The organism is Vibrio lentus, from assembly GCF_002875945.1.
GTDB classification, from domain to species: domain Bacteria; phylum Pseudomonadota; class Gammaproteobacteria; order Enterobacterales; family Vibrionaceae; genus Vibrio; species Vibrio apostichopi.
This window is the reverse complement of sequence record NZ_MCZK01000149.1, coordinates 1-97919: the sequence shown is the minus strand read 5'-3', so window position 1 is coordinate 97919 and position 97919 is coordinate 1. Positions and strand designations below refer to the sequence as shown.

Sequence of the window (97919 nt, the reverse complement as noted above, 5' to 3'; positions counted from 1 at the left end):
AAGCGGAGAAGAGCCCAAAAATACCGCTGATTGATTCAGCGGTATTTTTTATTGTGCTCATCGTTTTGATGAGAAGCGGATAGGTTTTCTAGTTCACCGAAGCTACTTCGACGCTTTGTGATTCACTTGTGATTTTCCAGTCACCACCCAGAGCTTTATACACCGCAATGGTGGTATTGGCGGTTTGCAGTTTCGCGGCTACTTGGCGGTCTTGCATCATTTTTTGTTGCCTTTGAGCATCGAGCACCGATAAGTAATCCACTAGGCCAGCTTTGTATAACGATTTGGCTTTGCTCACTGCGTTGTCGACCGCGTCTGTTGCTTCATCAATGCGTTTTTGGTTCTCTTGGCTACGACCATAAGCAAACAAGCTTGAATCGACTTCCGCGAATGCGCTGTCTACCGAATGTTGGTAGTTGAGCGCTGCCGAGCGAAACCTTGCTTCGTTCATCTCAACCATGGCTTCACCTCGGCCACCATCAAATACATTCCAACTGATACCCGCAGACGCTGCCCAACCAAATGAGTCACTGCTGAACAGATCATCAAAACTTCCTGCTGTTACGCCTGGTGTGCCCGTTAGGAAGAACTTAGGATAACGATTGGCGATGCTTGCGCCGAGTTCTTCATTAATTGCAGCCATTTGACGTTCTGCGATTCGGATGTCTGGACGTTGTTCTAACAAGTCAGAAGGTAAGCCCGTTGGGATAACATCGTTCATTCGTGGCAAAGTAAATTCGCCCGCTAAACGTTGGTTGACATTCGCTAGTGATTCACCCAACAAAACGGCCAGACGCTGCTTGTGAACTTGTTCTGCAATTTCTAACTGCGGAACAATCGACTCTGTAGCTGCGAGCATCGCTTTGGCTTGAGCAAGATCCAACTCAGAGCCATAACCGCTGCGAACCACTTTGGTCACCAACTCAAGTGTGCGTTGTTGGTCTTGGATATTATCCATCGCAATCACTTTGCGTTCTTGAGCGCCTCGGTATTGCAGGTAATTGTGAATCACGTCTGCGGTGATTAGCGTGTTCAAGCCTGATTGGAATATCTCGGCTTGTTCTACTCGAATCGTTGCCGCGTTAGATTGTCTATCGATACGTCCAAATAAGTCCATTTCCCATGCGATACTCGCGCCTAAGAAACCGCCATCGTGTTGTGCATCAAGTAATGACATGCCGGTTGCCGATTGAACGACATCAGACGCGCCAAACACAGGGCCGAGTAGGGAGTCGTTCTCACTCAATTGATAGTTGTAGTAACCACCGCCGACATTGACTGTGGGCACTTTGAAAGATTCAACGACACTCTTGTATGAATTGGCCATGTTGATTCGTTCGGCTGCGAGTTTGAGTGGGATGTTCTGGCTTTGAACATCGGCCACCAACTGGTTAAGCGTTGGATCATTGAACTGTGTCCACCAGTGAGTATTTGATTGGTTTGTCTCGCTTTGGCTTTGACTATCTTGGCTGTACAAGAAGGTTTCTGCCATGGTGGTTTGCGGCTCGTCGTAGTCAGGGCCAACCGCACAACCGGTTAGTAACAAGGCTAGGGCAATAGGAGCCACTTTAAATCTAGGTAATAGATACATGTTTATTGCTCCTTATTGAGTCATGTTTGATTGCTGAGTATTTGCAGTGCCATTCGGCGTTGCATCAAGCACGACTACGGCATCTTTAATCGCGTCAGATACGCTTGTAGTCTCTTCCGCGCGGTAGAACAATTTGTACAACGCAGGCATCACAAACAAAGACAACACGGTTGCAGCAGCCAAACCACCGATAATGGTTGCGGCCATTTGGTCGAACAAGAGATCCGTAAGTAGTGGAATCATGCCGAGTGCGGTGGTTAGTGCACCCATAGAGATCGCCATAGTGCGGTTTACCGTGGCTTCTTTGATTGCGTCCGACAGTGAGCGACCGTCTTTACGTTCAAGTTCAATTTGGTCCATCAGCACAATCCCGTTTTTGATGATCATGCCTGTTAGTGTTACTGCGCCGATCAATGCCATAAAGCCGAACGGTTTATCCAATAACAACAAGCTGAACGTCGCACCTGTTGCTGCCAACGGTAGGGTAGTGAAGATGATGACGGGTTGTTTGAAACCGTTAAACATCGCCACCAAGATGATCACCATTAACAAAATTGCTTTTGGAAGTTGCTTAAGAATATCGCTGACGGCTTTGTGTTCGTCGTAGTACTCGCCACCCCATTCAAGGCTGTAACCTGGTGGAAGTGCGATGGCTTCAATATCATCAATCACTGAGTTTCTTACTGCAGCTGGCGTCGTGTAACGACCAACACCGGCTTGTGCTGTGATGGTTTTCACGCGGTCACGACGCCAAATCATGGTCTCTTCGCTGGTCAGTTCAAACCCATCGACAACTTGACCCAGTGGCACGCTATGTAAACCAAGCAACGAGCGAACGGGTAATGTTTCTAGTGATTCGATGGAGTTTTCAGTACCTCGTAATTGAATGGTGACCAGTTCATCGTTTAGATTCATACGACCCAAAGGCATGCCTTCAGACGCTCGTTTCATCGCAAACGCAATGTCAGCACGGTTAATACCTGCAAGGCGAATCTTGTCTTGGTTGATTATCGGCTCTAACACTTTGCTCTTTTGACGCCAGTCATCACGCACGTACTTGGTATCTGGATGTGCTTGGAAAATGGCTTTCGCTTGGTTCGATAATCCATGTAAAACGTCGATATCTGGGCCAGAGAAACGCGCTTCTACGCTGAACTTGTCTGAGGTCGCCAGTTTCAAGCTTCTAAAGCGCGGGTCGGCATTGGGAAACTCTTGAGTTAACCATTTGTCACCACGAGCAATTAATGGGCTTAGTGATGGGAAGTCAGTCGCGTTGATTAGGATCTGGCCGTAAGCCGGGTCGTACGGTTCTGGCTCAATCGTTACAGAGAAGCGGGGCGCACCTGCACCGACATAAGTCGAGATGCTTTCCACTTCTGGCTGTTCAAGTAACCATGCTTCGATACGTTTCATGTCTTCTGAGGTTTGTTCAACCTTAGCGCCATTCGGTAGCCAGTAATCGAGGAACAAGATCGGTCGGTCTGCTTGTGGAATAAAGTTAACTGCAATGCTTGGGATAGCGAAAGCGGTTACCAAGATCAGTGGAATCAAGCCACTCAACGCTTTCATCGGGTTATCGACTGTCCAGTTGACGCTCTTGCGGTAAAAGCTGACTTTGGTGTCTGTTTCCTGTTTGGTTGGTTTAATGAACATCCAGCACATCAATGCGGTGAACGTCATAGCGACGAACCAAGATAGCAGTAATGAAGAAGCGATGATTAGGAATACAGAGCTCGCAAATTCAGCAGCATCGGTCTGCGAGAAGATAACCGGACTCGCACCCATAATGGCGATAACGGTCGCGCCAAACAATGGCGTCACTGTCTCTTTGACAGAATCGATGGCTGCTACCGTGCGGTCGACGCCTTTGTTGATCTTCGAGATCATCATGTCGGTAATCACAATTGCGTTATCTACCAACATACCGAGCGCTAAGATAAACGTACCCAAAGAAACTCGATGCAGGTCAATCGATGCTAAGTTCATATAGATCAGAGTTAACAAGATGGTCAGGATCAGGCTGCTACCAACGATGGTTGCACTCTTAAGACCCATGAACACGGCAAGTACGATAAAGACAATTGCCACACTCTCTACTAAGTTAGTCACAAAGTTATCTATCGACTTTTGAACTTCTTCTGGTTGGTTAGCTACGGTCGCAACCTCAACACCCAATGGTAGTGACGCTTGGAACTCGTTAACGATGCGGTTGATGTCGTCACCCAGAGACACCACGTTTACACCAGAGACAGGGCTCATTGCGAGAGTTACTGCAGGCACGCCGTTGTAACGGTTTTCTGTCATCATCGGTTCTTGATAACCCATGGTCACTTCAGCAATATCGCCAAGTCGCAGCAAGCCAGTACCTAACTCGCTCACGCCGCCTTTGATCATCAGATTTTTAATATCAGCTAGCGAAGTGAATTGGCTCGATTGCTGAACGCGAATACGCTCGCTACCTGCAGAGAATTTACCCGCATCAAACGTGGTGTTCTGTGAGTTTAATTGACTCCAAACTTGAGCCATCGATAAACCGTATTGTGCCAAACGCTCGTCTGGAATATCGATATGAACCACGCGAGGTTGAACGCCGTGCAACTCGACTTTTTTAATGCCGTCTACGGTTTTAATACGACGTTGTAACTCTTCCGCGTAGCTACGAAGTTCTGATGGAGATGCGTCTTCGCCATATACAGAGAAAAGCATCCCGTAAACTTCAGAAAACTCGTCTTGCACGATGCTGATTTGTGCCGTGCTTGGTAACAGCATTTTCATGTCTGATACTTTACGACGCAGTAAGTCCCATTCTTGTGGCAATTCTTTTGAGTTTAGGGATTCTTTTAAGTCGACAAACACCATCGACATGCCCGGACGTGAAAGAGAACGCAGACGGTTTAAGTTAGCCATTTCTTGAAGCTTGGTTTCAACTGTGTCCGTGACTTGTTGTTCTACTTGTTCGGCTGATGCGCCAGGGTAGAGTGTCACCACAACAGCCGTTTTAATCGTGAAACTCGGGTCTTCAAGTTTTCCGAGGTCGAAGTAAGAGTAGAGCCCGGCAATCACACTCAACACGGTGAAGAACAGGACGAAGGTTCGTTGTTTTATGGCGAAGTCAGCTAAATTCATGATGTTTACCTACAGATCTTTAACTTGGATTGAAGAGAAATGCTGGCCCTCTTGAACATACTGCGCACCGTTAACAACCACATAGTCACCATCGTTCAGTTTAGATTCGACACACGCGGTGTTTTCACCGAATGAGGCAACATGTACAGAAACGGATGTTGCTTGCGAGTCCTTAATCGTAAAGACCTGTTCGGCGCCCGATTGGTTTACGATGGAAGAGTAAGGTAGGCAGAAATTATCACTGCTTTCGCCTAATTGAGTGGTAAGGGTGACGGCTTTACCTGGCAACAACCTGTCTGTGTTGCTAGTTGCAAAGTCATCCAAACGATAAGTCACCGAATAAGTTTGTTTGATTGGGTGAGGGAGTGTCGAGATCTCAGTTGCATGACCAGTAATAGACTTTTTTGCGTGGTACCAACTGATGGTCGCTTGTTGCTCTGCTTCAAATTGATGAATCAAGTTTTCCGGTACATCAATCGTGACTTCTAGCTGTTCTGGTTTGTGGATGGTGAAAACCGAGACGCCCGGAAGCACTTGTTCGTATTGGTCGAAGTTAGAAGAGGCAACTACGCCATCGAACGGCGCAAGCAGGCGAGTGTAACGAACCGAGTCTTTGGCACGACGAATATTTTGCTCAACCACTTTTACCGCGGCTTCACTTCGTTCGTAACCACTGATGGCTCGGTCTAGATTGACGTTGGCAATCGCATCGTCAGCAATCGCTTGTTTTACTCTAGCCAATTCCGATTTTGCTAATTTGTGCGCTGATTTTGCTTCTAAGGCGCGAGCTTGCAACTCTTCTAACGCAACTTGGTAATCGTGCGGGTCTAGTTGAGCAATCGCTTGACCCTTTTTCACGCTATCGCCCGTTTTTACTAACAACTCTCGAATGGTACCGGGAACGCGAAACGCCACACCTGCCGTTTCAACGGATTGAAGCTTACCTGTAAAGGTCTTGCTGGCTTGTTGAGATTTCGATTTAAGTTGAATGACTTGAATCGGACGCTCTTCCGTTACTTTGGCTGAATCGGCAGTTGCTTCCGTAGAAACAGACTGATTACAACCGATAAGAGGGATAAGAGTGGCAGCGAGTAGGGAATAGCGATAGATGGACATCATGAATTGCTCCTAAATATTGATGGAGCAATTCTATCGAGTTGATGCTTAGAGATAATCAGTGCTAACGGTATAACACTGTCACAACATTCGTGACAATAATTAGAGTTTTGGTAATTCTTGTAATAAGAAATCAATCAATAATTGACTGGCATGACTCAATGCTTTGCGTTGTGGATACAGTAACCAAGCTTCTTCTTTTTCCAGAGTCTCTGTCGGGAACAGGTTGATCAGTGTACCTTCTTTCAGCTCTTGTCGGACCATCAATTGAGGCAATAACGCAATGCCTCGGTGACGGGTAGATGCACCTTTCACAAAGCCTATACTGTCACTAACGATAGACGGTTCAACCTTTACAACTTTGTTGGATATTTCCCATTCTTTATCGACATCGCCGCTTGGCCAGCGGAAACAGACAAACGGAAATTTAGACAGGTCTTCAAGCGTTGCGGGTTTACCTGATTTCGCTATGTATTCTGGGCTAGCCACAAAAATACGCTGTAAATCCATAACCTTACGAGCCACGACATTCGAATCACTTAGTCGACCTCCATGCATTGCAAGGTCTAACCCTTGGCGGTACATGTCTATAAAACCGTTACTGATACTGCGAATATCCAGTTCAATCTCTGGGTAGAGATCTTGGAACTTAAATAGGGTGGCTTGAACAATATCACCGGTTTCAGGAAGCAGGCCTATCTTTACGCGACCATGTGGTACTTCCAACAAGTTAGAAGCCATGTGGTTGGCCTTTTCAAGCGCGCTTAAGGCTTTCAACAGTTCGTTGTAATAGAGTTCACCGGACTTAGTCACCGACAAACTGCGTGTGGTACGAAAGAATAGCTGCATGTTGAGTGCTTTCTCTAGATCATTAATTCGTCTACTCACGTTCGCTCGCGGAACGTCCAGTGCGTTGGCTGCGGCTGTAAAGCTTCCGAGTTCAACGACGGTGGTGAATAGTTTGAGATCTTCGATTTTCATAGGAAAGGCACTTCGAATACAGGGTTGAAATAATAGCTCGGTATCGTATATCAAATGGTATATAAAATCGAAAAAACCAATGAGTAATTAACGACTCATTGGTTTTAATAGGACTTGAATCAAAAAGCGTGGGACTAAGGCAAACGGATACTGACAATTGGCTGCAAAGTCTAGTTTTAACGGCCTCGGCCATCCACCATCACCACAATCGTTTTAGTGATAATGCTTAGGTCAGCCGCAATCCAAGATTTTACAGAGCATAGACTCAGTGCGTAACTGTGGTCAAAACCCACTTTACGGCGAACATCATCGATACAGGTGTCATAACCTTGGTTAACTTGTGCAAGCCCCGTAATACCAGGCATTACGCCATAAGTACGGTCTGCAAAGTAGGGGATTTCATTTTCGAGTTTGTTGTAAAAAGTTGGGCGTTCAGGACGCGGACCAATCAACGACATTTCACCTTTAAGGACATTGAACAGTTGTGGCAGTTCATCAAGTCGCGTCTTTCTCAAAAAGCGACCAACCGGCGTAATTCTTGGATCATTCGCCGTTGCCCAAACCGCACCAGAGCGAGTTTCCGCATCTTGATACATGCTACGAAACTTCATGATTTCAAAAATCTCCATCTTTTCTGGTGTCGATTTTCCTACGCGCAGTTGGCGATAGAAGATAGGACCGCGAGAAGTCAGTGCAATGGCCAAAGCGATAAATGGGAACACCGGAGATAAGATAACTAATGCGAGTAGAGAGCTAACAAAATCAAACGTTCGTTTCGCGCGAGAAATCTTGCTTTGGTATAGGTTTTGGTTTGATAGTTGGTCAATGTTCATCATTGTCAGTCCTTAACGATTAGCTCGAGTCCAAGGGGAGTTTTCAAGTCCGAGTAGGTAACGTACGCCACCAATGAAGTTGGCATAATGACCAACGATTAAATAAGAGATTAGCGAAACAGGTTTGTTGATGAGTCTGCTAGGTAAGATGCAACCAAGCACACCAATGCTATAAACAACCACTTGTGCCCAAAGAAGGACTTCAAATAACAGATATTCGTTGAGCACGATTGAGCATACCAAGCAAACAATCATCAGATAGGGGGTCAACAGTCTCAGACCTTTCCCTGAGAAGAACGCGAACGCTATGCCTCTAAATTTCGGGCTGAATAAACCAAATAATCGAATCGCTTGCTGCATGTTACCTGCTGAGATACGAAGTCTTCTTTTGAAGTCGGTTTGTAGGTTGGACTCTTCAAGTTCCAACGCCACCATCTGTGTCTCGTATTCAGCGATATAGCCTTGTTTAACAATTTGCATCGGTAAAATGAAATCGTCGTTGATGGTGTTCAATGGTAGAGGTGCAAACAACGCAGTTCTGAACAGATAAAAAGCGCCGTGCGAACCTAAACTTGAACCAAGTGAAGCTTCACATTCTTTAACTGCCGTTTGATATTGCCAATAGGTGTTTTCACCCTCGTTGCCTGTGGGGCATAACTGGTAGGTTGCATTTACCACCCCAACCGCGTCACTTTCAAAGTGAGCAGCAGCAATCAACAGTGCATCTAATGATATCAGTGCAGAAACGTCACTAAGTGCTGTAATGTCGCTGGTAATGCTTGTCACTTCTTCATTGAGTACGGCAACTTTCCCTCTGTTTTGAGCATGGTCGTGTATCTCAAAGTGAATATCGCTGCACATCGCTTCTTGGATGGTCATTTGAGCAATTTCGACCGTGTTATCAGTACAACCGTCACAAGCAATAATCACCTGCAGTTTCTTCTTTGGATAATCTAACGACGCAAGGTTGCGAATTTTATCGGCAATCCATTGTTCTTCGTTAAACGCAGGAACAAGGACAGTAATCGTTGGCAGCGTGCAATCCTGTTGTTCATCCTTGTAACAGCGTTGACTCTCTTCGATTTGACGAGCTGGATGGTGTCTCGCATACCAACGCAGCAATATTGGATAAGCTGCGTGATGGTAAACAATCAGCATTCCTGAAAATAAACAGAGACCTGCAAGTAGCCAATCAATCATGCGTAAACTCCTTCAGAAATGTCATCGTAAGATGCGACCATTTTGATAATGTTGAAGTGCTTCAGAATATAAGAACGAGGAGAAAGAAATCGTGCGCGTTCGTTCTCTAACAACGCATGGCTTAACCCTATGATGCTTCCACTTTTCACTAGCTTACCGCTGACCGGGCATAAGGTTTCATCGACAGCACCGACGTTCATCGCAACGGTAGGGATGTTACATGCTTGAGCCTCAAGCGTTGACAGCGGTAACCCTTCATGACGAGAAGGTAAGCAGAAAGTATCTAGCGCACCGTAAAAAGTTGTCATGTCATCCACTAAACCAAGAAAGATGACGCGATTATTCAGGTTGAGGCTGGTAGCCAGTTGCTCTAATTGTTTGCGTTTAGAACCGTCGCCAGCAAAAGCTACGATGGTATTTTTAGGCAGTAGTGCGAGCGCATGGATCAGTTGGTCTTGACCTTTAACGTGTTCCAATCGACCTGCACAACCCACAATGTTCTTGTCTTGTGGCAAGCCTAACGCTGTTCGCGCGTCTATTTTCGACATTGGCTTGAACTTGTTGCAGTCCACGCCGTTTTTGATGGTAATTATGTTCTCATAAGCGAAAGCTGAACGGAGTTGGTTGTAAACACGAGTTGCATCAGCTACCAAAGTTGGCTGAGCGGCTTTCAGTGCTAATGCTTGTAAGCGTCGGCGCTTGTCATCTTGAAGGTGCCAAGCGTCATGCTCAGTATGAATTCGAGTAGGGACACCAGATACACGAGCCGCGTAACCCGCGTAGAGCAGTGGGCCGATGTGATGCGTGTGAACAACGTCAGGGCGAATTCCTCTAAATGCTTTAATGAGTTTTATGATGATGTTGAATTGAACGCCGGGCTCTTTGTCTAAAAACACGATTTGGTTGTGGTAAGGCTTAAGCTTCGGCCAGTTTGCGATGGATTCTTCTTTAGTGCCTTCAAGACTGACGATCAACACTTGATCGGTTGGCTTAGCAAGGCGCAGCAAATCCAGAGTCAGCGTTTCCAAACCGCCTGGAGCAAGGTGCTGAACAACATGTATTATTTTTTTGCCATTCGTTGTGATTTGGTTTCCCATAATATTGCTCCCTTCAGTAACGCTCTAATGTTGCAACCTAGCTTTCTGTTTCGTTCTACTTGTGTTCCAGTTTTATACTGCACGTCTCGTGCCAGTTAATTAACTGCTAAATTTCAATGGTTTATTGGATTTTCGTATTTGCTGAAGGGCAATTCTCAAAATAGGAATCAAAACAGAATGTTTGTTTGAACAAAAGATAAGAAAATCAGTTAGCGAATAATCAGCCTAAAACTGACCAGCAAACCAAAACACAAAAAACACCAACGAGAGGTTGGCGTTTTTATTGGTGTTTAGCTGATTCTGCCTATGATCTCATTCTTGTTAAGAACTCACTCTTGCTAGGAACTAGGAACTAGGAACTAAGTGATCGTGTGATCAACTCATTCTGGGAATCACGGTAATAACGGGAACACCCATGATGTCTTCGATTTCTTCTTTTCGTTTGATTGAAGAATCAAACAGTTCGAACAGTATCGCTAAACCGGTACCTAAGCCGATGCCAGCAAGTAGACCCGAGATAATAAAGATAAATGACGGCATGTTAGATTTGATGCTCGGTGTAAACGGTAAATCGATAATCTTCACTCGTTTATTTTCTTCAAATACCCCGAGAGAACCGGTTAACTGAGCCATTTCGTAACGCTCTGTGAGCTCGTCGTAAAGCTGACGTTTAATCTTCACATCACGTTGCAAGCGATACATCTCTTTTGCGTTCTCACCAAAGTTGTTCGCTTTGTTTTCCAATTCAAAAATCATCGTACGAAGGCTTTTGGTTTCTTCGGTTAAAGACTCATAACGAGCTCGAACCAATTGCAGGCTGTGGAGCTGGGTCACTAACAAGGGTTGAATGTCGGAAAGCTTGTTTAATGTCGTGCTACTCGCGATGTCCCATAATTGATCGCTGTTCATACCAGGTTGTTTTTGTTCCAACAAGGCTGTTCGCTCGTTTTCAAGTCTTTCCAGCTCACGAACTTTGGCTTGCACTGCGCTGTGTTTGTCTGTGTATTTTGCTTGTAGGAGAGTTAGCGCACTACGAATATCAATGATCTGATCTTCTAGACGCCCAATGACAGGGTTGGTTTTCGAGAGTTGTTGATCTATCGAACCCAAGCTTTTTTGGACACCAGACAATTCGGCCTCTTTCTCAGCAAGTGTCTGCTTTAACGAAGCCAAACGATTTAAACTTTGACTCTGAACCTCAGGTGTCGAATGCACATTTTCGTTCACATAAAGTGCGAGCGCTTCTTCCGCTTTTCTGAGCTCTGCGTTTCGTTCATCAATGTGAATTTTAAGAAAGCTACTTGAGTCTTGAATCGAAGAACGCTCTGGCGCCAATAGTTGCTCGATAAAATGTTCACTGACAGAGCGAAGTGTGTCTTCCATACCTACTGGTGTATCTGAACTTAGGCTTATCTTTAGGAAATCTTTCCCTAATTGTGTGACGGACAAACGCTGTGATAAGTCGGTAATGATTTCTTGTTTCTCAACGTCCGACATATCAGGAGTCGTCAGGCCAAGCTCTTGAGCAACGGAATAAAGGACATGTCGGCTGTGAAGCAAGGTACGAAGGGCACTCATGCGGTCTTTGAGCATCGTGGATACCGCAATGTCTTCAAGAAACGGGTTCATCTTAGCGGTTTCCTGAATCAACATACTGGTGTGAGCATCGTATTTTGTCGGCGCCAACTTACTTACTCCAAAACCGATGAAAGGTAGAATCAGAATAGGCACCAAAATTACATAGCGTTGACGCCACGCCGCATTCAATAAAACCAATAGACGCAATTTTAAGTTGTTCATAATAGCTCCAGCATCCAATGCACGAAGTTACCGCGGTTTTGCCAGCTGTCTTTTGATACAACAGACACAGGGGTGTTTTGAAGGTTACGCGCGTAATTCAGTGCCTCGACCATTTGTTGCGCGTTCTCTACGGTCGAAACATGCTCTTTGTAAGGAAGCAGAGCAGGAAACGGTGTGGCGATGATTGGCGTTCCGGCTGCAAGGTATTCCATGAGTTTTAAAGGGCTGCATGCACGGATTTGTTCATTATCGACAAAAGGAAGTAAGCTCACATCCCAATGTTGAGAATAACTTGGCAGGGAGTGATGAGGACGAGGCCCCAGATAGTGCACATTCTCAAGTTGAGGCAGCGATAACGTATCTAACTCGTTTGGTCCAATGAACACAAAATCCCATTCAGGCATAGCTCGAGCAACATGTTCAAGTAACGAATAGTCGAGCCACTTTGATAAACTCCCATAAAAACCTGCAATAGGGCGGTGTTCGCTTGGTAGGTCATGTGCTCTTGGTGCTGGTGTCGAAAATAAACTGACATCGACACCGTGAGGCAGCAGTTGCGCTTTGTCTTTAGGAAACTTCGCCATCAAGTTTTCGCTAGCTGCAAAAATAAGATCAGACTTTTCGATCAATTCGGATTCATGCTTGGCAACGGTTTTATGGTCAACGCCAGCCAAAGCGCTAAAGTCATCACCACAATAGTATACAACAGCGGATTCATTGAGGTGCCCGCACAGGTCAACAGCTGTCGGTAGGGATGTCCATAGAATTGGAGCGTGCAAATCCAGCTCTGCAATAATCGGCTTGAGTTGCTTTAACATGATCCATTGCGCCATCTTACGTCCAATGGCAGAAGAAGGCGCTGGAATCGTTCTGAGGTTAACGATAGTTATGTTGCCCACCGCATTCGAATCAAGCATGTTCTGAGTCACGGCTTTGGTTTTGCCAAACAGTTTGTTAGACGCTCTTTGAATATCTTTGACACACAATTTTGGCTGTCTTAAACCAATGGAGTTAACCCACAAAACTTTGTGTTGCTGTGCGAGATGGCGAACCAAATGCTGAGTAGACGAAGGTAGACCTCCGAAATCTTCACCGAATACGATTAAATCACGCATGACGACCTCCATGAGTTTCTAGAGAATCGAATACGTCAGATTCAGTCTCAACGTGTTGTTCGTTTGGAATCTGTCCGACCACACGTGCAGGGTTACCTGCTGCAATAGAAAAAGGAGGGATAGACTTAGTGACAACACTGCCTGCTGCAACCACGGTGCCTTCGCCGATAGTGACTCCACCTTTTACCGTAACATTCGTGCCTAGCCATACATCTCTCTCAAGGATGATGCTTCCAATCTGTTCAGGATCGTCGCCTTCGCCTGCTGCTCTGCGCTTAGCGTCTAGTGGATGCCCAGAGTAACCAAACAGAAATGCACCGCCTGCAATACGCACATTGTCGGAAAGAACGACTTTGTGGCCGACGGCGATAGTGGATTGCCAGCCGACATCAACGTTGTTACCAATGCTTAGCAAAGGCTGAGAACCGTCTGGTGTTGGTTGAGTACATCCCGAAAATGTAGTTTGCCCAGAGATGCGGCAATCATTACCAAGTTTAATCATGAGTGGGCCACTAACGAATGGCAGGCCACCATAAAGGTAAAGACGTTTACCACATTCATTTACTCGGCCTTTGAAGGCTGGAGTCCAATAAACAAAGCGTGCTAATCCAGAGATGAAGTTGGTTACCAGTTTATGAACATGGTAAAGGCACTTGTTGAAAATCTGAGGGCTTGGAAATTCCATTGTTCTGATGTTTTTCAAAATGAAAAATACATTTCTAATGTGAGAATTAGGATGAAACTTAAGCCAATGTTTGAATTGATGCGCTGATACTGACGTCATAATGAGAATCTCCATTTTTATCTTTAATGGATAACTTTCATTTTATATGCCACATATTGATTGATAATAATTTCAATGAGTTATGAGTTTTTGCTTTCTAGTTTCTCATTCTGACATTCAGTTTGGGATACGTGCGATACGCAGACTGTGAGTGCTGCCAAGATATAAATTGGCCAGTTGAAACCTTGGGTGAGGAAAGTGCCTGAGACAATCGTACCGATTAATCCCGCATAGACTGCGTAGGCCGCAGAATGAAGCGCTGGCGTTACATTGTGGGAACATTGATTGATATGCGCTAATGTTTGTCTAGTGGTGAGGAGCAATGAAACAATCACAGTGATGAACACAGTGAGTCCGAGGAACCCCGTTTCGGCCAATACGCCAAACCAAGTACTGTGAACTGCATGGTTAAGGCCGTCCCAGTGAGAGCTGTAGAAAAAGTAATTGGAGAAAAAGTTGTTTAACCCAACACCAGTCAGTGGGTTATCAAGCGCCATTTTAAAGGCTGCTTCCCAAGCGTATAAACGTCCCATGGCCGATTCATCGATACCGGCTTCTGCTGATCCGCCGGAGGATCTATCTGAAATACCTGCGGCAAAATAAAGGACGATGGCGCCCACTGCACCAAGTGATAGCAGCAGCATTTTAGAACGAATCACTTTTAAAGCGAATATACCCACGACGGCAACACAACCTAACAACCCGCCTCGGCTTTGTGTGGCTATGACAGCGTAAACCAAAATACAGCCAGCGATAACACAAAGTAATCGTTTGAAAGTCGCTATACCTTTGGTGCTTGCTTGGCTTATCGCAAACGCGAGTGGAAACATTAGTACCAGTGCCAAATCGTTTGGATCGCCTAACATCGAGCCGAAGTCCCGACCAATAGTCACTCGAGATCCTTCGACTAACCCAATACCGTTAATCGAGTTATAAATGGCGATAACGCCGACCAATGTTCCAGCGCCAACGATGATCATTGATGTCTTCGCGAGTTTTTCGGCACTATTTACTAACCAAACAATCGCTAATGTCATAATCATTATTTTCCAGTAGATGCCTTTAAACTCAGACAACGCGACACCTCTGTTGGACGCAAACACCAATCCGATGGTCACCAACACCCAGAACACCATTAACCATGACAAAGAACGATGCCAATAAGGCTTCAGCTCTCGACTGATAAGGCCATGCCAAAGTAAGGCAGATAAAGCACCTAGCGACAGAAGCAAAGGGATTTTGAACGCAAAAAGCTGAGGAATAGCCTCGTGAATACGGAAGAAAGAGAACACAACGAACATAATCACCAACCAAAAAGTTTTATTGATGATAAATAGTGCTGCCAATGGAGCAAATGATAAACAAATGGCCACCAATGGGTGAGGCACCATAACCCATACCGCTCCTACAATTATGCAGAGCGCTAAAATACCGATAGTAGAGGGTGCTTTCCTAGCCGAAGCGATCATCAATGCTCCTTATTCGGATTTTTCATACTTAGTCTCACACGTAGGGTGCCAAATTTCCTGATTGCTTTTTAGCTAAACGACGTGAGCAAAAACAGTGTTAGGGTTAACTTAGCAAGTGTGATGCCATCGGTTTTATATGGTTAACTTACTGTTATTTCGAACCTAATAAATAGGAACTATTCGATTTTTCAAATTGAGAATCAGAATGAGCGGTGAGGTTCTACACGACGGTAATCCATCATATCAACGAAGTAGTCTGTATTAAGATGGTGAGTGATTTAAACGCAGATTGGTTTAAGTGACGGTTCTTCTTGATGAGCTCATTTGGCTTTCAAGGAGTTTGCATGGTTTTCAAAGGTTGAACTGTCTAATTTGAAAGTATGGTTGAAGGCTAACACGAGCATTAAATAGTTAATACGAGGACTAGTTTGCTAATACGAGCCTTAAAGGCGATAGCAATTCAACAGCTGCGGGATAACGGCTTGTGGCGAATAATCATCGATGATGCGCTGTCTAGCTTTTGCGCTCATGATTTCTTTGTCAGCGGGAGATAGGGCTAACCAGGCGTTGAGGTTCGTGTTTAGTTCTGATTCTGACTGCGCGATGTAGCCATTACTGCCATGGTCAATCAACTGCGGTAGGTTGCCCACGGCAGTTGCTATTACCGGAATACCACGAACCATAGCTTCAAGAGCGGCCATTGGCAGACCTTCGTAGCGAGAGGGAATGATCAAGACATCAATTTGCGGCCATACTGAAGCCATATCATTTTGATGACCGTGAAATTGGCAGTTCGCAGGGCTGTTTTGTGCTAGCTGAGAACGCTCAGGCCCATCACCAAATAGGTTGAATTGATGTTGTTCAAAACCTTTCGCTAAAGTCACAAAGCGGTCGGCCGCTTTCTCGTGGCTTAAACGTCCAACAAAACCAAATCGATAATGATTGAGATGATCGGGATGGCTGCTTTGTGCTGTTTGAATATCGCTTGAAACCGTTGGTTGAGAAACGTCAGCAACACTCACAAAGTTATTAAGCAATGTAGATCGAGTGGGGAGTTTACGGCTTATCTTACTGCTAACCACTAACGAGTGGTTTGATATCCAACTTGTGTAACGATCGAGAAGATCATACACCCAAACGCGGCCTGTTGGCGTTTCACCAGCATGGTAAGTGGTGATCTGGCGAAGTGATATTGGCCTGCTTAACAATTTAGTGGATTTACTCACGATACTGGCTTTGTAACCGTGTGCATGAATAAGTTGTGGCTGATATTGTTCAACCGCTGATCGTAGCTGAGCTATTGGATTACCTTGGACTTTTGATAGGTCTTGGAGATAAGAGTAAGGCAGGGTGCTTTCATTTAATTGCCCGATAATCGACGGTTCTGGCGTGTATTTTGTTAACAAAATAACACGGACCTTGTTGTCGTGATTTAACAGGCCTTTGGCTAGCTCTACAACGTGTGTTTCTATTCCTCCGAAGGTTTGGCTATCGATGAACAACCAAATTTCTCCCAGTACAGGAACGAGAGCCTCTTTAATAAGAGGCTCGTCTACGTTACTCGGGGAGATATTAGGCTTGGTTGTACTCATCTTCAGATTCCCAAGCCTGCTTCTTACGATAAACAGTTGATGGACTTAACTCTAAAAGCACAGCCGCGTTTAACACGTTTCCATCGCAATGATTGATCGCATGTTGAATTGCTTCACGCTCAATCTGCCACATTGGACGAATAGCGCCTTCGGCCGTTGTGAAAGCCGGTGTCATTGGTTCGCTTTGTGCTTGAAGTGTTGATGCTGATACTGATGCTTGCTCAAGCTCTTCTGGCGTGAGCGGTGGTAGCCTAGCTTCTGTTACAGGAGTCGGAGCGGCAACAGCAACGGGCGCCACATTTCGTATTGGCGTAATAGACTTCGGTTTCGTGGTTTCCGTTTTATTAATTGGCGAAGGCAGCATGTCTTTAGTCACGCTGCTTTCATTATTCAACACCACGATGTTTCGAATGACATTTTGCAACTGACGTACATTACCTGGCCACGCGTAACGTTTAAGTAGGGTTTGTGTCTCTTTGTCGATAGATTTGAATTTCTTCTTATCTTGCTTCGCGTACAGCTTCAAAAAGTGATTTGCCAGAGTGACAATGTCACTTCCTCTTTCTCGTAATGGCGGCATCTCGATAGGTACGACATGGACGCGATAATAAAGGTCTTCACGGAATCGACCTTCTTCTACTTCAACTAGTGGGTCTCGGTTGGTTGCGCAGATGATTCGAACATCAACTTTGATTTCTCGGTTACCGCCGAGTGGGGTAAAGGTGCCTGTTTGTAAGAATCTGAGGAGCTTTTTCTGCATCTCCAGTTCCATCTCACAAAGCTCATCGAGAAATAAAGTACCGCCATGCGCTTGCATCGCTGAACCTTTGCGGTCTGTTGTTGCGCCAGTAAAAGCGCCTTTAACATGACCGAAGATTTCACTTTCCATTAGATCCCGAGGGATAGCACCACAGTTAATCGCGACAAACGGTTTATCGCTGCGCTGACTTTCTTGATGTATCGCTTCGGCACAGACTTCTTTACCGGTGCCACTTTCGCCATTGATAAAGACACTGGCGGTCGTTGGGGCAACAGAATCAATGATTTTGTAAACAGCTTGCATCGGTAAACAAGAGCCGATGAAGTTATGGAAGCGGTCGCGGTCGAATTTGGTTTGAATGTCGTCAACAAGGTTTTCAAGCTTAGCTCTACGCAAGTGAAGATTAACCGACGTTTTCAGGCGATCAGCTTGAATGGGTTTTTCTAAGAAATCTTCCGCACCACGTTGTATTAGATCAACGGCTATATTCACAGAACCGTGTGCTGTGGCGATAATGACCGCGGTCGGAATCTCGTTGTCACTGATCCAATCCAAGACTTCCTCGCCCGGCATATCGGGCAGTTTGAGATCGAGGATGACGAGCTGTGGGGCGTGTCTCTCTATAAATGTCTTGGCTTCAGCGCCAGTCTCGACATGAAATATGTCGTATGGCTCATCTTTGACGTACTGTTTGTAAAGTACGGCAAGGGAGGTGGAGTCTTCAACCAACAATACTTTAGGGCGCATTGTATAATTCCTTTTGAAACTTTATCCTAACCAATCAATAACATAGAGGTATGTAAGCATCAATGCGAATAGGGTGTATTTGTTACCTACCGCATGCAATCTTTCCAACTGTTCTACTTACATTTCCAATTTGATCTAACTCGAAATTGGATTGTTGATATTGTCTATGTTGAGTGTTTTTGTGTCGTATACAGAGTTAGCTAAAACCGGCTTCTTTTCTTGCGATAAGGGCATCGATTGAACGAACTGCTAAGTCTAGAAGTTCATCGATCTGGCTAAACGCTAATTCGTGGTTCTGTTCTAAGCATTGCTTTTCAAGCTTTCTAGACAGCGTTGAAAGCGGTCGATTGCCTAATGCCAAGGCAGTGCTACCGAGGGTATGAACTTCAAACTCTAACGCCTCTGAATCATTTGCGGTCGAGGCTTGTTTAATGGCTGCAATACGTGTTTGTGACTCCTGAACATAGTGGTCAATCAAAATTGGAATCACATCAGCACTGGTGTCTTTAATCATCTGCTGCAGAATACTTTCGTCTACAAGCTCAGCTTCTTGAATCATGGCGCTGTCGACTTGGGTGCTTAAATTCGTGGGTGTCTCTGTCGTTAAGGCTGAGTTCTTCACATCAATTCCTTTTATTTTGAGAAAACGCAGTATCTTAATTTGGTACCAAATTGCACCGTGATTACTAAGTTTTAGACATTTTTTAGAATAATTTCAACCGCTTGCCCCATAAATACAGTAATTATTTCACGGCGAACTATGGGTAAGGTGAGTTCACTCTCATCGTTAAGTTTATGATTTTAGTGAATTAAATGCCGTTGATTCGGTTCGTTATGTGTTTTGATGCATCGGGATGAGTTGTGGAAATAAAAAGGCCGTTGCGATTCAGTGATCACAACGGCCTTAGGTTCTATCTGTATCAAAGGCCATTTAAGACAAAGCTAAATGACAACGCGATAAACAGCACTCAACTAAGAGGCTTTATCAATCTTTAACTTTGGGGCGGGCTCTACTTCTTCCTCGCTATTTTCAGTGAAGATCTCAGCAACAGCGCTTCGTTCCAGTTCGCCTTTGAGGTTACCTTCTTCGTCGACAACAGGAAGAGAGTAATCACAAGACATAGTGTCAGGCAGAACTTCTTCAATTACAGCGTCAGGCAACACCGCTGGCACTTCTTCGTAGATCTCTTCACTGAAGTCATGCACTGAGGAATCTTCAACCGCATCTTGAAGGCTTTCTTGGGTCACTAAGCCCTGATAGCCGTCATCGGTCACGTGATAAGCGTAATCGTTTTTCAGCATCTTCATCTGAGCCAGAGCACCTTCAATGGTTTCCGAAGTAATGCGGTAAAGAGGTGGCTGCATTACCGTTTCAACCGTAAGCGCACGTGCTCGGTTTACGTCTTTTACGAACGCTTCTACATAATCATCTGCAGGGTTCAACAGAATCTCATGAGGCGTACCTTGTTGGACTAATTCACCGTCTTTCAAAATCGCGATTCTGTCACCTAAACGAAGTGCTTCGTCGAGATCGTGGGTAATGAAGATAATGGTTTTATGAAGCTTTTCTTGTAGCTCGATCAGCTGATCTTGCATTTCGCTTCGGATCAAAGGGTCAAGCGCCGAGAAGGCTTCATCCATAAGGAGAATTTCAGCGTTGGTACACAAAGCTCGTGATAAACCGACACGTTGTTGCTGACCACCAGAAAGTTGAGCAGGGTACTGATTACCGTAACCTTTCAAGCCAACGGTTTCTAACCACTCATTAGCCTTGGCTAAACGGTCTTCTTTCTTGATGCCTTGAACTTCCAATCCGTATGCAACGTTTTCAACCACAGTACGGTGAGGCATTAAGCCAAAGCGTTGGAAAACCATCGACATTTTGTGACGACGAAACTCTTCAAGCTCTTTGGTGTTGAGGCTCATTACATCAATGCCTTCCACCGTGATCTTACCTTGAGTCGGGTCAATGAGACGGTTGAAGTGTCGGATTAATGTAGACTTGCCAGAACCTGAAAGGCCCATGATAACGAAGATTTCGCCGCGGTTGATCTCGAGGTTAATCTCTTTCAAACCGACGGTATGCCCAGTATCTGCCAATATGTCGTCTTTGTGTTCACCATTTTTTACACGGTTCATAACAGACATCGGCTTTGGTCCAAACACTTTGTAAAGACCACTAATTTCAATCAATGGTTTAGTCATGCTTTAACCCTCCTAGGTGCGTATTCGTTCTACGCGCATAAGCCTGCGAAGCTCGGTCAAATAGAATCGCGAGGGCAACGATGGCAAAGCCGTTCATCAAGCCTAATGTGAAGTATTGGTTGGTGATCGATTTAAGTACCGGTTGCCCTAAGCCTTTAACACCGATCATCGACGCGATAACCACCATAGAGAGGGCCATCATGATAGTTTGGTTGATACCGGCCATAATGGTTGGCATCGCTAAAGGCAGTTGAACACCCCACAAGCGTTGTTTCTTACTCGCGCCAAACGCCGTTGCGGCTTCTAGCACTTCTTTGTCGACCAAACGAATGCCTAAGTTGGTTAGACGAATCACCGGCGGGATAGCATAGATAACTACGGCGATCAGGCCCGGGATCTTACCGATACCAAGCAGCATAACTACAGGGATAAGGTATACGAACGCAGGCATGGTTTGCATGATATCGAGTAGCGGGGTGACGATTGACTGCACTCGATTAGAGCGTGCCATCGCAATACCAATAGGGATTCCGAGGAATATTGAAACTAGGGTACACACAGTAATGATGCTGAGTGTCCGCATTGTATCTTCCCACATTCCAAAGTAACCAATGAGAAGCAATGAAACCACACAACCTAACGCCAGTTTCCAAGAGCGACTCGCGGCATACACCAAGCCGGTGCACACGCCAAGAACGATAATCCACGGAGTGGAAATGAGGAGTTTTTCAAACCAAACAAGGAAAGAAAGAAGAGGGTCAAATAATGATTCAATCATTTCGCCGTATTCACGGGAAAATTCGCGGTAAGCACCATCTAGCGCCTTTTTAATTGCTCGCAAATCAGAGCGTTCCATTTCAGGAAAGCTTGATAACCAATTGCTGTCAGCCATTTTATATCCTTATAGTTCGGCGTCTTTCAGTTCGTCTTAAGTCGCTGTTGAATAACGAGCGAGATAAACGGTTTCAGTCGCGATGACGCTTAACATCATCGTGACTGAAACTTAAGACTCCGAATATTGAATAACATCAAGTATAGCGACGTTATTTATTCCTATTATTTTCATCTATTTAGCAAGAGCGATTACAGCTCAGCTTCTACTTTTTTCGCGACTTCTTGAGATACCCAAGGGTGCCAGATTTCTGGGAATTCACTCAAGAAATGGATACTCGCTTCTTCTCCGTCCGCTTGGTTGTCTTCCATCCAAGCAAGAAGTGAGTTCATTTTGTCGTTGGTGAAACCACGTTTAGTGAAGTAGTCGTAAGCCTCTGGTGCTCTTGAGGCGAAGTCTTCTGTCGTGACGGTGTGAACGGGTGAAGGCGGGTACATGGTTGCTTTAGGGGAATCACAGTCTTCCTTAGTGGTGCAGTTCAAAAACTCCTGTTCATTGACGCCACTACCAAAGTCAACTTTGACCATATCGTATTTACCTAGCACCGCGGTTGGTGCCCAGTAATAACCAAACCAAGCTTCTTCACGTTCATAAGCTTTCGCGATAGATCCAGATAAGCCGGCACTCGAGCCTGGGTCCACAATGGTGAAACCACTCTCTTCTAGGTCAAGAGCTTCAAACAAGTTACCGGCACTGATTTGACAGTTCCAACCTGCTGGACAGCTATAAAATGCAGATGTATCTGGGTCTTCTGGGTGTTTAAACAAGCTAGCGTTTTTGCGGACGCCTTCAATGGTTGCCATTTCTGGGTATTGCTTAACCAAATAAGCCGGAACCCAAAAACCTTCTTCACCACCGCTTACGAGGGCTTTACCTGCGTAACGAAGACGTTTCTCTTCGACACCTTTATCGAGTGCGTCTTTGAGGCTGTTACTCCATAGTTCTGGTGCAACATCTGGTTGGCCTTTTTCAATCATCGACGTGCCAGTTGGCATTGTGTCACCAGGGATGAGTTCGGCATCACAACCATAACCGTGTTCTAGGATGAATTGGTCAATGTTGGCGATTAAAGTTGCAGAGTTCCAGTTCATATCTGCGATTGTTACGCTGCCACATTCACCAGCGTTAGCATGACCACTGGCTGCTGCAACTAACAAAAATACGGAGCTTAACTTGTATTTCATATTGAGTTTCCTTTCTCTTTAATAATACAACCAAGCTAATCAAGGTCTGTTGACTAACTAAATTGCTCGATGGTGATCCTTTCCGTGTATTTGAACCATTTGAGCAGAAGGAGGGATGGCGGGAATATGAATAGATAAACCAACAAAGCATAAAGTGTGATTTGCTTGATTTATCCACTGTGTTTCACAGCCATCGGATAACTTTGTCAAACTATTACAAATTCGTCAAAAACCACCTCTATTTATAATTTTAGGGAATATTCGTACGAATTCCATCTTTGATGCGATTTGCATGGTGCTTTAACCGTCTGTGTCACATTACCGCTAAAGTTAGGCGTAGGGCTGTTGATCTTTGAGTGGTTTTAAAGGTGGTAAGTCCATGTTCGTGATGTGTGAAATGCGTTGAATGGTTTTTAAAATCGTATTTTTGACAATAATTTCGCCAAAAACACCAAATTTGGTTTGAAGTGAATCAGCTCTGACCCTAGTTGGGTAGGTGGCCGTCAGGTTTTGAGTGACAGCCGAAAATCAACGCCGAAAAATTACATTGGTAGGTTCAAAAACTCATTTTGATATAGCTTATTCGCCAAGCGGTCACGGAGCTTAGAAGGAAGAAATCTCATTCGGTTGACCTGTCGAACCAGTTCTTGAGCAAAGCTTGGATTGTTCTTCATGTTCATCACGCAACCCATCAACGAAATGCTTTGAGCATCGAGAAGTTTCTTCGCTTGCTCTAGATGATGAGTCGACGTTTCACCATAGGCGACAACAAGTAGTGCACAGTCACAAGCACTGGCAACTGATTGAGCAGGAATGTTCCCCTTGTTGATATTAAGTAGTGGTGACGTATCAATGATCACGCGGTCATATTTTCCTAACCATTGAGCCACCGCTTTTTTCAGTGTCGCAGGATCTTTATAAGCGAGTTGAGTTGATGCAACTTGTGGAGCAGGGACGCCAATAAACATACGATGAGATTCAACGTGCTCAATAAGTTGACCGGATTGATCCTCTTCAAGCATGTGCAAGTTCTTAAAAGCAGAGTTGAACAAATTGAGGTCAACATACAGCGTAGAGTGACCCGCCAATAGGAAACGCTCTGCCAATGCCGTTGCGATAGATGTTACGCCGTCACCTGAATGACAGGCGGTAACACAAATAGAGCGTTGTCCATTCAGTTCAGAAGCTAAGTACAGTTGTTCAACTTCGGCATGCGTTGCTGAAATAGTCATTATAGCGCTCCTATTAAAACGATAGTGGTCGTAATACGCAGGATGTCATCCAAGCCAACACGTGCTTTTTCGATAAAGCTTTCACGACGGTCAGGAATGTAAATCGTATCACCTGCACGCAATACCGGAAGGTTGTAAATGTTCGCCGTTTTACTGAACTCAACAAGGTCGAAGGTACGCGCTTGGCCTTGGCAGCAAGACATGTTCACGATGGTGATTTTCTCTACGTAAGCGTTATCAGTAGGGCCTGCCGCTTCCGCCAAGATATCTAAGATGGTCATGTTGTCGTTAAACACATAACGACCCGGATTGTTGATAGCCCCAAGCACTCGAACGGTTTCTTCTTTAGGTGTATCTAACCAGTTCTTACCTTTCTCTGGGATGTAAATGGTGTCGCCAGTGGTTACGTTTGGCAGTAATGATTCATCACCTGTTTCAAAGTACAGTGATAGGTTCAGTTTGCTTACTTTAGAGTAAGTTTTGTCGCGGTGTGTGACACGAACATTGTGTATGTCGGCATCTTTAGTTGGACCATCAGCCGCTGACAGTATGTCTAAGAAATGCATGTCTTTAGTGAAGCGGTAACGACCGGGTGCATTCACTTGTCCGAAGATATAGATTGATGCGTCTGAGCTTTGACGAACCCATTGTGATTTGTTGTCTGAAGGATCTTGTGGTAAATCGTGAACACGCACGATAGAACCCGCGCGAATGTATGGAAGTTGATCGCGTGGCGCACCATTTCGAATGAAGTCATCAAGATTAAACACAACCATCTTTCTACCCGTCACGACTTCAATTTTTGACGTATCCGCTCGTAATGTCGGGCCGCCAACGTGAGCTAATAATCCCATGAAGTTCATTTCGTCTGACCATTCAATACGTCCAGGTCGGTTCACTTCACCAATGACATTCACCGCTCTGTCTGGTGCTATCTTCAACCAAGACTTCTCGTTCATGTCGGTTTTCTCTGGAACGAAAATCGCGTCACCGGCTTTAATACTCGGTGGGTTAGAGTTAGGTAGGCCTTCTGTGTAAGCCGCTAAATCGAATTTAATCACTCTGCCATCGGCTTTGATCACACGTATTTGACGTGATTCTGCAAATCGAGTCGGACCGCCAGCATTCGCAAGGATATCCATGAAGGTCGCATCTCTTTTGCCTTCAAAAGCGCCGGGAGCAGCAACTTCACCCATCACGTAAACCATATTGGCACCAGACTTAATCTCTTCTTCTTGCTTCGGTACAAAAATGGTTGAGCCGGGACGAAGAACAGGCAATAAGCTTTCATCACCGGAGTCTAGGTAGCGTTTAAGATTGAATAGAGTAGGTGTGTTATTAGAGATAACGCGGATTTGCTCGACACTGGCATAGCGAGTTACACCGCCAGAACGCATTAATACATCAACGAGGTCAGTGTTTTCTTTGTACGTGAATGACCCCGGCGCGTTTACTTCGCCAAATACCTTAATCGCGTTACGAGAGTCGGCACTGTCACCAGAGTTAGCAAGCTTGGCTGGATCAAACTCTTGTTCAATATTACCAACCAGCGGAGAAGCGGGAACGAACAGCGAATCAAGTGATTGCAGTGTCGGAAGGTTAGCTTCATCCCCAGAGTCTAGAAAGCGTTTGTAGTTGAACTCTTTCTTATCAGAACCACGTTTTAGGATCAGCTTGTCTAACTGTGCACCTGAGCGTAAACCACCCGCTGCGTAAAGTGCCATTTGAACACTCGAGCCGAGCGCCAACGTATATTCGCCCGGTTCTTTCACGTAACCTTGTACCGAGATGATGATTTGCTGCTCTTTCACATAGACGGATGCGTTTGATAAGTCTTTGTAAGCCGAAGCCAAAGACTCCAGAACGACTTTGTTTAGTTGCTCATTGTTGTAACCTGCCACGAATACCGCTCCGACTTCAGGAAGGGTAATTCGCCCACGTTTATCAACTTGGAAACCCGTATTTAGCGTGCTTTCGCCAGGAACGTTAACTTGGATAAGGTCGCCGACTTGTACCGCATCAGAAAACTCATCATTAGCTTGAACGAAACTCGCGAAGCACAATGCAAATGTGATGAATAAAGTGATTAGTGATTTCATAGTGCACCTCCCATCTTCGCTGCGTTCTCAGGCGAGATAACTTCAATGCTCACTCGACGGTTGGTCAGCAGGGTTCCGTCAGATTCACCTTCAAAAAGTGGCACGGTTTCACCGACAGACACCGCTTTAATTCGTTGTGGACTGAGGCCAAAGATAGTCAGGTAGCGTTCGACTTGTTTTGCTCGTCCTAGTGCTAGTTTGTCGTTGTACTCTTCAGAACCTGTCGCATCTGCGTGTCCTGTAACAATAAGGTCTAAAGATTTGTTTTCTTTCAAAATGTAAGACGCTTCAGCCAGTTTACCCATGTACTTTGGATTCACTTCGGTAGAATTTTGCGCGAATTGGTTGTCAACATTGAGCAATTCATACAGTTGTTGAATCACGGATAACTGCATGCGGAATTGGTTTTCGTTTTTAGGTGGTTCACAACGCGCTTGAGAAGTCACATAGTCGAGTTGAACCTCAAGTTCGTTAAGACGTTTTCTTTGGATAACAAGGTCGTTGGCTGCATCTAACAGAAGACCACCTTGGAGCTCTCGTGCGATTCGGTTTTGTTTTTGAATGGCTTGAACAACAGCGGCAGGGAAGCACCAACGCGCACCTTCTTGGATCAACGCATCTAAATGCAGTTTTGCCAGTTGCCAATCAAAACGTAGTCCATGTTCAGGACCAAGAGGCTCGTCTGGCATGACAGGAGAGAAGTCAGAATTTTGATAATTGAGTGAATCATAGCTTTCTGCTAAACCGCCGGAGCCTTGTTCTGGGTAACTTGTGCAACCCAGAACTAGGACAGACAGAGAAAGGGCTATGTAGTTTTTAAGTTTTTTCATGCCAACGTCCTTTGTTTTTTCTTTTTATTATTATTTTTAGTTACTTCTAGCTTAGTGGATCCTCATGAATTGGTAGGATTTTTTGAATTCACAGGGATAGCGTGACCAATGCGTAGAAGCTTCATGATTTCTAAAGGCTGACCAGATACATTTTCTAAGCGCATATTTCGTTCGCGTTCAGTTAATCGCTTAAACATGTAGACAATTGCACCCACGCCTGATGAATCAAGAAACTGAACTTCGCTGAAATCAACTTCAATTTCTTGGTGGCCGTCATTTGAAATTACATCATCAATATCGGTCTGTGCGTCGCGGCTACCTGCTGCGTCTAAATCACCAAAAATAGAAAGAGTCAGTGTCGTTGTGTTTAAGTCAATTTTGCGTAATTCCATAGTCTTATCTCCTTTAATGTATGAATTTACGATTGCACTGAATGTGCCAACTTTTATATTGTTTATTTTCAACGAGTTAGATGCAGGCACGGTTTGGATGTCATATTGAGAAATAGGACTTCTCAATATGAGAACGAATAATGAGTGAATTTTTGAGAGCTACTAGGTATTAATTTGGTGAATGAAATTAGGAGTTGAATAATGTTGACGTTTGGATCGCATCGTTTATTTAATTCCTGATATCAACTTTGTTGAACACATAGGATGAAAGGAGTGAAAAATACGGAGTGAACAATGAGGTTAACCAAACTAGCCATAGCAACATTGTGGGCGTGTGCTCTGCCTGCACATTCATCTTATTTACCGCCCGAGCAATTGGTACTCGCCAATACCTATCAACAAGGTATCGATGTCTCTCAATATTGGAAAAGCGAAAAACTGGACGGCATTAGAGCGTTGTGGGACGGAGATCATCTATATACGCGCAACGGAAATCGGATTTATGTCCCTAAATGGTTTGTCGAAAAACTGCCTAAAGTTCACCTAGAAGGCGAGTTATGGGCAGGGCGAGGTAACTTCCATATTGTTCAATCAACCGTATTGGACCATACGCCGAGTGATACGGCCTGGCGACAAATCGACTTTATGCTTTTCGATATGCCAGGTGCTGCTGGAGATTATCAAAAACGTTATTACAACATTCTGCATTGGGCGAGTGTCATCGATGAAAAGCATATTGGGTACATCGAACATTTCCCAATACCCAGTGAAGAGTTGTTATTCCAGCAGTTAGACAACATCGATGAAGGGAATGGGGAAGGCATTATGCTTCGTAAAATCACCAGTCGTTATCAAGCAGGAAGAAGTAATGATTTACTCAAACTCAAGAGGCATCATGACGCTGAAGCGACCGTTATTGGTTACAAGGGAGGAACCGGGAAGTACAAGGGAATGATGGGCTCAATATTGGTGCACACCGAAGAGGGCGTTGAATTTTATATTGGGAGTGGGTTTAGCGATAAGATGAGGTTGGCACCACCAGAAATCGGCAGTCGAATTACCTTCCGCTATAACGGCTTTACACAAAACGGGAAGCCTAAGTTTGCACGCTTTGTTCGAGAAAAGAGTGAGTATTAATAAATCAGGCCAGTAACTGTATTCAAACTAGAGCGCTTGAAGTTAACAGAAATAAAAGAGCCCTGATCATTCAGAGCTCTTGAGGTTCATTTTTATACTGGATCTTCGTAAGCAGCAATTAGCTGCTAATTATTAACGAGAACTAAACTCTAGCTGAACATCATCATCTTGTTTGTGCATCCAGTGCAGACGCATACCCAACATAATGGCTGCTGACGTAAGGCCAACAATGAAACCAATCCAGAAACCATGTGCGCCCATAGGTTCAACTATCCAATCTTTCATTCCTAAAACGTAACCGATCGGAAGGCCAAGTAGCCAGTAAGCAACGAAGGTAATGTTGAAGATTGAACGCATGTCTTTGTATCCGCGCAAAGCACCCGCCGCAATCACCTGAATTGCATCCGTACATTGATATACCGCAGCGAACAACAACAGTTGCATGGCAACAGTAATAACCGCCGTATTTTCAGTGTAAAGCAACGAGACTTGCTCTCTGAACAACACGGTTAGCGCGGCCGTCATAAACGCCGTCACCAATCCAACAATAATGCCCACATGTGTCGCTATTCTTGCGCCTTCTGTGTTGTTTTGACCCAATTTATGGCCAACACGAATACTTACCGCAGCGCCAATACTCATTGGGATCATGAATACGAGTGAAGAGAAGTTAATCGCGACTTGGTGCGCGGCAACAATCAGTGAGCCTAACGGTGCAACTAATAAAGAAACGACTGCAAATAGGGTTACTTCAAAAAAGATTGCAGCGGCGACAGGGAAACCAAGTCTGAACAAACGGATTTGCGCTTTTAACTGTGGTTTATGGAACGTGCCAAAGATATTAATTTTCGCTAAACGCTTCGATGTTAAAACATAAGCAAACAATAACGCGAACATTACCCAATAGACGATTGCCGTCGCTACGCCACAACCCACGCCACCAAGAGCAGGTGCGCCTAGTTTTCCGTATACAAACATCCAGTTAAGCGGGATGTTTAAGAGTAAGCCGATAAAACCGATAACCATTGCCGGCTTGGTTAAAGACATACCATCCGTAAAACTTCTTAACGTTTGGAACAGCAAAAATGCAGGAACAGCAAACATCACGGCATTCATATAGCCAATTGTCTTGTCTGCCATGAGCTGTTCAATGTCCATCCATTCCAGTATCAGCTGCGTTTGAAACAGCACGCCAATGATAGGAAGGGAGATGACGAGTGCTAAAAACGCACCTTGTTGAATCTCAAATGGGATCTTTACTTGGCGACCAGAGCCATTCAGTTGTGCAACTACAGGAACAAGCGCCATTAATAGGCCCACACCAAATAGAATGGATGGTAACCAAATACTTGCTGCAATCGAAACCGCCGCCATATCGATAGCACTTACGCCACCGGCCATAACGGTATCAACAAAACCCATTCCGGTTTGTGCAACTGATGCGATCAAAACCGGAGTCGCAAGTTTGATTAAATTAGAGGCTTCTTCTTTGTAACGATGCACAAACAACTCCAAATAAGAGAGAAAATTAGAATAATAGCGTAGGAATAGACATTCTGAAGGAATCAGAGACACTGATCTTGAGCTTCCACTGGACGAATCATAAAGAAATGTCACAATACTTGCTATGAAAAACTGTTACTAAAATGCTAAATAGGAATCTTATGTTTACAGGTATCGTTCAAGGTATGGCAACACTGGTTGCTATCAACAAAAAAGAGTCGTTTCAAACTCATACCATTGAGCTAAGTGACGAAATGGTTGAAGGATTAGCCATTGGTGCTTCAGTAGCTCATAACGGTTGTTGCTTAACGGTAACGGAAATTTCAGGAAACCAGATTGCTTTTGATTTAATGCAAGCGACATTGCGATTGACGAACTTAGGCCAACTTAATGTGGGTGACAAAGTGAATATTGAGCGTGCAGCAAAGTTTGGTGACGAAATTGGTGGGCATAGCATGTCGGGCCACATTACTCTGATGGCTAATCTAGTCGATGTGATTAAGACTGAGAACAACCGTACACTTTGGTTCGAACTACCGCAAGAATCGATGAAGTACGTGCTGAGCAAGGGTTATATTGGTGTAGATGGTTGTTCATTGACGATTGGAGAAGTGGAAGAGAACCGTTTCTCTGTTCACCTGATCCCAGAAACGCTGAATCGCACTCTATTTGGCGGTCGTGAAGTCGGCGATCAAGTAAACATTGAGTTCGATCCTCAAACACAGGCGATTGTTGATACGGTAGAGCGTGTATTAGCGAACCAGAAATAGCCAGTAGCGCATTGAATCGGTGGCGATATAATCATACCGATGACCAAATTAAAAAAGAGCACATGAGGTGCTCTTTTTTGATCTTGGTTTAAACGAGAAACTGGTTGTCAGAATACTTGTTCGTCATCGGCATCAATCGAAAGGTTGATTCTGTCTCTTACCTCATCGACCTGCATATCTAAATGAATAGCATTGCAACACGCTGGACAATCATCATAGAAGTCTTGGCTACCATTAGATGCATCAAGCGTGATGTTGATACCGTGCCCACAATGCGGACAGGAGACATGTTTCTCTGTGTATTTATGCATGGCAAATTCTCCTCACTGTAACTGATACCAATCGTATTCGGTTATAAACAGCTGTAATTGGTATTAAACGGCTTGAATCTTCTGAATACACGCTTCGGTTTGTGCCAAGTAATGACCGCCAAATTGATTACAGTGATTGAGAAGATGGTACAAGTTATAAATATCTTTTCGATCAGTATAGCCAACGTCGAGCGGCATGACGCTTTGGTAACCGTCATAAAACTCTTTAGGGAAGCCTTCGAACAATTCGGTTAACGCCAAATCACACTCATGGTCACCCCAGTAACAGGCAGGGTCGTAACAAATTGGACCAAACGCAGAGTTAGCGACATTGCCATTCCAAAGATCGCCGTGAAGCAAAGAAGGGCGAGGGTTGTGGCCTGCAAGTCGCATATTCACCACATCGACAATATCGTCGATGTCACCAAACTCAATGCCTTTCTCTTTCAGCAGTTGAAGTTGGAAACCGATACGTTGCTCTGAGAAAAAGCGTCCCCATTTTTTATGCCACGGATTAGGCTGAAGGGTACTGCCGATGTAGTTGTCTTGATCGCAACCAAACTCTTTTTGTTCTCCCCATTGGTGGAGCTGGGCAAGTTGAACACCAAAATCGAAACTGTTGTTGCCCGTTTCTAGTGGTTTAGTTGGTAAGTAATTGAGGATAATGAACGAGCACTCTTTGGTTTTCCCAATAAGAACAAGCTCGGGCACATACACGGTGGAAGTATTTCTTAATAAACGCAGGTTCTCAGCTTCAATTTCAAACTTGGGTAGAAATTCACGCTGATTCACTTTAACAAAGTAACGTTCATTACCATCACTGATCATATAGCAATCGTTAATGTCACCACCAGAGACTTTCGTACGTTCAGTAATCTGAAAGTTGAACAAAAGCGTATCTGAAAGCTGTTGAGAAATGGCCTGCCACATAGGAAATCCTCACAGAACTGTTGATTTGAAATACTATCGTTTAATAGCAATAGTTTAGGATAAATCTGAGTAATTTATAGACGTACTGGTCAATGTTCTCAGCTCTAATTCATATCAATATGAATCAATTGGCGGATTTGTGAACTCGCACTGATTCAATGCCTTTGATTAATCGACGAAAAATGTATGACGACAAGGCGTTCTTGTTTGGAACTAGCTTCACATTCGGCCTCGAATTCGAAGTCGTTAACTAGAAAATCGTGGGTGGGTTGCTATTGTCTATGCTTAAATTTTAGCTATTACTAATAGTCCACTAATTGCGTCGTGTGGAAGGCGGGGGGAGTGCCCATCAAAATCGCACTTGAAACCGTTGTTAAGTCCTATTCCTCTGCTTTGTTTGTAGATTGATTCAATTTTGAGCTTAAATGCTAGCAAAGATCATTTTAATATTACTTTTAGCAATAAAATGATGACAAATGACTTCATTTACATAGTATTAGCCTAGAACGTGTTAATCTGCTTAAGAGCTTAAAACGGAGATTTATTGTGGTTGTAGAAACCGATGGCTATCTAGCTTTAATAGAGCACCTATCATTCAACCTAGATGTATTTACCAATGGTAATGGTGATACAGGAAATGAAAGTGTCGAAGACATTATTACAGACATGATTTCAACGAACATCATGGCTATCTTCGAACAAAACCCAGAGCTGCACGCGAGTGTACGTTTTCAACTGCTGAAAGAAGCAGACGCCGTTGTTGCGGATTTAGGTGAAGTATTAGCCGGTGTGTGGGCTAAGAAGGCGACTAACGAACAGATCGTATTCCTAGACGAGTACATCGCGTTAGTGAAAAACCTGTTTGATACGGCTGTCGCTAAATACGACTAGCTATTCGCGTATCAATCTAAAATAGTAAAGGGCGTTTAAGCCGTAACATTTGATGTTATGTCGTTCAGCGGTGAATCTCTTGAACCGCTATAAACGCCTAAAGTGCCAAAACTTGGAAGCCCAATAAGGGTTGTCCAGCCTCGATATAATCACACCTTTCGATGTAGAAGCATGTAGGAATTGATTGTTTCCTAAGTAAACGCCAACGTGTCGCACTGTCATCGACGTCTTAAAAAACACCAAATCGCCACTCGTAGCCTGTTCATACGCAATTTCTTTTCCCTTTTGGCTCTGATCTTTTGTGGTTCTTGGTAGGGCTTGTTGGGTCGCATTTTGGACGGCGATCTGTACAAAAGCGGAGCAATCTACACCTCTAAATGAGGTTCCGCCGAAATGGTACGGCACGCCTTTCCACTGCTCATATACGCTCATATAAGCATTTGTAGTCAATTGTTCTGACTTTGATAAAGGTTTCTGTGCGGTTTGACTAAGCTGAGAAGGAGACGGGGTCGAGCTACATGCAGCTAATGTTGCGAAAGTTATTGTAACTGCAAGCATTTTTCTGAATTTCATATGTAACTCTTCTGAAAAAAAAATGAAATAAAAACGTCATCAAGGACTTCTAGTATACGGACTAACTTAAGGATATCTCTTTTCGTAGTCAAACTGGATTTCACATGCCCGACACAAATTTATCAATAAAACCCTCACGTTATACATTCTCGCTCATCCAAACCGTTAGTGCTGTCTTTATTTCGATTCTTTTACTTGTCAGCTTTTTATCAATGGTCAGCATAAGAGGTGTTGAACGAGTAGGCGGATATTTCGATACGTTATCGGAGCAGGCTTTACCGCTTGCACTTCATAATGCTGAATTAACTCAGAGCGTATTAGAACAAGTCAAACTTCTTACTTACAGTACCCAATCTACTGACTTAGATACACTGAATGCAACGCGAGGATCTATTGATCAACTTGCTTCCGAGAGTAACGCAACGCTAGAGGAACTCCTTTTTATCTCCCAATCTTTTCCTGATGCGATCTCTCTAGAACAACAACAGAACCTTATCGACGATATGGCGCAACTGCAAACCATGACCAACACGGTTCTGTTAGCCCAGATTGAGATTCAAAATAAGCAAAACCTGATCGACAGCAAAATGGGCGAGTTCCGTTACGGTGTTGGTTCGATCGGACCCGAAATGAACCGTATCAGGTCGTTTTTGGTTGAAGATAATCCAGAAGCCAGTGATGCAGCGAATCGTTTCACTTCAAGTGCTTCAGCAATGGCAAATACCTTCTTGATGTTGATGATGCAATCCGACATCGAGAAAGCACAAGACGAATATCGCCAATTAAGAAACAGAATTGCGGGTCTTAACTTGGCTTACAGTGACTTTGCAGATTGGCACCCAGATATTGCTGAATTCGCAAGCCTAACCGCACCTTATGAAATGGTAAAAGAGGGCTTCACTGAAGAAGGTGTTATCAAGCAACTGCTACTGAAATTAGAGTTAGTTCAACAACAAGAGCAAAATCTCGCTGAAGTGATCTCTTTAGCGAACACCGTCATCAACACACTCAACCAATTATCTTCCACCGCTTCTCTGTTGATTGATGAGAGCGAGCTAGTCGTTAATCAGACCATTACCAATATTGACCGAGTGTTATTTATCAGCGGCCTAGTGATCGCGGTAATCATTGTGATTTCATGGTTAGTGTTACGTCGCTGGGTCAACAAAGGCCTGAAAAATATTACGCAACAACTGAGCTTGCTTGCAGAGCATGATTTCTCAAAACAAAGTGCATTGGTTGGTCCTTTAGAGTTACAAGTGATTGCCTCGAAACTGAATACCGTGGTCGATTCAACAGCAGATTCCGTGCGCTTGGTGACACGTAACTGTGAAACGCTTTACCAAACTGCTGAAGTAAGCCATGACGCAGCGGAACAAACTAATTCGAGCATGAATGAACAGAACGAATCGTTGCAGAACATGATTACAACGGTTACTGAGCTTGAAGCATCGATTAGTGAAATTGCACGTATTTCGAATGCATCCAATGACGACGCGCAACTTGCTGAAAACGAATCGGTAACTGGCAGCCAAGTTGTCGGACTCAATCAACAACGCCTGCAAGCTTTAGAACACTCTTTGAGTATGAACGAAGAATCGATGACCGACCTCGATGGACGCGTTAAACAGATTCGTGAAATGGTCGATGTGATCAGCGGCATTGCAGAAAACACCAACTTGCTGGCATTAAACGCCGCAATCGAAGCTGCGCGAGCTGGTGAACAAGGCCGAGGCTTTGCCGTGGTTGCCGATGAAGTCAGAAAACTAGCCAGCGGCACTTCTCAGCAAACCACTAATATTCGCAATATGATGAATGAATTGGTCGCTGCAGCTGGACGCTCTCGCTCGGCGGTGACTGAATCTCGAAGCGAAATGGCCAATGCGATGCAAACCAGTAGTGATGTTAAGCAAGCTTTTGAAAAAATTGAAGTTGCAGTGAGTCAGATTAAAGGGCGAGTTGAGCAAATCATGGTGGCGACTGAGCAGCAGGCACGCGCCACGGTTGATGTTACGCATTCAATCACCCGTGTATCGGAGCAGGGTGAAGATACCAAGTTGCAGTTAGAATCTATGATTGAAAGCTCAGAACAAGTCGCCGAGATAGCAGGGCATCAACAAGCCATGCTGCACAAGTACCAGTTGCAAGCTGAAAAGTAGAAACGTTGGCTGCTGTTTCTTGATAAATATTGAATAACTACCAAGCGAAATAGGATTTACGAAAAAGGCAGAGTACGAGACTCTGCCTTTTATTTTTTACATTATTTACCTGTCTATTTGAGCTTCTCTACATCGGCAACATTGGCATGATTTGTTGGAAAAAGATGAGCGAGGCAACACCACTGATCACAACCCAAATCAGATCAAAACGAAGGCTAACGAGCGTACAAACAATCGCAGCCAAAACCTTTGGGTTGTGAAGATCGAATTCCATTTCAGGCCCCGCACCTAAAATCTCCACAGCAATGATCGCAGGTAAAACCGTAACGGGAACAAAGCGCAGCGTCTTTTTAAAACGCTCCGACATCTCAAACTTGCCCGCCATACCAATCACAGAGAAACGAATGATGAAGGTTGCTGCCGCCATCGCTAAAGTAATAAGAATAAAAGTCGTTGTATTCATGATTATGCCACTCCGCTTTCTTCGATTAATAAACCAGTTTGTGTTGTTTCTTGTTCTGCTTTCTCTGTCGATAGATCCATACGATACCCCGCGTAAACGCCTACAACCGCTGCGATAACGAGACCAAGTGAGTAGGGTAGTTCTGCAAGTAGAACGCCAGTGAACGTCGCAACGATAGCTGCCACAATGCACTCGCGACTTTTCACTTGCGGAATCACAATAGCAATGAAGGCTGCAACCATTGCGAAATCTAAACCATAGTTAGCAATTTCAGGGAACGAAGAACCAATCAGAGCACCTAAGAAATCTGCCACGACCCAGTTAACCCAAAATCCGCCCATCGCCGCCAAATAGAACCAATGACGCCCTTCTTTTTCTGCCTTCATTTCATTGATCGTTACTGCGTAAACCTCGTCCGTTAGCCCGTAAGACATCAACATGCGCATATGAATAGGATATTCCTTCATGTGTTCAGACATAGATGCGCTATAGAGCATGTGACGCAGGTTGATAATGAAAGTGGTAAACATGATAACGACGATGCTCGCCGACGATTGAACCAAGCCTAGTGCGACCATTTGCGATGAACCCGCAAACACAGTGAATGACCATAAAGTGCTTTGTGTAACGGTCATTCCAGCCGTGATACTGATTGCCCCGACAATGAATGAAAATGGAAATGCGCCTACGCACAACGGAAAGATGGCACGTAGCCCTGCCTGTATTTGTTGTTTATTCATGACTGGTCACCCTAAATTAAAAATTCAAATTTATTTGCAAATTATGGTGAGAATCGTATTGGTGATTAATTTATTTTTCAAACATAGATTAAAATTTATTTGATTTAGATCGGTATTCTTGAGTGGGACAAAAATGAACTTTGAATTAAGTTAATTAAATTCAACTAGTTAGTGGTTGTTCCATTTTTAGTATCTTTGATTGTTCTATTTAAGTTGATTTTATTGCAACTATTTTTGCATTTTATCGTTTTCAATGTTTAAACTGTAGTTGAAATATTTAGGCAACTGAGAACAGGATTAAACATGAAAGAAATCATTACAGCAGATAAAGCACCAGAAGCTATTGGACCTTACTCACACGGCAACGCGATGGGTAACCTAGTTTTTACGTCAGGCCAATTGCCTGTATGCAAAGAAAAGGGCGGCGTAGTGGAAGGCGGTGTTAGCGAACAATCCCGTCAGTCGTTGCTTAACCTTCAATATGTTTTACAAGCGGCAGGCAGTGACCTGGACGCAGTACTCAAAACAACATGTTACTTATCAGACATTAACGATTTTGCTGCGTTCAACGAGGTCTATAAAGAGTTCTTTGAAACGGATTGTCCCGCTCGTAGCTGCTTTGCAGTGAAGGATCTTCCTCTCGGCGTGAAAATCGAAATTGAAGCAATTGCTGGTCGTAAGTAAACAAAGAATAGTGTGAGGTCCTTACTATGAAACAACAATGGCAACAGTATAAAGAGATTTTAAATACCGTCGTTAAACCCGCTCTTGGCTGCACAGAACCCATCTCCGCAGCTTACGCTTGTTCAGTCGCGGCCAAGATGCTTGTGGGTACACCGGATAAAGTTCGAGTGTATGTATCGGATAATTTATACAAAAACTCTATGGGCGTGTTTGTTCCGGGAACAGGAAAAATCGGCTTACCCATTGCTGCAGCTGTTGGTGCAATTGGTGGGGACCCACACGCTGGTTTAGAAGTTCTAGCGAAGATCACCGCACAAGATGTCGATAAAGCTCAGGCACTTATTGATGCAGGGCAGGTGAGCGCACATCGCAAAGACGTCGATGAATTCATCTATTGTTATGCTGAAGTTGAGTCTGAAGGACAAATCGCGACGGTTGAAATCAGTGGTGGTCATACTCAGATCATCACCAAGACCTTAAATGGTACGGTTCTATTCAGTCAAGATTGCGATCAAACGGTGTCTACAGGATCGATTTGTGAAGGGATCGATATTGATATTGGCAGTATCTATAACTATGCCACGAGCGCAGACTTCGAAGATATTCAGTTTATTTTGGAAGCCTCTGAACTTAACGGCAAGCTGTCGCAAGAAGGTCTTGACCACGCGTATGGGCTCGAGGTTGGTCGTACCATGGAACAAGGTATCCAACTGGGTTTAATGAGCGAAGATCTTGTGAACAGCATCGTTATGCAAACCGCAGCGGCATCTGACGCTCGTATGGGCGGTGCAACATTACCTGCGATGAGTAACTTTGGTAGTGGCAATCAAGGTATTGCTGCAACAATACCGGTTGTTGTGATTGCCAAACACTTTAAATCGTCTCAAGAACAATTGGCTCGCGCACTGATCATGAGCCATCTTGGTGCCATTTACATCAAGTCGTACTATCCGCCGCTTTCTGCTTTCTGTGGTAACACCGTCACCAGTGCAGCTGCTGCGATGGCGATGGTGTATCTTGCTAAAGGTTCATTTGAGCAAGGTTGTTACTCAATTCAGAACGTACTAAGTGATTGTTCTGGAATGGTTTGTGATGGTGCGAAATCGACTTGCGCGATGAAGGTGAAAACCTCAACCAGTGCGGCGGTAAATGGCTTCTTAATGGCGATGCGCTGTAATGAAGCTCATAACCAAGGCATTGTTGCTGATGATGTCGAGACCAGTATCCGCAATATTGGAAAATTGGTTACCGCTGGTATGAGTGTTACAGACTCAACGATTATTGATATAATGTCAGCGTAATCAAACGTTTTAGAATAAAACAAACCGCTTGGTATTTTTACTTAGCGGTTTTTTCGCCAGAAGAGGAAGGACTCAGTGTTTGAATTAGCTCAAAGTGATTATGATATTTTGCACTCAATCGAAAACATCGTTGACGGGATTGCTGCAATGTATGGCGAGCATACGGAAGTGTTATTGCACAGTTTAGATGTTCGCAACCCTTCGATTATCAAAATCGCGAACAGTCATGTCACCGGTCGAGACGTAGGTGCTCCGATTACCAACTTGGCGTTGATGAAGCTGACTCAAGGTAAGGATGTGTCGGGTGCGTATATGACAAAATGTCCCGATGGAAAAACCTTACGTTCTATGACGACGATAATTCGAAATCCTCAACAGAAAGCCATCGGTTTGTTATGTATCAACACCAACCTCGATGCGCCATTCCAAGAGGTGATGCATTCACTGGTTCCTTGTTTGCTTCCGCACTTGGAAAGACCTCAAACGACGCCTGAAACTTTTGCCCGCAGTAATGAAGAGATGATGCACAGCTCAATTGAAACCGTGCGAGAGCAGGTGACGAGCGATCCTGAAATTGCACCATCGAAGAAGAGTCGTGAGATTGTGACGCGATTGCATGAAATGGGTATTTTCGATTTGAAAGACAGTGCGCAAATAGCAGCAAAAGGGCTCGATATCTCGATCCACACCATTTACCGCTATCTACGTGAGCTAAAAGCGTAACGTTTGGTTCGCGTTTACTGTCTAGTTTTTAGTTTTCTGGTTGTATCTAAATGGCTGGGTGATCAGTTTATCCAGTCGCTGCTCTTTTCCATCGCGTATTTCGGGAACACCAATATTGACCTTGTCGTGGCCAAGCTTAGGTTGAGCGCGATAGGTTTTGAACCAAATGTCCCACACCGATAAGAAGAAACCAAAGTTCGAATGGGTTTCTTTAACAATGACAGAGTGGTGGACTCGGTGCATGTCGGGCGTAACAATCACTTTGCGTAACTGTTTATCCAGCCACAAAGGCAATCGGCCGTTGCTGTGGTTGAACATCGCACTCACATTCAACACCACTTCGAAGATCATTACCGCTAATGCCGGAACGCCGAGCACAAAAATCAACGCGACTTTAATCAACATCGATAAGATCATCTCAATCGGGTGAAAGCGTGTACCCGTTGTCACATCGATATCGAGATCCGCATGATGAACTCGGTGTAGTTTCCAAAGCAGAGGAATTCGATGAAAGACCAAGTGCTGTGTATAGATTGCTAAATCCAACAACACGACACACAAAAACACGGTGATTTCAAAAGGCAATGAGATGGTGTTAAACAGACCCCACTGATTTTGTTCGGCAATGATCGCAGCTTGAAAGGCCGCAACAGGTATTAATGTCGCCATCAAAACACTGTTAAGAGCCATCAAAGAGAAGTTATTCCCCCAACGAAACCATTTGCTTTGAGTCAGCGTTTTTCTAGGAGCTCGATACTCCCACAACGCACACATGATGAAAGCGGTGATAAAACAAACAAGGCGTAGTAGTGCTGGGTCCTGCATAAGAATTCCTTCTATCATTATCAAGCCACTGTAAGTACAATCGTGCCACTTTTCTAGTTCTATCTGTCGTTATTGTCCATGAGAATCCACGCTTTCCACCGTTTATACCAACACCGTTTATCCATTGCTACCAAGCCGTTTAATGCACGCGGTTGTAAAGTGGTTCGATGTGAGTATTGCAAAATCAAACAAGACAGCTGTATCTGTGAGCATCAACCAAACATAGATACGAACGTCGCTACCATGTTGATCTTGTCAGATAACGAAATCTTGAAACCAAGTAACACTGGGCGACTCATTGTCGACACGGTTAAGGACAGCTACGCGTACCTTTGGCATCGTACTGAGCCAAATCAAGAGATGTTGGATGTCCTCAAAGATGACAAATACCAACCCGTGATCGTATTCCCTGAAGACTATACCGACGACAAAACGCGCGTGGTTCAAGACCTGCCACAGATGCGCGACCCAAACAAAACGTTATTGCTGATTTTCATTGATGGCAGTTGGCGCGAAGCACGACGTATCTTCCGTCGTTCAGAGTATCTGCAAGGTTTACCTGTGCTATCGATTGAGCCTGAATCAGTTTCTCAATACATGATGCGTAAGTCAGACAACGAACAACACCTTTCTACTGCAGAAGTCGCGAGCTTAGTATTAAAGCAAGCGGGTGAAGAGCAGGGCGCTAAGACTTTACAGCTATGGTTTGAAGCATTTCGAGAAAGCTACATGCTAAGTAAGACGCGTTATAAGTCAGATCCAACCAAACCTAGCCTGAACGCTTTCATAGAACACAGTAAAAGTGAGACTTCACTCTAACCTTTAACCGCTTTGTGCTGACTTGTTGTTCAAACAGACTCGATCACGAGATAAGTTTGTTATCTATCACGGTTTGTAGGGGGAGTGTTATGGATAATGCTCCTTAGTTGTTTAATTTAAAAATTTTATTTGCCCGAATTTAGGGAAAAATTGGAGAGATTTCATGTATTACGGCTTCGATGTTGGCGGCACAAAAATTGAGTTTGGTGCATTCAATGAGAAACTTGAGCGAGTAGCAACAGAGCGTGTTCCAACACCAACAGACGATTATCAATTACTGCTTGATACGATTGCTGGTTTGGTAAAAAAATACGACAGCGAATTCTCTTGCGAAGGCAAAATTGGCCTTGGTCTTCCTGGCATGGAAAACGCAGACGACGGCACGATGCTTGTTGTTAACGTACCAGCTTCAACAGGTAAGCCACTACGTAAAGACTTAGAAGCGCTTATTGGTCGTAGTGTAAAAATCGAGAACGATGCAAACTGTTTTGCGCTTTCAGAAGCATGGGATGATGAACTTAAAGATGAACCATCAGTGGCTGGCCTAATTCTAGGTACTGGCTTCGGTGGCGGTTTAGTTTATGAAGGCAAAGTTTTCTCTGGTCGTAACCACGTTGCAGGCGAGCTCGGCCATATGCGTCTTCCTATTGATGCATGGTTCCACCTTGGCGACAACGCACCGCTATTGGGTTGTGGTTGTGGTAAGAAAGGTTGTTTAGACAGCTACTTATCAGGTCGTGGCTTCGAATTGATTTATGAGCACTACTTCGGTGAGAAGAAGAAAGCGATTGAAATCATCCAAGCATACAACGAAGGTGAAGCAAAAGCGGCTGAGCACGTAGATCGCTTCATGGAGCTATTGGCTATCTGTTTTGCGAACCTGTTTACGGGTCTTGACCCACATGTTGTTGCATTAGGTGGCGGTCTTTCAAACTTCGAACTTATCTACGAAGAAATGCCAAAGCGCATACCTAAGTACCTACTGTCTGTAGCGAAGTGTCCTAAGATCATCAAAGCGAAACACGGTGATTCAGGCGGCGTTCGTGGTGCTGCATTCCTTAACATTAAGTAATATCAACTTAACGTTAAGCTAGTTAAAAAGCATAAATAAAAATGCCGCAATCTCGAAAGAGGTTGCGGCATTTTTTATTGTTCGGTGTTTTCGTTTCTTTAGATCTTATTTTTGCTCTTAACTTCTTAGCTCTCAAGTGAAAACGAAAAGCTAGAAGCTACAGATCGAGAAAAGAAGCCAGAGGGCTTACTTCTTCTTTTTGCCAACACCAAGGTTGTCTTTTTGCTTCAACGTAAGCTTAGTAAAGCCAAGCTTACGGAAATAGTTATCTTGGTAGTTACGAACCGCTTTAGTATCAGAAATAAACTCAAGCTGTTGCTCAGTTTTGAGATACTCAGTGATGTCGATACCTTCAGCTGCAGCAACAGCTTCTTGGATCGTGCGGTGTTCTTGTTTCGAAAACAGCAACTCTTTGTCTTCGTCTTTGTAAGTGTACAGAATGGTACGAGCCATGATGCTCTCCAATAGAATTATTACTTTGCGCGCACTCTACATAAAAACAGTACGTGGCTCAAGGTTATGATAAAAAATCTTAAGATTATCGTTCTAACATTTAGCGTAATTTAAGCTATTTGTCTTTTAGGCAACGAACAGGTTGTCTTTCACGAAACGAAAAGAACAAAAAGCCCCTTAACATCGAAAGCTCGAAAGAAGGGGCTTCGTCTATGTCTTGGCGAAGATCTTCCAAGTCAATTAAAAAGCAGCTAAGTCAATTAAAGATCTGGTAAGTCAATTTAGGTCTCATTGAACCTTAAATTAAACACGCCCTTGCAGTGGAATGATCGTTACTGTTTCACCAACTTTTACGGTATCAACCGCCGGCGAGATTTCGATTAAGCAGTTCGCTTCGCTCATTGAACGCAGAATACCTGAACCTTGCTTACCGGTTGTTTTCACTTCAAGCACGCCTGATTCGTTCATCGAAAACACACCACGGCTGAACTCAGTACGACCTTGACGAGAACGTAATTGCTCAGTCGCAACCGCGTTTGCTTTCACAGGTGTCCAGTTCGTTTGACCTTGTAGTTTACGGATTGCTGGTTCTACAAAGTTAATAAACGACACCATCACGGCAACTGGATTGCCCGGTAAACCAAAGAAAGGTTTGTCTTCAATTTTGCCGTAAGCAAGAGGGCGACCCGGACGCATGTTGATGCGCCAGAAATTAATCTCGCCCAGTTTGTCCAACGCGAGTTTGATGTAATCAGCATCACCGACAGACACACCACCTGAAGTCAGAACCATATCGGTCTCTAAAGACGCAGCGTGAAGTACATCCATCATCTTTTGTTCATCATCTTCAATGATGCCGTAGTCAACAATGTCACAACCTAGCTTTTGAAGCATGCCGATGATCGTGAAACGGTTCGAGTCATAGATAGAGTTCGGCTTCTGCTCGCTACCCGGATCTTGAACTTCATCACCCGTAGAGAACACACCGACTTTTACTTTACGTAGAACAGGGCAGCTACCAAAACCCAGTGACGCCATCATGCCCATTTCTGGTGCTTCGATACGTGTACCACGAGTAAATACAGGTTGGCCGATTTCTAAATCTTCACCCGCCATGCGGACATTTTGTCCTATAGAGATTTTAGCGTCTGGGAAGCTAACTGTGTCGCCTTCTTGAACAGCTTGCTCACGCATCACAACTACATCAACGCCCTCAGGCATTGGTGCGCCAGTCATGATCTTAACGGCTTCACCTTGTTGAACGGTTTTGTCGTAGCTGTGACCAGCCATGACTTCAGCAACCAGTTGGTAACTATCCAATTCTAAATCTTCACTGCGGATTGCGTAGCCATCCATCGCAGAGTTGGTGTTTTGAGGCACATTGATTGGCGAGATAACATCTTCAGCCAGTACGCGACCGTAGCCTTTTTCTAACGCCACTGATTCAGTTAGAACCAAAGCATCAATACTATCGACGATCTTTTGCTGACCTTGCGTAACGCTTAGACCAGCAGGAGAAAATGAATCACAACACACAACAGGTGAATCGTCTTTTGAAGATGAACACGACGCTGTTTTGCTTGTTGTCGATGAAGGGTCGAATGACTGAGCATACTCGATGATGAAATCACGAATCGCTTCTAAGTCGCTGATCGCCATTTGTGGCAAGCCTGATTCAACTTGGCTGTCTGCAGCGATAGCAATAATGTTGTCATCGTTTGGATACAGCCAAGGCTTACCAACTTCGTCTCTGTGTAATTCAATTTTTGGGAAGGCGATGTTCTTGCAGCCTTCAACCAGAATCAAGTTCAACGTGTTGGTATCAAAGCGTGTCAGCAGGTAATCAAAGTCTGCTTCGGCTTCTGGCGTTTCTGTCATCATCACGTGCCGGTTGCGCGAAGCGATCAGCATTTGATTTGCGCCCGCTTTACGTAGGCGGTAGCTGTCTTTACCTGGCTTATCGACATCGAAATCGTGATGAGCGTGTTTAAGAACACCCACTTTTAAACCCGCATTAGTCAGCAGAGGCAGCAACGCTTCAAGTACGGTTGTTTTGCCTGTGCCGCTGTAAGCAGCAAAGCCCAATAAAGGAAGGTTAGGGCGTTGTTTTGAATCTTTCATTATTGAAGCGTTCCAAATTGGGTGAGTTCTTCTGGCGTATTGAGATTAACAAAGCAGTTAGGCGCGTCGCTAAAATCTACGTACTCAGTCACACATTCTTTGTATAGCAAGATGATCTTGCGGTCGCCACGCTCTAAAAACGCTTCTAATTTTGGAAGAACACGTTTGTGGAACAGGGTGAATACAGGTTGCTTAAATTCGCCATCGTGAGCCACCAGAATGTCGCTGTCTTCTTTTACCGCTGCACAAAAACGCTCAACAAGGTCGTCACTGATTTGAGGGCTGTCGCAAGGAACAAAGCCAACCCAATCTGTAGCCGCATTTTTAAGGCCGGCATGAATGCCACCCAAAGGACCAGGATAATCAGGGAACGAATCGGAAACAACCGGAGCAAATGCTTGGTAACTGTCGAGGTTACGATTGGCATTGATGGTAATACTGACATCTTGTTGTGACAGCTTATCTATAACGTATTGAATAAGCGGAGAACCGTTGAGCTCAACGAGTCCTTTATCTTTTCCGCCCATACGGCTGGCTTGTCCGCCAGCCAAAATAACCCAACTAGTTTGCGTTGGAAGCAGCATAAATATTCTCTTGTGCTTTGTTCTTTTTAATAACTTGCAGAAGCGGTGATTCGGTCAAGGTGTTGTCTTTGATCCACCACTGCTTCTTACATAAATCGGTTAACGCGTTAGTTTGGTGACTAGTGATGACCAAACTCGCGCCTCTCTGAAGAAGATCTTCGGCCATAATGACCAATCTTTCAATAGATTCTTTGTCTAAAGAAGCACTTGGTTCGTCCATCAGCAAAATTGAAGGCTTGAGAATCCAAGCTCGTGCCATTGCTACGCGTTGACGCTCACCACCAGACAAAACAGAAATGTGCTCGTCTGCTAGGGTTTCTAAACCTACCATCCTCAACGCATTAATTATTTGAGCTCGCTTATCTTTTTGGCTCTCTTTGTTAAAGCGAATGCCATAAGCGACATTTTGGTACACCGAACCATCAAAAAGGTAAGGGGTTTGGTGTAGATAGATGATGTCTTTAAATTTTAGCCTAGGAAACAGGCTATGTTGCCAACTTTGTGTCGGAGACTGAATACGGCCAGAGCTTGGCTTGATCAATCCTGACAAGATTTTAAGTAGGGTCGTTTTGCCAACACCGTTATCGCCTTTGAGATAAATAGCATCGTTAGGGCCGATCGACAGTTCTGGGATGTGGAACAAAACACGCTCTTTGTAGCGCATTGAAATTTGCTGCGTTGTTATTTTTATACTCATGACAGCGTTCCTAAGTTCTCAAGTAGCCTTTTCCTCTCACACTGGAAAGGAAAAAGTTAAGGGCTAATGCCAATGCTAATAAAACCATACCAAGTGCCACACCTTGAGCAAATGCGCCTTTGTGACTTTCCATAGCAATAGCCGTTGGGATGTTTCGTGTCATTCCCATAATGTTGCCGCCGACCATCATCGAACAACCGACTTCGGTCACGATGCGTGAAAATGCCGCAATGGTTGCTGCCAACAGAGGGAAACGTGTTTCCCAAATTAAAGTACACGCGACTCGAGTGGTTGAGACTCCAAGAGTACGTGCCGTTTCTACTGCTCGGCGATCGCTGGCTTGCAGCGCGCCATGCATCATGGCAACTAGAATCGGGAAACAGATCAGCATTTGACCCAGAATCATCGCCTTCTGGGTGAACAGCAGTTGCCAATCACCGAGTGGGCCAGAACGAGAGAGCATCATGTACATCAACAAGCCAATCACCACGGTTGGTATCGCTTGTAAGGTGTTAATTACCGAAAGCAGCGCCCATTTACCGGGGAATTCGGTGTAAGCCAATAAGAAAGCCATAATGATTGCAGGAACAATCACCAGAGAAATGGCGGACAATGAAACGCTGAAGGATACCGCGACGATTTTCCACAGTTCGTGGTCAAAACTCACTAGTAGGTTCATTGCATCAAGCGTTGTTTGCCATAAGGTCATGAAGTATCTCGTTTAAAGCGACAATAAGTCTTAAAAAGTAATGCTGATATTTTGGTAATAGCTGACACTGGGTATGTGAAACAGGGTGAGTCAGCTATTGATTCTTTTCGAGTTCACTATTCACCCTGTAAGAATAGTGCAATGACGACTATTCAGCGCTAGCAACAAACAACTGTTTACCGTGTAGCTTGAAGTCGTTAATCAGTTTTTGTCCTTTAGGGTTAACCAGCCAATCACTGAATACTTTCGCTGCTTGGTAATTGATGGTCGGGTAACGCTCTGGGTTTACTAGAATCACTTGGTATGGGTTGAATAGGTTCTTATCACCTTGGAACAATACTTTGAGGTCAAGTTTGTTTTGGTAAGCTAACCAAGTACCACGGTCTGTCATGGTGTAGCCTTGCATTTCAGACGCCATGTTCAGAGTAGGGCCCATGCCTTGACCAACACTGCGGTAACCACCGAAGTTTGGTTCCATTTTGGTTTGTGCCCAGATGCCCATCTCTTTTTTGTGAGTACCAGAATCATCACCACGAGAAACGAACGTCACATTGTTTGTTGCAATCGCTTTGAACACATCAGCCACTGCTTTTTGAGATTCAATGTGTGCTGGATCAGCTTGTGGGCCTACGATAACAAAGTCGTTATACATCAGTTTACGAGGTAGAACGCCGTAGCCTTGTTCAACGAAATTCGCTTCTGCCTTAGGTGCGTGAGTCATCACCAGATCAACATCGCCGTTCTCACCCATACGAAGTGATTTACCCGTACCTGCCGCAAGAACGTCGACCTTAATACCAGAGTCTTTTTCAAACTCAGGTAATAAGTAGTCTAGTAGGCCAGAGTGATACGTGCTTGTTGTTGTCGCAAGTTTGATGTGGGTGGTGTCTTCTGCGCTGCTAGCCGAGTAACTGACGATAGATAGAGCGGCAATAGTTAAGGGAATTGCTTTCATTATTATTATGTCCATTCTGTTATAAATGAATGACACGCCTTCAACTTCAAGGGGCTCAAAGAAGGTCATGTTCATACGATGCTAATTTTTGTAATTAGAAATCATCACCTTATAAGCAATGTTAGTGCCAATAAATCATGCATCAGATCTCATTAAATTGCTGTTATTTCGAACGAAACTGCGCCTTTTGACCTCATAAATTAAAACAAAACATGAGCTAGGACAAAATGTCGCACATTGACCCTGTTGCGTAAAAGGTTAATTGGTACACTCTGTCCCAACTTTCCCTATCGGCTGATCATTATGTCTTTACCTAGTTCAAGCGCCTCTAACCTCAACTCCAACACATTGACTCAATATCAGGCATTTTCTGTCTTGGTGGTCGACGATGAAATTGGTATGCAGGCTATTCTTAAGAAAGCACTAGGTAAGTATTTTGGCAAGGTATCCAGTGCCGGTTCGGTAGAAGAAGCCGAGGTTCTGCGTTGTAACGAACATTTCGATTTGATCGTGCTTGATATCAATCTCCCAGGTCGTTCTGGCATTGAATGGGAAGAAGTATTCAACGACGCCGACAAACGCGCCGATGTTATTTTTATGACGGGTTATGCTGATCTCGAAATGACCATCTCTGCACTCAAACTTGGCGCCTCTGATTTTATTTTGAAGCCTTTCAACTTAGAACAGATGATAAAAGCCGTACTTCGTTGTATGGACAAGCGCCTAGACCAAAGAATGCAATACGCGTTGAAGCGCGATGTTAGCCGTCATATCAAAACTGAACTGATCGGCAACTCAGATAAAACCAAACAGCTTAAACAACTCATCAGTCAATTCGCACCATCGAGAGCTTCGGTATTAATTGAAGGTGAGTCGGGGACGGGTAAAGAGTTAGTTGCCCGTGGCGTGCATGAAGCCAGCAAACGAACAGGGCCATTTGTGCCAATCAACTGTGGAGCGATTGCTCCTGAGCTTTTAGAAAGTGAATTGTTTGGCCACACCTCTGGTGCCTTTACTGGTGCGAAGAAGAACCGAGAAGGCCTATTTAGAGTCGCAAGTGGCGGCACACTGTTCCTTGATGAAATCGGGGAAATGCCACTGCCAATGCAAGCAGCGCTTTTACGCGTTTTAGAACAACGCACAATTCGTCCGGTAGGCAGTGAGAAAGAGATCGCGGTCGATGTACGTGTTGTCGCAGCAACCAACCGAAACCTTCAAGAAGAGGTCGACAAAGGACACTTCCGCCGCGATCTGTTCTACCGACTCAATGTACTCAAGATTGATGTCGTGCCATTAAGAGAACGTCCATCGGATCTGATTGAGTTGGTTCCATATTTCACCCGTCTATTATCGAGTGAACTGGGTGTACCGGTTCCAAACTGGGCGCATGAAGATATCTTGGCGATGAACGAATACGAGTGGCCAGGAAATATTCGTGAACTTAAAAACTTGGTCGAACGTTGCATCTTATTAGACAAGCCACCTGCTCACTATTGGCGTGAGATTAACGGTGACCCAGCACCCACCAGCATTTCAGTGACGGTGTCACACGGTGCTGAATTGCCTAATTTGGATAACAATGATGCCGTTGAAGGTTATCCGAACACTTGGACGCTCAAAGATGTTGAGAAAGCACATATAGAACAGTTGGTTAGTTTTCATGATGGAAACAAATCAGCGGCGTCTCGAGATCTTGGCGTTGCTCGTAAAACGTTAGAGCGTAAATACAAAGAGTGGAATACAGAAGGCTCTGAATATGCCGATTAGACGTCAATGGTGGTCAAAGTGGGCGTTCCGATTCAGAACCATGGTGCGTTATCGCCTGCTATTTTTAACGTCTGCGCCGATCATCTTAACTTTATGTGCTCTGGTTGCGATCACTTTGTACTGGTCTGTTCATTACACATGGCAGGGCGCATTGATCGATGTTGATGAGCGTTTGGATGTTGCAGACAACAGTATTCATCTGATTCAAAACCAACAGGCCTATAACGTTCAAGCCTTTGCCGAGTCTTACAACTTCCGAATCAAACTCACGAGTGATATTTCGAAAGAAGAGCTCACGCGCTGGGTTTCTGAAAACAAATCTCGCTATGAACTTGATTTTTTACGCTGGCGTAGCGTCGAGAGCATGGAAAAGAAACTGGAATACCTCAACCTGACCCACAAAGAGTCGTTCTTTAGTGTATTAAGCCAAAACGAACTCAACGAACTAGACCAAAACCTTGCAAGACAAGCCGAAGTCCCAATGCTCAATAGCCAAAATGTTGAAACTCGGGGTTTAGTTAGCCGCACCGTGGTGTCGATTCGAGACAAGAATGATCACGTGATTGGCTTTCTCGATGGCGGGATCCTGCTTAATAACAGCACGCAGTTAGTTGATCAGATCAGTAACCTAATTTATCCGCAACGCGATGGTTTTAATCGTCGTATTGGTACGGTCACGGTTTTCCTTGATGACCTTCGTGTCAGCACAAATGTACCACTGAGTAGCGAAGAAAGTGCAGGGCGCGCAATCGGTACTCGTGTTTCACATGAGGTTCACTCAAAAGTGTTAAACGAGGGTAAAGAGTGGTTGGATCGTGCTTACGTTTACGACGCTTGGTACATCACCGCGTATCAACCGATTCATGACCAATTCGATAATGTCATCGGCATGCTTTATACCGGTTATTTGATTTGGCCATTAGTCGAAACGTATTTAACTAACCTTGGTGAAATCAGCATAACGATTGTGTTGTTGTTACTGGCTTCTGGTTTGATCGTTCATCGTGGTGCGCGTGATCTTTTCAATCCTATTGAACGCATTCATAAAGTCGTAAAGCTAGTCCAGATGGGGCAAGACAAGCGAATTGGCACGTTGGGTTTAAACGATCAACACGAACTTACTTTGCTCGCTAAGCAATTCGACAAGATGTTAGATTTGCTACACGAACGTAATCAAGAGATCCAACAAGCCGCTTCAGAACTCGAATGTAAGGTTCATTCTCGAACAGCTAGTTTGAAAGAAAAAACCGAAGAGCTCGAACTGCATATCAAGCTGTTGAATCAAGCTCGAGACAAGCTGGTGGTCAATGAAAAATTAGCCGCGTTAGGTGAATTAACCGCGGGCATCGCCCATGAGATTAATAACCCGACGGCGGTGATTCTTGGCAACGTCGAATTGATGAAGTTTGAACTCGGTGACGAAGTGGCTCGTGTAGACGAAGAAGTCCACGCGATCATGGAGCAGATCGACCGAATCCGAAATATCACACGAAGCCTGCTTCAATATAGCCGTCATGGTGGCGTACAAGATGAGATCACTTGGCAGCACATCAATCCAATAGTTGATGAGAGTATTACGCTTGTCAAAACAGGTGCTAAGAAGAAAGGCATTGTGTACGTTTCCCAACTGCACGCGAAAACGTCTGTCGAAGTGAACCGCAACCAATTGCTACAGATTCTGGTTAACCTACAGATGAATGCGATTCACGCTATGGACGGAAAGGGCACATTGACTATCTCAAGTGAAGACTGGGTTGAAAATGGTGTATCTCACGGTGCTATTGTTCATGTTGAAGATGAAGGCTGTGGTATCAAAGAAGAGCAATTGAAACGCATCTTTTCGCCTTTCTATACCACCAAACGAGACGGTACAGGCTTAGGCTTGTCGGTATCTCAAAGTATCTTGAGCCAAACCGGCGGTGAAATACGTGTTGAATCTGAAGTGGGTAAAGGGAGCCGCTTTAGTATCTATCTTCAACAAAAAGCCACGCCTCAATTGCTAGTATCAAATCTATAAGTTTAAGCAAAAATATAACTGTATAACTCACTCGATTGTTGGGACTCCCGAGTGAGTTTGGTTTTTAACAGCTTAGTCTTTTTTAGAATGTTACTGACACATTTTCTCTAAAATGTTTCAACACTTTGAATTCGATAGAGCTATTGTCATAATTTAGAACTTCGATTCGAGCACCTTTGTAATTAATAAGGTTTGATTTTGACATATCGTACTCAACATCATTAGTGAAAGCCCCGCGAGCCATATCATTGGTAAATTCTCGGTATGAAATGTTTAACTTTGTTCCCACAGAACCGTTATATATCAACGTTTGGCGAAAGCTCGCGCTATCATTGATTGTTTTATCTTCAATATTAGACGTTCCTTCATAGCATTTTACTTCTTTTGCTATCACAGAAGAAACACAAACCTGCTTCGTTTCGTCCACAGATAATGCATAAGGTGGATCTACAAAAGCCCCTGGAGAAACGAGTCCTCCATTAGTCGAATAAATGTTGAACCATGATTTCTTCCCATCGTAGCCCATTTCAACATATGAGCCTTGACTTATATTATAGAAGGCGCCATCAATAGACTGGTGAACAGTCAGATATTTTTTAGTTGTAGCTTTTCCTTGGTCAATCATAAAGTCGCCAACATAAGCACTTGTAAGAACACTGATTTTGGGCGTGCTAAAAGATTTAACTTCAGTTTTAGCATTCTGGGGGATTGATGCTGCGCAGCCTGAGAGGGTTACGAATATTAACGGGACAAGTATATGGTTTTTCATTTTTCATCTCTAATTTATCTTTGAGAACATCATACCATATAAATGAAAGTAAGCTGTATTTATAGCTTCAATCTAAACATATCTTGATATCAATCAATTATTAAATATCTAGTATTACGAAAACCTCAACACCTGCCTGTTTGACGAGTACCTCCTTTTGGCTATGTAACACAGTGTATATCTTTCGATCTTGATGCATATCATCTGAACTGTCCGAAATTTTGATAACTTGGTCGAAAATCCATAATCAAAACAAATAATAAAGTCAGTCAGCTATGAAATTAAGTAACTTATCTATCAAATCAAAACTCGTATCCATCGTCATTTTATCGGTTGTTCTATTGGTAATGGCATCCACTTTTAATCTAATGCAACAGCGCGCTAGCTCCATGGAAGAGCGGCAAGATAAACTCAGTGCTCAAGTCGAAACAGCGGTCAGCCTAGCTCAACACTATTATGACCAACGAAATGTTCTTGGCGAAGAGACAGCAAAGAAACAAGCACTGCAAGCCATTGAAACGCTTCGCTATGACAGCACCAACTATTTTTGGATCCTAAACCAGCAACTCAACATCATTAGTCATCCACTTAAGCCAGAGCTCAATGGCAAGAACGCGGGTAACTTAAGAGATGGCGCGGGCAAGTATCACTGGCGTGAGATGGTGACCATTTCTCAAACTGCGCAACAGAAAGGCTTTCTTGATTACCAATGGAAGAGCCCGAATGGAGAGTTGAAAGACAAGATCTCCTACGTACAACTGTTCCCTAAATGGAATTGGGTGCTAGGTTCTGGAATATTGGTCGCGGATATCCAAGATGCGTTCTACGCGTTGGCGATTAAGGAAGGCATGGTTGCGGTTGTGTTGTCTGGCCTACTGTTTGCGATGGGCTACGCGATATCTAATAACATCCTTGTGCCTCTCAATAAGCTTATCGATAACACCCATAAGATTGCCGATGGCGACCTGCGTGTACGTATGAACATGACGCGTAAAGACGAACTAGGAGACATGAGCCAGCAGATCGATACCATGCTTGATAAGCTGCAAAGCACGCTACGTACCGCCAATGAATCTGCGGATCTATCGAGCAACATGGCAAGTCACATTGCACAAGCGAGTGAAGAGGCGGCGACCAGTGTCAATTCGCAGCACGCGCAGCTGGAATTACTATCTACTGCGATGACAGAAATGAGCGCCACTATTTCAGATGTCGCGGTTAATGCGGAGAACACAGCGGCGAGCACCAATAAAGTCGTCGATCATGCCAATCAAAACGATGAGAACATGCAGGTTACGTCTAAAACCATCTCTCAAGTTTCAGAAAACATCTCTACGGCTAACAAATTGGTAAGAGACCTACAATCCGGTGTTAGCGAGATAAGCCAAGTGGTCAGCGTGATCCGTGATGTATCAGAACAAACAAACTTACTAGCGCTCAATGCGGCGATAGAAGCGGCACGTGCAGGTGAGCAAGGTAGAGGGTTCGCGGTTGTGGCAGACGAAGTTCGTAACCTTGCGAGTCGTACTCAGAACTCAACCAATGAAGTGCAATCGACAATTGAGAAACTCACTCAACAAGCCGAGCGCACCTTTAAAGCAATGCAAAGCAGCAACGAGAAAGTGGACCACAGTGTTGTGGCCTCGAATGAAACGCGCCAACAACTGGATGTTATTGTAAATGAGCTACACAACGCCAACGACATGGTGGCTCAAATTGCTGCAGCCTCGGAGCAACAGAGCACGGTAGCAACTGAAATGAGTGAAAGTGTCACTGGGATTCATCTGGCGGCTAACGAAGTACTGCAAGCTTCACAGTCACTAGCAGAAGACAGTCAGAAAATGGCCAACACCACAGAGCACCTTACTGATCAATTGAAGTACTTTAAGGTTTAATCCCAACCTAGGTATTACTAAGCAAGAACTAAGCTAAAACCTCATAAAAAACACCTCCGCACTGAGACAAGTTCGGAGGTGTTTTTGGTTGTAGATGACTGGATTGCTAACTTGCTTAGCAAAACAAAAGCGTTAAGAAAAAGAAGCGCGTTAAGCCAACCTTATTAATGTGCCGTCACTGAAATCTTCGGTGGGTTGATGTTGTGTTTCTTAAACTCTTTCATCACTCGAAGGGTAATGTCAGTTTCAAACAATTTCTCATACGCCGTATCGACCACATAAGCCTTACAAGTAAGCTGTATCGCTAGATAGTTGTCGGTAATGGTTTGTTTAACCAGAACAGTAACAGGCTTCGGCAAGTGGATGTAACGGCTTGAAGAAGCGGCTTCTTGAATCAAGTCACGGGCTAGGGTGATGTCTTCATCCATTCCTACGTAAAACGGAATCACCACCTGCATATCTAATGCGCCGTAGTTACCGCTCGTCGTCACTTCATTTAAGAACTTGTTGTTTGGGATGGTAATGATGTCATCGTTCAGCGTTCTCATACGCACTGAACGTAAACCGATAGTGATAATGTCGCCGTAGTTACCCTCAAACGTGACACGGTCACCAACTTGAAAAGGTCTATCGATCATCACGGTGATACCTGCGATGAAAGACGCCGCCAAGTCTTTAAGCGCAAAGCCAACGGATACGGCGAGGGTACCACCAATCAGAGCCAGTATTTGGTCGTTGATACGGAAACTCATCATAAACACGATCAGACCCGTGCTCACATAGATGAAGAACTGCATAAACGACTGGAGCTTTTGCAGCAGCATTCGATATTGAACGAATTGGCTACCGAAGCTGGTTACCATCGAATTAATGAACTTAAGCAGCAACCACATTGCGGCAATGACGATAGCGGAGAAGAACACGCCACTCCATCGCACCAAGCTCGCTATCTTCGAGATGTTTTCTACATTGGCCAACTCTTCCGTCGCGAAGGTCGGAAAACTCATAGCAGTCGTTAAGCCAACAAATAATAGGACAAATAATTTCTTCATTTTACTTCACCAAGAGATGTTGACGGTCGAGAACGTTCGTAATGTGGCGGAACCAGTGATCGGAAATCTTTGCCTTCTCTTCACTCCAACCAATGTAACCTCGACTTTCGAAGTAACGCAGAATGCCCGTAATCTCCGCAATACTCAGCTGAGTACAGTCAGACAAAACTTCAGGAGAGGCTATCTCGAGCTGAACAATCGAGCGAAGCACGGCCAGCATAGGTTTAGGCATGTTCTCTAATTCTTGCGCTTCAGGCACATGGAACAACCTGACGACAGCTTGGTCAGTGTCTTTGTTTCTATTAAGAGATAAGCGGAAGAAGCGCAGAGCCACTGTTGGATTACCATCAGAGTAATGCCATAGAATTCGATAGAAGCCTTGGCGAGCTCGTTCTTCTTCTGTCATCTCATCTTGATCCCACTGTTTAGGAACCACCAATCCATCAAACGACAACGGCTTTTCTAACTCGGTATTGATGCGGCTTGTCAGGAGCTCACCGATTTGCTTCTCAGTCCAACGAGGTAAGAAACACACGAAATCAAACAATAGACGCTCGCCACGAGCTCTATCGACAAATCGCCAGCTTGATTTAGCAATCGACATCACCACACGGTGATTCTTTTTAGAACGGCGCAGTAAGTTGGTTAAGCGAATCAAATCGGATAGACCACCAACCATCGGCTTAACAAGTCGTTGTGCATTGTCGATCGCGATCAGGTAAGTGATTTCGCTTTTACGTAAATGAGCCAGAATCTGAATTTCGGTCGCTTCTTCTTCCAGTCCGATGCTTACAGCCAAGTGGCAAAGAAACTCTTTGTAACCGGCATAAGGGCAACTAACGTAGATTGGCTCTGCATTGGTAACTTTATGCAGCAACGTGTAGAGCAGGGTTGTAGAGCCAACACCACGTTCACCAGACACAATACAAATCGCGGGGCTGTCAGACATCAGATAGCGATTAAGCTGTTTCACTTCATCGCCCGCGTAGTCAATCAAAGTACTGTCAATAGAACCTGGTAGAACGTATTCAAAAGTTTGGTCGCCTTTAATTCTAACAAGATTCTGTTGGTTCTTATCAAGGTCTGACTGTTTCGCAACTTCAATTCTGAACAAATAAGCCAACGCTTGGCTAAACAGAGTATAACCAGATAGCAACGCCATGATTCGATGTTGGAAGGTGTACACCGTTAGCCACACAACACCAATTGCGGTTGCCAGAATATTGAGAATAAGGGTGTCTTGGCGATTCACCGCCCAATTGACCCACACAGGGCGATCGGAAATATGATGCAATGCGTCAAACACTTTCGCACGCCATAACCTCAATACAGATATGGTCACAAGCACAAACCAGAAGAACAACGCACTGTAGATCCAGCTGTAAATCGTACCTTTACTAACGTACGGATTGAAATCTGAAGAATCACACCCGCAACGATAAAACTCCATACATAACGGCGAATCGTTGAAAGTCGCAGCGCAATGACTTCTTGGTTTGAGGTTCGGCTAATACGGAACGCGAATTCCAGAATAAAGCTAATGGCTATCGAGCCACCAAGAATCCACCACGTAAAGATCTCTAGGAATATCAGGTGTTGTAAGCTCGGTATGCTTGAGAGAATACGCAATGAGATGGTAATCGCGATTAACCACGCTATCGCGCGATGGGCACGGCTCACGTACCAAATCAAACGCACTAAGAAGGGAGGGTTCTGCTTAGCTTCCAAGAAATTAACTCGGAATAATTCAATCAGGCGTGTGCTGTTTGACAGCCACCACACTAAAGCGAAGTAGATAAACAGCACTTTCAGAGAGGCCCAAATAACAGGCACTGGCGAAATGAAGATGTCAGTGATCAACGCTTTGAAGCTACGAGTTTGGAAATACACCAAATATTCAACGTTGAGCTTAGTCAGTCGCCACTCTTGCTTAAACTGCGTTACACCATAAGGACCAAAACCCGTTAAGCGCTCTTTGTTCGCGGTGGTGGTCTGCTCAAGTAAGTGCTGCTTACTCACATTTAAACTGTTTAATGTTACGTAGCTCGATTCAACGTCAAACCACAAATCCGCATCACTGTTTTTTCGATAATCCAGAAGCTGTTGATCAAAGGTTGCGATTTGTTGGTTTTGGACACGAAGAACTTCGGCTAATAAAACATTGACCTTACGTTTGTCTGCCGCCTCCATAAACAGAGGGTCGGGGAGTGCATTAATGCGTTGATCCAGATCTTGGGCAATGTCAGACACCTGAGGACGTGACTGCAAGTCATATTCCAAGTTGGCATGACTAGGCCAAGAGAGCATGGCTAAAGTGAACAATAAGAAGCGCGATAGTGAACGCATAAAAGTCTCTTAGAATTATGAGGTTAGGATTACTATAGTTAGATAATGGTGCTTTGTGAAATCTAACCCTTTTTCGGGGGCGAGTACTTTATTCCTGTTTCTTTCGTCTTTGTCATGAAATTGTCAGGGTTTGGGCTAGTATTTGAGCATCAGCCAGTACCGTAAACAAATAGGCTGAAAGTAGGTTAGGTTGTAACGATGCGCCGTGCGATATATTCAATTGTCGGTAGAATTTAAGCCGTTATATAAGCCCCATTATCGGCGGTTGTTCGATATTTTGTATTTTACGGATTGTGGCGTTTTTATGAACACAAAGAGAAAATCAAAAGTGTGAGTCAGCTCAAATTATGATTTGGCTAGGTTATCACTCACTTAATGGCCTGTAATTGCAATCAATACTTGAAGTTAAAGCCCCGAAGAAGTACCGTTGCGGCGTTTTTCACATTAAAAAGGTAAAGGCATTGATCTCCACAGCAAATATCACTCAACAATTCGGCGCTAAGCCACTTTTCGAAAATATTTCAGTTAAGTTCGGCGAAGGTAACCGTTACGGTTTAATCGGCGCGAATGGCTGTGGTAAATCGACGTTCATGAAGATCCTATCAGGTGAACTTGAACCAAGTGCTGGTAACGTAAGCTACGATCCAAACGAGCGCGTAGCTAAACTAAACCAAGACCAATTTGCTTACGAAGAATTCACGGTAATCGACACGGTTATCATGGGTCACAAAGAGCTTTGGGCTATTAAGCAAGAGCGTGACCGCATTTACTCTTTGCCTGAAATGAGCGAAGAAGACGGCATGAAAGTGGCTGATCTTGAAGTTCAGTTCGCTGAAATGGACGGTTACATGGCAGAAGCGAAAGCGGGTGAGCTTCTTCTTGCTGTAGGTATTGAAGAATCACTGCACTTCGGTCTAATGAGCGAAGTAGCACCAGGTTGGAAACTTCGTGTTCTATTGTCTCAAGTACTGTTTGCTGACCCGCATATCATGCTTCTTGACGAACCAACGAACAACCTGGATATGGACACCATCAAGTGGTTGGAAGATACGCTTAACCAACGTAACTGCACAATGATCATCATTTCGCATGACCGTCACTTCCTAAACTCAGTTTGTACACACATGGCTGACCTTGATTACGGCGCACTTCGCCTGTTCCCTGGTAACTACGATGAGTACATGACAGCAGCGACACAAGCTCGTGAACGTCTACTATCTGATAACGCGAAGAAGAAAGCACAAATTGCTGAACTTCAGACGTTCGTTTCTCGTTTCTCTGCTAACGCATCTAAAGCGAAACAAGCAACGTCTCGTGCTAAACAGATCGACAAGATTCAACTGGACGAAGTTAAAGCGTCTAGCCGTCAAAACCCATTCATCCGTTTCGAACAGTCTAAAGAACTATTCCGAAACGCACTTGTGGTTGAAAACCTAGCTCAAGGCTTTGAAGAAGACCTATACAACAAGTTCGATGCGATTTTCGAAGTTGGTGAGCGTGTTGCTATCATCGGTGAGAATGGCGTAGGTAAAACAACGCTTCTTAACACGCTAGCGGGTGCTCTAGAAGCGCGCGAAGGTGAGTACAAGTGGTCTGAAAACTCAAACATCGGTTACTACGCTCAAGATCACGCACATGATTTCGAAAAAGACATGAACCTGTTTGATTGGATGAGCCAATGGCGTCAAGAAGGCGAAGACGAGCAAGTTGTTCGTGGCTTCCTAGGTCGTATGCTGTTTGGTCAAGACGACATCAAGAAATCTGTAAAGGTTATCTCTGGTGGTGAGCAAGGTCGTATGCTTCTTGGCAAGATCATGATGCACAAGCCAAACATCCTTCTAATGGATGAACCAACGAACCACATGGATATGGAATCTATCGAAGCGCTTAACTTGGCTCTTGAGAACTACAAAGGCACATTGTTCTTCGTATCTCATGACCGCGTATTCGTAGACTCTCTAGCGACTCGTGTTCTTGAAATCAAAGACGGCAAGATCAACGACTTCCGCGGTACTTACGCTGAGTTCTTGAAAGCACGCGCTTAGTACGCATTAAGCATGGTACGCATTAAACATGAATACGTAATACAACGTTAGTACGTATCCTTGATTAAAAAGGCCTCTATCTTATTCGTTAAGATAGAGGCCTTTTGTTTATCTCGGTCTTTTACACACTCGGTCTTTTACACACTCGGTCTTTTAAACAAGTCTCTTTGTATCAAAAAATTCGAGCGGTTAGTCTCAAGTACTTGTTGTTAATCAATACTTAAACTGCGCCACTATTTTCTCAAGCTTCACACTCACATTCGATACTTGCTCGCTGCAACGAACAGACCCTGACACAACAGTATGAGTATCACTCGCTAGGTGCGCGATATCAGTGATGTTGCGATCAATCTCTGCTGATACCATGGATTGCTCTTCAGACGCCGTGGCAATCTGGCTGTTTAAGTCGAACATTTCTCCGACTTGAAAGTGTATTCCCTCAATCGCATTCACCACGTCTTTGGTTTGGTGTTTAACTAACCCCGTTTGCTCTAAGCTTACCGACATCTTAGCGACCGTTTTTGCTATTCCCGACGTCAGGCCATGAATGGTTGATTCAATTTGATGGGTTGAATTGTTGGTCATTAGCGAAAGCTCTCTCACTTCAGAGGCCACGACTGCAAACCCACGTCCATGATCACCAGCACGCGCAGCTTCTATCGCTGCATTTAGCGCGAGTAGGTTAGTTTGCTCAGCAATGCCTTGAATCGTAGTAACGACTTGGTTGATTTCACGACTCTGATCTTCGAGTTGAACAATTAGCTTTTGAGATTCTGCAATGTTCTCTGCCAACACATTAATGCTGTCATTGGTTGCGTGAGTTTCTTGTAATGCCTGATGTGCGTTGTCTTTGATCTTCTCAGCGTTCATCGCTGCATTTTCTATGTTCGCCGTCACTTCATTACTGGTCATCACCAGCTCATTAACTGCCGTCGCTACTGATTCAGATTGTTGCTTCTGCTTTTCAGCATTACTCATACTTTTGATTGCCGCTTCTTCAGAGCTACACGAACTATCGGTCAACACCGTCATCACGCCAGACAGCTCTTTAATATTGCCATGCAGTTTATTGATGAAGGTATCGAAGGAGTGCGCCAACTGAGCAAGTTCATCGTTGCCTTTGGCGTTCATGCGCACAGTTAAATCGCCATCTCCATTCGCAATTGATTCCATCATCACGTTTATCGCTTTGATTCGCGCCAGTATGTTGCGCCCAATAAACACCAACAACAAAGAGAGCAGCGCTACGATAGCCGCACCAAATAGATGTAGTGTGTTTTTGGTATGTGTGCTCGCCGCTGTGATAGCTTGGCTTATCTCGGTTTGTACCGCTTCAATGGCTTGTTCTGTTTGGTGGACGTTGCTACGTAAGGCGCCTCTAAGACCGAGTTCTGCCGATAAGCCTAAATTGGCGTTAGCCAGCAGAAGCGTTTCAACCGCAGCCTTGTAGTCCGAATAGGCTTGCTCTGTCGCAATGGACGTTTGGGAGTAGGGTTCAAACTCTTTAAGAGCATTAGCTAACGCCATGTGTGTTTGGTCATTGATATGAGCGAGATAGTGGAAGTCTTTTTCAATCAACTCCAATAGCGCAAGCTCTAACGCCAAACTCGATTCAGATTCGATCGCTGATTTTAAAGCGGTTCGTTTTCCATCTAACGCAGCGACAAAGCCTAAGGGCGCGGTCGTACGTTCAATGTTATTCACTTGTTCGACGATTTGGTGAAACTGCTTTTGATACTGATGAAGAGTGTCCGAAATCCGCGTCATTTGGTCGGACAGGTGAAGCTCGTGTGAGGTTAAGGTTTGGTTCAAAGTCACCAGTCGTTGATTCAAGGTATCAGCGGTTTTGTCGAAACGCTCTGCGTATTTTTGGTCATTACGAGCTAAGAAATCTTTTTCGTGTCGCCTCAGGGTGAGTAGGTCAACCGAGCTCCTTAAATTTTCAGTGGCAGCTCGTTCCAGCGATTCTAGTTTGTCTAAGCTGAACTGCTCGTAGATGGCATAGATGAAGACTGAAACAAACAAGGTCAGGTTGATTAGAATGAATTTGCTGCGTATTGAAAGAGACAGCGAATGACGCTGAGGTACCGATGGATTACTCATGGTTAATTCCCTTTAAGCCGGTGACGTTGATATTCATCTTTGTTTTATAATTAATAGATTCATTAAAATGATGAATATATAACTAATAGCTTATAAGGTTGTTAAAGCAAGATTCGTATACAACTAAGGTCGAAGGAAACGTTGTTTATCTGCAAATGTAAAACAGTGAGTATCATCTGTGAGTACCTTTGATAGCAAAACTTGATAGAAAAACCCTAGGCTTCTTCGTTAAACGGTTAAACGGTTACGCAATTAAATAGCGGCGTAACTAAGTCATTGGGTCACTTAATTATTGGGAAGCTTAATATTCGTATCTTGAAGTGAGCTTTAAACGAATACAAAAATGCCGCTCATCAGTGCTGATGAACGGCATCGTTTCTTTTTTGTGCTAGCTCGGTGTTCTATTATTCGACTGAACTAAGGTATCAACTGGGCTTTTGAATCTAGCTTTCAGACGAAGCCTGTTCACCTTTTACATCGAATTCAATCTTCTCTGCGCCAGTGAACACTTGGAAACGTAGGCCTTTAGCGCGAGCAATGGTCGTGATACCAAATTGCTGAGCCAAGTCTAAGCCCATTTGCGTTACGCCAGAACGTGATAGCAGAACAGGGATGCCCATTTGCGCCACTTTGATGACCATTTCAGAGGTTAGACGACCTGTGGTGTAAAAGATCTTATCGGCACCATCTTCTTTGTTAAGCCACATCTCACCGGCCAAAGTATCAACCGCGTTATGTCGACCTACATCTTCCACAAACGAAAGAACCTTGTCGTCTTTGCAAACTGCGCAACCATGTACCGCGCCCGCTTTCTTGTACGTGTCGTTGTAATGAGTCAGCGCTTCTAAAGCCGTGTAGATTTCAGATTGCTTAATCTTGGTCTGCGGCACTTGGTAATCTTCCAACTGCTTCATCACGTTACCAAACATGGTGCCCTGACCACAGCCAGACGTCACCGTCTTCTTCTTAAGCGCTTGCTCAAGTTGGCTGGTATCTTCTTTGGTGATAACCGCTGCAGAGCTGGTTTCCCAATCGATTATGATAGATTCAACCGCTTCAGGGTCGGAAAGGAAGCTTTGATTCTTCAAATAACCCAAGACTAAAGATTCGGGGCGTGAGCCGAGAGTCATCAGGGTTACGATCTCTTTCCAGTTCAACATAACGGTAAGAGGACGTTCACAAGCGATCTGTTTGGTTAGCTTCTCACCATATTCGTCAAACACTTCAACTTCGATTGTCTGAAGTGGGTTTTCGCTGGTTTTTATTATGTTTGGTTTTACCACAATCACTTCCTACTTAATGAGATAGGGTTGTAACAAGACGGTCTAACGCCGCTCTTGTTAATCGATTCTTTAGCCCATGCTTAAAGCAAATCTCATTCCAAAATAACGGGTATTCAGGAAAACATGAAGCATTCGATTAAAATAGCGCAAAATATGAGAGTTCACCGTGTGTAATTGTCTGAATTTACGTGTATCGACTAACGTTATAGGACGACTCAATAACGAAAGCCATCATGTAAGAGGGTGAAAGTTAATGTGTATTGGCGTGTTTATTGCTTTATAGCGCTTATATGATTGAGCGAAGTACAAAATGTCCTAAGCACATTCAGACCAAAGAAAATCAATTGGGTGAAGTATGTCTGAGATAAAAGAATTCAAAGAACAATATGAAAAAACAGAAGCAGCTTGGCCAATAGGTGTCAAAAGAATAGAGAAAGAGATCAAAACAGGTATTTGGGTCACTACGCAATGGGAACTGACGGGATTTGAACTGTCACCAGAAGATGACGCCCCAGACGTTTGTTTACTTCAGTTACACAAAGACGAGCGTACTGACTACCGTTTCAATTTAAGCTCTCAACAACCAAAGCTGTTCTTAGTGATGGATAACGTTGATTCAGGTATTAAGCCCGTCATTCAATTGCTGACAGCTTCTCAGTCGGTCGCAGGGCAGTATATGGATGGAGACAACCAAGTGTTGTCTTACGACATTCCTTTGCCCGTACAGGCTTGGATGGAAGCCTTTATTGGCCGCCATGGCGAGCTACTAGAAGCAAGACGTAAGAAACGCAAAGGTGCGGGTAGATCTAATGGCAACTAACTTTTTTAGCCGTTGGTCTCAACGAAAGCTTGATGAATCCACTGACGAACCTTTTGAAGCAGAGAAAACACTGGAAGCAACCGAACTTACTTCCTCCGATTCTTCATCTTCTGAGGTTACATCTACTGATCTTTCATCTGCAACTGTAGCAGAAGCGCCTCAGCCTTTAGAAGGTGACGCTTTAGAAAGCGATGAAGAAGTTCATGCTGTTGACTCCCAAGATACGGCATCAGAAACGACTGAAGACTTGTCTGTTGCTCAATTATTGGTGTCAGAAGCCTCTGAAAGCGTAAAAAAGGCCGCATTGCGTAAATTATTCCTCTCAGAAGAGTTTAACGTCCGTGATGGTTTAGACGATTATGACGACGATTACAGTAATTTGAAGTCTCTTTCTGAAGGCGTCGCAGAAACATTGCGTGATTGGGTAAAAGACAAGACAGAAGAGGAAGCACCAAGCGAGACTGAACAAGCTGCTGATAATGAAGAAGAAGCTGTGATTGATGAGGTTGATAACTCTATTAATGAAGCGGAAAAGACCGAATCAGAACTTAGCGAAAGTGACGAAATTGCCGGGGAAGAAAAAGAGCTGTATAAAAACACAGTACCTAGCAATAATGATACTGAGACTATCGAAGATGACCTAAAAGAGGTGGGACAAAATATACCACACAAAGAATAGGTACATTTTGACTAAACACTCAATGAGCCGCTTGCGACAAAATGTCCCAAGCGGCTTTTTCATATCCCAAACAAACTACAAATCATGCTAATTCATTGAAAATAATGAATTATTAAATTGGCATGGCATTTGCTAAATATCATTCATTATCGACTTTTTTGTAGATAGCTTGGGTAAGGTTGACTGGATAATGAATAGCTAGCGAAACAGCTAGTTGTTAACCGATTACTCAGCAAGTTCTCTAACGCTAACTACAATGAAGGTTGAACAGATTATCCATGTCCAAAGATGGAACTGAGCAATGCTTAAACAATTATTAGAACAAGCAACTTCAAATAACGCTAAAGCAAGACTGTATGCATTTGAAAATACAGTTGAATTAACAAACCTAATTCCACCGACAGTCAGTTATGAGAGCGGGGGAAACACACTCATCATTGGTCCAACAAAGATCATTGAGAGTGCGGCTGCGCAATTACCTCAGCTAACAAGCCTAACTTTATTGTCAACAGATGGCGAAAAGGGCACAAACCCAGAACTGTACTTCGCGAACTCGGTTCAAGTATCCGGTTTCCTTGGCACGTTTGAAGTTCTGATTGAGAGTAAAGGCACATCGAGCAACCTAGCGAAAGTGGCCATTAATCACGATTGTTTCGATGTGGTTTTAGATCTTTGCCTGAATAGTTGCATGACAGAAGAAGTGCCTGTTCCTGGTTATTACCCAGTAGGGCGCGGTTATCCAAAGCTGGCTGAAGCGTTAGAAGAGATTCCAACGTTAATGGGTACCTTTGATAAGCCTAAGTTCTTCCGTTTAGACACAGATCTTTGCGCGCACAGTTCACGTGGCGTTAAAGGCTGTGAGCGTTGTGTTGACGCTTGTCCTGCTGGCGCACTGTCGAGTGAAGGCTCAGACAAAACGGGTCACAAGATCGAGATTAATCCTTATCTATGTCAAGGCGTGGGAACTTGTGCAACAAGCTGTCCTACAGAAGCGATTACCTATGCGCTTCCAAATCCTGACGATACTCAAAAGTTCATTGAACGTACGCTAGCTAACTATGAGCAAGCTGGCGGTCTGGATCCTATCGTACTTATCTGTAGCTCACGTCATGAAACCTACAATGTGATGGCGCTTAAAGCACTGCCTGATAACGTGATTCCGATTGTGGTAGAAGAACTGCCTTCTATTGGCATCGATACGTGGTTTGCAGCTTTGGTTAACGGCGCGACTCAAGTTCTGTTTGCAGCTTCTCGCTTTATGCCAGAAACCATCATTCGTGTTCTGAATAACGAAGTCGGGATTGCTCAAGAGCTACTTGACCAAATTGGTATACCAAAAGAAGCCATCGATATCCTTTATCTAGAATCGCTTCGCGAAGGTCCTCCGACACTATGTGTTGATTCATTCGACCTTGCGCTTGGTGATCTTCAAGGCAATAAGCGTCAACGTTTGTTCACAGCACTTGATGCGATGTCTTCGTCTCGTATTCCAGTTGAAAACATTGTTGAGCTTCCTTCGAATGCGCCATACGGCACGGTTTCGTGTGAAAGCAAAGATTGTACTTTGTGTATGAGTTGTGTCGCTGTGTGCCCAACACGTGCTCTGCATACCGACGGCGCGTCTCCATCTCTTAAGTTTGTCGAACAAGACTGTATTCAATGTGGTCTGTGTGAAAAGGCATGTCCTGAGAATGTTCTCACTCTGACTCCTCGTATGAATTGGGTGAAAGAAGAACGTCAACAAGCGGTTGTGATTCATGAAGAGAAAGCCGCGGAATGTTTACGTTGTCATAAGCCATTCGCACCACAGTCTATGATTGACATGTTACAGAACAAGTTACGCGGTCACTCTCATTTCTCAGATGAGACAGCGATTAATCGTATTGCTATGTGTGAAGACTGCCGTGTGGTGGACATGTTCGATTCAATGGCTCAAGACCCATTGAAACAATTGAAATACTAGGAGTTGGCCTTGGATACTCATTTAGATCAAGCACAAGAGCTAGAACAAGAACAGGAACAAACACTAAGAACTGAAATCTATCTGGTTCTTTCTGCATTGTTTCGTAGCGCACCTTCTGAAGAGGTGATTGATTTTCTAAAGACACTAGACATTGAAGCATCAGAAAGTGCGATGCAGAAGGCTTGGGTGGCGATTCAACAAGCAGCGACCGAATCAAATCGCGAAGCACTAGAAGATGAATATCAGAATCTTTTCATTGGCATTGGCCGTGGGGAGATTGTTCCATTTGGATCTTGGCACAGAACAGGATCAATGATGGAAAAACCATTAGCTGAGATCCGTCACGATCTTGAATTGCTTGGCATTGAGCGTGATGAGCAAGTTAAAGAACCTGAAGATCATATCGCGGCGCTTTGTGAAGTTATGGCGATGCTAACCGATGAAGAAGACGCGCTGCAACAAGCCGTTTTCAATAAACATATCGGGCCTTGGTTTAACTCTTTTACGCGTCAACTTGAAGCAGCAGAGAGTGCCAACTTCTACAAATCTGCAGCTCAGCTATGTGAAGCATTCTTAACGTTGGAACAAGTTCGTTTCAGCGTGAATACAAAAAGCAGTAAACACAAATTAAAGATTGATGTGAAAAACGTCACTGATTACGAGTAATCGAGCAGTACGCGATTATATCGATAGAGGGGCATGAAGCCTCCAAAAAGATCTACCGCAAGGTAAGGAAGCAATGATGAAAGATAATAAAGAAATAGATACAAGCCGTAGAGACTTACTCAAAGGTTTAACGACTGCAGCCGTTGCTGGTGCCGTTGTCGCTGGAACAACCAAAGTGGCAACCGCTTCAGAAACTGTTGAAATGCCAGAAAAAGACGTGAAGAAGACGGGCTATCGCGAAACGCAACATATTCGCGATTACTACGACACACTTTAGGAGATAACGGATGAAACTTGTCAAACGCTCCGATAGTGTGAGCAAAGAAACCAATCAGCTAGGTGTGTCTCGTCGCGCCTTCATGAAAAACACTTCACTTGCTGCTGGTGGCGCGGTTGTAGGCGCAAGTCTATTCGCACCGGGCATGATGAAGAAAGCACAGGCTAAATCAGTCGATCTAGAAGCGAAAACAGAAGTGAAACGTACTATCTGTTCTCACTGTTCTGTGGGTTGTGGTATCTACGCTGAAGTTCAAAATGGCGTATGGACAGGTCAAGAACCTGCATTCGATCACCCATTCAACGCTGGTGGACACTGTGCAAAAGGTGCTGCACTGCGTGAGCATGGCCACGGTGAACGTCGTCTTAAGTACCCAATGAAATTGGAAGGCGGTAAGTGGAAGAAGCTTTCTTGGGAACAAGCGATTGAAGAAATCGGTAACAAGGCGCTAGAACTTCGTAAAGAATCTGGCCCTGATTCGGTTTACTTCTTAGGTAGTGCGAAACACAGTAACGAGCAAGCTTACGCATTCCGTAAGATGGCGTCGCTTTGGGGCACGAACAACGTTGACCACCAAGCGCGTATTTGTCACTCAACCACAGTAGCCGGTGTTGCGAACACTTGGGGTTACGGTGCGATGACAAACTCGTTCAATGACATGCACAACTGTAAGTCGATGCTATTCATTGGTTCAAACCCTGCAGAAGCTCACCCGGTTGCGATGCAACACATCCTAATCGCAAAAGAGAAGAACAACTGTAAGATCGTTGTTGCAGATCCTCGTCGTACGCGTACTGCTGCGAAATCGGATCACTACGTATCATTGCGTCCAGGTTCAGATGTTGCCTTCATTTGGGGCATCTTATGGCATGTATTTGGAAACCAATGGGAAGACAAAGAGTTCATTCGTCAACGTGTATTCGGCATGGAAGAAATCCGTGAAGAAGTAGCGAAATGGAACCCAGCAGAAGTTGAGCGTGTAACTGGTGTAAGTGAAGAAGACGTTTACCAAACTGCGAAACTACTTTCTGAAAACCGCCCGGGTTGTATTGTTTGGTGTATGGGTGGTACTCAACATACTACTGGTAACAACAACACACGTGCTTATTGTGTACTTGAGCTTGCGCTAGGTAACATCGGTAAATCAGGCGGCGGTGCAAACATTTTCCGTGGACACGATAACGTACAAGGCGCAACTGACCTTGGCGTACTGTCTGACACACTTCCAGGTTACTACGGCTTGTCTGAAGGCTCTTGGCGTCACTGGTCTAAAGTCTGGGAAGTTGACTTTGACTGGATCAAAGGACGCTTTGACGACAACGCATACGGCGGTCAAAAACCAATGAACAGTGCAGGTATTCCTGTATCTCGTTGGGTTGATGGTGTGCTTGAAAACAAAGACAACATCCGTCAACGTGAAAACATCCGTGCCATGTTCTACTGGGGTCACGCGGTGAACTCTCAGACTCGTGGTCCTGAGATGAAGAAAGCGATGCAAAAGCTGGATATGATGGTTATCGTTGACCCATATCCAACAGTAGCTGCAGTAATGAACGATCGTACTGACGGCGTTTACCTGCTTCCTGCAACAACGCAATTTGAAACCTACGGCAGTGTAACGGCATCAAACCGTTCTCTACAGTGGCGTGACAAAGTCGTTGAGCCTTTGTTCGAATCTAAACCTGACCATGAAATCATGTACCTTCTTTCTAAGAAGCTTGGTTTCTCTGATCAGCTGTTCAAAAACATTCGCGTTGAAAACAACGAGCCTCTTATCGAAGACATTACTCGTGAATTCAACAAGGGTATGTGGACGATCGGTTACACAGGTCAAAGCCCTGAGCGTTTGAAAGAACACCAACAGAACTGGCACACATTCCACAAAACAACGCTTGCTGCAGAAGGCGGCCCAGCGAATGGTGAGACTTACGGTCTTCCGTGGCCATGTTGGGGCAACCCAGAAATGAAACACCCAGGTACGCACATCCTTTACGATACGTCTAAACCGGTAGCAGAGGGCGGCGGTAACTTCCGTACTCGTTTCGGTGTGGAGTTCGAAGGTCAAAGTATCTTGGCTGAAGACAGCTACTCGAAAGGCAGCGAAATCAAAGACGGTTACCCAGAATTCAGTGACAAACTTCTGAAGCAACTGGGTTGGTGGGACGATCTAACCGCAGAAGAGAAAGCTTCAGCGGAAGGCAAAAACTGGAAGACTGACGTTTCTGGTGGCATCCAACGCGTGGCTATCAAGCATGGTTGCATCCCGTTTGGTAATGCGAAAGCGCGTGCGATTGTTTGGACATTCCCAGACCGCGTACCTCTACACCGTGAACCACTTTACACGCCACGTCGTGATCTTGTTGCTGATTACCCAACTTGGGATGACAAAGAAGCGATTTTCCGTGTTCCTACGTTGTACAAGTCAATTCAAGACCAAGACAAGTCTGATGAATACCCAATCATTCTGACTTCTGGTCGACTGGTTGAGTACGAAGGGGGTGGTGAAGAAACGCGTTCAAACCCATGGCTAGCAGAACTTCAACAAGAGATGTTTGTTGAAGTGAACCCGAAAGACGCAAACGACATTGGCTTCAAAGATGGCGATGATGTTTGGGTTGAAGGTGCTGAGAAAGGCCGTATCAAGGTGAAAGCGATGGTGACTCGTCGTGTTAAACCGGGCTTAGCGTTCTTGCCGTTCCACTTCGGTGGTAAGTTCGAAGGCGAAGATTTACGTTCTAAGTACCCTGAAGGCACGGATCCTTACGTTATTGGTGAAGCAGCCAATACAGCAACCACATATGGTTACGACCCTGTCACGTTGATGCAGGAAACGAAAGTAACCCTTTGTAATATTCGTAAAGCGTAAGGAGTCTTAAAATGGCTAGAATGAAATTTCTTTGTGACACCAAACGTTGTATCGAATGTAACGGTTGTGTCACTGCATGTAAGAACGAAAATGATGATGCTCTGGAATGGGGTATTCAACGTCGCCGCGTTGTAACACTGAACGACGGTGAACCGGGTGAAAACTCTATCTCAGTAGCATGTATGCACTGTACTGATGCGCCTTGTATGGCAGTTTGCCCAGCAGACTGTTTTGAACATACAGAAGATGGCATCGTACTTCACAATAAAGATCTATGTATCGGTTGTGGTTACTGCTTGTTTGCTTGTCCGTTTGGCGCACCTCAATTCCCTAAACAGGAAGCATTTGGTGAGCGCGGTAAGATGGACAAATGTACCTTCTGTGCTGGCGGCCCAGAAACAGAGCAGGGTTCTGTGGAAGAGCGTCAGAAGTACGGTGCGAACCGTATTGCTGAAGGCAAGCTGCCAATGTGTGCTTCGCTTTGTTCGACAAAAGCGCTGCTTGCAGGTGATGCTGAGCAAGTCTCTGATATCTTCCGTCAGCGTGTTGTAGAACGCGGTGCGAAAGGTGCTGGCTGGACAGACGGCAACGACCTTTCTTACGATGCGATGAAGAGCTAGTTAGGAGAGACATATGCTTACAATGTTTAAGCGTCTCTTCCTTGTTGTGCTGCCAATGTTGGCAGCACTAACAATGCTGTCTCCTTTGAGTCATGCATCTGAGACGAACTCATCACAAACTCAATCGAGCTCTGCTGAAAGAGAAATAACACAACTTGCTGGCGCTGATTTTTGGCGACAAGTAAGAAACGGTGAGGAAGGTTACACCACCTCTCAATCGGCTGAGCACGGTGTGTTGATCAGTACGCCCGGGCAAACGTGGTACATATTGAAAGAGAAGTGGATGTCGCCAGCCGGCGCAGTTGCTATCTTCGGCAGTATTGCTTTCGTTACCTTAATGTACGTTGTGATTGGCCCGCTAATGCTAAGCGCACCAAGAACGGGACGTAAGATCAAACGTTGGTCTCGACTCGATCGTGCGTTGCACTGGAGCATGGCGTTTACCTTTTTATCACTGGCATTCAGTGGTTTGATGTTGGTTTACGGTAAACACTTCTTGAAACCATACATCCCAACGGATCTATGGGGCTTTATTGTTCTACTGGCTAAGCAATACCACAATTACATTGGCCCGATTTTCTATGTGCTGTTGATGGCTGTTCTTATCAAGTGGTGGCGCAAGTCGATCTTCAAGATGGTCGATCTCCAGTGGTTCATGAAACTGGGTGGTATGGTTGGCAAGCATAAAGGTTCTCATCCATCAGCAGAATTCTCGAACGCGGGTGAAAAAGCGCTGTTCTGGCTTCTGATTGTGGTAGGTACTGTGGTTGCGTTTAGTGGCTTGGTATTGGACTTCCCAATCTTTGGTCAAACTCGACGTGATATGGAGCTTTCAAACCTTGTTCATATGCTGGCGGCTCTGATCCTTATCTGTGGTTTCGTGTTCCACATCTACATCGGCTTGTTCGGTATGGAAGGCGCACTAGAAGGCATGGTAACCGGTGAAGTCGACGAAACTTGGGCAAAAGAGCACCATGATCTTTGGTACAAAGAAGTGATGGAACAAGAGAAAAACGGCGTTGAACCAAGCGCAAACGCAGCAACAGAGAAAACGGAAGGGGTGAATAAGAATGAACAAACCTCATAAAGGTATTTGGGTTGCTTACATCCTAAGCTGCTTCACACCATTTACTTGTCTAATCTCTGGCGTGATTGCGATTGTCTACGCGGGTTATCGTTTAGATAAAGGTGAAGACGGTGAAGTAGTGGATACGCATTACTATGGCTTGATTCGCTCGTTCTTCTTGAACTTAACGTTCTTTGTCGTGCTTATCGTAACGGTAGCGACCTCTAATGGCGTGTTAATCGGTGTGAACGATTACTGGTATCAAAACCATATTATCGATGACATCGCTTACTACATCCCATACGTGGGCATGCTGTTCGGGGGTGTTGCGATTGTGGTTTGGTTTATCCGTATGTATCAAGGCATGCAGCGTTTAAGTCAAAACTTACCGCAAAATCCTTCAACAGGACCAAACCTGTAACGCTAACACGTTAACGACATACCTAAAGAAAGCCCAGTGATTCATTTCACTGGGCTTTTTGTTTTTAAGTCTCTCGAACAGTAAATAGTTGTCAGCCGTTCTCTAGATTAGAACCTACTTGCTGGTCGCTTCAATATGGTGCAACTCCCTTATTTGGTGCAATTGTCGTGATGATTTTTTCGGTCTTTAGGAACCATAAAAGTGCACCAAAATATTTAGAATATAATAATCAATAGCTTAAAGTGAAAATCTGTTGCACGAAAATTACCCTTCGCACTTGGAACACATCTTGCGTTCACTGTTGAGTCTTTAATTAATTACATCATTGAATCGCACGATATCAGTGCAAATCAGATAAAGCGAAGGAGAATGCTTTAATGAGTGAAACGGTGACTCAAGTTCATAGTGCAGTACAAACCCTTACCCAAAGTTCAGATACTTTATTCCTATTACTCGGCGCCATCATGGTCTTCTTGATGCACGCTGGCTTCGCCTTTCTCGAAGTCGGTACCGTTCGAAAGAAGAACCAAGTCAATGCGTTGGTTAAGATCCTCTCGGATTTTGGAGTCTCCGCTATTGCTTACTTCTTTATCGGTTACTGGGTCGCTTATGGCGCGCACTTTTTTGCCGACGCAGAAACGCTATCGCAAGGGAATGGATACGAACTGGTTAAGTTTTTCTTCCTAATGACCTTTGCTGCAGCAATCCCTGCGATTGTATCCGGTGGTATCGCAGAGCGTGCACGTTTCTATCCAATTTTGATTGCGACACTGTTTACCGTTGGTTTCATCTACCCATTTTTTGAAGGCATCATTTGGAATGGTAACTTTGGCTTCCAAGCGTGGCTAGAAGGCCAGTTTGGTTACGGATTCCATGACTTCGCAGGCTCTGTTGTCGTTCACGGCGTTGGCGGTTGGATTGCATTGGTTGCAGTTTACTTCCTTGGCATGCGTAAAGGTCGTATCCGCGCAGGTAAGCACACCAACTTCGCACCATCAAATATTCCTTTCTTAGCATTAGGTTCTTGGATCTTATGTGTGGGTTGGTTTGGATTCAACGTGATGTCTGCTCAAGCGATCAATGGCATCAGCGGCCTAGTGGCGATGAACTCATTAATGGCAATGGTCGGCGGTATTCTAGCGGCACTTGTGGCAGGTAAAAATGACCCAGGCTTTATTCACAATGGTCCTTTAGCTGGTCTCGTGGCGATATGTGCAGGTTCAGACTTGATGCATCCATTGGGCGCTTTGATTACTGGCGGCGTTGCAGGCGCACTGTTTGTTTACCTGTTCACCTACATGCAAAACAAAACACAGATAGATGATGTGCTCGGTGTGTGGCCTCTACACGGTGTGTGTGGCGTTTGGGGTGGTATTGCAGCGGGTATCTTCGGCCAACAAGCATTCTGGGGACTAGGGGGCGTGAGCTTTGCTGCTCAGGTTGTTGGTACTTTGGCGGGTATCACTGTAGCTTTAATTGGCGCACTCATTGTTTATGGTGTGTTGAGCAAACTAACAGGCCTACGTTTAAGTGAAGAAGACGAGTTCAACGGTGCTGACCTTGCTATCCACAAGATCTCATCCATCAACGAAGACTGATCACGGTTTAATAGATAAATACTAAGCGGCTTCGGTCGCTTTTTTTGTGTCTGGTCATTCTTAATCCGCCGATATCGAGCGAGTTATGTCACAAATAACCAATGAATTCAGTTGGCTAAGACTATGGTCTAATCCCTAAAACTATTGTTGGAATTTGAACAGTGCTAAGCTGTTACCAAGTGACATATCTAAAAGGACGTTATATGCATTTCCCATACAGAAATATCGTAATTCTTACTGGTGCCGGAATCTCAGCGGAGTCGGGGATACAAACATTTCGAGCACAAGATGGATTATGGGAAAACCATAAAATCGAAGATGTTGCGACGCCTGAGGGTTTTGCAAAAGATCCAGATTTGGTGCAAGAGTTCTACAATAAACGTCGTCATGGATTACAAAGCGAAAGCATCCTGCCAAATTCAGCCCATAAGGCGCTAGGTGAGCTCGAAGAGAAGCTAGACGGCAAAGTAACCATCATCACTCAAAACATCGACAACCTGCATGAGCGTGGCGGTAGCAGCAATATCATCCACATGCATGGCGAACTATTAAAAGCGAGATGCAGCGAATCTAATCAGGTTATCGAGCATAAAGACAATATCGAAACCGGTGAGCTTTGTCATTGCTGCCAGATCCCCGCTCAAATGCGTCCTCACATTGTTTGGTTTGGCGAAATGCCACTAAGAATGGGCGACATCTATTCAGCGTTAGAAGAAGCGGACTTGTTCATCTCGATCGGTACGTCAGGTGTGGTTTATCCAGCGGCTGGTTTTGTACATGACGCTAGAATGCATGGCGCACATACGATTGAAATCAACCTCGAACCGAGTGCGGTTGAGAGTGAATTTGAAGAGAAACGCTACGGTAAAGCCAGTATTGAAGTGCCGAAATTAGTCGGTGAGCTTTTGTCTGTAGAGAAAGGTTCTTTGACCGCTTAATTGTCATAACGCTTTTGCTCAAGCTTAGCTAACAAGGCAAATACGTATCCGACTGCAACCAAGCAAGTCAGATGGGTGTTTGCTTTTTTGTTCATGAAGAGTTTTGTTCGTAAAGGTAAATAGCGGCCTATTAAAATCTCAATTAACTGAAGATTAAGAGCTAGCTGAAACAGAACGCTGCGCTTTTTTCATTTCGTACATCGCCTTATCTGACTTATCAAGCGCCTGTTGAAAGTTCTCTTGGCAAGTGACTTCGATGCCGTAAGAAAAGGAGATGTTTTCACCGTGAAGTTGGTTGTTAACTTGGCTGACGAACTCACCACCACGACCTAGCTGCGCTGTTGCGACAAACTCATCGCCTCCAACACGAAACACCATTTCATCTTCTAATACCGCTTGGCTCAATGCCTGAGAGAAGCGAACGATCATGAGGTCTCCGACTTTATGGCCTTTACGGTCATTCACCGTTTTTAAACCATCCAGATCGAAATAGATGAGTTCGAATTCTTTCAACTTGATCGCATCGAACTTCTTACGGTTATACAAACCTGTCAGCTCATCTTGTTTGCTTTGATCTTTTAATTGAGTCGTCAGCTCAGTAATGCCGTAGGCAATAAGTAGGAAGGCTATTTGCAATAAGCCATCTTCAAGGAAGGTGTCGAGTAGTTCGTTTCTGTCTGCCCATTCATCGAGATGTTTGAGTTCTGTGGTCACATCATAAAATAGGTTGAAAATGAGCAGTAGAGCCCCGCAGCGAAGGATTTTATGTGGGCGAATGGCATGACGAGCAACGTAGTAGATGTACATAGTAATCACGAGGGTGTTTGTTTCGAAAAACAGGTCGTAATTAGAGTCTATGTGGATGAATGAACTCAGGCCGAGCATCAAGAAAGACGCAAGCAGCATCAGAGTCACAACCAATAATATCGGGTTCGCTGGCATATTATAACGCACTCCATGTCGTTTAATACCATCCTATATAAAGTATAGATAAAAATAAAGCGGCTTACGCCGCTTTATTAACCTGTCAGTAACAATCTAGTTGTTTACTTTAAGTTTTTGGAAGTACTCGTCATAAATAACGCTCGCTTCGCCAACTTCATCTTGCCAAACGCCGTTATCCATCACTGATTGTGGTGGGAAAACGTTCTTATCTTCAGCAAATTCTTTAGGAAGAAGAGGGTAAGCCGTTTTAACTGGCGTCGGGTAACCGATCTCTAGAGCAATCTTAGCTGCGTTTTCAGGGCGAAGAAGGAAGTCAATCATCTTATGTGCCGCTTCAGTGTTCTTAGCACCTGCTGGAATTGCTAGGCTGTCCATCCAGAAGATAGCGCCTTTCTCTGGCCAGATGATGTCAATTGTTGCGCCTTCTTGGCGTGCCATATAAGCAGAGCCATTCCAAAGCATACCAAGAGACACTTCACCCGCTAGGTAAGGGTTTGCTGGGAAATCTGAGTTAAATACCAATACGTTTGGCATTAGCTTACGAAGTTCTTCGTACGCTTCTTTGATTTCTTCAGGGTTTGTTGTGTTTGGAGAGTAACCCAGTTTAGACAGTGCTATATGGAAAACCTCACGAGAGTCATCCATCATCATCAGTTGACCTTCCCACTGTGTATCCCACAGATCGCCCCAGTTTTTAACTGAAGACTTGTCTAGCATATCTGAGTTGATACCAATACCCGTTGCGCCCCAGATGTATGGGATCGAGTAGTTGTTGTTTGGGTCAAATGGCTTATCTAAGTAATTTGGATCCAAATCAGCAAAGTGGCTTAGCTTAGTTTTATCAAGCTCTTGAAGCATGCCTTCTTTACGCATCTTAGAAACGAAGTAAGTAGAAGGAACCACTAAGTCGTAACCCGTACCTTGAGTTTTTAACTTAGCGTACATGCTTTCGTTAGACTCATAAGTTGAGTAATAGACTTTAATGCCAGTCTCTTCTGTGAAGTCTTCTAGTACTTCATTTGGAATATATTCAGACCAGTTGTAAAAATACAGTTCTTGGTCAGCTGCGAAAGAGGGTGTAGAAAGTAAAGTAGCAGCACACAATGCGCCGGTATACAGTGTTTTTTTCATTACTGTTCCGTTCATTTGTTTGATTTGGAGCTGGGTAGTGAACCCAAAGTAAATGGATTTCTAAAAATCGCGCTAGATTATAGCAGTGATATAACAAAATAGGCAGTCTAAGCTGCCTATTCATTGATATTCTTATTTTTAACGTGTTGATTATCTAACTGAGGTTGTTAAGTAAACCAGTTACTTATTAGCGTCCGTTGACCAGAGCAACTAGATAAAGAACTCGCTTACTGACCGGCTTTTAGCTTCATGAAATAATCTTCGTACTTCACTGTCTTATCGCCAACCGCAGCTTGCCATTCAACACGGTCAAGGTCTTCTTGCGACGGGAACAGAGCAGGGCTGTCTTTGAACTTCTCATTAGACGCTTTAACTGCCGTTAGGTAACCGGTGTCACGAGAAATTTGCTCTGCGATTTCTGGGCGAAGTAGGAAGTCGATCATCTTATGAGCCGCTTCTACGTTTACTGCGCCAGAACTGATGGCAAAGTTATCAACCCAACCGATGCCGCCTTCTTTAGGGAAAATCAGTTTAATCGGCAGACCTTCATTTTGCGCTGCAGCAGCAGAACCGTTCCAAAGCATACCAAGACCCACTTCACCAGACATGTATGGTGCGCCAGGGTTATCTGAGTTAAACACAAGAACGTTTGGCATCAGCTTACGCAGTTCAGCGTAGGCTTCGTCAATCTCTTTCTCGTTAGTCGTGTTACCTGAATAACCTAACTTACGCAGTGCGATGTGGAACACTTCACGCGTGTCGTCCATCATCATCAGCTGACCTTCAAGCTCAGGCTTCCATAGATCAGCCCAGCTTTGGAAATCTTCTGGATCGTACATGTCTGTGTTAACAGCAAGACCCGTGATTGCCACTACGTGTGGAATAGAGTAGTCATTGTTCGGATCATATGGCTTATCTAGGTAGTTTGTATCTAGATTCTCAAAATTGTTTAGCTTGGTTTTGTCGATCTTTTGAAGCATGCCTTCGTCGCGCATTTTAGACACGAAGTAGGTTGAAGGAACCACAAGGTCGTAACCTTTATTGTGCGTTTTCAATTTTGCGTACAAAGTTTCATTCGACTCGTAAGTCGAGTAAATCACTTTGATGCCAGTTTCATCCGTGAACTGTTCTAAGATCTCACTGTTGATGTAAGGTCCCCAGTTCATGAATACCAATTCTTTGTTATCTTTTGCAAACGATGGTGCAGATAACATTGAAAGCGCACATGCACTACCAGCTAATAGAGTAGCCCATTTTTTCATTGACGTTAGCTCCAAACTAAACGTTGCCCGAAGGCACTAGATAGAAAAACAGAATGGTAATTTACCATTCTGTTTATGAATAACACTGTTGTTAAACTTGAATCTTATCAAGTCCGTCTCAGTAAAGAGTAGGAGACTTACTTGATTTTTTCTCTCGCTAATAACTGAGAAATAATCACCAGTATTAACGACACCACTAACATCACTGTTGCTAGGGCGTTGACCTCTGGAGATATACCGACTTTAACCATCGAGTAGATCTTCAGTGGCAAGATTTCATAGGTTGGGCCCGTTACGAAAGAGCTGATGATCACATCGTCCAAAGACAGAGTGAAGCTCAATAACCAGCCCGCAGCAACCGCTGGCTTAGCAAGAGGCAGGATGATCTGTTTTAGAATCGTCCATTCACTTGCACCTAAATCTTTTGCGGCTTCTAGCATCTTCACATCAAAGCCATTCAAGCGACTGTAGACCGTGACAACAACGAACGGTAGACAGAAAGTAATGTGCGCAGCAAGTAAGGTAAAGAACCCAAGTTGAACACCCATTACCAAGAATAGCGCAAGAAGCGAAATCGCCATTACGATATCTGGTGACATCATCACGATGAACAACATGCCATTGACTATGCCTTTACCTTTAAATTGGTAACGGAATAGGGCAACAGCAGTCAGGCTTCCAACAATCGTTGCGGCTGTTGCTGAGAACACCGCTACGTTAATCGAGTGCCACGCAGCCTGCATTAGGCTGTCGTTGTTGATCAGCGCGTCATACCACTTAGTGGTAAAGCCACCCCATTTCATGCCGAATTTATTGGCATTAAATGAGTTTGCAATCAATACGATAATAGGTAGGTATAGAAAAGCGTATACCAGCGCCATAAAGCTGAACTTAACTGTGCGACCCATTAGTCTAGCTCCACTTTCTTATTCAATAACTTGCCTGCGCGATAGTAGGCATAAAGCATCACAGCCATGGCAGTAGTCAGTGCAATACTGGTTGCAGCGCCAAACGGCCAATCACGAGCATTCAGCACTTGGCTCTTAATGACGTTACCTATCAACAGGTTCTTAGCGCCGCCCAACAAGTCTGAAATGTAGAACATTCCAAGCGCAGGGAGCAATACAAGTAAACAACCGCCGATAATGCCTGGCATCGTTAGGGGTAAAACAACCTTCAATAACGTTTGAAGTTTGTTCGCACCTAAGTCTTTAGCCGCTTCTAAATAAGTATCGTCTAGCTTTTCAATCGCTGAGTACAACGGCAAAATCATGAACGGGAGTAGGATATACACTAAACCGATCATTACTGCCGTTTCTGAATACATAATACGAAGTGGTTTATCGATAATGTCTAACGCCAACAAACCTTTGTTCAACACACCTTGAGTCCCCAGAACAACTTTTAATCCGTAAGTACGAATCAAAGAGTTTGTCCAGAATGGCACAATCACTAGAAACAACATGATTGGACGCCATTTCGCAGGCATTTTTGCCACGATGTAGGCGAACGGGTAACCAATAATTAAACAAAGTAGGGTTGCGACAATCGCCATATAGAAAGAGTGCATCAGCACTTTAAAATACAGCGGATCAGCCAAACGCAAGTAGTTATCGAGAGTGAAGGTCATCTCGATCAAGTTCGCTTCATCACGAGTTAGAAAGCTAGTACCGATGATCATGATGTTTGGAATCATCACGAACAGCACTAACCAACCTGTGATTAAAGCAACAATCGCGTTTTGTAAATTAAACTTCTTGCTCATCTTCTAACACCACTTCCCAGCTCTCAACCCAAGTTACTGCAACTTTTTGGCCCAGTGAGTGATCAACATCAGGGTCATCTTCGTTGAAGAATTCGCTAACCATGACACGCATACCTGATTCAAGTTCTACGACTGAATCTAATGTCATGCCTTTATAGGTTCGCTCGACAATGTGGCCAACAATACCGCTTTGAACCGACTCTTTAATTTCTTCGATACGAAGATCTTCAGGGCGAAGTAGTACTTGCAGTTTTTGGCCCGGTGCTACGTCTTTATCATGATAGATAATTGACTCTTCACCTTCGATTGTCGCAACAATGCGCTTTTCATCTTGACGAGATTTCGCTGTCGCTTCGAATACGTTAATTTCACCAATGAAACGAGCAACAAATAAGTTCTTAGGCTCTTCGTAGATTTCTCTTGGTGTTCCGTCTTGTTCAATCACGCCATCACGCATAACAATAATACGATCAGACATGGACAATGCTTCTTCTTGGTCATGCGTTACAAAAATGAACGTGATACCAAGTTGGCGTTGCAGTTGTTTAAGTTCGATTTGCATCTGTTTACGTAGTTTGTAATCAAGAGCAGATAGAGACTCATCCAACAAAAGAACTTTAGGCTTATTAACGACAGCACGAGCGATTGCGATGCGTTGCTGTTGGCCACCGGATAGCTGGTGTGGCTTTCGTTGTGCCATTTGTTCTAGGCGCACCATTTTTAAAGCATCCATGACACGAGGTTCAATCTCAGTGTTTGGTACTTTCTGCATGCGTAAACCAAATGCCACATTGTCGAAAACGGTCATATGTGGGAATAGGGCATAACTTTGGAATACAGTGTTAACGTGCCTTTGTTCAGCAGGAACTTGGGTTACATTCTGTTGGGCTAATAGTATTTCACCACTATCTGCCGTTTCAAACCCTGCAATCATTCTTAGTACCGTGGTTTTACCACAACCGGACGGGCCTAATATCGTGAGAAACTCACCATGATTTACGTTTAGATCAAGATTGCCGATGACTTCCTTACCATCGAAACTTTTACTAATGCCAGTTAACTGTACGACTGGCTTTCCTACTGATTTTTTAGCGTTCAACGTCTGTTTTTCTCCACCTTGGTTCTATTTGAGACCTGTTGCTATACACTTTTAAGGCGCGCATGATAATCACCAAAAACGTGAATTCAAAGCATTTTTTACCATTCGAAGATAAAAAATTTCGCAGGTAAAAGTAAACATCCTTTACCATACTGTTATTTATTGGGTTTACACCCTAATAAGTGTCTAATTATTAACCATTAAGACGCAAAAGCAAGCCTTGTTACAGATTCATATTTTAGTTTGTCTCCGACATATGAGTATAATGAAGGTAATTTTTTATCAATAAGTTAGGTGGCTTCAAGCAATTGAGCACACCTAGGTATCAATATGAACAACGACATCGAAAAAGATTTTAATTTGGGCGGTAGTATCGACCGTGCACTTTCCGGCGATTATGAGCTCAAAGCAACGGCTGTATTCCAAGAAGCATGGAAACATACGGTAAGTCACTTTCTTTCGTTTTCTCCTGCGATCGTTGCATTGATGTTCGTGCAACTGGCTATTTTTTATATCGCATTGAAATTACAGCTTGGTGATCCGGCAGTCATCTTAGATGCCGTTATCGACCCTGAGGCATTTACGCCACAAATCGTTGAATCTATTTTCATTGCTAACTTTAGCTATGAAGTGGTGAGTGCACCTATCTATGCGGGCATCAGCCTAATGGCAATGAGCCACGCTGCAGGTTTGCACACCAAGACTCGTCATATTAGTAAAGGCCTACAATTTACCGTACCGGTTATCTTGGTGACTTTGTTCAGCTTAATGCTGCAAGGTATTGCAGGAATGCTGTTACCGTTTCTTTCTATCTACTTCTCACTGGCTTTCAGCCATTCAATCCTATTGATTTGTGATAAGAAAGTTCCACCAATGCAATCGCTGTTGCTTTCACTACGAGCGGTAAACAAGAAAATCTTCACCGTTGCGTCTATTTACCTAGCGGTGATGCTGATGTTTATCGTTGCTGCGATGATGTACGGAATTGGCTTGATCTTCGTACTACCATTCTTCTTCCACGTTAAAGGCATTCTTTACCGCGAAATGTTTGGTATTAAGTTAAAAGTTATTGCGTCAGATCGACCAAATAGCGATGACGATAATAACGACAACAACAATGGCGGCGACAATAACAGTAACGGCGGCAACAACAATAAAAACCCTCAGGTGTTCGATGCGTAATAACGTCAAAGGCAGCGCAAGTAAATCTCTTGCGCTCAAGGTAACGGCACTGGCGATCGTGGGTTCTATCTCACTGGTTGGCCCGTACATTTACCAAGAAGAAGAGCGCCGACGCTCATCAGAGCAAAGCTCAAATACATCAAGTGATTTTGGTGACTTGACCGTGGCTTCAGATCGCCCAAACTTTGTTGCCATTGAAGATGTGAACGAGAAAAAAGAGACCTTCTTTTCTTACCTTCGTCCTAGCATCAACATCGAAAACAAACGAATTACCAAAGAGCGTGCGTTTTTAACCAAGATCTCTCAAGCAGGCATTGCGAACGTGGATTCGGAAGATGTGTCGTATGCGAAAAGGCTAGGGAAGTTATACAGCTTGCCAGTGCCATCTTCAGGGTTAGATCAAGCTTGGCTTACGGAAATGCTGAGTCGCGTTAACGTACTGCCAGAGGCGCTTGTATTGACTCAAGCGGCCAACGAGTCGGCTTGGGGTACATCGCGCTTCGCAACCAAAGCCAACAACTACTTCGGACATTGGTGTTACACCAAAGGTTGTGGTCTGGTTCCGCTACAACGTAACGAAGGCAGTTCACATGAAGTGGCTACATTCTCTTCAAGCCAAGAATCCGTTCATCGTTACTTCATGAACCTGAACCGTAATCGTGCTTATGCCGATTTAAGAGCGATTCGAGCAAAACTGGCGGCACAGGGCGACGATTTGCTAACAACGGCATCTGCGACAGAGCTTACCAACGGCTTACTAAAATATTCTGAGCGAGGTTCAGACTATGTGACTGATTTACAAGCCATGATCCGTCACAACGAGGTATACTGGCAAAAGTAACTCGATTTGGTCTCAGTTTGGTTAACCTCGAAAGTAAGTTATTATCCAAACGGCATCACACAAAGAGCAGCTAATGGCTGCTCTTTTTAATTATGAACGCTCAACTTCGACAAGATTATAATAATGAAAAAGACAGTACTCGCTCTATTAGCCTCATTCAGCCTTGGGGTTTCTCTTCCGGCTTCAGCTCAAGAATACATGTTCACGTATTCCAAGCTCTACACACAGCTTAAAAACAACACCAAAAAAGGACATGATGATGTCAAAGTTGCAGTCTTCTTTGTGGATCAACAAGCTCAAACAATCTGTCACATCAGCAAAGCGTGGATGGAAAAAGAAGAGCACTACGAAGAGCTAAAAGTCTCTCCAGCCAATGAGCTGCTTCTACCTGTCGATCAAAACCTACGTTCAGCTAATCCTCTTATCTTTGTACAAACACAAGAACAAGAGTGTGCGTATTCGCTGGTTGTAATGACTCAGGAACCTTTGTCTGGAACGGTTGAAGTTGCACAGCTAGAAAGCCTGTTACCGCAGATGCAAGCGATGCTAGAAGACGTAAGCGGCATGTTCTCAAGCTGGATCACACCCGATATCCAAGGCTTAACGTTGGAGTTTGATAATAAGCTTGAAGGCAACATTGCTCTGTCTAATGGTAAGCAAATCCCAATTGAAGAAGGGCGCGCGAAATTCACGCTAGCTGAGCTCAATGGAAGTGACAGCATCACGTTGCCAGAAGCCACTGTTCGTGTTTTGCCTTACATCCCAGCACAATAGCGGTAAGTCTGGAGCTCTTTGTTTCGCTTCAGCTTAAGATCTTATTAAACAGCCTGTTCTTCTCTGAACAGGCTGTTTTTATTCGTAGCCTTAAATCTAAAACCTTTGATCTTGCAAAATCACATATCCAAATAGCCTTTCATCATTGATTCTTACCTCTTACTTACGACGTGTTTTCTCACTATTAGAAGGCAGAACGCATGATATGGCAGAATCTTTCTCCTGCTCGGCTTGTTTATCCTGCCGTTACTGTTTCAACCTTAAATAAAAATCCGTATAATCCACGCCCTAAAACAGTCCCACTAGCAATCTACAGTCGGTAATACGACGGTGTGAGAGTCGCAATGAACCAAAACGAAAATAAAAAAGATACACTTGAATTCAACAAGCTTCAGAAACTTCTAAGAAGAAATGTTGGGAATGCCATCGTCGACTACAACATGATCGAAGAGAATGATGTAGTAATGGCGTGCATTAGTGGCGGTAAAGATTCATTTGCGATGCTAGACATTTTGCTACGTTTACGTGAAGCAGCACCCATCAAATTTGATGTTGTTGCCGTAAACCTAGACCAAAAACAACCGGGCTTTCCTGAGCATATCCTTCCTGAGTACTTTGAAACTCTGAACATTCCTTACTACATCGTAGATAAAGATACGTACTCAGTAGTAAAAGAAAAAGTGCCAGAAGGTAAGACGACATGTGGCCTTTGTTCACGTCTGCGTCGCGGTACTTTGTACTCGTTTGCCGAGAAGATTGGTGCAACGAAAATTGCTCTTGGTCACCACCTAGACGACATTGTTGAGACTATGTTCCTGAACATGTTCCACGGTGCTCGCCTTAAGGCTATGCCACCTAAGCTTCGCTCTGACGATGGTCGCAACGTAGTAATCCGTCCACTGACTTACTGTCGCGAAACAGACCTAATCAAATACGCAGAGCACAAAGAGTTTCCGATCATTCCGTGTAACCTGTGTGGTTCTCAAGAAAACCTACAGCGTCAAAACATCAAAGCGATGCTAATTGATTGGGATAAACAGACTCCAGGCCGTGTTGAGAAGGTCTTCAAGTCAATTCAGAACGTGAGTCCGAGCCAATTGGCAGACCGTGAGTTGTTTGATTTCATTAACTTACCGTTAGACCGTACTGAAGAGCGCAAAGCATACGAATTCGAAGAAGCTGAGATCTCGTCGTCAAACATCGATGAGTCTTTGTACATTGATGTAACCAACGTTTAAGTCTTATTCGTCATAGAATTGCTATAACATCTAGATAAATAAAAACGCCTCAAGCAATCAATGCTTGAGGCGTTTTTTTATGAGTTAAATATATAGATTGAAGTACATATTGAGATTACTGTTTTAAGGCATTTAGCCTTTCTATCCGTTTAAACTTTTAACTCACTTAACTTTTTAACCCAACTTAACCTTTAGCAAGGTTAGGATCGAGAGGGCTCACATAACCAGACGGTTTAAGAGCCAGGACATCACAATTAATCTTATCGATAACGTGCTCTGCGGTATTACCAATAAATACAGCAGACAAGCCAGTACGACCTGTGGTTCCTAAAATCACCATAGCGGCGCTGTTTTCAGACGCTACTCGTGGAATCACATCTTCTGGCAAGCCTTGCTCAACGATCGTCTGTTCTTCACACATACCGTGCTTTTGACGAAGTGCTTTCATTCCCGTTAAGTGGTGACCGCGAACTGCGTCAGTGTAAGACGTAGGATCGAACTCTGGCAGCTCAATAGTGATATTCGCTGGCGTTACAGGATAAGCGTTCACCAAGAAAGGTTCAGCATCCAAACGACCCGTAATCTCAAGCAATCTATCAACCATTGTATCGTTCAGCTCTATGTGAGCTTCTGTTTCAGAGCCAACGTGTACCGAAGCAAAAATCTTCGCATTATCAGGCCAGAAATCATTTTTAACTAAGAGCACAGGGCTAGGGCACTTTCTCAACAGATGCCAGTCTGTAGGAGTGAAAATCACAGACTCTAAGGTATCGTGCTTACGCGTACCTTTAATCAGGATCTCATGCCCACCGCTGTATACTTCAGCGATGATCGCTTCATAAGGACGGTTATGCCAAACCACTTGAACGTTAAATTCAATAGAATCATCAAGGTAAGGTTCTGCGACTTTATTCATCCAAATTTCGCGTTGATGAATCACGCCTTTGCGCATTGCGTCTCTTTCATCAACAGAGAGCATTGATGTCATCTCATACGAGAAATCGTATATCGACAAAAAGAAAGTGATGTGGCTTGTTGAGGTGCTTTTCTTTGCAAGTTGGATAGCACGAACTAGAGCAGGTTGCTCATCGTGATTAATGTCTGCGACAACTAAAATTTTGTTATAGATACTCATAACTAAGCCTACTTTTCAGACCGAACATATAAATAATGTAGCGTAGTTATGGAGAGATTAAGAGAAATATAAGAGGTTTTAGGGGAGAAACATGATGTAGCTCATTATTGAACTACATCATTCATATCTAAACTATTCTTTTGAAACGCCAGCAAGTTCCATCAGAGCATCGTGATCTTCGATAGTGATGTATTTGCCTTTAACACTCAAGATGTCTGCTTTTTGGAAGCGACCTAATAGACGGCTGATTGTTTCAACAGTCAAACCAAGGTAGTTACCAATGTCGCCACGAGTCATCGTTAAGCGGAACTCTCTTGGGCTAAAGCCACGTTGAGAGAAGCGAGTAGAAAGGTTGTAAAGGAATGCAGCAAGACGTTCTTCCGCGTTCTTTTTAGAAAGAAGCAGAATCATTTCTTGGTCACCTTTAATCTCGTTACTCATCAGACGCATAATTTGCTGACGCAATTTAGGCATTTTTCCTGATAAGTCATCAAGGATCTCGTATGGAATTTCACACACCATAGAAGTTTCAAGTGCTTGTGCGAAGCTAGGGTGTTCGTCACCCGTAATCGCATCAAAGCCAACAAGATCACCCGCTAGGTGGAATGCAGTAATCTGCTCATCACCTTGCTCAGTAATCGTGTAACTCTTGATCGTTCCAGAGCGAATAGCATACAGAGATTTAAGCTCGTCACCGGCTTTAAATAACTCTTGGCCTTTTTGAATAGGCTTTTTTCTCTCAATGATCTGATCAAGTTGATCGAGTTCAGATTCATTCAAAGTAAATGGGATACAGAGCTGGCTAATACTACAATCCTGGCAGTGGATTGCACAGCCACCAGACTGAACACGTTTCGTCACAGGCTTTTCAGAAATCATAACAATCTTTCACTATTTGATATACGTCAATATTTTAGCATTCCTTTATCCAGTTGGGTAGTAAAAAAACTGGATTTAAAGAATAGCTATACGGTATAAATAATGAGCTGCAGTGCCATATAACCAGTATAAAAACCGTAAATAAGGATTAGAATTGCGCCTAGTTGGCGAAATAAGTCGGCTTGTTGCAGTTTTTTGAGAAAATTTGCGCCCATACCAACAGTAAGCATCGCAGGTAGCGTCCCTAAACCGAAAGCAAGCATAATACCCGCTCCGTTATACCAACTTCCCGATACCGCAGCCCAGGTCAACATAGAGTAAACAAGGCCACATGGAAGCCAGCCCCAGATGAAACCAAATGGTAAAGCATGGCTAGGATGCTTTAATGGTAGAAATGATTTACCTATAGGAGATATATAACGCCATAGCTTCTGTCCGACTTTTTCGAAGAACAACAAGCCGAACCACCATTTACCGATGTACAAACCTAAGATAATCATAAAAACGGCAGCAAATAAACGAAGCCAACCGAGTAAGGCATTAAAATCGCTCAACTGGCCAATAGAAGAAATCGCACCGCCAATCACGCCACCAATGACGGCATAGCTTAGCAGTCGTCCTAGATTATAAAGGAGGGGAATAACAGGGGAAGGCTTACTGTTGCCAATAGACAGAAGCGACGCAATACCACCACACATTCCCATGCAATGGCCTGCGCCGATCAATCCAACAACAAAAGCGCCAATCCAATCAGGCGTCATCATTCTTCTTTTCTACGTTAGATTGTGTTTCAGTCGAGCTTTGTTTCTTGTCGCTCTCTTTCGAGGCTGCGGTAGGCTTAGTATCAACGTTAATATGGTTATCTTCATCAAACAGAATGTTGTGGCCTTGACGCTCAAGGTCTTCAAACTGCTCACTCTTAACTGCCCATAGAAAGATACCGACAGCGATGCACACAAGTACGATCGCAATTGGAATGAGTATGTATAAACTTTCCATTATTTACCTTGCTCTTTTAAAAGCCTTAACGAGTTAGACACAACAATAATAGAGCTAGCAGACATGCCAACAACGGCAATGTACGGAGCAACCAAACCAGCTACGGCCAATGGAAGAATAAGTAGGTTATACCCCAACGACCACGCTAAATTCTCACGGATTATCTTACGCGTTTTAAGCGCCAATGTACGTGATTTAAGTAATCTATCGAGTTTATCGCCCAATAACACCATATCAGCAGAGGCTTTCGCTACATCCGTACCGCCACCCATAGCAACCGAAAGGTGTGCACCCGCAAGAATAGGCGCATCGTTGATGCCATCGCCAACCATCATAGTGATGTCGCTTGCGTCTCTAGAGTTAAGGTAAGCCAGTTTGTCTTCTGGTTTCGCGTTAGCAACAATATCAGTAATACCAATCTCTGCCGCAACAGGTTTCGCGTTAATCAAAGAATCGCCAGTCAGCAGCGTCGTTTTGATTCCCGCTTCTTTAAATTGCTTAATGAACTCGATACTTTCTTTACGAATCGGGTCTTCATAAGTGAATGTTGCGATATGACGACCAGCCATCGACAAGTAAATACCGTTACTTTCAGATGGCTGAGCTTCACCTAGAATGAACTCGCTACTACCAATCGCCACTTCTTGCCCATTCCACTCACCAGTAATGCCTGAACCAATCACGTTGTTCACCGACTCCACTTCGATATCATCTGAAGTATGAGTTTTGAACGCTTTAGCGATAGGGTGGTTAGCGTGTTGTTCTAAGCTCGCTGCGACTTGTAGGCATGTTTCTTTATCAAGATCAGCAAACGTCTCGACTTTGCTGATACGAATATCGCCTTCAGTGAGCGTGCCCGTTTTATCGATTATTAAGTGGTTCACTTTACACAGGGTTTCGAATACGTGGCCTTTGCGCAGCAAAATACCAAAGTTACCCATGCGAGATGTTGAACACGTAATCGCGGTCGGCGTTGCAAGAGACAGGGCGCAAGGGCAGGTCGCCACTAATACTGAAAGCATGATCCAGAAAGCGTCTTCTGGTCGTGTTTGGTGCCAGTAGAACCAAGTCCCGAATGAAATAATTAAGATAACCGCAACAAAGTATCGCGCTACCACATCGGCAATTTCAGCAATTCTAGGCTTAGAAAGTTGAGCTTCATCTTGAAGACGAACGATATTAGAAATCACTGAATCCGCTTTAGAGGTCATTACTTCCAATTCAAACGATTCATCACCATTGAGTGTGCCAGCAAAGACGGTATCGCCTTCATTCTTAACGACATGGAGCGATTCGCCAGTCAGCATGGATTCATCGATGTGAATTCTACCAGACAACACTTTGCCATCCGCAGGAATATGCTCGCCAGGAAGAACACGAATCTGATCGCCAACCTTCAAAGTTTTAACCGGAACTTGCTCGCCGTCTAACGTTGTAGCCATTGCAGGAACCAGCTTAAGCAGGTTACCACTCGCAGCTGCTGCCTTACGACGCGCTCTCATCTCTAAGAAACGGCCTAGAAGCAAGAAGAAGGTAAACATCGAGATAGATTCAAAGAACACTTCGCCTTGCTCTGTCACCGTTGCCACCAAACTCGCAACGTAAGCAAATAACAAAGCAATCGACACAGGAACATCCATTCCTAAGGTTCGGCCTTTGATACTACGCCAAGCGTTAATATAGAACGGTAATGCAGAGTAGAGCAGCACTGGCGTTGCGAAGATCAAACTCACCCAACGAAAGTAGCTTTTGAATTCAGGCTCAAGACTGCCAAACACTTCGAGATAAAGTGCCACAGCTAACATCATGACTTGCATGGTCGCTAAACCCGCAACGCCAAGACGATAGAGATAATTCTTCATCGAGCGATGATAGGCCGCTTCTTGTTGATCAGCCTCGAACGGTGCTGCTTTATAACCTAGCGTGTGGATAGCGGACAACAGTTCACTGAGTTTAACTTGAGTGTTGTCCCAGCTGAGTAGGGCACGGTTAGTAGTGGTGTTGACACGAATGCTGCCAACGCCTGCTTTTGAGGACACTTGCTTTTCAATAAGCCACGCACAAGCCGCACAAGACACACCCTCAAGTGACAATGTCACCTCTGAGGTGTTTTCAGAACTACGGACAAATTCTAATTGAACATCTTCGTTGTCATAATGGCTAAGTGCCAGAAGTTGTTCTGGTACCAGATCCGCTTTTTCAGCTGGAGCAGTACGGTATTGGTAATAAGAGACCAAACCGCTATCTATGATTGTCTGAGCTACGGTTTCGCAACCCGGACAACACATCGGTCGAACCGACCCTAAGATTTCTACTTTAAAATCCGTTTCCGCTGGTACATCTTCACCGCAGTGATAACAGGATTCACACATAAGCTTTAGTTCGTTAGTTGAGTAGGAGTATCAATAGGGAAGTTCATGCGACCTTGCACTAACCATTCAGAATCATGCGGAGAAAGCTCGATAAACCATGGGCCTTGCATTTCGTGGTCCAGAGTCAAAGTGTAGTTGCCGCTCGCATCAGCCGTCAGTAGCTGAGTGAAATCACGGTCAGGTAACGTTCGGTGTGCGAACATTGCGTTAATAGCAGGGAAGTGGTCAAGCTTGCCTTTGTTTAGAGTAATGATAACCGAGTTACCTTTCTCGTTAACTGAAGCTGATAGGCCAAGCTCATTAGCAATGTTGACTTTTGAAATGTCGACATTAATGCCTTTCCCTTTTTTATAGTAATCTTCACTTACAAGGTGAATTGAATGGTTGGTCAGTATCGCAACTCGAACCAACGTTAGCATAGAAACGCCAACGGTTAGAAAGAGTAAAAACCACGGCCAAAACTGCTTATACCAAGGCTGAACCATATTATTATTCTCAATATATACAATGAAATAAAACTTTTTTACAAACACTTAAGGTTTTAACTGTAAAAGAAAGACAGCCCCTTCAGAAGGGGCTGTTATTATTATGTTACTCTTTATCTGAGTTACTGAGGCTCCACACGTAGGATGAAACCAGCTGTACTTTGTCTTCGCCTAGAATATCTTTCCAAGCAGGCATTACGCCAGAACGTCCGTACATAACTGTTTCAGTTACATCTGCGCGAGAATCGCCAAACAACCAATCGCGGTCAGTCAGGTCAGGAGCGCCAACAGCAGGGTTACCCTTACCATCAGTACCGTGACACGCTGCACACACTACAAAGCGAGCTTTACCAGCTTCTGCTTCACGTGCGTTTACGCTACGACCAGAAAGGCTAAGAGTGTAGCTAACTACTTCTTTTACGCCTTCTTCGCCAAGAGCGTCTTTCCAACCTGGCATTTGACCGACACGACCATGCATGATGGTAGTAACGATAGCTTGTGGTTCACCGCCATATAGCCATGCATCGTCAGTCAAGTTAGGGAAGCCCTTTTGACCACGTGCATCAGAGCCGTGACACTGAGAACAGTTTTGTAGGAACAAACGTTGGCCCACTTTGATTGCTTCAGCATCAGATGCGATGTCAGGAACAGAACGTAGACCGTTCTCATCATGAGCTAGCTTCTTAAATGCTTCGCCAAAGTAAGTGTTCGCGTCATCAAGCTCTTTCGCGTACTCGTCTAGCTGTTTGTTAGCTTGAGCTGCAGCGATTGCAGAGCGAGACTCTTCTACGCTACGAACTGTTTGGTTTGAACTCGTCCAACCTAGCAGACCTTTAAAGTTGCCAAGGCCAGGGTATAGAGCTAGATAAACAGCTGCAAACACAATTGTGCTAATGAAAAGGTATGTCCACCATTTAGGCAGTGGGTTATTAAGCTCACGAATACCATCGTATTCGTGGCCCATATCATGACCTGGTTCTACACCTGTTTTATCGTTGGAACACCAACGAAGTAAGGCTGCACAACCAATCAGCGTACCGATTGTGATTACTGTTACCCAAATACTCCAGAATGTACTCATTACTTCGTCACTCCTTGTTTTATATCTTTCGCAGGTGTTTCATCAGCGAACACTAGGTTTGCATCTTCATCGAAACGCGACTTACGATTTTTACCGAAAGCCCACCAAACGATGCCGATGAAACAAGCAAAAACAGTAACAGTCCAAACACTTTGAAATGTAATAATGTCCATAATTATTCCTTATTTCATTGCGTGGCCAAGCGATTGAAGGTAAGCGATGATTGCATCCATCTCTGTTTTTCCTTCAACATCTTGTTTAGCGTTAGCAATTTGTTCGTCAGTGTAAGGAACACCAAATTGATTGCGGAAGAGTTCAAGCTTCTGCTTAGTCAATTTGCCATCAAGTACATTCTCAGCAAGCCATGGGAAACCAGGCATGTTTGATTCAGGAACAAGTTCGCGTGGGTCTAGAAGGTGAACACGGTGCCACTCATCAGAATAACGATCACCAACACGCGCTAGATCTGGACCAGTACGCTTAGAACCCCATAGGAATGGATGTTCCCAAACGCTTTCGCCCGCTACAGAGTAGTGGCCGTAACGTTCAGTTTCAGAGCGGAAAGGACGAATCATTTGGCTGTGACATACGTTACAACCTTCACGAATGTAAATATCACGACCTTCCATTTCCAGAGCAGAGTAAACGCGTAGGTTTTCTACAGGTTCAGTCGTCTGCTTTTGGAAAATAAGCGGAGTGATTTCTACTAAAGCACCAAAGCTGATTGCGATAACGATTAAGATCGCTAGTAGACCAACGTTTTTCTCGACCAACTCATGGCGATTATTTGAATTTGAGCTCATTCTAAATCTCCTTAAGCCGGTTGAGGGATAGCTTTAAGGCTATCTTTAGGTGCAGAAACAGTTTTGTACGTGTTGTATGCCAGTAAGAACATACCAGATAGGAAGATAAGACCACCTAAGAAACGTACAAAGTAGAACGGGTAAGAAGCTTCTACAGATTCTACAAAGCTGTAAGTCAATGTACCGTCAGAGTTAACTGCACGCCACATCAGACCTTGCATCACACCAGAGATCCACATTGCAACAATGTAGAAAACGGTACCAATCGTTGCTAACCAGAAGTGAACATTGATTAGAGATACAGAGTACATACGCTCTTGACCAAATAGTTTAGGAACTAAGTGGTAAACCGAACCGATTGAAACCATTGCAACCCAACCTAACGCACCAGAGTGAACGTGACCGATAGTCCAGTCCGTGTAGTGAGATAGTGCATTAACCGTTTTAATTGCCATCATTGGGCCTTCGAAAGTCGACATGCCGTAGAATGATAGAGAAACGATTAGGAAACGTAGGATTGGGTCGTAGCGAAGCTTATGCCACGCGCCAGATAGAGTCATAATACCGTTGATCATGCCACCCCAAGAAGGAGCAAACAGAACCAAAGACATAACCATACCTAGAGACTGAGTCCAGTCTGGAAGTGCAGTGTAGTGTAGGTGGTGAGGACCAGCCCAGATATACAGAGACACAAGAGCCCAGAAGTGAACAATCGACAAACGGTAAGAGTAAACAGGGCGACCAGCTTGTTTAGGAACGAAGTAATACATCATACCTAGGAAACCAGCTGTCAATAGGAAGCCTACCGCATTGTGTCCGTACCACCATTGCACCATTGCATCGATAGCACCGGAGTAAATCGAGTACGATTTAAACGCAGATACTGGAACAGCTAGGCTGTTCACTATGTGCAACACGGCAACCGTGATGATGAAGGCTCCGAAGAACCAGTTAGCTACATAAATGTGCGATGTCTTACGCTTAATCATAGTTCCGAAGAACACGACCGCATAAGCTACCCACACAAGAGTAATAGCAATATCGATTGGCCATTCAAGTTCTGCGTATTCTTTACCAGAGGTTAAACCTAACGGTAAAGTAATTGCAGCGGACAGGATAATCGCTTGCCAACCCCAAAAGGTAAAGGCTACGAGAGGGCCACCAAAGAGACGCGTCTGACAGGTACGTTGTACAACATAATATGATGTTGCAAACAGCGCACTTGTACCGAACGCAAAAATAACCGCATTAGTATGCAGGGGACGTAAACGACTGTACGTCAACCACGGCGTATCAAAGTTTAGCTGTGGCCAAACTAATTGAGCGGCAATCAAAACACCAACGCCCATACCGACAATACCCCACAAAATTGTAACGAGGGTAAATTGACGGACGACCGTATAGTTGTAGTTTTGTTCAAGCTGCTTTTCTTGGCTCATTTGCATGCTTCCAATTTCTTATTTACTACACTTTACTTCCAACACGACTCACGTCGTAATGCCACCCAAATTAGAAAAGGAAATTCAGCCTATTCAGGACTTTATTTCCACTTGCTGATTTTAAAAAAAAGTGGCATTTTCAACGCGACACTATACTTGAATTAACAAATCAATGACAGAGTAGTAACCTTACGCTTGGTCTGGAATTGGATTTTTATTTAAAAACTTTGAACTTTGTAACAAGGAGTAAAGATTATAATGGCGGCACAAAAGCTAACAAAAGGCAGGCTTGCTCAAATTATCGGCATGTTGGTTATTTTAATAGCGGCATTTACTTGGAGAACAGTGACATACGACCAAGACGAGACGATAAACTGTATAGTTTCAAAACCTTGTCAAATTACTATTGATAAACATAATGTTTTAATTTCGGACGATAACCTAGGCTATTTAATCGAAACATCTGAAACTGGCAAATTTATCATTAGCCATAATGGAGAGGGAATTCTTGATGAAAATGAAGCATCAAATTGGGTGTTGAAAACGACTGATAAAGCTTCATCAATAACCATCACATTCCCACAACAAAGTGGCACATATTTGGTCAACATTTCAAAAGAATAACAGAGCATAGAAATCACTTACACCGTAGTTTATTGATAGAAAGATGTACTAAATCAGTAAAACTTAATGCATAAAGGTGTTATAAATAGGCTATTAATAAAGTATTCAGAAATCTATGAAATTTCGATCAAAAGTCTCTTATTCCTTAGATGATAAAATTGCGGTAGATGAGTTACTCTCTGGAGTTGACACCCCAGAGCAGATAGCTTGTCTCATTTGCTACTGTACAGAAGAGTATTCAACACTCGCTGTACAGCGATATTTGGTAGACGCTCTTCCGAATACTCCTATCCACGGATGCACTACTTGCCACGGGATCATGACAGAAACTGGATTTCATTCAGGGCCAGTCATTGGCGTTCTTATCATCTATGATTCTGGGATCAATGCCTATGGAACCGGCATTGAGCACTTTTCGGATTCTATCGAAGGCAGCACCTTTCGAGCTATCGATAAAGCACTGATAAATGCCAATAGAGAAGGTGAAATACCTGACTTAATCTTACTTCATTCCACTCCTGGTAATGAAGAAAAGGTGATGGCGGCTATCGACACAAAATTTGGTACAGAAGTGCCCATTGTTGGGGGCAGTGCAGCTGACAATCAGGTGTCCGGAAATTGGAGTATATTCAACGAAGAATCGCTCTCTATTAACGGCGTCTCGTTGACCGTCGTATTTGCATCGCAATCAATATATTCATCACTAAGCTCAGGGCATACGCCGACTCAATTTTCAGGTACCGTCACCAAGGTAAGAAATCGAATACTATTAGAGATCGACAATAGGCCTGCGACCACCGTTTATAATGAATGGACTAATTTTCATTTAGGTGGCAGTGATGATGGGTATATTTTTGAAAAATCTACCGTTTATCCGTTAGGCCGAAAAGTCGGCTCTTCTTACGATTACCCATATTTCAAGTTATCGCATTCGATCAGAGAAACTGAGTGTAACGGTATCGAGTTGTTCACTGATATAAATGAAGGCGACACCATTTATTTGATGCAGGGCTCTAAGCAACAACTTATCAGCCGTGCCGCCAACATTATTCATTCTTCTTATTATAACGACATGGATCTTGAAGAAAAATTAGGGGCGATCAACATCTTTTGCGCAGGACCAATGCTACACCTGAAACAAGATATGGATGAGGTCTGCGACCAGATAAATCAGGCACTTAACGGCTTGCCATACATCTGTCCATTTACTTTTGGCGAGCAAGGAAGGCTCTCTGGTGGAGAAAACGCGCACGGAAACTTGATGGTATCCTCAGCAACGTTTTATAGGTTAAAAAAGTAATGAGTTCCGAAGGTCAAGAAGCGCTGCAAGAAGCTCGTATTGAACTACAAAAACTAAAACTCCGTGAACGAAAGCTCGCTGAAGAGAATAGGGTGATCTTATCGACTATCTCTGCGATCAGTAAAGCGGGTAACATTTCCGAGATATTCTCTAGCTTGGAATTTGTCCTCAAGAAATACATTAAATTCGACGACTTTATTGTGGTATCAAGGATAGGGAATAACGGTGCTTTCAAAACCCTGTTAACCAATAACAAAGTCTTTGAACAGATGAAATGGAACGATTGCGGTAAGCTTTCGCGAGTCATCAATGGAGAATGCGCCATCCTTTTTGAACCCAAGTCGCTGGGTGAATTCAACTCTTTGCATCCCATTATTCTCGACCAAATTAACTCTGTTCTGATCACCGGTATTGATAGCGGCCTGACTCAATCCGTCATTATCTTTATCCACTCCAATACTAAGCATTTCAGCATTGAAACCAAAGCGACCTTGAATCGTTTCCGTCCTTTAATTGAACGTGCTGTCTTCGATATTGAGAACAAAGAGAAGCTTGAAGCAACGGTAAGAGAACGAACCGCAGAGCTCGTTAACGCAAGAAAGGAAGCAGAAGAAGCCAATAAAGCGAAATCTGAATTCCTAGCGATGATGAGTCACGAACTCAGGACACCGCTGAACGCCATTATTGGACTCATTGACACATTAAAATCCACCGCGCTAACTCAAGACCAGCAATCTATACTGCTTAATATGAGCACATCGTCTGAGCTTTTGTTGGCCATTATCAGTGACGTGTTGGATTTCTCTAAGATTGAATCTGGGTGTTTCTCGTTAGCTCCTCAGTGGAACAACGTAAGAGACACTGTAACTTTTGTTTTATCTGAACAAAGAAAGGCCGCAGACAGCAAAGGTTTAGCCTTGACGGTGACAACTGATATCCCTGAAGACGAGCTTCATTATATTGACCAGAGTCGTTTGGCGCAGATCCTCTTTAATTTGATTGGCAATGCAATCAAGTTTACCGAGCGCGGACAAGTACATGTGTCGATCAAGTATCAACAAAGCTCGTTCTATATCACGGTAGAAGATTCAGGAATTGGAATCAGCGCGCAGCAGCTTTCGTCATTATTCAGTCCGTTTGTTCAAGCCGACAGCACGATTACTAGAAGGTTCGGTGGCACAGGCCTAGGATTGGCGATCACCAAACGTCTAGTTGAGTTGATGCGAGGTCGAATCTTTGTAAACAGCGAGCTAGGACAAGGCTCCAAATTCGAAGTGCAGTTGCCAGTTTCGACGAGAGTCGTCTGTGACAAAACAAACAGACAAAATGATCTGCAGATTCAAGAACAACCAAGAAGTCGATACTCGGTATTAGTTGTAGAAGACAATCCAACCAATCAAATGGTCATAAAGTTAATCTTAACGCGACAAGGCCACGAAGTTTTCATCGCAAGCAACGGTGAAGAAGCTATTGGCTTTATTGAAAAAGACAGCGATTCAATAGACATTATATTAATGGATGTGTCGATGCCGGTAATGGATGGATTGACCACAACCAAATACATGAGAGAAGCAAACATCCAAACACCAATTGTCGCGCTAACAGCACACACATCAGTAGAAGACAGATTTTCTTGCTTAGATGTCGGTATGAATGATTTCGTGACCAAGCCAGTAAGAACCAAAGAAATTACAGAAGCAATTGATAGGCTCATGCTTGAAGTCTAATAAACATATTCTGAATCGAAGATTAGGATATATGTTTATTAGGTATTTTATGGTAAATAGCCTTACTGTTAAATAGAACACCGATGTAGCGCCACAATGAGAGGCAGGGCATCAAATAAAGATACCTGCCTTATAAATACTTAATTCAATTTAACATAATATACATAATACGCACTTAAAGC

The 97919-nt window shown here is 44.1% G+C and carries 85 protein-coding genes and 1 pseudogene; 31 read left to right on the top strand and 55 right to left on the bottom strand.

All coding sequences use genetic code 11. The features are described from left to right. Positions 1–88 precede the first annotated feature (88 nt). The 21 genes from BCT49_RS18165 to BCT49_RS18065 form a co-directional block, all read right to left on the bottom strand. Complete coding sequence (locus BCT49_RS18165) at positions 89–1591, bottom strand: efflux transporter outer membrane subunit (RefSeq protein ID WP_102437205.1); 1503 nt, start codon at positions 1589–1591, stop codon at positions 89–91. Between the two features lie 12 nt (positions 1592–1603). Next, on the bottom strand, positions 1604–4717 hold the full coding sequence (locus BCT49_RS18160; protein ID WP_102437203.1) for an efflux RND transporter permease subunit: 3114 nt from the start codon (positions 4715–4717) through the stop codon (positions 1604–1606). Positions 4718–4726: 9 nt separating this feature from the next. Further along, positions 4727–5836, bottom strand: coding sequence for an efflux RND transporter periplasmic adaptor subunit (locus BCT49_RS18155; RefSeq protein WP_102437201.1), 1110 nt, complete (start codon positions 5834–5836; stop codon positions 4727–4729). A gap of 99 nt (positions 5837–5935) precedes the next feature. Beyond that, positions 5936–6814: a LysR family transcriptional regulator gene (locus BCT49_RS18150; protein WP_102437199.1), complete on the bottom strand. Its 879-nt coding sequence runs from the start codon at positions 6812–6814 to the stop codon at positions 5936–5938. A gap of 176 nt (positions 6815–6990) precedes the next feature. Next, on the bottom strand, positions 6991–7650 hold the full coding sequence (locus tag BCT49_RS18145; protein WP_102437197.1) for a sugar transferase: 660 nt from the start codon (positions 7648–7650) through the stop codon (positions 6991–6993). Positions 7651–7659: 9 nt separating this feature from the next. Continuing rightward, positions 7660–8847 carry a glycosyltransferase family 2 protein gene (locus BCT49_RS18140; RefSeq protein WP_102437195.1) on the bottom strand — a complete coding sequence of 396 codons (1188 nt, stop codon included), beginning with the start codon at positions 8845–8847 and terminating at the stop codon, positions 7660–7662. Next, positions 8844–9944: a glycosyltransferase gene (locus BCT49_RS18135; RefSeq protein ID WP_102437193.1), complete on the bottom strand. Its 1101-nt coding sequence runs from the start codon at positions 9942–9944 to the stop codon at positions 8844–8846. Before BCT49_RS18135 ends, BCT49_RS18140 begins: the two co-directional genes overlap by 4 nt. A gap of 375 nt (positions 9945–10319) precedes the next feature. Beyond that, positions 10320–11744: a GumC family protein gene (locus BCT49_RS18130; protein ID WP_102437191.1), complete on the bottom strand. Its 1425-nt coding sequence runs from the start codon at positions 11742–11744 to the stop codon at positions 10320–10322. Continuing rightward, entirely contained in the window at positions 11741–12859 is a 1119-nt protein-coding gene (locus BCT49_RS18125; RefSeq protein WP_102437189.1) for a glycosyltransferase, read from the bottom strand. The genes BCT49_RS18130 and BCT49_RS18125 overlap by 4 nt, the downstream gene beginning before the upstream one ends. Next, positions 12852–13643 carry an acyltransferase gene (locus tag BCT49_RS18120; RefSeq protein WP_102437187.1) on the bottom strand — a complete coding sequence of 264 codons (792 nt, stop codon included), beginning with the start codon at positions 13641–13643 and terminating at the stop codon, positions 12852–12854. Before BCT49_RS18120 ends, BCT49_RS18125 begins: the two co-directional genes overlap by 8 nt. Positions 13644–13723: 80 nt before the next feature. After that, positions 13724–15112 carry an O-antigen ligase family protein gene (locus tag BCT49_RS18115; protein WP_102437185.1) on the bottom strand — a complete coding sequence of 463 codons (1389 nt, stop codon included), beginning with the start codon at positions 15110–15112 and terminating at the stop codon, positions 13724–13726. 443 nt (positions 15113–15555) lie between these two features. Then, entirely contained in the window at positions 15556–16704 is a 1149-nt protein-coding gene (locus BCT49_RS18110) for a glycosyltransferase family 4 protein (RefSeq protein ID WP_102437183.1), read from the bottom strand. Continuing rightward, positions 16685–18211 (bottom strand): sigma-54-dependent transcriptional regulator, encoded by a 1527-nt coding sequence (locus BCT49_RS18105; protein WP_102437181.1) that lies wholly within the window; start codon positions 18209–18211, stop codon positions 16685–16687. The genes BCT49_RS18110 and BCT49_RS18105 overlap by 20 nt, the downstream gene beginning before the upstream one ends. A 196-nt stretch (positions 18212–18407) precedes the next feature. Beyond that, positions 18408–18833, bottom strand: coding sequence for an Hpt domain-containing protein (locus BCT49_RS18100; RefSeq protein WP_102437179.1), 426 nt, complete (start codon positions 18831–18833; stop codon positions 18408–18410). Positions 18834–19183: 350 nt separating this feature from the next. Beyond that, positions 19184–20416 carry a quaternary amine ABC transporter ATP-binding protein gene (locus BCT49_RS18095; RefSeq protein ID WP_102437177.1) on the bottom strand — a complete coding sequence of 411 codons (1233 nt, stop codon included), beginning with the start codon at positions 20414–20416 and terminating at the stop codon, positions 19184–19186. After that, positions 20409–21308, bottom strand: coding sequence for an ABC transporter permease (locus tag BCT49_RS18090; protein WP_102437175.1), 900 nt, complete (start codon positions 21306–21308; stop codon positions 20409–20411). Before BCT49_RS18090 ends, BCT49_RS18095 begins: the two co-directional genes overlap by 8 nt. 191 nt (positions 21309–21499) lie before the next feature. Then, positions 21500–22492: an ABC transporter substrate-binding protein gene (locus tag BCT49_RS18085; protein WP_102437173.1), complete on the bottom strand. Its 993-nt coding sequence runs from the start codon at positions 22490–22492 to the stop codon at positions 21500–21502. A 542-nt stretch (positions 22493–23034) separates the two neighbouring features. After that, complete coding sequence (locus BCT49_RS18080; protein ID WP_102437171.1) at positions 23035–23724, bottom strand: tyrosine-protein kinase family protein; 690 nt, start codon at positions 23722–23724, stop codon at positions 23035–23037. Next, the gene (locus BCT49_RS18075; protein ID WP_102437169.1) at positions 23724–25823 is read right to left on the bottom strand and encodes an SLBB domain-containing protein; all 2100 of its coding nucleotides are present in this window, start codon (positions 25821–25823) and stop codon (positions 23724–23726) included. The genes BCT49_RS18080 and BCT49_RS18075 overlap by 1 nt, the downstream gene beginning before the upstream one ends. Next, entirely contained in the window at positions 25820–26653 is an 834-nt protein-coding gene (locus BCT49_RS18070) for an OmpA family protein (RefSeq protein WP_102437167.1), read from the bottom strand. Before BCT49_RS18070 ends, BCT49_RS18075 begins: the two co-directional genes overlap by 4 nt. Positions 26654–26715: 62 nt before the next feature. After that, positions 26716–27045: an STAS domain-containing protein gene (locus BCT49_RS18065; RefSeq protein WP_102437165.1), complete on the bottom strand. Its 330-nt coding sequence runs from the start codon at positions 27043–27045 to the stop codon at positions 26716–26718. 294 nt (positions 27046–27339) lie between these two features. Between BCT49_RS18065 and BCT49_RS18060 the strand changes: the two genes are divergently transcribed. Beyond that, a complete protein-coding gene (locus tag BCT49_RS18060) occupies positions 27340–28182 on the top strand; it encodes a DNA ligase (RefSeq protein ID WP_102437163.1) in 843 nt (280 codons plus the stop codon). Between the two features lie 132 nt (positions 28183–28314). Here the strand turns inward: BCT49_RS18060 and BCT49_RS18055 are convergent, their stop codons facing one another. Further along, the gene (locus tag BCT49_RS18055) at positions 28315–29685 is read right to left on the bottom strand and encodes an MATE family efflux transporter (protein WP_102437161.1); all 1371 of its coding nucleotides are present in this window, start codon (positions 29683–29685) and stop codon (positions 28315–28317) included. A 161-nt stretch (positions 29686–29846) separates the two neighbouring features. On the opposite strand from BCT49_RS18055, the gene BCT49_RS18050 reads away from it, so the two are divergent. After that, positions 29847–30455, top strand: a complete 609-nt coding sequence (locus tag BCT49_RS18050; protein ID WP_102437159.1) for a riboflavin synthase subunit alpha — start codon at positions 29847–29849, stop codon at positions 30453–30455. A 107-nt stretch (positions 30456–30562) separates the two neighbouring features. Here BCT49_RS18050 and BCT49_RS18045 read toward each other — a convergent pair whose 3' ends face one another. After that, positions 30563–30766, bottom strand: coding sequence for a CPXCG motif-containing cysteine-rich protein (locus BCT49_RS18045; protein WP_017059600.1), 204 nt, complete (start codon positions 30764–30766; stop codon positions 30563–30565). A gap of 63 nt (positions 30767–30829) precedes the next feature. Next, positions 30830–31696, bottom strand: coding sequence for a fructosamine kinase family protein (locus BCT49_RS18040; RefSeq protein WP_102437157.1), 867 nt, complete (start codon positions 31694–31696; stop codon positions 30830–30832). Positions 31697–32242: 546 nt separating this feature from the next. On the opposite strand from BCT49_RS18040, the gene BCT49_RS18035 reads away from it, so the two are divergent. Then, on the top strand, positions 32243–32587 hold the full coding sequence (locus BCT49_RS18035; RefSeq protein WP_017629902.1) for a DUF3802 family protein: 345 nt from the start codon (positions 32243–32245) through the stop codon (positions 32585–32587). An 87-nt stretch (positions 32588–32674) separates the two neighbouring features. Here the strand turns inward: BCT49_RS18035 and BCT49_RS18030 are convergent, their stop codons facing one another. Next, positions 32675–33160: a C40 family peptidase gene (locus BCT49_RS18030; protein ID WP_057622409.1), complete on the bottom strand. Its 486-nt coding sequence runs from the start codon at positions 33158–33160 to the stop codon at positions 32675–32677. Between the two features lie 104 nt (positions 33161–33264). Here BCT49_RS18030 and BCT49_RS18025 point away from each other — a divergent pair, with 104 nt between their 5' ends. Next, the gene (locus BCT49_RS18025; RefSeq protein WP_102437155.1) at positions 33265–35319 is read left to right on the top strand and encodes a methyl-accepting chemotaxis protein; all 2055 of its coding nucleotides are present in this window, start codon (positions 33265–33267) and stop codon (positions 35317–35319) included. A 127-nt stretch (positions 35320–35446) separates the two neighbouring features. Here the strand turns inward: BCT49_RS18025 and BCT49_RS18020 are convergent, their stop codons facing one another. Continuing rightward, on the bottom strand, positions 35447–35782 hold the full coding sequence (locus BCT49_RS18020; RefSeq protein WP_017112051.1) for an AzlD domain-containing protein: 336 nt from the start codon (positions 35780–35782) through the stop codon (positions 35447–35449). 2 nt (positions 35783–35784) lie between these two features. Further along, on the bottom strand, positions 35785–36522 hold the full coding sequence (locus BCT49_RS18015) for an AzlC family ABC transporter permease (RefSeq protein WP_102437153.1): 738 nt from the start codon (positions 36520–36522) through the stop codon (positions 35785–35787). Positions 36523–36825: 303 nt separating this feature from the next. Here BCT49_RS18015 and BCT49_RS18010 point away from each other — a divergent pair, with 303 nt between their 5' ends. The 3 genes from BCT49_RS18010 (at position 36826) to BCT49_RS18000 (ending at position 39230) form a co-directional block, all read left to right on the top strand. Then, positions 36826–37206, top strand: a complete 381-nt coding sequence (locus BCT49_RS18010) for a RidA family protein (RefSeq protein ID WP_102437151.1) — start codon at positions 36826–36828, stop codon at positions 37204–37206. A gap of 26 nt (positions 37207–37232) precedes the next feature. Then, the gene (locus BCT49_RS18005; protein ID WP_102437149.1) at positions 37233–38507 is read left to right on the top strand and encodes a serine dehydratase subunit alpha family protein; all 1275 of its coding nucleotides are present in this window, start codon (positions 37233–37235) and stop codon (positions 38505–38507) included. A 75-nt stretch (positions 38508–38582) separates the two neighbouring features. Next, positions 38583–39230 carry a helix-turn-helix transcriptional regulator gene (locus BCT49_RS18000; protein ID WP_017112055.1) on the top strand — a complete coding sequence of 216 codons (648 nt, stop codon included), beginning with the start codon at positions 38583–38585 and terminating at the stop codon, positions 39228–39230. Between the two features lie 21 nt (positions 39231–39251). Here BCT49_RS18000 and BCT49_RS17995 read toward each other — a convergent pair whose 3' ends face one another. Next, the gene (locus BCT49_RS17995; RefSeq protein WP_102437147.1) at positions 39252–40055 is read right to left on the bottom strand and encodes a sterol desaturase family protein; all 804 of its coding nucleotides are present in this window, start codon (positions 40053–40055) and stop codon (positions 39252–39254) included. Positions 40056–40127: 72 nt separating this feature from the next. Here BCT49_RS17995 and BCT49_RS17990 point away from each other — a divergent pair, with 72 nt between their 5' ends. Continuing rightward, positions 40128–40874 (top strand): tRNA-uridine aminocarboxypropyltransferase, encoded by a 747-nt coding sequence (locus BCT49_RS17990; RefSeq protein ID WP_102437145.1) that lies wholly within the window; start codon positions 40128–40130, stop codon positions 40872–40874. A 163-nt stretch (positions 40875–41037) separates the two neighbouring features. Continuing rightward, entirely contained in the window at positions 41038–41946 is a 909-nt protein-coding gene (gene nagK / locus BCT49_RS17985) for an N-acetylglucosamine kinase (RefSeq protein ID WP_017112058.1), read from the top strand. Between the two features lie 186 nt (positions 41947–42132). Here nagK and BCT49_RS17980 read toward each other — a convergent pair whose 3' ends face one another. From BCT49_RS17980 to BCT49_RS17955, 6 genes are all read right to left on the bottom strand, one after another. Then, on the bottom strand, positions 42133–42399 hold the full coding sequence (locus tag BCT49_RS17980) for a DUF2960 family protein (protein WP_004733780.1): 267 nt from the start codon (positions 42397–42399) through the stop codon (positions 42133–42135). Between the two features lie 303 nt (positions 42400–42702). Then, the gene (locus BCT49_RS17975) at positions 42703–44520 is read right to left on the bottom strand and encodes a bifunctional molybdopterin-guanine dinucleotide biosynthesis adaptor protein MobB/molybdopterin molybdotransferase MoeA (protein WP_102437143.1); all 1818 of its coding nucleotides are present in this window, start codon (positions 44518–44520) and stop codon (positions 42703–42705) included. Further along, entirely contained in the window at positions 44520–45104 is a 585-nt protein-coding gene (mobA, locus tag BCT49_RS17970) for a molybdenum cofactor guanylyltransferase MobA (RefSeq protein ID WP_102437141.1), read from the bottom strand. Before mobA ends, BCT49_RS17975 begins: the two co-directional genes overlap by 1 nt. After that, on the bottom strand, positions 45082–45801 hold the full coding sequence (locus BCT49_RS17965) for an energy-coupling factor ABC transporter ATP-binding protein (protein ID WP_009846743.1): 720 nt from the start codon (positions 45799–45801) through the stop codon (positions 45082–45084). The genes mobA and BCT49_RS17965 overlap by 23 nt, the downstream gene beginning before the upstream one ends. A 10-nt stretch (positions 45802–45811) precedes the next feature. Then, on the bottom strand, positions 45812–46510 hold the full coding sequence (locus BCT49_RS17960; RefSeq protein ID WP_017107083.1) for an ABC transporter permease: 699 nt from the start codon (positions 46508–46510) through the stop codon (positions 45812–45814). 148 nt (positions 46511–46658) lie between these two features. Continuing rightward, positions 46659–47465, bottom strand: coding sequence for a substrate-binding domain-containing protein (locus BCT49_RS17955; protein ID WP_102437207.1), 807 nt, complete (start codon positions 47463–47465; stop codon positions 46659–46661). 303 nt (positions 47466–47768) lie between these two features. On the opposite strand from BCT49_RS17955, the gene BCT49_RS17950 reads away from it, so the two are divergent. After that, a complete protein-coding gene (locus BCT49_RS17950) occupies positions 47769–49232 on the top strand; it encodes a sigma-54-dependent transcriptional regulator (protein WP_102437139.1) in 1464 nt (487 codons plus the stop codon). Further along, positions 49222–51249, top strand: coding sequence for a sensor histidine kinase (locus tag BCT49_RS17945; RefSeq protein ID WP_102437137.1), 2028 nt, complete (start codon positions 49222–49224; stop codon positions 51247–51249). Before BCT49_RS17950 ends, BCT49_RS17945 begins: the two co-directional genes overlap by 11 nt. 82 nt (positions 51250–51331) lie before the next feature. Here BCT49_RS17945 and BCT49_RS17940 read toward each other — a convergent pair whose 3' ends face one another. Further along, entirely contained in the window at positions 51332–52018 is a 687-nt protein-coding gene (locus BCT49_RS17940; protein WP_102437135.1) for a hypothetical protein, read from the bottom strand. Between the two features lie 275 nt (positions 52019–52293). Here BCT49_RS17940 and BCT49_RS17935 point away from each other — a divergent pair, with 275 nt between their 5' ends. Further along, a complete protein-coding gene (locus tag BCT49_RS17935) occupies positions 52294–53913 on the top strand; it encodes a methyl-accepting chemotaxis protein (RefSeq protein WP_102437133.1) in 1620 nt (539 codons plus the stop codon). A 164-nt stretch (positions 53914–54077) separates the two neighbouring features. Here the strand turns inward: BCT49_RS17935 and BCT49_RS17930 are convergent, their stop codons facing one another. Continuing rightward, positions 54078–54965 carry a mechanosensitive ion channel family protein gene (locus BCT49_RS17930; protein ID WP_102437131.1) on the bottom strand — a complete coding sequence of 296 codons (888 nt, stop codon included), beginning with the start codon at positions 54963–54965 and terminating at the stop codon, positions 54078–54080. 1 nt (position 54966) lies between these two features. Beyond that, a pseudogene (locus BCT49_RS17925) lies at positions 54967–57311 on the bottom strand (ATP-binding protein). Positions 57312–57772: 461 nt separating this feature from the next. On the opposite strand from BCT49_RS17925, the gene BCT49_RS17915 reads away from it, so the two are divergent. Next, entirely contained in the window at positions 57773–59356 is a 1584-nt protein-coding gene (locus tag BCT49_RS17915) for an ABC-F family ATPase (RefSeq protein ID WP_017107090.1), read from the top strand. Between the two features lie 213 nt (positions 59357–59569). Here BCT49_RS17915 and BCT49_RS17910 read toward each other — a convergent pair whose 3' ends face one another. Continuing rightward, complete coding sequence (locus tag BCT49_RS17910) at positions 59570–61459, bottom strand: methyl-accepting chemotaxis protein (RefSeq protein ID WP_102437129.1); 1890 nt, start codon at positions 61457–61459, stop codon at positions 59570–59572. A gap of 443 nt (positions 61460–61902) precedes the next feature. Further along, entirely contained in the window at positions 61903–62742 is an 840-nt protein-coding gene (gene fdhD / locus BCT49_RS17905; RefSeq protein WP_102437127.1) for a formate dehydrogenase accessory sulfurtransferase FdhD, read from the bottom strand. Positions 62743–63097: 355 nt separating this feature from the next. Here fdhD and BCT49_RS17900 point away from each other — a divergent pair, with 355 nt between their 5' ends. The 11 genes from BCT49_RS17900 (at position 63098) to cobB (ending at position 74656) form a co-directional block, all read left to right on the top strand. Then, a complete protein-coding gene (locus tag BCT49_RS17900; protein WP_102437125.1) occupies positions 63098–63562 on the top strand; it encodes a DUF3305 domain-containing protein in 465 nt (154 codons plus the stop codon). Beyond that, on the top strand, positions 63552–64241 hold the full coding sequence (locus BCT49_RS17895; protein ID WP_102437123.1) for a DUF3306 domain-containing protein: 690 nt from the start codon (positions 63552–63554) through the stop codon (positions 64239–64241). Before BCT49_RS17900 ends, BCT49_RS17895 begins: the two co-directional genes overlap by 11 nt. A 301-nt stretch (positions 64242–64542) precedes the next feature. Beyond that, the gene (locus tag BCT49_RS17890; RefSeq protein WP_102437121.1) at positions 64543–66204 is read left to right on the top strand and encodes a 4Fe-4S dicluster domain-containing protein; all 1662 of its coding nucleotides are present in this window, start codon (positions 64543–64545) and stop codon (positions 66202–66204) included. Positions 66205–66213: 9 nt separating this feature from the next. Next, positions 66214–66870: a TorD/DmsD family molecular chaperone gene (locus BCT49_RS17885; RefSeq protein ID WP_102437119.1), complete on the top strand. Its 657-nt coding sequence runs from the start codon at positions 66214–66216 to the stop codon at positions 66868–66870. A 76-nt stretch (positions 66871–66946) separates the two neighbouring features. Next, positions 66947–67147 (top strand): twin-arginine translocation signal domain-containing protein, encoded by a 201-nt coding sequence (locus BCT49_RS17880; protein WP_029225905.1) that lies wholly within the window; start codon positions 66947–66949, stop codon positions 67145–67147. A 10-nt stretch (positions 67148–67157) separates the two neighbouring features. Further along, the gene (locus BCT49_RS17875) at positions 67158–70013 is read left to right on the top strand and encodes a formate dehydrogenase subunit alpha (RefSeq protein ID WP_102437117.1); all 2856 of its coding nucleotides are present in this window, start codon (positions 67158–67160) and stop codon (positions 70011–70013) included. An 11-nt stretch (positions 70014–70024) separates the two neighbouring features. Then, positions 70025–70633, top strand: a complete 609-nt coding sequence (fdh3B, locus tag BCT49_RS17870; RefSeq protein ID WP_102437115.1) for a formate dehydrogenase FDH3 subunit beta — start codon at positions 70025–70027, stop codon at positions 70631–70633. Positions 70634–70646: 13 nt separating this feature from the next. Then, positions 70647–71720, top strand: coding sequence for a formate dehydrogenase subunit gamma (locus BCT49_RS17865; protein WP_102437113.1), 1074 nt, complete (start codon positions 70647–70649; stop codon positions 71718–71720). After that, the gene (locus tag BCT49_RS17860; RefSeq protein WP_102437111.1) at positions 71704–72120 is read left to right on the top strand and encodes a hypothetical protein; all 417 of its coding nucleotides are present in this window, start codon (positions 71704–71706) and stop codon (positions 72118–72120) included. The genes BCT49_RS17865 and BCT49_RS17860 overlap by 17 nt, the downstream gene beginning before the upstream one ends. Positions 72121–72497: 377 nt before the next feature. Further along, positions 72498–73718 (top strand): ammonium transporter, encoded by a 1221-nt coding sequence (locus BCT49_RS17855; RefSeq protein WP_102437108.1) that lies wholly within the window; start codon positions 72498–72500, stop codon positions 73716–73718. A 203-nt stretch (positions 73719–73921) separates the two neighbouring features. Next, positions 73922–74656 (top strand): Sir2 family NAD+-dependent deacetylase, encoded by a 735-nt coding sequence (gene cobB, locus BCT49_RS17850; RefSeq protein WP_102437106.1) that lies wholly within the window; start codon positions 73922–73924, stop codon positions 74654–74656. Between the two features lie 153 nt (positions 74657–74809). Here cobB and BCT49_RS17845 read toward each other — a convergent pair whose 3' ends face one another. From BCT49_RS17845 to potA, 6 genes are all read right to left on the bottom strand, one after another. Then, positions 74810–75610, bottom strand: coding sequence for a GGDEF domain-containing protein (locus BCT49_RS17845; protein WP_102437104.1), 801 nt, complete (start codon positions 75608–75610; stop codon positions 74810–74812). Positions 75611–75694: 84 nt separating this feature from the next. After that, positions 75695–76732 carry an extracellular solute-binding protein gene (locus tag BCT49_RS17840; protein WP_017059627.1) on the bottom strand — a complete coding sequence of 346 codons (1038 nt, stop codon included), beginning with the start codon at positions 76730–76732 and terminating at the stop codon, positions 75695–75697. 227 nt (positions 76733–76959) lie between these two features. Further along, positions 76960–77994, bottom strand: coding sequence for an extracellular solute-binding protein (locus tag BCT49_RS17835; RefSeq protein ID WP_102437102.1), 1035 nt, complete (start codon positions 77992–77994; stop codon positions 76960–76962). Positions 77995–78131: 137 nt separating this feature from the next. Continuing rightward, positions 78132–78902: a spermidine/putrescine ABC transporter permease PotC gene (potC, locus tag BCT49_RS17830; protein ID WP_004733706.1), complete on the bottom strand. Its 771-nt coding sequence runs from the start codon at positions 78900–78902 to the stop codon at positions 78132–78134. Further along, positions 78902–79759, bottom strand: a complete 858-nt coding sequence (gene potB / locus BCT49_RS17825) for a spermidine/putrescine ABC transporter permease PotB (RefSeq protein ID WP_017107109.1) — start codon at positions 79757–79759, stop codon at positions 78902–78904. Before potB ends, potC begins: the two co-directional genes overlap by 1 nt. Continuing rightward, the gene (gene potA / locus BCT49_RS17820) at positions 79743–80858 is read right to left on the bottom strand and encodes a spermidine/putrescine ABC transporter ATP-binding protein PotA (protein ID WP_102437100.1); all 1116 of its coding nucleotides are present in this window, start codon (positions 80856–80858) and stop codon (positions 79743–79745) included. The genes potB and potA overlap by 17 nt, the downstream gene beginning before the upstream one ends. A 330-nt stretch (positions 80859–81188) precedes the next feature. Between potA and BCT49_RS17815 the strand changes: the two genes are divergently transcribed. The 4 genes from BCT49_RS17815 to ttcA all read left to right on the top strand — a co-directional run bounded on the left by BCT49_RS17815 (position 81189) and on the right by ttcA (position 84893). Continuing rightward, positions 81189–82040: a hypothetical protein gene (locus tag BCT49_RS17815; RefSeq protein WP_102437098.1), complete on the top strand. Its 852-nt coding sequence runs from the start codon at positions 81189–81191 to the stop codon at positions 82038–82040. Further along, the gene (locus BCT49_RS17810) at positions 82033–82881 is read left to right on the top strand and encodes a glucosaminidase domain-containing protein (RefSeq protein ID WP_102437096.1); all 849 of its coding nucleotides are present in this window, start codon (positions 82033–82035) and stop codon (positions 82879–82881) included. The genes BCT49_RS17815 and BCT49_RS17810 overlap by 8 nt, the downstream gene beginning before the upstream one ends. Before the next feature lie 123 nt (positions 82882–83004). After that, complete coding sequence (locus BCT49_RS17805; protein ID WP_102437094.1) at positions 83005–83655, top strand: DUF2987 domain-containing protein; 651 nt, start codon at positions 83005–83007, stop codon at positions 83653–83655. 344 nt (positions 83656–83999) lie between these two features. Further along, on the top strand, positions 84000–84893 hold the full coding sequence (gene ttcA / locus BCT49_RS17800; RefSeq protein ID WP_029223700.1) for a tRNA 2-thiocytidine(32) synthetase TtcA: 894 nt from the start codon (positions 84000–84002) through the stop codon (positions 84891–84893). A gap of 184 nt (positions 84894–85077) precedes the next feature. On the opposite strand, the gene uspE is transcribed toward ttcA, so the two are convergent. The 10 genes from uspE to ccoN form a co-directional block, all read right to left on the bottom strand. Then, the gene (uspE, locus tag BCT49_RS17795) at positions 85078–86028 is read right to left on the bottom strand and encodes a universal stress protein UspE (protein ID WP_102437092.1); all 951 of its coding nucleotides are present in this window, start codon (positions 86026–86028) and stop codon (positions 85078–85080) included. Between the two features lie 132 nt (positions 86029–86160). Further along, positions 86161–86907 (bottom strand): FNR family transcription factor, encoded by a 747-nt coding sequence (locus BCT49_RS17790; protein ID WP_004733691.1) that lies wholly within the window; start codon positions 86905–86907, stop codon positions 86161–86163. 86 nt (positions 86908–86993) lie between these two features. Next, positions 86994–87668, bottom strand: coding sequence for a sulfite exporter TauE/SafE family protein (locus BCT49_RS17785; RefSeq protein WP_102437090.1), 675 nt, complete (start codon positions 87666–87668; stop codon positions 86994–86996). Then, on the bottom strand, positions 87658–87906 hold the full coding sequence (gene ccoS / locus BCT49_RS17780) for a cbb3-type cytochrome oxidase assembly protein CcoS (protein ID WP_102437088.1): 249 nt from the start codon (positions 87904–87906) through the stop codon (positions 87658–87660). The genes BCT49_RS17785 and ccoS overlap by 11 nt, the downstream gene beginning before the upstream one ends. Further along, positions 87906–90278 carry a heavy metal translocating P-type ATPase gene (locus BCT49_RS17775; protein ID WP_102437086.1) on the bottom strand — a complete coding sequence of 791 codons (2373 nt, stop codon included), beginning with the start codon at positions 90276–90278 and terminating at the stop codon, positions 87906–87908. The genes ccoS and BCT49_RS17775 overlap by 1 nt, the downstream gene beginning before the upstream one ends. 5 nt (positions 90279–90283) lie before the next feature. Further along, positions 90284–90763 carry a FixH family protein gene (locus tag BCT49_RS17770; RefSeq protein ID WP_102437083.1) on the bottom strand — a complete coding sequence of 160 codons (480 nt, stop codon included), beginning with the start codon at positions 90761–90763 and terminating at the stop codon, positions 90284–90286. Between the two features lie 106 nt (positions 90764–90869). Then, a complete protein-coding gene (ccoP, locus tag BCT49_RS17765; RefSeq protein ID WP_102437081.1) occupies positions 90870–91844 on the bottom strand; it encodes a cytochrome-c oxidase, cbb3-type subunit III in 975 nt (324 codons plus the stop codon). Next, entirely contained in the window at positions 91844–92017 is a 174-nt protein-coding gene (locus BCT49_RS17760; RefSeq protein WP_102437079.1) for a cbb3-type cytochrome oxidase subunit 3, read from the bottom strand. The genes ccoP and BCT49_RS17760 overlap by 1 nt, the downstream gene beginning before the upstream one ends. A 9-nt stretch (positions 92018–92026) precedes the next feature. After that, positions 92027–92647, bottom strand: coding sequence for a cytochrome-c oxidase, cbb3-type subunit II (gene ccoO, locus BCT49_RS17755; RefSeq protein WP_016767204.1), 621 nt, complete (start codon positions 92645–92647; stop codon positions 92027–92029). An 11-nt stretch (positions 92648–92658) separates the two neighbouring features. Next, complete coding sequence (gene ccoN / locus BCT49_RS17750; protein WP_102437077.1) at positions 92659–94092, bottom strand: cytochrome-c oxidase, cbb3-type subunit I; 1434 nt, start codon at positions 94090–94092, stop codon at positions 92659–92661. Positions 94093–94344: 252 nt separating this feature from the next. Between ccoN and BCT49_RS17745 the strand changes: the two genes are divergently transcribed. The 3 genes from BCT49_RS17745 to BCT49_RS17735 all read left to right on the top strand — a co-directional run bounded on the left by BCT49_RS17745 (position 94345) and on the right by BCT49_RS17735 (position 97737). Then, positions 94345–94710: a hypothetical protein gene (locus BCT49_RS17745; protein ID WP_102437075.1), complete on the top strand. Its 366-nt coding sequence runs from the start codon at positions 94345–94347 to the stop codon at positions 94708–94710. A 115-nt stretch (positions 94711–94825) separates the two neighbouring features. Continuing rightward, positions 94826–96010 carry an FIST signal transduction protein gene (locus BCT49_RS17740; RefSeq protein ID WP_102437073.1) on the top strand — a complete coding sequence of 395 codons (1185 nt, stop codon included), beginning with the start codon at positions 94826–94828 and terminating at the stop codon, positions 96008–96010. Next, on the top strand, positions 96010–97737 hold the full coding sequence (locus BCT49_RS17735; protein WP_102437071.1) for a response regulator: 1728 nt from the start codon (positions 96010–96012) through the stop codon (positions 97735–97737). Before BCT49_RS17740 ends, BCT49_RS17735 begins: the two co-directional genes overlap by 1 nt. The last annotated feature ends 182 nt before the right edge of the window (positions 97738–97919 follow it).

Excerpts from the sequence above, each read along its gene's own strand:
- ttcA (WP_029223700.1), top strand. The coding sequence starts at position 84,000 with ATGAACCAAAACGAAAATAAAAAAGATACACTTGAATTCAACAAGCTT.
- BCT49_RS18005 (WP_102437149.1), top strand. The coding sequence starts at position 37,233 with ATGAAACAACAATGGCAACAGTATAAAGAGATTTTAAATACCGTCGTT.
- BCT49_RS17935 (WP_102437133.1), top strand. The coding sequence starts at position 52,294 with ATGAAATTAAGTAACTTATCTATCAAATCAAAACTCGTATCCATCGTC.
- BCT49_RS18085 (WP_102437173.1), bottom strand. The coding sequence starts at position 22,492 with ATGAAATACAAGTTAAGCTCCGTATTTTTGTTAGTTGCAGCAGCCAGT.
- BCT49_RS18015 (WP_102437153.1), bottom strand. The coding sequence starts at position 36,522 with ATGAATAAACAACAAATACAGGCAGGGCTACGTGCCATCTTTCCGTTG.
- BCT49_RS18140 (WP_102437195.1), bottom strand. The coding sequence starts at position 8,847 with ATGATTGATTGGCTACTTGCAGGTCTCTGTTTATTTTCAGGAATGCTG.
- ccoP (WP_102437081.1), bottom strand. The coding sequence starts at position 91,844 with ATGAGTACATTCTGGAGTATTTGGGTAACAGTAATCACAATCGGTACG.
- BCT49_RS18010 (WP_102437151.1), top strand. The coding sequence starts at position 36,826 with ATGAAAGAAATCATTACAGCAGATAAAGCACCAGAAGCTATTGGACCT.
- nagK (WP_017112058.1), top strand. The coding sequence starts at position 41,038 with ATGTATTACGGCTTCGATGTTGGCGGCACAAAAATTGAGTTTGGTGCA.
- BCT49_RS17760 (WP_102437079.1), bottom strand. The coding sequence starts at position 92,017 with ATGGACATTATTACATTTCAAAGTGTTTGGACTGTTACTGTTTTTGCT.
- BCT49_RS17950 (WP_102437139.1), top strand. The coding sequence starts at position 47,769 with ATGTCTTTACCTAGTTCAAGCGCCTCTAACCTCAACTCCAACACATTG.
- BCT49_RS17995 (WP_102437147.1), bottom strand. The coding sequence starts at position 40,055 with ATGCAGGACCCAGCACTACTACGCCTTGTTTGTTTTATCACCGCTTTC.
- BCT49_RS17955 (WP_102437207.1), bottom strand. The coding sequence starts at position 47,465 with ATGAAAGCAATTCCCTTAACTATTGCCGCTCTATCTATCGTCAGTTAC.
- fdh3B (WP_102437115.1), top strand. The coding sequence starts at position 70,025 with ATGGCTAGAATGAAATTTCTTTGTGACACCAAACGTTGTATCGAATGT.
- BCT49_RS17810 (WP_102437096.1), top strand. The coding sequence starts at position 82,033 with ATGCGTAATAACGTCAAAGGCAGCGCAAGTAAATCTCTTGCGCTCAAG.
- BCT49_RS17785 (WP_102437090.1), bottom strand. The coding sequence starts at position 87,668 with ATGACGCCTGATTGGATTGGCGCTTTTGTTGTTGGATTGATCGGCGCA.
- ccoN (WP_102437077.1), bottom strand. The coding sequence starts at position 94,092 with ATGCAAATGAGCCAAGAAAAGCAGCTTGAACAAAACTACAACTATACG.
- BCT49_RS17775 (WP_102437086.1), bottom strand. The coding sequence starts at position 90,278 with ATGTGTGAATCCTGTTATCACTGCGGTGAAGATGTACCAGCGGAAACG.
- BCT49_RS18045 (WP_017059600.1), bottom strand. The coding sequence starts at position 30,766 with ATGCATAAATACACAGAGAAACATGTCTCCTGTCCGCATTGTGGGCAC.
- BCT49_RS17805 (WP_102437094.1), top strand. The coding sequence starts at position 83,005 with ATGAAAAAGACAGTACTCGCTCTATTAGCCTCATTCAGCCTTGGGGTT.
- BCT49_RS17900 (WP_102437125.1), top strand. The coding sequence starts at position 63,098 with ATGTCTGAGATAAAAGAATTCAAAGAACAATATGAAAAAACAGAAGCA.
- BCT49_RS17840 (WP_017059627.1), bottom strand. The coding sequence starts at position 76,732 with ATGAAAAAAACACTGTATACCGGCGCATTGTGTGCTGCTACTTTACTT.
- BCT49_RS17815 (WP_102437098.1), top strand. The coding sequence starts at position 81,189 with ATGAACAACGACATCGAAAAAGATTTTAATTTGGGCGGTAGTATCGAC.
- BCT49_RS18080 (WP_102437171.1), bottom strand. The coding sequence starts at position 23,724 with ATGACTATTTCAGCAACGCATGCCGAAGTTGAACAACTGTACTTAGCT.
- BCT49_RS18110 (WP_102437183.1), bottom strand. The coding sequence starts at position 16,704 with ATGAGTACAACCAAGCCTAATATCTCCCCGAGTAACGTAGACGAGCCT.
- BCT49_RS18090 (WP_102437175.1), bottom strand. The coding sequence starts at position 21,308 with ATGGCTGACAGCAATTGGTTATCAAGCTTTCCTGAAATGGAACGCTCT.
- BCT49_RS18060 (WP_102437163.1), top strand. The coding sequence starts at position 27,340 with ATGAGGTTAACCAAACTAGCCATAGCAACATTGTGGGCGTGTGCTCTG.
- BCT49_RS18075 (WP_102437169.1), bottom strand. The coding sequence starts at position 25,823 with ATGAAATCACTAATCACTTTATTCATCACATTTGCATTGTGCTTCGCG.
- BCT49_RS17910 (WP_102437129.1), bottom strand. The coding sequence starts at position 61,459 with ATGAGTAATCCATCGGTACCTCAGCGTCATTCGCTGTCTCTTTCAATA.
- BCT49_RS17835 (WP_102437102.1), bottom strand. The coding sequence starts at position 77,994 with ATGAAAAAATGGGCTACTCTATTAGCTGGTAGTGCATGTGCGCTTTCA.
- BCT49_RS17980 (WP_004733780.1), bottom strand. The coding sequence starts at position 42,399 with ATGGCTCGTACCATTCTGTACACTTACAAAGACGAAGACAAAGAGTTG.
- ccoS (WP_102437088.1), bottom strand. The coding sequence starts at position 87,906 with ATGGAAAGTTTATACATACTCATTCCAATTGCGATCGTACTTGTGTGC.
- BCT49_RS18030 (WP_057622409.1), bottom strand. The coding sequence starts at position 33,160 with ATGAAATTCAGAAAAATGCTTGCAGTTACAATAACTTTCGCAACATTA.
- BCT49_RS17965 (WP_009846743.1), bottom strand. The coding sequence starts at position 45,801 with ATGAGTATAAAAATAACAACGCAGCAAATTTCAATGCGCTACAAAGAG.
- BCT49_RS17960 (WP_017107083.1), bottom strand. The coding sequence starts at position 46,510 with ATGACCTTATGGCAAACAACGCTTGATGCAATGAACCTACTAGTGAGT.
- BCT49_RS17740 (WP_102437073.1), top strand. The coding sequence starts at position 94,826 with ATGAAATTTCGATCAAAAGTCTCTTATTCCTTAGATGATAAAATTGCG.
- ccoO (WP_016767204.1), bottom strand. The coding sequence starts at position 92,647 with ATGAGCTCAAATTCAAATAATCGCCATGAGTTGGTCGAGAAAAACGTT.
- BCT49_RS18020 (WP_017112051.1), bottom strand. The coding sequence starts at position 35,782 with ATGAATACAACGACTTTTATTCTTATTACTTTAGCGATGGCGGCAGCA.
- BCT49_RS18070 (WP_102437167.1), bottom strand. The coding sequence starts at position 26,653 with ATGAAAAAACTTAAAAACTACATAGCCCTTTCTCTGTCTGTCCTAGTT.
- BCT49_RS18130 (WP_102437191.1), bottom strand. The coding sequence starts at position 11,744 with ATGAACAACTTAAAATTGCGTCTATTGGTTTTATTGAATGCGGCGTGG.
- BCT49_RS18050 (WP_102437159.1), top strand. The coding sequence starts at position 29,847 with ATGTTTACAGGTATCGTTCAAGGTATGGCAACACTGGTTGCTATCAAC.
- BCT49_RS17735 (WP_102437071.1), top strand. The coding sequence starts at position 96,010 with ATGAGTTCCGAAGGTCAAGAAGCGCTGCAAGAAGCTCGTATTGAACTA.
- BCT49_RS18150 (WP_102437199.1), bottom strand. The coding sequence starts at position 6,814 with ATGAAAATCGAAGATCTCAAACTATTCACCACCGTCGTTGAACTCGGA.
- BCT49_RS18065 (WP_102437165.1), bottom strand. The coding sequence starts at position 27,045 with ATGGAATTACGCAAAATTGACTTAAACACAACGACACTGACTCTTTCT.
- BCT49_RS17865 (WP_102437113.1), top strand. The coding sequence starts at position 70,647 with ATGCTTACAATGTTTAAGCGTCTCTTCCTTGTTGTGCTGCCAATGTTG.
- BCT49_RS17770 (WP_102437083.1), bottom strand. The coding sequence starts at position 90,763 with ATGGTTCAGCCTTGGTATAAGCAGTTTTGGCCGTGGTTTTTACTCTTT.
- potB (WP_017107109.1), bottom strand. The coding sequence starts at position 79,759 with ATGAGCAAGAAGTTTAATTTACAAAACGCGATTGTTGCTTTAATCACA.
- BCT49_RS17745 (WP_102437075.1), top strand. The coding sequence starts at position 94,345 with ATGGCGGCACAAAAGCTAACAAAAGGCAGGCTTGCTCAAATTATCGGC.
- BCT49_RS17890 (WP_102437121.1), top strand. The coding sequence starts at position 64,543 with ATGCTTAAACAATTATTAGAACAAGCAACTTCAAATAACGCTAAAGCA.
- BCT49_RS18120 (WP_102437187.1), bottom strand. The coding sequence starts at position 13,643 with ATGACGTCAGTATCAGCGCATCAATTCAAACATTGGCTTAAGTTTCAT.
- BCT49_RS17895 (WP_102437123.1), top strand. The coding sequence starts at position 63,552 with ATGGCAACTAACTTTTTTAGCCGTTGGTCTCAACGAAAGCTTGATGAA.
- BCT49_RS18025 (WP_102437155.1), top strand. The coding sequence starts at position 33,265 with ATGCCCGACACAAATTTATCAATAAAACCCTCACGTTATACATTCTCG.
- BCT49_RS18165 (WP_102437205.1), bottom strand. The coding sequence starts at position 1,591 with ATGTATCTATTACCTAGATTTAAAGTGGCTCCTATTGCCCTAGCCTTG.
- BCT49_RS17860 (WP_102437111.1), top strand. The coding sequence starts at position 71,704 with ATGAACAAACCTCATAAAGGTATTTGGGTTGCTTACATCCTAAGCTGC.
- BCT49_RS17940 (WP_102437135.1), bottom strand. The coding sequence starts at position 52,018 with ATGAAAAACCATATACTTGTCCCGTTAATATTCGTAACCCTCTCAGGC.
- BCT49_RS17855 (WP_102437108.1), top strand. The coding sequence starts at position 72,498 with ATGAGTGAAACGGTGACTCAAGTTCATAGTGCAGTACAAACCCTTACC.
- BCT49_RS18040 (WP_102437157.1), bottom strand. The coding sequence starts at position 31,696 with ATGTGGCAGGCCATTTCTCAACAGCTTTCAGATACGCTTTTGTTCAAC.
- BCT49_RS18095 (WP_102437177.1), bottom strand. The coding sequence starts at position 20,416 with ATGACTAAACCATTGATTGAAATTAGTGGTCTTTACAAAGTGTTTGGA.
- BCT49_RS18155 (WP_102437201.1), bottom strand. The coding sequence starts at position 5,836 with ATGATGTCCATCTATCGCTATTCCCTACTCGCTGCCACTCTTATCCCT.
- BCT49_RS17790 (WP_004733691.1), bottom strand. The coding sequence starts at position 86,907 with ATGATTTCTGAAAAGCCTGTGACGAAACGTGTTCAGTCTGGTGGCTGT.
- BCT49_RS17945 (WP_102437137.1), top strand. The coding sequence starts at position 49,222 with ATGCCGATTAGACGTCAATGGTGGTCAAAGTGGGCGTTCCGATTCAGA.
- BCT49_RS18115 (WP_102437185.1), bottom strand. The coding sequence starts at position 15,112 with ATGATCGCTTCGGCTAGGAAAGCACCCTCTACTATCGGTATTTTAGCG.
- BCT49_RS18105 (WP_102437181.1), bottom strand. The coding sequence starts at position 18,211 with ATGCGCCCTAAAGTATTGTTGGTTGAAGACTCCACCTCCCTTGCCGTA.
- BCT49_RS17875 (WP_102437117.1), top strand. The coding sequence starts at position 67,158 with ATGAAACTTGTCAAACGCTCCGATAGTGTGAGCAAAGAAACCAATCAG.
- cobB (WP_102437106.1), top strand. The coding sequence starts at position 73,922 with ATGCATTTCCCATACAGAAATATCGTAATTCTTACTGGTGCCGGAATC.
- BCT49_RS18135 (WP_102437193.1), bottom strand. The coding sequence starts at position 9,944 with ATGGGAAACCAAATCACAACGAATGGCAAAAAAATAATACATGTTGTT.
- uspE (WP_102437092.1), bottom strand. The coding sequence starts at position 86,028 with ATGAGTATCTATAACAAAATTTTAGTTGTCGCAGACATTAATCACGAT.
- BCT49_RS17975 (WP_102437143.1), bottom strand. The coding sequence starts at position 44,520 with ATGAAAGATTCAAAACAACGCCCTAACCTTCCTTTATTGGGCTTTGCT.
- BCT49_RS17880 (WP_029225905.1), top strand. The coding sequence starts at position 66,947 with ATGAAAGATAATAAAGAAATAGATACAAGCCGTAGAGACTTACTCAAA.
- BCT49_RS18160 (WP_102437203.1), bottom strand. The coding sequence starts at position 4,717 with ATGAATTTAGCTGACTTCGCCATAAAACAACGAACCTTCGTCCTGTTC.
- BCT49_RS18145 (WP_102437197.1), bottom strand. The coding sequence starts at position 7,650 with ATGATGAACATTGACCAACTATCAAACCAAAACCTATACCAAAGCAAG.
- BCT49_RS18125 (WP_102437189.1), bottom strand. The coding sequence starts at position 12,859 with ATGCGTGATTTAATCGTATTCGGTGAAGATTTCGGAGGTCTACCTTCG.
- BCT49_RS17930 (WP_102437131.1), bottom strand. The coding sequence starts at position 54,965 with ATGAAGAAATTATTTGTCCTATTATTTGTTGGCTTAACGACTGCTATG.
- mobA (WP_102437141.1), bottom strand. The coding sequence starts at position 45,104 with ATGCTGCTTCCAACGCAAACTAGTTGGGTTATTTTGGCTGGCGGACAA.
- potC (WP_004733706.1), bottom strand. The coding sequence starts at position 78,902 with ATGGGTCGCACAGTTAAGTTCAGCTTTATGGCGCTGGTATACGCTTTT.